The organism is Cellulosilyticum sp. WCF-2, assembly GCF_003990395.1.
In the GTDB taxonomy this organism is placed as follows: Bacteria; Bacillota; Clostridia; order Lachnospirales; family Cellulosilyticaceae; genus Cellulosilyticum; species Cellulosilyticum lentocellum.
The window spans coordinates 3,385,383-3,500,725 of sequence record NZ_CP034675.1 but is presented as its reverse complement, the minus strand read 5'-3'; the positions used below and the strand labels follow the sequence as shown (position 1 = coordinate 3,500,725).

The 115,343-nt window shown below is 35.2% G+C and carries 135 protein-coding genes and 1 tRNA gene (1 of these 136 only partly in view); 122 read left to right on the top strand and 14 right to left on the bottom strand.

Going from position 1 to position 115,343, the window contains the following annotated elements:
• Positions 1-67 precede the first annotated feature (67 nt).
• From asnS to EKH84_RS15760, 12 genes are all read left to right on the top strand, one after another.
• On the top strand, positions 68-1,459 hold the full coding sequence (gene asnS / locus EKH84_RS15815) for an asparagine--tRNA ligase (RefSeq protein WP_013657575.1): 1,392 nt from the start codon (positions 68-70) through the stop codon (positions 1,457-1,459).
• Positions 1,460-1,610: 151 nt separating this feature from the next.
• Complete coding sequence (locus EKH84_RS15810) at positions 1,611-1,979, top strand: hypothetical protein (protein WP_127067039.1); 369 nt, start codon at positions 1,611-1,613, stop codon at positions 1,977-1,979.
• Between the two features lie 148 nt (positions 1,980-2,127).
• Entirely contained in the window at positions 2,128-3,270 is a 1,143-nt protein-coding gene (locus EKH84_RS15805) for an AAA family ATPase (protein ID WP_127067038.1), read from the top strand.
• Positions 3,270-4,136, top strand: a complete 867-nt coding sequence (locus tag EKH84_RS15800; RefSeq protein WP_190283356.1) for a DUF4435 domain-containing protein — start codon at positions 3,270-3,272, stop codon at positions 4,134-4,136. Before EKH84_RS15805 ends, EKH84_RS15800 begins: the two co-directional genes overlap by 1 nt.
• Positions 4,137-4,277: 141 nt before the next feature.
• A complete protein-coding gene (locus EKH84_RS15795) occupies positions 4,278-6,713 on the top strand; it encodes a GH36-type glycosyl hydrolase domain-containing protein (RefSeq protein ID WP_127067036.1) in 2,436 nt (811 codons plus the stop codon).
• Positions 6,714-6,923: 210 nt separating this feature from the next.
• Complete coding sequence (locus tag EKH84_RS15790; protein WP_127067035.1) at positions 6,924-7,439, top strand: MogA/MoaB family molybdenum cofactor biosynthesis protein; 516 nt, start codon at positions 6,924-6,926, stop codon at positions 7,437-7,439.
• Between the two features lie 90 nt (positions 7,440-7,529).
• Positions 7,530-8,069, top strand: coding sequence for a hypothetical protein (locus EKH84_RS15785; RefSeq protein ID WP_127067034.1), 540 nt, complete (start codon positions 7,530-7,532; stop codon positions 8,067-8,069).
• 103 nt (positions 8,070-8,172) lie between these two features.
• On the top strand, positions 8,173-8,979 hold the full coding sequence (yidA, locus tag EKH84_RS15780; RefSeq protein ID WP_127067033.1) for a sugar-phosphatase: 807 nt from the start codon (positions 8,173-8,175) through the stop codon (positions 8,977-8,979).
• 75 nt (positions 8,980-9,054) lie between these two features.
• Positions 9,055-9,561, top strand: a complete 507-nt coding sequence (locus EKH84_RS15775) for a GNAT family N-acetyltransferase (RefSeq protein WP_013657568.1) — start codon at positions 9,055-9,057, stop codon at positions 9,559-9,561.
• Between the two features lie 307 nt (positions 9,562-9,868).
• The gene (locus tag EKH84_RS15770; protein WP_127067032.1) at positions 9,869-10,492 is read left to right on the top strand and encodes a TetR/AcrR family transcriptional regulator; all 624 of its coding nucleotides are present in this window, start codon (positions 9,869-9,871) and stop codon (positions 10,490-10,492) included.
• A gap of 18 nt (positions 10,493-10,510) precedes the next feature.
• The gene (locus EKH84_RS15765) at positions 10,511-12,244 is read left to right on the top strand and encodes an ABC transporter ATP-binding protein (RefSeq protein WP_127067031.1); all 1,734 of its coding nucleotides are present in this window, start codon (positions 10,511-10,513) and stop codon (positions 12,242-12,244) included.
• The gene (locus EKH84_RS15760; protein ID WP_127067030.1) at positions 12,237-14,081 is read left to right on the top strand and encodes an ABC transporter ATP-binding protein; all 1,845 of its coding nucleotides are present in this window, start codon (positions 12,237-12,239) and stop codon (positions 14,079-14,081) included. Before EKH84_RS15765 ends, EKH84_RS15760 begins: the two co-directional genes overlap by 8 nt.
• Positions 14,082-14,174: 93 nt before the next feature.
• Here EKH84_RS15760 and EKH84_RS15755 read toward each other — a convergent pair whose 3' ends face one another.
• Positions 14,175-15,731, bottom strand: a complete 1,557-nt coding sequence (locus tag EKH84_RS15755; RefSeq protein WP_127067029.1) for an ABC-F family ATP-binding cassette domain-containing protein — start codon at positions 15,729-15,731, stop codon at positions 14,175-14,177.
• 233 nt (positions 15,732-15,964) lie between these two features.
• Between EKH84_RS15755 and EKH84_RS15750 the strand changes: the two genes are divergently transcribed.
• Positions 15,965-16,357 (top strand): hypothetical protein, encoded by a 393-nt coding sequence (locus EKH84_RS15750; protein WP_013657563.1) that lies wholly within the window; start codon positions 15,965-15,967, stop codon positions 16,355-16,357.
• Between the two features lie 43 nt (positions 16,358-16,400).
• On the opposite strand, the gene EKH84_RS15745 is transcribed toward EKH84_RS15750, so the two are convergent.
• The gene (locus EKH84_RS15745; protein WP_190283355.1) at positions 16,401-17,255 is read right to left on the bottom strand and encodes a PHP domain-containing protein; all 855 of its coding nucleotides are present in this window, start codon (positions 17,253-17,255) and stop codon (positions 16,401-16,403) included.
• A 91-nt stretch (positions 17,256-17,346) separates the two neighbouring features.
• Between EKH84_RS15745 and EKH84_RS15740 the strand changes: the two genes are divergently transcribed.
• The 7 genes from EKH84_RS15740 to EKH84_RS15710 all read left to right on the top strand — a co-directional run bounded on the left by EKH84_RS15740 (position 17,347) and on the right by EKH84_RS15710 (position 23,905).
• Positions 17,347-17,751 (top strand): TIGR04086 family membrane protein, encoded by a 405-nt coding sequence (locus EKH84_RS15740; protein ID WP_013657561.1) that lies wholly within the window; start codon positions 17,347-17,349, stop codon positions 17,749-17,751.
• A 142-nt stretch (positions 17,752-17,893) separates the two neighbouring features.
• Positions 17,894-18,031 (top strand): six-cysteine ranthipeptide SCIFF, encoded by a 138-nt coding sequence (scfA, locus tag EKH84_RS15735; protein WP_013657560.1) that lies wholly within the window; start codon positions 17,894-17,896, stop codon positions 18,029-18,031.
• Between the two features lie 124 nt (positions 18,032-18,155).
• Entirely contained in the window at positions 18,156-19,505 is a 1,350-nt protein-coding gene (gene scfB, locus EKH84_RS15730; protein WP_127067027.1) for a thioether cross-link-forming SCIFF peptide maturase, read from the top strand.
• A 190-nt stretch (positions 19,506-19,695) separates the two neighbouring features.
• Entirely contained in the window at positions 19,696-21,213 is a 1,518-nt protein-coding gene (gene secD / locus EKH84_RS15725) for a protein translocase subunit SecD (RefSeq protein ID WP_127067026.1), read from the top strand.
• Positions 21,214-22,149: a protein translocase subunit SecF gene (gene secF, locus EKH84_RS15720; protein ID WP_041713001.1), complete on the top strand. Its 936-nt coding sequence runs from the start codon at positions 21,214-21,216 to the stop codon at positions 22,147-22,149.
• A gap of 227 nt (positions 22,150-22,376) precedes the next feature.
• A complete protein-coding gene (locus EKH84_RS15715; RefSeq protein WP_190283354.1) occupies positions 22,377-23,651 on the top strand; it encodes a methyl-accepting chemotaxis protein in 1,275 nt (424 codons plus the stop codon).
• Positions 23,652-23,832: 181 nt separating this feature from the next.
• Positions 23,833-23,905 (top strand) — tRNA-Lys (locus EKH84_RS15710).
• 64 nt (positions 23,906-23,969) lie between these two features.
• Here the strand turns inward: EKH84_RS15710 and EKH84_RS15705 are convergent.
• Genes EKH84_RS15705 through EKH84_RS15695 form a run of 3 tightly spaced genes read right to left on the bottom strand, consistent with a single transcriptional unit; the run spans position 23,970 to position 25,998 of the window.
• Positions 23,970-25,145 (bottom strand): tyrosine-type recombinase/integrase, encoded by a 1,176-nt coding sequence (locus tag EKH84_RS15705; protein ID WP_127067024.1) that lies wholly within the window; start codon positions 25,143-25,145, stop codon positions 23,970-23,972.
• A gap of 17 nt (positions 25,146-25,162) precedes the next feature.
• Positions 25,163-25,582: an ImmA/IrrE family metallo-endopeptidase gene (locus tag EKH84_RS15700; protein WP_190283353.1), complete on the bottom strand. Its 420-nt coding sequence runs from the start codon at positions 25,580-25,582 to the stop codon at positions 25,163-25,165.
• Between the two features lie 14 nt (positions 25,583-25,596).
• Positions 25,597-25,998, bottom strand: coding sequence for a helix-turn-helix domain-containing protein (locus tag EKH84_RS15695; protein ID WP_127067022.1), 402 nt, complete (start codon positions 25,996-25,998; stop codon positions 25,597-25,599).
• Positions 25,999-26,249: 251 nt separating this feature from the next.
• Between EKH84_RS15695 and EKH84_RS15690 the strand changes: the two genes are divergently transcribed.
• From EKH84_RS15690 to EKH84_RS15595, 22 genes are all read left to right on the top strand, one after another.
• Positions 26,250-26,447 carry a helix-turn-helix domain-containing protein gene (locus tag EKH84_RS15690; RefSeq protein ID WP_190283352.1) on the top strand — a complete coding sequence of 66 codons (198 nt, stop codon included), beginning with the start codon at positions 26,250-26,252 and terminating at the stop codon, positions 26,445-26,447.
• Positions 26,448-26,495: 48 nt separating this feature from the next.
• Positions 26,496-26,690 (top strand): helix-turn-helix domain-containing protein, encoded by a 195-nt coding sequence (locus tag EKH84_RS15685; RefSeq protein ID WP_127067020.1) that lies wholly within the window; start codon positions 26,496-26,498, stop codon positions 26,688-26,690.
• 73 nt (positions 26,691-26,763) lie between these two features.
• Positions 26,764-27,195, top strand: a complete 432-nt coding sequence (locus tag EKH84_RS15680) for a type II toxin-antitoxin system PemK/MazF family toxin (protein WP_127067019.1) — start codon at positions 26,764-26,766, stop codon at positions 27,193-27,195.
• A 104-nt stretch (positions 27,196-27,299) separates the two neighbouring features.
• The gene (locus tag EKH84_RS22165; RefSeq protein ID WP_190283351.1) at positions 27,300-27,476 is read left to right on the top strand and encodes a hypothetical protein; all 177 of its coding nucleotides are present in this window, start codon (positions 27,300-27,302) and stop codon (positions 27,474-27,476) included.
• Between the two features lie 56 nt (positions 27,477-27,532).
• Complete coding sequence (locus EKH84_RS15670) at positions 27,533-27,985, top strand: hypothetical protein (RefSeq protein ID WP_127067017.1); 453 nt, start codon at positions 27,533-27,535, stop codon at positions 27,983-27,985.
• A gap of 2 nt (positions 27,986-27,987) precedes the next feature.
• Positions 27,988-28,164 (top strand): hypothetical protein, encoded by a 177-nt coding sequence (locus tag EKH84_RS22160; protein WP_190283350.1) that lies wholly within the window; start codon positions 27,988-27,990, stop codon positions 28,162-28,164.
• 1 nt (position 28,165) lies between these two features.
• Positions 28,166-28,372, top strand: a complete 207-nt coding sequence (locus EKH84_RS15665; RefSeq protein WP_127067016.1) for a hypothetical protein — start codon at positions 28,166-28,168, stop codon at positions 28,370-28,372.
• The gene (locus EKH84_RS15660; protein ID WP_127067015.1) at positions 28,369-28,656 is read left to right on the top strand and encodes a hypothetical protein; all 288 of its coding nucleotides are present in this window, start codon (positions 28,369-28,371) and stop codon (positions 28,654-28,656) included. Before EKH84_RS15665 ends, EKH84_RS15660 begins: the two co-directional genes overlap by 4 nt.
• Positions 28,656-28,982: a hypothetical protein gene (locus tag EKH84_RS15655; RefSeq protein ID WP_127067014.1), complete on the top strand. Its 327-nt coding sequence runs from the start codon at positions 28,656-28,658 to the stop codon at positions 28,980-28,982. Before EKH84_RS15660 ends, EKH84_RS15655 begins: the two co-directional genes overlap by 1 nt.
• Positions 28,983-29,432, top strand: a complete 450-nt coding sequence (locus EKH84_RS15650; protein ID WP_127067013.1) for a hypothetical protein — start codon at positions 28,983-28,985, stop codon at positions 29,430-29,432.
• Positions 29,432-30,607 carry a DUF2800 domain-containing protein gene (locus tag EKH84_RS15645; protein WP_127067012.1) on the top strand — a complete coding sequence of 392 codons (1,176 nt, stop codon included), beginning with the start codon at positions 29,432-29,434 and terminating at the stop codon, positions 30,605-30,607. Before EKH84_RS15650 ends, EKH84_RS15645 begins: the two co-directional genes overlap by 1 nt.
• Before the next feature lie 12 nt (positions 30,608-30,619).
• The gene (locus EKH84_RS22155; protein ID WP_190283349.1) at positions 30,620-30,793 is read left to right on the top strand and encodes a hypothetical protein; all 174 of its coding nucleotides are present in this window, start codon (positions 30,620-30,622) and stop codon (positions 30,791-30,793) included.
• A gap of 50 nt (positions 30,794-30,843) precedes the next feature.
• A complete protein-coding gene (locus tag EKH84_RS15640) occupies positions 30,844-31,134 on the top strand; it encodes a hypothetical protein (protein ID WP_127067011.1) in 291 nt (96 codons plus the stop codon).
• A gap of 1 nt (position 31,135) precedes the next feature.
• A complete protein-coding gene (locus EKH84_RS15635) occupies positions 31,136-31,696 on the top strand; it encodes a DUF2815 family protein (RefSeq protein WP_127067010.1) in 561 nt (186 codons plus the stop codon).
• A 10-nt stretch (positions 31,697-31,706) separates the two neighbouring features.
• Positions 31,707-33,680: a DNA polymerase gene (locus tag EKH84_RS15630; RefSeq protein ID WP_127067009.1), complete on the top strand. Its 1,974-nt coding sequence runs from the start codon at positions 31,707-31,709 to the stop codon at positions 33,678-33,680.
• Between the two features lie 16 nt (positions 33,681-33,696).
• On the top strand, positions 33,697-35,325 hold the full coding sequence (locus EKH84_RS15625; protein ID WP_127067008.1) for a sigma-70 family RNA polymerase sigma factor: 1,629 nt from the start codon (positions 33,697-33,699) through the stop codon (positions 35,323-35,325).
• Positions 35,326-35,784, top strand: a complete 459-nt coding sequence (locus tag EKH84_RS15620) for a dATP/dGTP diphosphohydrolase domain-containing protein (RefSeq protein ID WP_127067007.1) — start codon at positions 35,326-35,328, stop codon at positions 35,782-35,784.
• Positions 35,784-36,293, top strand: a complete 510-nt coding sequence (locus EKH84_RS15615; protein WP_127067006.1) for a hypothetical protein — start codon at positions 35,784-35,786, stop codon at positions 36,291-36,293. Before EKH84_RS15620 ends, EKH84_RS15615 begins: the two co-directional genes overlap by 1 nt.
• Positions 36,294-36,313: 20 nt before the next feature.
• Positions 36,314-38,734: a VapE domain-containing protein gene (locus tag EKH84_RS15610; protein WP_127067005.1), complete on the top strand. Its 2,421-nt coding sequence runs from the start codon at positions 36,314-36,316 to the stop codon at positions 38,732-38,734.
• Positions 38,718-38,912 carry a hypothetical protein gene (locus EKH84_RS15605; protein WP_127067004.1) on the top strand — a complete coding sequence of 65 codons (195 nt, stop codon included), beginning with the start codon at positions 38,718-38,720 and terminating at the stop codon, positions 38,910-38,912. The genes EKH84_RS15610 and EKH84_RS15605 overlap by 17 nt, the downstream gene beginning before the upstream one ends.
• Positions 38,912-39,181, top strand: coding sequence for a VRR-NUC domain-containing protein (locus tag EKH84_RS15600; RefSeq protein ID WP_127068110.1), 270 nt, complete (start codon positions 38,912-38,914; stop codon positions 39,179-39,181). Before EKH84_RS15605 ends, EKH84_RS15600 begins: the two co-directional genes overlap by 1 nt.
• Positions 39,181-39,375, top strand: coding sequence for a hypothetical protein (locus EKH84_RS15595; RefSeq protein WP_127067003.1), 195 nt, complete (start codon positions 39,181-39,183; stop codon positions 39,373-39,375). Before EKH84_RS15600 ends, EKH84_RS15595 begins: the two co-directional genes overlap by 1 nt.
• Positions 39,376-39,539: 164 nt before the next feature.
• Here EKH84_RS15595 and EKH84_RS15590 read toward each other — a convergent pair whose 3' ends face one another.
• Positions 39,540-39,740 carry a hypothetical protein gene (locus EKH84_RS15590; RefSeq protein ID WP_127067002.1) on the bottom strand — a complete coding sequence of 67 codons (201 nt, stop codon included), beginning with the start codon at positions 39,738-39,740 and terminating at the stop codon, positions 39,540-39,542.
• Positions 39,741-39,840: 100 nt separating this feature from the next.
• Between EKH84_RS15590 and EKH84_RS15585 the strand changes: the two genes are divergently transcribed.
• Genes EKH84_RS15585 through EKH84_RS15570 form a run of 5 tightly spaced genes read left to right on the top strand, consistent with a single transcriptional unit; the run spans position 39,841 to position 41,185 of the window.
• Entirely contained in the window at positions 39,841-40,056 is a 216-nt protein-coding gene (locus EKH84_RS15585; protein WP_127067001.1) for a hypothetical protein, read from the top strand.
• A 28-nt stretch (positions 40,057-40,084) separates the two neighbouring features.
• On the top strand, positions 40,085-40,243 hold the full coding sequence (locus EKH84_RS22150) for a hypothetical protein (protein WP_190283348.1): 159 nt from the start codon (positions 40,085-40,087) through the stop codon (positions 40,241-40,243).
• A 27-nt stretch (positions 40,244-40,270) separates the two neighbouring features.
• Positions 40,271-40,630, top strand: coding sequence for a hypothetical protein (locus tag EKH84_RS15580; protein ID WP_127067000.1), 360 nt, complete (start codon positions 40,271-40,273; stop codon positions 40,628-40,630).
• Between the two features lie 16 nt (positions 40,631-40,646).
• On the top strand, positions 40,647-40,889 hold the full coding sequence (locus EKH84_RS15575) for a hypothetical protein (protein ID WP_127064949.1): 243 nt from the start codon (positions 40,647-40,649) through the stop codon (positions 40,887-40,889).
• A gap of 2 nt (positions 40,890-40,891) precedes the next feature.
• Positions 40,892-41,185: a hypothetical protein gene (locus tag EKH84_RS15570; protein WP_127064948.1), complete on the top strand. Its 294-nt coding sequence runs from the start codon at positions 40,892-40,894 to the stop codon at positions 41,183-41,185.
• Positions 41,186-41,235: 50 nt separating this feature from the next.
• Here the strand turns inward: EKH84_RS15570 and EKH84_RS15565 are convergent, their stop codons facing one another.
• Complete coding sequence (locus tag EKH84_RS15565; protein WP_127066999.1) at positions 41,236-41,373, bottom strand: zinc ribbon-containing protein; 138 nt, start codon at positions 41,371-41,373, stop codon at positions 41,236-41,238.
• Positions 41,374-41,443: 70 nt separating this feature from the next.
• Between EKH84_RS15565 and EKH84_RS15560 the strand changes: the two genes are divergently transcribed.
• From EKH84_RS15560 to EKH84_RS22145, 8 genes are all read left to right on the top strand, one after another.
• A complete protein-coding gene (locus EKH84_RS15560) occupies positions 41,444-42,820 on the top strand; it encodes an SNF2-related protein (protein ID WP_127066998.1) in 1,377 nt (458 codons plus the stop codon).
• 5 nt (positions 42,821-42,825) lie between these two features.
• Positions 42,826-43,296, top strand: a complete 471-nt coding sequence (locus EKH84_RS15555; RefSeq protein WP_127066997.1) for a hypothetical protein — start codon at positions 42,826-42,828, stop codon at positions 43,294-43,296.
• Between the two features lie 642 nt (positions 43,297-43,938).
• Complete coding sequence (gene terS, locus EKH84_RS15550) at positions 43,939-44,700, top strand: phage terminase small subunit (RefSeq protein ID WP_127066996.1); 762 nt, start codon at positions 43,939-43,941, stop codon at positions 44,698-44,700.
• A gap of 1 nt (position 44,701) precedes the next feature.
• Positions 44,702-45,961: a terminase large subunit domain-containing protein gene (locus EKH84_RS15545; RefSeq protein WP_127066995.1), complete on the top strand. Its 1,260-nt coding sequence runs from the start codon at positions 44,702-44,704 to the stop codon at positions 45,959-45,961.
• A gap of 131 nt (positions 45,962-46,092) precedes the next feature.
• Entirely contained in the window at positions 46,093-47,502 is a 1,410-nt protein-coding gene (locus EKH84_RS15540; protein ID WP_127066994.1) for a phage portal protein, read from the top strand.
• A 12-nt stretch (positions 47,503-47,514) separates the two neighbouring features.
• Entirely contained in the window at positions 47,515-49,107 is a 1,593-nt protein-coding gene (locus EKH84_RS15535) for a phage minor capsid protein (protein ID WP_127066993.1), read from the top strand.
• Complete coding sequence (locus EKH84_RS15530) at positions 49,107-49,406, top strand: hypothetical protein (protein WP_127066992.1); 300 nt, start codon at positions 49,107-49,109, stop codon at positions 49,404-49,406. Before EKH84_RS15535 ends, EKH84_RS15530 begins: the two co-directional genes overlap by 1 nt.
• A 64-nt stretch (positions 49,407-49,470) precedes the next feature.
• Positions 49,471-49,617, top strand: coding sequence for a hypothetical protein (locus EKH84_RS22145; RefSeq protein ID WP_013655852.1), 147 nt, complete (start codon positions 49,471-49,473; stop codon positions 49,615-49,617).
• Here the strand turns inward: EKH84_RS22145 and EKH84_RS15525 are convergent.
• Positions 49,614-49,841 (bottom strand): DUF2188 domain-containing protein, encoded by a 228-nt coding sequence (locus tag EKH84_RS15525; RefSeq protein ID WP_013655853.1) that lies wholly within the window; start codon positions 49,839-49,841, stop codon positions 49,614-49,616. The genes EKH84_RS22145 and EKH84_RS15525 overlap by 4 nt on opposite strands.
• 269 nt (positions 49,842-50,110) lie before the next feature.
• Between EKH84_RS15525 and EKH84_RS15520 the strand changes: the two genes are divergently transcribed.
• The 21 genes from EKH84_RS15520 to EKH84_RS15430 all read left to right on the top strand — a co-directional run bounded on the left by EKH84_RS15520 (position 50,111) and on the right by EKH84_RS15430 (position 66,633).
• Positions 50,111-50,698, top strand: coding sequence for a phage scaffolding protein (locus EKH84_RS15520; RefSeq protein WP_013655854.1), 588 nt, complete (start codon positions 50,111-50,113; stop codon positions 50,696-50,698).
• 20 nt (positions 50,699-50,718) lie between these two features.
• Positions 50,719-52,059, top strand: coding sequence for a phage coat protein (locus tag EKH84_RS15515; RefSeq protein ID WP_127066991.1), 1,341 nt, complete (start codon positions 50,719-50,721; stop codon positions 52,057-52,059).
• Positions 52,060-52,075: 16 nt separating this feature from the next.
• Complete coding sequence (locus EKH84_RS15510) at positions 52,076-52,453, top strand: hypothetical protein (RefSeq protein ID WP_013655856.1); 378 nt, start codon at positions 52,076-52,078, stop codon at positions 52,451-52,453.
• A gap of 1 nt (position 52,454) precedes the next feature.
• Positions 52,455-52,847 (top strand): DUF6751 family protein, encoded by a 393-nt coding sequence (locus tag EKH84_RS15505; protein WP_127066990.1) that lies wholly within the window; start codon positions 52,455-52,457, stop codon positions 52,845-52,847.
• Positions 52,847-53,272, top strand: coding sequence for a minor capsid protein (locus EKH84_RS15500; RefSeq protein ID WP_127066989.1), 426 nt, complete (start codon positions 52,847-52,849; stop codon positions 53,270-53,272). Before EKH84_RS15505 ends, EKH84_RS15500 begins: the two co-directional genes overlap by 1 nt.
• Complete coding sequence (locus EKH84_RS15495; protein WP_013655859.1) at positions 53,269-53,682, top strand: hypothetical protein; 414 nt, start codon at positions 53,269-53,271, stop codon at positions 53,680-53,682. Before EKH84_RS15500 ends, EKH84_RS15495 begins: the two co-directional genes overlap by 4 nt.
• A gap of 13 nt (positions 53,683-53,695) precedes the next feature.
• A complete protein-coding gene (locus tag EKH84_RS15490; protein WP_013655860.1) occupies positions 53,696-54,199 on the top strand; it encodes a hypothetical protein in 504 nt (167 codons plus the stop codon).
• A gap of 24 nt (positions 54,200-54,223) precedes the next feature.
• Positions 54,224-54,574 (top strand): DUF6673 family protein, encoded by a 351-nt coding sequence (locus tag EKH84_RS15485; RefSeq protein ID WP_127066988.1) that lies wholly within the window; start codon positions 54,224-54,226, stop codon positions 54,572-54,574.
• On the top strand, positions 54,574-55,146 hold the full coding sequence (locus EKH84_RS15480) for a bacteriophage Gp15 family protein (protein WP_127066987.1): 573 nt from the start codon (positions 54,574-54,576) through the stop codon (positions 55,144-55,146). Before EKH84_RS15485 ends, EKH84_RS15480 begins: the two co-directional genes overlap by 1 nt.
• 9 nt (positions 55,147-55,155) lie before the next feature.
• The gene (locus EKH84_RS22140; RefSeq protein WP_190283347.1) at positions 55,156-55,299 is read left to right on the top strand and encodes a hypothetical protein; all 144 of its coding nucleotides are present in this window, start codon (positions 55,156-55,158) and stop codon (positions 55,297-55,299) included.
• A gap of 29 nt (positions 55,300-55,328) precedes the next feature.
• The gene (locus tag EKH84_RS15475; protein ID WP_127066986.1) at positions 55,329-58,925 is read left to right on the top strand and encodes a phage tail tape measure protein; all 3,597 of its coding nucleotides are present in this window, start codon (positions 55,329-55,331) and stop codon (positions 58,923-58,925) included.
• A complete protein-coding gene (locus tag EKH84_RS15470) occupies positions 58,915-59,259 on the top strand; it encodes a hypothetical protein (protein WP_013655865.1) in 345 nt (114 codons plus the stop codon). Before EKH84_RS15475 ends, EKH84_RS15470 begins: the two co-directional genes overlap by 11 nt.
• A gap of 9 nt (positions 59,260-59,268) precedes the next feature.
• Positions 59,269-60,483, top strand: a complete 1,215-nt coding sequence (locus EKH84_RS15465) for a hypothetical protein (RefSeq protein ID WP_127066985.1) — start codon at positions 59,269-59,271, stop codon at positions 60,481-60,483.
• The gene (locus EKH84_RS15460; protein ID WP_127066984.1) at positions 60,480-61,889 is read left to right on the top strand and encodes a hypothetical protein; all 1,410 of its coding nucleotides are present in this window, start codon (positions 60,480-60,482) and stop codon (positions 61,887-61,889) included. Before EKH84_RS15465 ends, EKH84_RS15460 begins: the two co-directional genes overlap by 4 nt.
• Positions 61,886-62,509 carry a hypothetical protein gene (locus tag EKH84_RS15455; RefSeq protein ID WP_127066983.1) on the top strand — a complete coding sequence of 208 codons (624 nt, stop codon included), beginning with the start codon at positions 61,886-61,888 and terminating at the stop codon, positions 62,507-62,509. Before EKH84_RS15460 ends, EKH84_RS15455 begins: the two co-directional genes overlap by 4 nt.
• A gap of 79 nt (positions 62,510-62,588) precedes the next feature.
• Positions 62,589-63,008: a phage holin family protein gene (locus tag EKH84_RS15450; protein WP_127066982.1), complete on the top strand. Its 420-nt coding sequence runs from the start codon at positions 62,589-62,591 to the stop codon at positions 63,006-63,008.
• The gene (locus EKH84_RS15445) at positions 62,983-63,711 is read left to right on the top strand and encodes a peptidoglycan recognition protein family protein (RefSeq protein WP_127066981.1); all 729 of its coding nucleotides are present in this window, start codon (positions 62,983-62,985) and stop codon (positions 63,709-63,711) included. The genes EKH84_RS15450 and EKH84_RS15445 overlap by 26 nt, the downstream gene beginning before the upstream one ends.
• A 319-nt stretch (positions 63,712-64,030) precedes the next feature.
• Positions 64,031-64,918 carry a HipA domain-containing protein gene (locus tag EKH84_RS15440; RefSeq protein ID WP_190283346.1) on the top strand — a complete coding sequence of 296 codons (888 nt, stop codon included), beginning with the start codon at positions 64,031-64,033 and terminating at the stop codon, positions 64,916-64,918.
• 1 nt (position 64,919) lies between these two features.
• Positions 64,920-65,609, top strand: a complete 690-nt coding sequence (locus tag EKH84_RS15435; RefSeq protein ID WP_127064912.1) for an HIRAN domain-containing protein — start codon at positions 64,920-64,922, stop codon at positions 65,607-65,609.
• A gap of 105 nt (positions 65,610-65,714) precedes the next feature.
• Positions 65,715-65,876, top strand: coding sequence for a hypothetical protein (locus EKH84_RS22135; RefSeq protein ID WP_190283345.1), 162 nt, complete (start codon positions 65,715-65,717; stop codon positions 65,874-65,876).
• Between the two features lie 124 nt (positions 65,877-66,000).
• The gene (locus EKH84_RS15430; protein WP_127066980.1) at positions 66,001-66,633 is read left to right on the top strand and encodes a DUF5067 domain-containing protein; all 633 of its coding nucleotides are present in this window, start codon (positions 66,001-66,003) and stop codon (positions 66,631-66,633) included.
• A gap of 590 nt (positions 66,634-67,223) precedes the next feature.
• Here the strand turns inward: EKH84_RS15430 and EKH84_RS22850 are convergent.
• Positions 67,224-67,352 carry a hypothetical protein gene (locus tag EKH84_RS22850; RefSeq protein ID WP_243118604.1) on the bottom strand — a complete coding sequence of 43 codons (129 nt, stop codon included), beginning with the start codon at positions 67,350-67,352 and terminating at the stop codon, positions 67,224-67,226.
• A 41-nt stretch (positions 67,353-67,393) separates the two neighbouring features.
• Here EKH84_RS22850 and EKH84_RS22130 point away from each other — a divergent pair, with 41 nt between their 5' ends.
• The 4 genes from EKH84_RS22130 (at position 67,394) to EKH84_RS15410 (ending at position 69,347) form a co-directional block, all read left to right on the top strand.
• Positions 67,394-67,543: a hypothetical protein gene (locus EKH84_RS22130; RefSeq protein ID WP_190283344.1), complete on the top strand. Its 150-nt coding sequence runs from the start codon at positions 67,394-67,396 to the stop codon at positions 67,541-67,543.
• Positions 67,544-67,593: 50 nt separating this feature from the next.
• The gene (locus EKH84_RS15420) at positions 67,594-67,785 is read left to right on the top strand and encodes a hypothetical protein (protein ID WP_127066979.1); all 192 of its coding nucleotides are present in this window, start codon (positions 67,594-67,596) and stop codon (positions 67,783-67,785) included.
• 330 nt (positions 67,786-68,115) lie between these two features.
• On the top strand, positions 68,116-68,706 hold the full coding sequence (locus EKH84_RS15415) for a DUF4358 domain-containing protein (RefSeq protein WP_127066978.1): 591 nt from the start codon (positions 68,116-68,118) through the stop codon (positions 68,704-68,706).
• Positions 68,707-69,065: 359 nt separating this feature from the next.
• Positions 69,066-69,347: a hypothetical protein gene (locus tag EKH84_RS15410; protein ID WP_127066977.1), complete on the top strand. Its 282-nt coding sequence runs from the start codon at positions 69,066-69,068 to the stop codon at positions 69,345-69,347.
• Positions 69,348-69,734: 387 nt separating this feature from the next.
• Here EKH84_RS15410 and EKH84_RS15405 read toward each other — a convergent pair whose 3' ends face one another.
• Positions 69,735-70,109, bottom strand: coding sequence for a PH domain-containing protein (locus EKH84_RS15405; protein ID WP_127066976.1), 375 nt, complete (start codon positions 70,107-70,109; stop codon positions 69,735-69,737).
• A gap of 512 nt (positions 70,110-70,621) precedes the next feature.
• Here EKH84_RS15405 and EKH84_RS15400 point away from each other — a divergent pair.
• From EKH84_RS15400 to EKH84_RS15365, 9 genes are all read left to right on the top strand, one after another.
• Positions 70,622-71,041: a DUF3788 domain-containing protein gene (locus EKH84_RS15400; RefSeq protein WP_127066975.1), complete on the top strand. Its 420-nt coding sequence runs from the start codon at positions 70,622-70,624 to the stop codon at positions 71,039-71,041.
• Positions 71,042-71,282: 241 nt separating this feature from the next.
• Positions 71,283-72,365, top strand: a complete 1,083-nt coding sequence (locus EKH84_RS15395; protein ID WP_127066974.1) for a BMP family lipoprotein — start codon at positions 71,283-71,285, stop codon at positions 72,363-72,365.
• 173 nt (positions 72,366-72,538) lie between these two features.
• The gene (locus tag EKH84_RS15390) at positions 72,539-73,381 is read left to right on the top strand and encodes a hypothetical protein (protein WP_127066973.1); all 843 of its coding nucleotides are present in this window, start codon (positions 72,539-72,541) and stop codon (positions 73,379-73,381) included.
• A gap of 162 nt (positions 73,382-73,543) precedes the next feature.
• The gene (locus EKH84_RS15385) at positions 73,544-75,376 is read left to right on the top strand and encodes a CoA-disulfide reductase (protein ID WP_330547547.1); all 1,833 of its coding nucleotides are present in this window, start codon (positions 73,544-73,546) and stop codon (positions 75,374-75,376) included.
• Positions 75,355-76,026 carry a DsrE/DsrF/DrsH-like family protein gene (locus EKH84_RS22750; protein ID WP_330547546.1) on the top strand — a complete coding sequence of 224 codons (672 nt, stop codon included), beginning with the start codon at positions 75,355-75,357 and terminating at the stop codon, positions 76,024-76,026. The genes EKH84_RS15385 and EKH84_RS22750 overlap by 22 nt, the downstream gene beginning before the upstream one ends.
• A gap of 130 nt (positions 76,027-76,156) precedes the next feature.
• Positions 76,157-76,468, top strand: a complete 312-nt coding sequence (trxA, locus tag EKH84_RS15380; protein ID WP_127066972.1) for a thioredoxin — start codon at positions 76,157-76,159, stop codon at positions 76,466-76,468.
• 149 nt (positions 76,469-76,617) lie between these two features.
• Entirely contained in the window at positions 76,618-77,052 is a 435-nt protein-coding gene (locus EKH84_RS15375) for a hypothetical protein (RefSeq protein ID WP_127066971.1), read from the top strand.
• A 111-nt stretch (positions 77,053-77,163) separates the two neighbouring features.
• Positions 77,164-77,652 (top strand): hypothetical protein, encoded by a 489-nt coding sequence (locus tag EKH84_RS15370; protein WP_013657547.1) that lies wholly within the window; start codon positions 77,164-77,166, stop codon positions 77,650-77,652.
• Between the two features lie 243 nt (positions 77,653-77,895).
• Positions 77,896-78,627: a tRNA threonylcarbamoyladenosine dehydratase gene (locus EKH84_RS15365; RefSeq protein ID WP_127066970.1), complete on the top strand. Its 732-nt coding sequence runs from the start codon at positions 77,896-77,898 to the stop codon at positions 78,625-78,627.
• Between the two features lie 57 nt (positions 78,628-78,684).
• On the opposite strand, the gene EKH84_RS15360 is transcribed toward EKH84_RS15365, so the two are convergent.
• Entirely contained in the window at positions 78,685-79,089 is a 405-nt protein-coding gene (locus tag EKH84_RS15360; protein ID WP_013657545.1) for a CvfD/Ygs/GSP13 family RNA-binding post-transcriptional regulator, read from the bottom strand.
• A gap of 290 nt (positions 79,090-79,379) precedes the next feature.
• Here EKH84_RS15360 and EKH84_RS15355 point away from each other — a divergent pair, with 290 nt between their 5' ends.
• The 13 genes from EKH84_RS15355 to EKH84_RS15300 all read left to right on the top strand — a co-directional run bounded on the left by EKH84_RS15355 (position 79,380) and on the right by EKH84_RS15300 (position 90,279).
• Positions 79,380-79,892, top strand: coding sequence for an adenine phosphoribosyltransferase (locus EKH84_RS15355; RefSeq protein ID WP_127066969.1), 513 nt, complete (start codon positions 79,380-79,382; stop codon positions 79,890-79,892).
• Positions 79,893-80,076: 184 nt separating this feature from the next.
• Positions 80,077-82,308 carry a RelA/SpoT family protein gene (locus EKH84_RS15350; RefSeq protein WP_013657543.1) on the top strand — a complete coding sequence of 744 codons (2,232 nt, stop codon included), beginning with the start codon at positions 80,077-80,079 and terminating at the stop codon, positions 82,306-82,308.
• Positions 82,309-82,412: 104 nt separating this feature from the next.
• The gene (gene dtd / locus EKH84_RS15345; protein ID WP_127066968.1) at positions 82,413-82,862 is read left to right on the top strand and encodes a D-aminoacyl-tRNA deacylase; all 450 of its coding nucleotides are present in this window, start codon (positions 82,413-82,415) and stop codon (positions 82,860-82,862) included.
• A 69-nt stretch (positions 82,863-82,931) separates the two neighbouring features.
• Positions 82,932-83,570 (top strand): MBL fold metallo-hydrolase, encoded by a 639-nt coding sequence (locus tag EKH84_RS15340; RefSeq protein WP_127066967.1) that lies wholly within the window; start codon positions 82,932-82,934, stop codon positions 83,568-83,570.
• Between the two features lie 19 nt (positions 83,571-83,589).
• Positions 83,590-85,032 (top strand): coproporphyrinogen dehydrogenase HemZ, encoded by a 1,443-nt coding sequence (gene hemZ, locus EKH84_RS15335; protein ID WP_127066966.1) that lies wholly within the window; start codon positions 83,590-83,592, stop codon positions 85,030-85,032.
• Between the two features lie 220 nt (positions 85,033-85,252).
• Positions 85,253-85,429 carry a hypothetical protein gene (locus EKH84_RS22125; RefSeq protein WP_013657539.1) on the top strand — a complete coding sequence of 59 codons (177 nt, stop codon included), beginning with the start codon at positions 85,253-85,255 and terminating at the stop codon, positions 85,427-85,429.
• Positions 85,395-86,024: a stage V sporulation protein AA gene (locus EKH84_RS15330; protein WP_243118680.1), complete on the top strand. Its 630-nt coding sequence runs from the start codon at positions 85,395-85,397 to the stop codon at positions 86,022-86,024. The genes EKH84_RS22125 and EKH84_RS15330 overlap by 35 nt, the downstream gene beginning before the upstream one ends.
• On the top strand, positions 86,024-86,464 hold the full coding sequence (locus EKH84_RS15325; RefSeq protein WP_127066964.1) for a stage V sporulation protein AB: 441 nt from the start codon (positions 86,024-86,026) through the stop codon (positions 86,462-86,464). Before EKH84_RS15330 ends, EKH84_RS15325 begins: the two co-directional genes overlap by 1 nt.
• Before the next feature lie 14 nt (positions 86,465-86,478).
• Entirely contained in the window at positions 86,479-86,922 is a 444-nt protein-coding gene (spoVAC, locus tag EKH84_RS15320; protein WP_127066963.1) for a stage V sporulation protein AC, read from the top strand.
• Between the two features lie 9 nt (positions 86,923-86,931).
• The gene (gene spoVAD, locus EKH84_RS15315) at positions 86,932-87,939 is read left to right on the top strand and encodes a stage V sporulation protein AD (protein WP_127066962.1); all 1,008 of its coding nucleotides are present in this window, start codon (positions 86,932-86,934) and stop codon (positions 87,937-87,939) included.
• Between the two features lie 23 nt (positions 87,940-87,962).
• Positions 87,963-88,319, top strand: a complete 357-nt coding sequence (spoVAE, locus tag EKH84_RS15310) for a stage V sporulation protein AE (protein ID WP_041713757.1) — start codon at positions 87,963-87,965, stop codon at positions 88,317-88,319.
• Positions 88,320-88,624: 305 nt separating this feature from the next.
• Positions 88,625-89,110, top strand: a complete 486-nt coding sequence (locus tag EKH84_RS15305) for an Lrp/AsnC family transcriptional regulator (protein ID WP_127066961.1) — start codon at positions 88,625-88,627, stop codon at positions 89,108-89,110.
• Positions 89,107-90,279: an aminotransferase class I/II-fold pyridoxal phosphate-dependent enzyme gene (locus EKH84_RS15300; protein WP_127066960.1), complete on the top strand. Its 1,173-nt coding sequence runs from the start codon at positions 89,107-89,109 to the stop codon at positions 90,277-90,279. The genes EKH84_RS15305 and EKH84_RS15300 overlap by 4 nt, the downstream gene beginning before the upstream one ends.
• A gap of 52 nt (positions 90,280-90,331) precedes the next feature.
• Here EKH84_RS15300 and EKH84_RS15295 read toward each other — a convergent pair whose 3' ends face one another.
• Positions 90,332-90,754 (bottom strand): Fur family transcriptional regulator, encoded by a 423-nt coding sequence (locus EKH84_RS15295; RefSeq protein ID WP_013657531.1) that lies wholly within the window; start codon positions 90,752-90,754, stop codon positions 90,332-90,334.
• Between the two features lie 102 nt (positions 90,755-90,856).
• Positions 90,857-91,303: a GNAT family N-acetyltransferase gene (locus EKH84_RS15290; protein WP_127066959.1), complete on the bottom strand. Its 447-nt coding sequence runs from the start codon at positions 91,301-91,303 to the stop codon at positions 90,857-90,859.
• A 167-nt stretch (positions 91,304-91,470) separates the two neighbouring features.
• On the opposite strand from EKH84_RS15290, the gene EKH84_RS15285 reads away from it, so the two are divergent.
• The 20 genes from EKH84_RS15285 (at position 91,471) to EKH84_RS15190 (ending at position 114,743) form a co-directional block, all read left to right on the top strand.
• Entirely contained in the window at positions 91,471-91,821 is a 351-nt protein-coding gene (locus EKH84_RS15285) for an arsenate reductase family protein (protein WP_442861338.1), read from the top strand.
• A 27-nt stretch (positions 91,822-91,848) separates the two neighbouring features.
• Positions 91,849-92,256: a bacteriohemerythrin gene (locus tag EKH84_RS15280; RefSeq protein ID WP_127066957.1), complete on the top strand. Its 408-nt coding sequence runs from the start codon at positions 91,849-91,851 to the stop codon at positions 92,254-92,256.
• A 12-nt stretch (positions 92,257-92,268) separates the two neighbouring features.
• Complete coding sequence (locus EKH84_RS15275) at positions 92,269-92,925, top strand: TraX family protein (protein WP_127066956.1); 657 nt, start codon at positions 92,269-92,271, stop codon at positions 92,923-92,925.
• A gap of 152 nt (positions 92,926-93,077) precedes the next feature.
• The gene (locus tag EKH84_RS15270) at positions 93,078-93,788 is read left to right on the top strand and encodes a polysaccharide deacetylase family protein (protein ID WP_127066955.1); all 711 of its coding nucleotides are present in this window, start codon (positions 93,078-93,080) and stop codon (positions 93,786-93,788) included.
• Between the two features lie 15 nt (positions 93,789-93,803).
• Positions 93,804-93,998: a CDIF630_02480 family spore surface protein gene (locus EKH84_RS15265; protein ID WP_013657525.1), complete on the top strand. Its 195-nt coding sequence runs from the start codon at positions 93,804-93,806 to the stop codon at positions 93,996-93,998.
• 288 nt (positions 93,999-94,286) lie between these two features.
• On the top strand, positions 94,287-97,406 hold the full coding sequence (locus tag EKH84_RS15260; protein WP_190283343.1) for a penicillin-binding transpeptidase domain-containing protein: 3,120 nt from the start codon (positions 94,287-94,289) through the stop codon (positions 97,404-97,406).
• An 84-nt stretch (positions 97,407-97,490) separates the two neighbouring features.
• On the top strand, positions 97,491-99,032 hold the full coding sequence (locus tag EKH84_RS15255) for a nitrite/sulfite reductase (protein ID WP_127066953.1): 1,542 nt from the start codon (positions 97,491-97,493) through the stop codon (positions 99,030-99,032).
• 181 nt (positions 99,033-99,213) lie between these two features.
• On the top strand, positions 99,214-103,620 hold the full coding sequence (locus EKH84_RS15250) for a PolC-type DNA polymerase III (RefSeq protein WP_127066952.1): 4,407 nt from the start codon (positions 99,214-99,216) through the stop codon (positions 103,618-103,620).
• A 48-nt stretch (positions 103,621-103,668) separates the two neighbouring features.
• On the top strand, positions 103,669-104,331 hold the full coding sequence (locus EKH84_RS15245; RefSeq protein ID WP_127066951.1) for a YczE/YyaS/YitT family protein: 663 nt from the start codon (positions 103,669-103,671) through the stop codon (positions 104,329-104,331).
• Positions 104,332-104,401: 70 nt separating this feature from the next.
• Complete coding sequence (locus tag EKH84_RS15240) at positions 104,402-104,914, top strand: hypothetical protein (protein WP_127066950.1); 513 nt, start codon at positions 104,402-104,404, stop codon at positions 104,912-104,914.
• 22 nt (positions 104,915-104,936) lie between these two features.
• Positions 104,937-106,370, top strand: coding sequence for a DEAD/DEAH box helicase (locus EKH84_RS15235; protein ID WP_127066949.1), 1,434 nt, complete (start codon positions 104,937-104,939; stop codon positions 106,368-106,370).
• A 185-nt stretch (positions 106,371-106,555) separates the two neighbouring features.
• Positions 106,556-107,524, top strand: coding sequence for an AAA family ATPase (locus EKH84_RS15230; protein WP_013657518.1), 969 nt, complete (start codon positions 106,556-106,558; stop codon positions 107,522-107,524).
• A complete protein-coding gene (locus EKH84_RS15225; protein ID WP_127066948.1) occupies positions 107,517-108,524 on the top strand; it encodes an McrC family protein in 1,008 nt (335 codons plus the stop codon). Before EKH84_RS15230 ends, EKH84_RS15225 begins: the two co-directional genes overlap by 8 nt.
• A gap of 73 nt (positions 108,525-108,597) precedes the next feature.
• The gene (locus tag EKH84_RS15220) at positions 108,598-109,335 is read left to right on the top strand and encodes an NAD-dependent protein deacylase (RefSeq protein ID WP_127066947.1); all 738 of its coding nucleotides are present in this window, start codon (positions 108,598-108,600) and stop codon (positions 109,333-109,335) included.
• 29 nt (positions 109,336-109,364) lie between these two features.
• Entirely contained in the window at positions 109,365-109,715 is a 351-nt protein-coding gene (locus tag EKH84_RS15215; RefSeq protein WP_013657515.1) for an MmcQ/YjbR family DNA-binding protein, read from the top strand.
• 176 nt (positions 109,716-109,891) lie between these two features.
• On the top strand, positions 109,892-111,607 hold the full coding sequence (locus EKH84_RS15210; RefSeq protein WP_127066946.1) for a TIR domain-containing protein: 1,716 nt from the start codon (positions 109,892-109,894) through the stop codon (positions 111,605-111,607).
• A gap of 79 nt (positions 111,608-111,686) precedes the next feature.
• Complete coding sequence (locus EKH84_RS15205; protein ID WP_127066945.1) at positions 111,687-112,523, top strand: metallophosphoesterase; 837 nt, start codon at positions 111,687-111,689, stop codon at positions 112,521-112,523.
• Between the two features lie 103 nt (positions 112,524-112,626).
• On the top strand, positions 112,627-112,965 hold the full coding sequence (locus EKH84_RS15200; protein ID WP_013657512.1) for a hypothetical protein: 339 nt from the start codon (positions 112,627-112,629) through the stop codon (positions 112,963-112,965).
• Positions 112,966-113,177: 212 nt separating this feature from the next.
• Entirely contained in the window at positions 113,178-113,753 is a 576-nt protein-coding gene (locus EKH84_RS15195) for an ECF transporter S component (RefSeq protein ID WP_127066944.1), read from the top strand.
• Between the two features lie 15 nt (positions 113,754-113,768).
• On the top strand, positions 113,769-114,743 hold the full coding sequence (locus EKH84_RS15190) for a P1 family peptidase (protein ID WP_127066943.1): 975 nt from the start codon (positions 113,769-113,771) through the stop codon (positions 114,741-114,743).
• 98 nt (positions 114,744-114,841) lie between these two features.
• Here EKH84_RS15190 and EKH84_RS15185 read toward each other — a convergent pair whose 3' ends face one another.
• On the bottom strand, positions 114,842-115,343 hold the 3' portion of the coding sequence (locus EKH84_RS15185; RefSeq protein ID WP_013657509.1) for a CBS domain-containing protein. The gene runs 119 nt beyond the window's last position; 502 of the gene's 621 nt are visible here — the last part of the coding sequence; its start codon lies beyond the right edge, outside the window — the gene reads right to left on this strand; it ends in the stop codon at positions 114,842-114,844.

The following is a 115,343-nucleotide window of genomic DNA, read 5'->3' as shown; positions in this document are numbered from 1 at the left end:
TGGAGTAAAGCCATAGGCTTACTATGTGATTAGAGTAGAAGAGTTTAAAATAAGGAGGCATAGCATCATGCAAACAACATCTATCAGAACACTGTATCAGCGTACTAGTGAGGTACAACCAACCAACTTAACAGTAGCAGGCTGGGTAAGAACTGTAAGAGACTCAAAAACTTTTGGGTTTATCGAGGTGAATGACGGAACTTTCTTTAAATCACTTCAAATTGTATTCGAGGACACACTGGAAAACTTTAAAGAAGTGGCTAAACTAGGAGTAGGAGCAGCCATTATCGTTACAGGTGATCTTGTGATGACACCTAACCAAAAGCAACCCTTTGAGTTAAAAGCAACACAGATAGTAATAGAAGGTGAATGCCCACCTGAATATCCACTTCAAAAGAAAAGACATTCTTTTGAGTACCTGAGACAAATTGCTTATCTTAGACCACGTACTAATACCTTTGGTGCTGTTTTTAGAGTACGTTCTTTAGCAGCTTATGCTATTCATAAGTTTTTCCAAGAAAGAAGCTTTGTATATGCACATACACCACTGATTACAGCAAGTGACTGTGAAGGTGCTGGAGAAATGTTTAGAGTAACAACTTTAGATCCAGTGCATCCTCCTAAAACAGAAAATGGTGAAGTAGATTTCAAAGAAGATTTCTTTGGTAAAATGGCTAGTCTTACAGTATCAGGTCAGCTTTCCGCAGAGACATTTGCTATGGCTTTTAGAGATGTTTATACTTTTGGGCCAACTTTTAGAGCAGAAAAATCTAATACACCAAGACATGCTGCAGAGTTTTGGATGATTGAACCAGAAATTGCTTTTGCAGATCTTGAAGACGATATGCGTTTAGCAGAAGATATGGTGAAATTTGTTATTAACTATGTACTTGAAAATGCAAAAGAGGAAATGGCGTTCTTTAATCAATTTGTTGACAAAGGTATTTTAGAAAGACTTCAAGGCGTAGCATCAGCTGACTTTGGACGTGTAACCTATACAGAAGCTGTTCAAATCTTGGAAAAATGTGGTAAAAAATTCGAATATCCAGTTTATTGGGGATGTGATCTTCAAACAGAACATGAACGTTATTTAACAGAAGAACACTTTAAAAAGCCAGTATTTGTTACTAACTATCCAAAAGAAATTAAAGCATTCTATATGAGAATGAATGAAGATGGTAAAACTGTAGCGGCTATGGATCTTTTAGTGCCAGGTATTGGGGAACTTATTGGTGGTAGCCAAAGGGAAGAAAGATTAGAGGTTCTTTTAGAGCGTATGGCAGAGCTTGGTCTTAAAGAAGAAGATTACTGGTGGTACTTAGATTTAAGAAGATTTGGTGGTACACGTCATGCAGGATTTGGTTTAGGGTTTGAACGTTTAATTATGTATTTAACAGGAATGACTAATATTAGAGACGTTATCCCATTCCCAAGAACGACAGGTCAAGCAGAATTTTAATTGTTCTTAAGGAGTTAAGCGGTGGCTTAACTCCTTTTTATTTGGGGTTTGTAATAAAAACTGAATATATATAATATTGACAAAAAATAATATATTATATATAATCAGTCTTGCTGTGATTGTTAATAAATTAATAAAGGGGAGAATCAAAATGAAACAAGTAAAATCAATGGTACTCATGAGCATTTTATCCGTTATGATGGTATTGTGTTTATCAGGATGCGGAAAAAGTGCGGTTGTAGGAAATTGGAGTCTAGCAGGTGGAGAAAGTGAAGGCGTTAAAGTTGACACTGCTGCTTTAAAAGAGAGTTTAGGGTTAGAATTAGATATGAGCTTTGAGTTTAAACAAGACGGTACTTTTACAGGAGTCTTTATGGGGGAATCATCAGAAGGTACTTGGCAAGAAGCAGAGGGGAAAATTACAGCTACTATTGATGGTGAATCTATAGAATGTTCAATTGTAGAGAATCAATTACATATGGATATGGATGGTAGCACTTTGATTTTTGAAAAGAAATAGCTAAGATAAAGAGCTTGTAAGCAACAGTAAATTTGTTGACTTACGAGCTTTTTTATTGTTCAAGTGTTGGTTAAATATTTTGATAAAGCAGGATTTTTTTAGCATTTATTGGTATAATAGACTTATCATATAATAGGGAGGGAGTAGCATGTTGATTACAAATATTAAAGTAACAGATTTGTATGGGCTTCATAACTATGACATTGCTTTTGATAAGGAGGAATGTCTCAAAATTATTCATGCGCCTAATGGATATGGTAAGACAACAATTTTGAAGTTAATTAGAGCTATTTTAGAAGGTTATATTGATGAACTGCAGCAGATTCCCTTTAAACGTTTTATGATTGTTTGTGATCCAGCTATTACAGTGGAAGTCTATAAGGAAAATAATGAAATGTACTATCATTTTATTAGTGGTCAATTTGAAGAGACCTATCAAGTAGGTCTAGACAAAAATGCTGAATTAAGTGCTTCTATTTTAAATCGTTTAAAAAGCATTACTAAAGAAATGCCCATTTATTTAATTAATGCAGATCGTCTATGGCTAGAGAAAAAGGAATATACAGATGCTGCCCACATGTTTTTACCCACTGTATTAGAGTATGCTAAAGAATTAAGTGAATTAATGAGAGAAGCTTTAGCACAGTCCAATTATTGTGGACAGGAGTTAGATAGAAGTTTTCCTAATCGTCTGATTAAGCGCCTTAATGATACAGAAGCATCTTACCTAAGTATAGAAGAGATAAGGGAGCAGTTACAAGAATTAGAGAAAAAACGAACCATTTTAGAAAGTGCAGGGCTTTTTTCCAATGTTCCAGTAGCTTTACCAGAAGAACTTTCACAAGTAGATGAAAAAATTCTTAAAGTGCTAACTTTATATATTGAAGATAGTCATGAAAAGTTAAGAGCTTTTGAAAGTTTGGCAACTAAAATTAATTTATTAGCTACTTTAATTAATAAGCGCTTTTCTTATAAAGTAATGGAAGTCAATATGAAGGATGGTTTTGTATTTAAAGTACCTACGAAGGAAAAATTACGAGCAGATAAACTTTCTTCAGGAGAGCAAAATGAACTGATTTTGCTTTTTAAACTCTTATTTAAATCACCTGCTAACGCACTTATCTTAATAGATGAACCAGAGATTTCTTTGCATATTGCATGGCAACAGAGCTTCCTTGAAGATATGGAAGCTATTGCAGCGTTAACGAAGGTGAAATTAATTATTGCTACACATTCACCAGATATCATTAATGGAAGATGGGACTTAACAACTGGTTTGGAGGAATGCTGATGAAGCAGTATATGAGTGCAACCAGATTAGTGACTAAGCTTAAGATGCTACGAAGTGGGAAAAAAGATAAAAGCTTTTTGGTAGTGGAAGGAATTACAGACTTTAGACTATATAGTAAGTTTATTGATCCTAGCTGTTGTGAAGTGATTATAGCAGATAGTAAACAAAATGTAGAGGCATGTATTAAAGTATTTAATGAGGAAAAGGCTTTGGGTATTTTAGGAATTACAGATAGAGATTTCGATGGTTTAGAGCCAGAGTTAGAAGTGATACCTAACGTATTTGTTACAGATGGACATGATTTAGAATGTATGCTTATTAAGTCTAATGCTTTTGAAAATATATGTATCGAATATGGAGATAAAGAAAAATATATGAAATTCGAATCCCACATTAAAATGCCTATTAGGGATTACCTTATAAAACAGGTAGCACTTATTGGTTATTTAAGATGGTATTCGTTAAAGGAACAACTAGGCCTTCGTTTTTCTAATCTGGAATTTGAAAAGTTTATAGATACTAAAACCTTGGAAGTGGATTTATCAAGACTTATAGATTACGTTCTTTTTGGAAGTAAAAAAGCAAAAGAAATGGAGAGTAGTCTAATAAGTAAAGAGGTAAAAAAATTAAAAGCAAGACATCATGATGAATGGCAAGTATGTTGTGGACATGATTTGATGGTAGTGATTAATCTAGGATTAATGCACGTTTTTGGTAACTATAATGCTAAGAATTTGTTTCCAGGGCAATTAGAAGGTAATTTTAGATTAGCTTATACCAAGGAAGATTTTAAACAAACACAGCTCTATAAACAACTTGTAACTTGGGAGAATAAAGAACAGGGTTATTATTTATTTAAAAAGTAAAATAACTACCTTAAAAATTGTTTGAAAAAATGTGTAAATTTTTATGAAAAAGACAAGCAATTTTCTCCATTTACTTTCAGCGTATTTGAAATAAAATTATGCTTAGGAAATAATAAACTGAAGAAGCGAGGAGAGTCGTCTATGAAATATGGTCATTTTGATGATGCGAGAAGAGAATATGTTATTACTACCCCACAAACACCTTATCCATGGATTAATTATTTAGGAAGCGAAGCCTTTTTTGGACTCATTTCTAACACTAGTGGTGGCTATTCTTTTTATAAAGATGCAAAGCTTAGAAGAATAACAAGATTCAGATATAATAGTGTGCCTATTGATAATGGTGGTCGTTATTTCTACATTAACGATAATGGTGATGTATGGTCACATACTTGGAAGCCTGTAAAGAAAGAATTAGATTTTTATGAGTGCCGTCATGGTTTAGGTTATTCTATTTTCACAGGAGAAAGAAATGGCATTCGTGTAGAGCAGCTTGCTTTTGTGCCAAATGGTGAAAATGCTGAAATACATAGACTTAAAATAAAAAATACTTCTGATGCTAAAAAGGACTTTAAGTTGTTTTCATTCATTGAGTGGTGTTTATGGGATGCACAAGACGATACAACTAACTTCCAAAGAAACTTTAGTACAGGTGAAGTTGAAATTGTAGGTAGTACCATTTATCATAAAACAGAGTACAAAGAGAGAAGGAATCATTATGCTTTCTATTCTGTTAACGTACCTGTAGATGGTTATGATACAGACCGTGACAGCTTTGTAGGTCTTTACAATGGTTTTGAAGCACCAGACAGCGTCATGAAGGGTGAATGTAAAAATTCTGTAGCAAGTGGTTGGTCACCAGTGGCAGCACATCAAATCAATGTAGAGCTTGCACCAGGAGAAGAAAAAGTATTTGTATTCACTTTAGGTTATATTGAAAATCCACAAGATGAAAAGTGGGAGTCTAAAGGAATCATTAATAAAAAACCAGCAGAAGCATTAATGTCTCGTTTTGCAACTGATGAAGCTGTAGAAGCAGCTTTTGCAGCACTTAAAGGTTCATGGGATAAACTTCTTTCTCATTACACCTTACAAAGTGATGATGAAAAATTAAATCGTATGGTTAATATCTGGAACCCATATCAATGTATGGTTACTTTCAATATGTCAAGAAGTGCTTCTTACTTTGAATCAGGTATTGGCCGTGGTATGGGATTTAGAGATTCTAACCAAGACCTCCTTGGATTTGTTCATCAAATTCCAGAAAGAGCGAGAGAAAGAATCATTGATATTGCGTCTACTCAATTTGAAGATGGTGGTTGCTATCATCAATATCAACCACTTACTAAAAAAGGTAACAATGACATCGGAAGTGGTTTTAACGATGACCCATTATGGTTAATCTTAGGAACAACTGCTTATATCAAAGAATCTGGTGATTTAGATATTCTTAAAGAAATGGTACCATTTGATAATGATGAAAATAACAAAGCCACTTTATTTGATCACTTAAGAGTATCTCTTGATCATGTTACCAATAACCTTGGACCTCATGGTCTTCCACTAATTGGTCGTGCTGACTGGAATGACTGTTTGAATCTTAACTGTTTCTCTAACACACCAGGAGAGTCTTTCCAAACAACAGAAAATCAAGAAGGTGGTGTTGCAGAATCCGTTTTCATCGCTGGTATGTATGTGATGATCGGTAAAGAGTATGTAGCACTTTGTAAAGAAATTGGCAATGAAGCAGAAGCTACTCGTGCAACTGCTGAAGTTGAAAAGATGGAGAAGAATATCCTAGCACATGGGTATGATGGAGAATGGTTCCTTCGTGCATATGATTTCTATGGTAATAAAATCGGAAGTAATGAAAATGAAGAAGGTAAGATTTTCATTGAATCTCAAGGTTTCTGTGTCATGGCAGGTGTAGGAGCAGAAACAGGGGAAGCTGAAAAAGCACTTAATTCTGTTAAAGAAAGATTAGATACAGAATATGGTATAGTTCTTAATAATCCAGCATTTACAACTTATCACATTGAAATGGGAGAAATCTCTACTTATCCAGCTGGTTATAAAGAAAATGCAGGTATTTTCTGCCATAATAACCCATGGATTGCTTGTGCTGAAACAGTTATTGGTCGTGGAGATCGCGCCTTTGAAGTTTATAAGAAAATTGCACCAGCTTACCTTGAAGAAAAGAGCGATATTCATAAAACAGAACCATATGTATACTCTCAAATGGTAGCAGGTAAAGATGCTGTTCGTCATGGTGAAGCTAAGAACTCTTGGCTTACAGGAACAGCAGCATGGAATTTTATCACTATCTCACAATGGATTCTTGGTATTAAACCAGATTATAAAGGCTTAAAAGTGGATCCATGTATTCCAAAAGCATGGGATGGTTATAAGATTATGAGAGAATTTAAAGGTGCTAACTATGAAATTAGCATCCAAAATCCAAATCATGTATCAAAAGGCGTAAAGAGATTAGTAGTAGATGGTGAGATTATTAATGGTAATATCATCCCTGACTTTAAAGATGGTAAGACTCACCAAGTAGAAGTTGTGCTTGGATAAAGAGTAAAATAAAGCAACGATATTGGCGGCATAAATGGCCTTACCTAGTGTAAGGTCATTTGTTGTTATAAAACGGTATTGACAATTTGGAATAATAAGCATACAATACTAAAATATATATGAATATCTCAAAGGCGAGAAAGAATGCTATACGTAGCGTTTCTTTCTCGCCTTTGTTGTTTTTCAGATTATAACAAGGGGGAAAAGGAAATGGGAAAAAATAAAGCAAAGAAAAAAGAAAAAGAAGAAAGAAAAGTATTTACAGCAGGGATTATTACAACGAGTGATGGTTTAGCAAGCGGTAAAGAGGAGGACGAAAGTGGTCATTTACTAGATTTTATGTTAAAGGATAGAGGTTTTGAAATCAAATACTATATTGTTATACCAGATGAAATTGATCGCATTCAAGAAGCTTTAGTTATGCTTTGTGATGATTTAAAAGTTGACCTTGTTTTAACAACAGGTGGTGTTGGTTTTAGAAAAAGAGATATTACGCCAGAAGCCACTCAAGGTGTACTAGATAAAGAAGTGCCAGGTATTAGTGAAGCTTTAAGAAGTTATCATTTACAATATAATTCTAGAGCCATGCTTTCTAGAGGTGTTTCAGGAATTAGAAGAAATACTCTTATTATCAATTTACCAGGGGATGTCAAAGGGGTAAGAAGTTCTTTTGAGAGTATTATAGATACTATTTATGAAGGATTAGAAATTATGGCAACAGACTAATGTATAACCTGTTTATTTGTCAAAGTATGAAAGTTAGATTACAATAAAAGAATAATTTACATACTTTAAGCAAAGTAAAGGGGAAAAAACATGAATCAAATGCTTTTGGGTTTTATTGTCATTTTATTCTTAGTAGCCATAGCAAGTAGTAAAAGGCAAGGTGAAAAGCGCTATAACCAGCTTTGTAAAGTGGCAGAATGGGTAGTAGAAGAGAAGCTAGGTGTATTTCATAGTATGAGCAATCATTTATCATGGATTTTATTAGTGGCTATAAGCGGGTATATTGTCATTGGGTGTATTGTGGGTCAACTAAATAGTTACCTCTTATTAGGTGGAGTTGTGGTGTATTTAATTAATTATTATGTATTAGAATATACACCTCATACGATGTGGTGTTTACTTCAAGGAGGATTACTAAGTAAGCGTCAGTTCATCGCTATGAATTGGGAAAATATTGTAGCTTATAGGTGGGTAACAAGAGGAGAAAAGCTTATTATAAAAGTAGATTATAAGGGAAAAGGTATTGTTACAAGAAAATGTGAGCTAATCGTACCTCAAGAGATGAAAATCTATTTAGAAGAACAACTAAAAGTAAAGCTACCTTATTTTGAGGTGACTTTGGAGAATTAGCTGTAAGAAAATGATAGCTAAGAGAAAAGTTTGTTAGAATTACCACTAAAAATCAAAGAAAAAACTGTTATAATGGAGATAGAAAATTATAGGAGTTGAAAATATGTATAAATTAATTGCAATAGATATGGATGGTACCTTACTTAGAGAAGATAAAACGATTTCAGATAGAACAAAGAAAGTGATTGCTAAAGCAGTCCAAAAAGGTGTTAAAATTGTATTAGCTTCTGGTAGACCCATAGAAGGGCTAGAACGTTATTTAACAGAACTTAAATTAGATTCAAAAGATGATTATGTAATGAGTTTTAACGGTAGCGTGATTCAAAATGCTTGCACGAAAGAGATTATTTCTAAGAATATTTTAAGAGGCAGCCACTTAAAAGAACTTTACGCCTTGTCAAAAACTATCGGGGTTAATATTCATGCTTTTTCAAACCAAGGTTGCATTACCCCACGTATGAATGAGTACTCACAATTAGAAGGGCGCATCAATGGGATTGAGGTACATGAAGTAAACTTTGACACGGTTTCAGAGGAAGAAGACATTATTAAAATTATGTTCATTGATCCTGAAGAAGTATTAGAAGAAGCTATTAAGAAAATACCACAGACTATTTTTGAAAAGTATACAGTTGTAAGAAGTGCACCATTTTTCTTAGAGTTTTTAAATAAAGCTTCAAGTAAAGGAACTGGTGTAAAAGCCTTGGCAGAATATCTTCACATTAAACAAGAAGAAGTGATTTGTATAGGTGATGCAGGTAATGATTTAGATATGATTCAATTTGCAGGATTAGGTGTTGCTATGGGTAATGCCTTTGATGAAGTAAAAGAAGCTGCTGATTATATTACTAAGAATAACGATGAAGATGGTGTTGCACACGTTATTGAAAAGTTTATTGGGATTAGCTAGGATAACTTGCATTATCACCTAAAACCGGTATAATAAAAGATGTGAGTTGTATGATACAAAAATAGGAGGAAGCTAATGGATATTGAAGGGGATATTATACTTAGAGATATGGAAAGTGCAGATAGTCAGTTACTAGAGAAGACCTTTATGCATACAAACCATTCTACTTATACATCCTATTACGAAGAAATGCTTTCAGGTGAAAGCGAACTCATTATAGCATTATATAATGGGGAACTGGCTGGCTATGCTAAGCTAGACTGGAATGATGAAGAATTAGAAGAAGAGCATATTCCGGTTATTAAAGAACTTCATGTAAGAGAGGGTTTTAGAAATCAAGGAATTGCCTCTAGACTCATGGATGAATTAGAAAAACGAGCAGCAGCTAAAAGTCAGTATTGTGCTATAGGAGTGGGCCTTTCTGAAGCTTATGAAGCAGCCCAACATTTACTAGCTAAAAGAGGTTATGAACCAGATGGCAGAGGTATTTTTTACATTGAGCCAGGTTTTATTCATGACGAATTAGAAGTAGATGATAACCAAGCATTGATGATGATTAAGAAAATAAATGAAGTGATATAGTCACATTGTGTGGCTCTACTATAATGAGGGACTATAAATAAATGAGATAGCTTACTTAAGAAGAAGATTGGGTAAGTTATCTTGTTTTTTTGTGGAAAAATAAAAGTAGTTAGTAAAAAGCAATAAAAATAGCAAAACGGTAAACACTATTTTGTAAAGGTTTTCAAGTTTAAATAAGTTGCAATATGACAATGTGTCATATATAATAATGAAATATGACACATTGTCACATTACTTGGGGAGAGAAAATAAGGTAATGAGACCTTGACTTAATGAGACGGTGTGACATGGAGAAAGGAGATAGAAAATGCCAAAGAAAACTTTTTATAATTTAGCACCAGAAAAAAGGGAGCTTATTAGCGCCGCAGCTAGAAAAGAGTTTGCTAGAGTGCCTTTGGCGGAAGCATCCATTGCACGTATTATTAAAGATGCAGATATACCAAGGGGTAGTTTTTATCAGTACTTTGAGGATAAAGATGATTTATTTACACAAATAGCAGCAGAGGAGGTAAAGGAGAAGTTTGTTTCTTTTACGAATAAGGTTATTCAAAAAGAGGGAGACCTTTTAAGTGCTGTTGAGGAATTCTTCGAGGACTACATTAATCATCTGGGTACAGAAGAAAATAAAAACTTAGAGAGAAATATCTTTTTGAGCATGAATGAGAAAATGAGAAATAGAATGGTTCCTACACACAAAGAGCATCCTTGTATGGAAGAATTTAAAGCAGTTATGGAAGCTATTGATCGAAAAAGGCTAGGGCTGGCATCTGAAAAGGAATTTAAATACTTAAGTAAAATGCTCAATGGGATATTATTTAGATTACTTACACAGTTTTTAAATGATATAACCAGTAAAGAAGAATGCCTAGAGATTTTTAGCTTTGAGATGGACATTATAAACAGAGGTCTTAAGTCTAGACAAACAAACTAAAAGGAGGAACGCACAATTATGCTTAAGATTATAAAATATCTAAAGCCTTATATAGGTTATATATTGTTAGCTGTTGGTTTATTATTTACGCAAGCTATATGCGATTTATCGTTACCTGATTATATGTCAAAAATTATTAATCAAGGGATACTGATGAAAGACAATGGCTTTATTTTACAAACAGGAGGCGTTATGCTTCTGATTTCATTAGGTGGAGTAATAGCAGCTATTTTGGTAGGTCTGATTGCTTCTAAGGTAGGTGCTGGTGTTGCTAGAACATTAAGGAGACATGTATTTGAAAAAGTAAGTAGTTTTTCAAATGCAGAATTTGATAAGTTTTCAACAGCTTCTCTTATTACACGTACAACCAATGATATTACACAGATTCAAAACTTAGTGACAATGATGATTCGTATGATGTTTTATGCACCGATTATGGGAGTGGGAGGAATTATCTTAGCTCTTTCCAAAGATGTATCGATGTCATGGATTATTATTTTAGCTGTGGTTATTTTAATTGGCTTAATTGTAGTCATTTCTATTATTGTATTACCACGTTTTAAAAAAGTACAAAGTTTAATTGATAAACTGAATTTAATTGTAAGAGAAAATTTATCAGGTATGCTGGTTATTCGTGCATTTAATACTCAAAAATTTGAAGAAAAGCGCTTTGATGAAGCGAATAAGGATTTAATGAAGGTGAATTTATTTGTTAATCGTGTCATGACTTTTATGATGCCAGCTATGATGCTTTTAATGAATCTCATTAGTGTCTTAGTTATTTGGGTAGGGTCACACCGCGTAGGAGCAGGTCAGCTTCAAGTAGGAGATATGATGGCCTTTATGCAGTATACGATGCAAATTATTATGAGTTTCTTATTTATTTCTATGATGTTTATAATGATTCCTAGAGCCTCTGTGTCTGGAAGACGTGTATCGGAAGTATTAGAAACTGAGTTAACTATTATAGATCAAAACAATGCTTTACCTATAGAAAAAGCAATAGGTGTTATAGAATTTAAAAATGTAAGTTTTAGCTATCCTGGAGCAGAGGAACCTGTTTTACATGATGTGAGCTTTGTGGCTAAGCCAGGAGAAACCACTGCGTTTATTGGTGCAACAGGTAGTGGTAAGTCCACATTGATTAATTTGGTACCACGTTTTTATGATGTTACAGAAGGTAGTATTTTGTTAGATGGTAAGGATATTAGAGATATTGCTCAACATGACTTAAGAGAGCAAATTGGTTATGTTCCTCAAAAAGGTATTTTATTTTCAGGAACCATTGAAAGTAATTTAAGTTATGGCAAAAAGGATGCTAGTGAAAAAGAACTCTTAGAAGCAGCGACCATTGCTCAAGCTAAAGAATTTATAGATTTAAAACCAGAGGGAATGAAATCAGGGATTGCACAGGGTGGCACCAATGTATCAGGGGGACAAAAGCAACGACTTTCTATTGCCAGAGCATTAGCAACGAAACCACAGATTTATATTTTTGATGATAGCTTTTCTGCCCTTGATTTTAAAACAGATGCTAAACTTCGAGCAGAACTTAAGAAAAACGTAACCAATGCAACGGTTTTACTTGTTGCACAACGTATTAGTACCATTATGCATGCAGAACAAATCATTGTTCTAGATGAGGGCCATGTTGTAGGTAAAGGAACACATCAAGAACTACTTAAAACATGTGAGGTGTATAAGGAAATTGCATTATCACAATTGTCAAAGGAGGAACTAGGCAATGAGTGAAAATAAAAGACCGAGAGGACCTATGGGTGGACATGGACCTATGGGTGGCATGGGTGCTGGTGAAAAAGCAGATGATTTTAAAGGCACCATGAAAAAATTAATCAACTATTTAAAGCAATATATGGTGGGAATTGTAGTGGTTATGATTTTTGCTATTGCATCTACTGTCTTTTCTATTTATGGTCCTTCTATATTAGGAGATGCCACTAATGTTTTAGTAGAGGGCATTATGGCTGCTGTGCAGACTGGTCAATTAGTGATTGACTACACTAAAATCCGTAATATTTTATTATTCTTACTAGGATTATATTTGCTATCAGCAGCATTTAGTTACATTCAAGGCTGGGTAATGACAGGCGTTTCTCAAAAGGTAACTTATAAACTACGTAATGATATTACAGAAAAAATTAATCGTATGCCACTTAAATATTTTGATACACATACTCATGGTGAGGTACTTTCTCGTATTACAAATGATGTAGATACAGTCAGTCAAACTTTGGGGCAAAGCTTAACTCAAATTATTACTTCTATAACTATGGTTATTGGTGTACTCATTATGATGATTCGAATTAGTTGGCTGATGACATTAGCAGCTTTAATAGTCATTCCACTTTCTATGTTCTTTGTGATGGGTGTGGTTAAAAAGTCACAAAAATACTTTAGAAGTCAACAAGAATACCTGGGTCATATTAATGGGCATGTAGAAGAAATGTATGGGGGGCATGTTGTTGTTAAAGCGTTTAATGGAGAAGAAGAGTCCATGAAGCAGTTTAATGCATATAACGAAACTCTATATCATTCGGCGTGGAAATCACAGTTTATATCAGGCATGATGATGCCTATTATGGGCTTTATAGGTAATCTAGGCTATGTACTGGTGTGCATTTTAGGTGGTGTTTTAGCTGTTAAAAATACAGTAAGTATTGGTGATATTCAAGCCTTTATTCAATACATGCGTAACTTTACTCAGCCACTTTCACAAATTGCAAGTATTTCAAATACATTACAATCTACAGCAGCAGCTGCTGAACGTGTATTTGCCTTTTTAGACGAGGAAGAAGAAAGTGTAGAAAGTAGTACGCCAGTGAAATTAGAAAATCCAGAAGGGCAAGTTACCTTCGAAAATGTTCATTTTGGATATAATCCAGACAAAATCATTATTAATGACTTTTCAGCTGATGTTAAACCAGGAATGAAGGTAGCTATTGTAGGGCCTACAGGTGCTGGTAAAACAACAGTCGTGAAGCTATTAATGCGCTTTTATGACTTACAATCTGGTAAGATTAAAATTGATGGCCATGATATTTGTGACTTTACAAGAAGTGATTTAAGAGATTTATTTGGTATGGTACTTCAAGATACGTGGTTGTATAATGGTAGCATTATGGAAAATATACGCTATGGCAAACAAGATGCTACGGATGAAGAAGTCATTGAAGCAGCCAAAGCAGCTCATGTTCATAGTTTTGTAAAAACCTTACCTGATGGTTACCGCATGGTTTTAAATGAAGAAGCAAGTAATGTTTCTCAAGGACAAAAGCAACTATTAACCATTGCACGTGCCATTTTATCAGACCCTACAATTCTTATTTTAGATGAAGCCACAAGCTCAGTTGATACACGTACAGAAGTGCTTATTCAAAAAGCTATGGAAAACTTAATGAAAGGAAGAACCAGTTTTATTATTGCTCACCGTTTATCTACGATTCGTGATGCAGACCTTATTTTAGTAATGAAAGATGGTGATATTATTGAAAAAGGTACTCATGAAGAACTCTTAAAACAAGGTACTTTCTATGCACAACTTTATAATAGTCAATTTGAAGCTAGCTAATAAAAATAGACTTACCTCATAGGGGTAAGTCTATTTTTATGATGAATCATGTGAAGCAATTAGAAAGTAAGAATGAATAATGAAGAATGGTGATTATATGACTTTTGTGGTCCAGTCTTCTACATTCCATACATCTGTTACAAAGCTTTGGTAGAAATAAGGTTCGTGGCAAACAAGAACTACAGTTCCTTTAAATTCACGAATAGCTTTTTCAAGTTCATCTTTTGCTTCTGGGTCTAAGTGGTTAGTAGGCTCATCTAAAATCAGAAGATTAAGTTCTTCCATTAAGATTTTACATAAGCGAACTTTTGCATTTTCACCACCAGAAAGAACTTTCATTGGACTTGTAATATGTTCAGTTGTTAAACCACATTTAGCTAAAGCTGTACGAACCTCGTGGTTATTCATAGAAGGATAAAGGTTCCAAATTTCTTCTAATGCGGTATTACTGTTATCACGACTATCTTCTTGTTCAAAGTAGCCATATTTCACATTTTCACCAAATTCTACTTTACCACCTAAGGAAGGAATAATGCCTAAAAGGGTTTTAAGTAAAGTAGATTTACCAAGACCATTAACACCGCAAATAGCTACTTTTTGTCCACGTTCTAGCTTAAAAGTTAAAGGACTTGTAAGTGGCTCATCATAACCAATAACTAAGTCTTCGGCTTCAATTAAGAAACGACTTGGTGCTTTGTAAGGTTTGAAATTAAAAATAGGTTTTGGCTTTTCATGAGTTTTTTCAATAATATCCATTTTATCTAATTGCTTTTGGCGGCTTTTAGCCATACCAGTTGTAGCAACACGAGCTTTATTACGTGCGATAAAGTCTTCAAGTTTATCAATCTCTTTTTGTTGACGTTCATAAGCTTGTTCTTGTTGACGCTTTTGTTGTTCATAAATACGTTTAAAGTCATCATAATTACCTACATAACGTGTTAACTCACAATTTTCCACGTGGTAAACAAGGTTGCATACTTCATTTAAGAATGGAATATCATGAGAAACAAGGATAAAAGCATTTTCATAATTTTGTAGATAACGTTTAAGCCATTCAATATGATTTTCATCTAAATAGTTAGTAGGCTCATCTAGAATTAAGATAGTTGGATTTTCAAGTAAAAGCTTTGTGAGTAGGACCTTTGTTCTTTGACCACCGCTTAATTCATCTACTTTACGATCAAGACCAATATCAGACAGGCCTAAACCTTGAGCAACTTCTTCTATCTTTGAGTCAAGCGTATAAAAGCCGCTACTATCTAAAATATTTTGAATTTCAGCTGCGTCTTCCATTAGGCGAGCCATTTCAGCTTCATCTACTTCGGCTACCTTTTCGTAAATACCTAACATTTCTGTTTCTAATTCAAAAAGGTGATTAAAAGCAAGACGTAAATTATCTCTTATAGTAGTTCCAGGTTCTAAAATTGAGTGCTGATCTAAATAACCAGCTGTTACACGATTGGACCATTCTACTTTTCCTTCATCAGGCATAAGCTTACCTGTAATGATATTTAAAAAAGTGGATTTACCTTCACCATTAGCTCCAACTAATGCAACGTGTTCACCTTTGAGTAGACGAAAAGAAACATCTTCTAAAATACTACGTGCCCCAAAGCCGTGGGTTACATTTTTTACAGTTAATACGCTCATTTGCATCTCCTTTATCTTATGATCAATGGTTCATTTTACTGTATTATCATAATCGAAATAGGTAAAAATGTATAGTGTTTATTGCTGTAAATAATCAATAAGGATAAATTTGTTTCTGTGTTTTGATTGTTTTAAAATAAAATACAAGTCAGAAAAAGACTGGATGTATTTAAAAAAATAGTTAAATCATGTAAAATGGTAAAGTAAAATATAAACGAAAGCGGGGACCAGCAGTGAGCGTAATCATAAAAGGTAAAGAGACAGATAGGCGTATAGCAGAAGGATTAAGAGATACTTTTGTTAGTCAATACAATGATGTGGCGGCTTTTCAGATGCTATTAGACACATTAGGAGACAATTGCTTAGACCGTCTTATTCACCGCTTAAAGATTGAAGAAAAGATAGATTTATTTAAAGACTATGTGGCATTAAAAAGCATAGCAGAAGAAGTAAGAGCTAAAGGAAATAGAGAAATTTTTATAGAAGTATGTAAAGAAGACGAAGCAAGGGCTTGGATTAATGATAATGGTAAATATCATCCACTTGTTTTTGAGGCGCTTTACAAAGTCTATAGAAATTCAGAACGTTTAGCACCTTATCTTAAAGATAAAAAAGAAAAAAGATAATGCAAAAAGGTGATATCAAAAGTATTGATATCACCTTTTTGCATTAATAAGACATCCCTAAGCATTTACGCATGGCTTCTAAAATATCAAAAGGTACTTTTAAATGGCCATAACCAGAACCTAAATCAATTTGAGGTTTATTATCTCCATGAAAATCACTACCACCTGTTGGGAAAAGTTTAAGCTGCAAGCAAACTTGAAGTAAGTGAGCTACATCATCGCTAGAATGTGTAGAGTAAACACATTCCACACCGTCAAGCCCTTCTATGGCTAAGCCACGGAGGAGATTTGTGACATCTGCTCTACTGTATCCATATAGCATAGGATGAGCAAGTACAGCTAGCCCACCTGCTTCATGAATCATATCAATGCACGCTTTAACAGTAAATTTTTCACGAGGTATATAAGCAGGACAGTTACTTCCAATATACTTTGAAAATGCTTCTTTACGTTCTGTAATATACCCTTTGCGAAGTAAGGCATTAGCAATATGAGCTCTAGTGAAGACAGTATCAGTAACACAATCAACCTCTAAATCTTCTAGTGTCAGAGGACAGCCTAATTCGGTTAACTTATCTAACATTTTAAGATTACGTTTGCTTCTACTATCGATAAGCTCTTTAAGTTTATTTTGAAGAACGGAGGAGTCAGGATCAATATAATAACCTAATATATGAAGTTCTTTGCCATAATAATCAGCTGAACATTCAATGCCTGGAATGACAATAACACCTATTTCTAAACCTTTTTTCATGCATTCATTAACGCCTGCTACGGTATCATGATCTGTTAAAGCAATAGCACTTAACCCTTTAGCTTTGGCATATAGAGCCAGTTCTTGTGGTGAAAGTGTACCATCAGAGGCAGTTGAGTGAACGTGTAAATCAATTAATTTCATAGATTTACCTCCTTTATATGAATATTTTATCATACTTATGGCTAGATGTACGTAAAATATTAATAGATTTAAGTAAAAAGGAGGAAACATGATGACTAAACATAAAGCAAAAGTAGAAGTGGATATGCCACAAGCTGTACTCACTATGGTTAAAGCCAATATTATGGCTTATGTGGTAACTGCCATTTTTATTTTGTTCTCATCCATTATCCTTACATACACCAATGCCTCACCAAAGTTTGAAGTATGGATTGTAACCCTTGGTGTAATTGCTTCAGCTTTTCTTGCAGGCTTTGATACAGCTAAAGTTGACAACAAAAATGGCTATAAATGGGGTGCAATTGGTGGCTCACTTTACTTTATTATCTTTTTAGTATTAGGTACCATTATTGAAAAACTTAATCATTTAGCACCTAGTGTTATTTTTATGCTTGCGCTTTTAGTGATTATGAGTAGCACAATAGCAGGAATGATTTCTGTTAACTGTCATAAGTAAAGATACATAGATGATAAAAAACAAATAGGAAACTAAAATTATAACAAGTTATACAAAGTTTTAGATGTTAAAGAATGGAGTTTGCAATAAAGCTAGACTATGCTATAATAAAAAAGATTTGTTATGAGAAGGAGGATGCATCATGAAACATATCAAAACTTTAAACACAAAAAACTTACCAAACAGTGCTAAAAAAGGTGGTTGTGGTGAATGTCAAACATCTTGCCAATCAGCTTGTAAAACATCTTGTACTGTAGGAAACCAAGCTTGCGAAAAATAATTTCGTAATGCAGCAGTGACCCTGTGTCGCTGCTTTTATTTTGCATCAATAAGGAACGTGGAAGAGCTACGGTTTCTTGTTCATCATTATACATTATTGAGAATAGAAGAAGAGAGGATAACCAATGATCCATAAGTTTAGATTTGAAAATTCCAACATTGTAATGGATATTCATAGTGGCAGTATTCATTTAGTGGATGAAGTAGCATATACCTTAGTGGAAGAAGCAGAAAAATTATCAAAAGAAGCTTTAATAGAAAAATATAAGGAAGAATTTGAAATAGAAGCAATCAATGAAGCTTATGAAGAACTTATGAGCTTAAAAGAGGAAGGTATGCTTTATACAGCTGACCAATATGAGACATTAGTCCCAGCCTTTTTTAATAGAGAACCTGTTGTTAAAGCGCTTTGCCTTCATGTGGCTCATGACTGTAACTTGAAATGTAAATATTGCTTTGCAGGTGAAGGAGAATATCACGGTCATAGAAGTCTTATGAGTATTGAAGTTGGTAAAAAAGCAGTTGACTTTATTATTGAGAATTCTAAGCACCGTAAAAATATTGAAATTGACTTCTTTGGTGGTGAACCACTAATGAACTGGGAAATGGTGAAAGAAACAGTTGCTTATGCCAGAGAACGTGAAAAAGAGACAGGTAAAAACTTTAGATTTACAATGACCACTAATGGTGTCCTTTTAAATGATGAGATTATTGATTATTTAAATGAAAATATGCATAATGTGGTATTAAGCTTAGATGGTCGTCCTGAAGTAAATGACCGTATGCGTCCAACAGCTAATGGCAAGGGGAGCTATGATGTGATTTTACCAAAATTCAAGAAATTGGTTGAAAAAAGAGGTAATCAAAAATATTACCTTCGTGGGACCTTTACACACCATAACTTAGATTTCTCAGAAGATGTTAAGCATATGACAGAGCAAGGCTTTAAAGAAGTATCAGTAGAACCAGTTGTTGCACCGAATGAAATGGATTATGCACTTAAAGAAGGGGATATCCCAGCTTTATGTGCAGAATACGAAAAATTAGCTAAATATATTGTAAAGCAAACAAGACAAGGAGATAGCTTTAATTTCTTCCACTTCATGGTGGATCTTGAAGGTGGGCCATGTATTCATAAACGTTTAGCTGGTTGTGGTTCAGGTACAGAATATTTAGCTGTAACACCAGAAGGTGACCTTTACCCATGTCATCAGTTTGTTGGAATGGAAGAGTTCAAAATGGGTACAGTAGATGAAGGTGTTACTAATCTAGAAATGCGCTGTAAGTTTGAAAAATGTAATGTGTATAGCAAAGATGAGTGCAAGTCTTGTTGGGCTAAATTCTTCTGTAGTGGTGGTTGCGCAGCAAATTCGTATAATTTCCATGGCGATATTCACCATGTATATGAAATTGGTTGTGCTCTTCAAAAGAAACGTCTAGAATGTGCTATTGGGATTAAGGCAGAATTATCTTAAGAAAAAGTAGTATAAAAAAATTAAAATTGCACAATATTATTTTAAGCTTACAAGGCTCATGTCTCAAACATGGGCCTTATTTTTTGGGTAAAGGCTTGGGAATAGCGACAAATGTCGTATTTTATTTGACTATATTTTATACAAATTATATAATCGTAGTAGTGTCGCCTAGGGAAAAGGAGGAAAAGGAATGAAAGCCAAGAACAAAAAGCTTAACAGTATCTTGACACTTGTGATTATGATTGTAATCATTTTAGGTGTTAGCGGACTTGCTTACATAGCTTGCACTGCTGTAGGACAAGGTCAATCTACTAAAGTAGAACAAGTTGCTGGGGCAAGTAATGAAGAAACGTCGGAGGAAGGTGCAGAAAGTCCAACACCATCAACTGACAATGAAACAAAAGATGAAGTAGCACAAGAAAATAATACAGAAACAGACGAAACAAAGGATCAAGGAGAAAGTATTGATGACACTGATCAAGCTACTAATGCAGAAGTAGCAGGGGAAAAGGGTGACACTTCAGCGTCAACGAAAAAATCAGGATTCTTTGAAAGTAACAGAATTAAACTAGGATTAGACCTTCAAGGTGGCGTTAATATTGTTTATGAACCAGAACTAGAAGGTGACATGTCAGCTGAAGAATTGAGATCTGCTATGGAAGCAGCACAGGCTCTTATTCAAAAACGTTTGGATGCTAAAGGTTATACGGAAGCAGAAGTTGCTATTGAAGGAACAAAACGTTTAAGAGTAGATATTCCAGGTGTGGAAGATCCACAAAAAGCTGTAGATGAAATTGGAGCAGCAGGTATGCTTCGTTTTATTGACATGTCAGGAAATGAGATTGTAACTGGTAAAAATGTCAAAAGTGCAAGAGCTGGACAAAATTCACAAACAGGCGAATACTTTGTAGGAATTGAAATGGACAGTGAAGGAACAAAGCTTTTCTCTGACTTTACTGCTAATAATATTGGAAGTACTATTTTGATTATGTTAGATGAAACCGTGCTTTCAATGCCTCAAATTAGTGCCCATATTACAGATGGAAGCGGCATTATTTCTGGTAACTTTACTATTGAAGAAGCTCAGGATTTAGCTAATGGGATTAATGCAGGGGCATTACCATTTACACTTGAAGCTATTAGCGCAACAGGTGTAGGGGCTAAATTAGGTATTGATGCACTTAACTCTAGTTTATTAGCCGGTGCCATTGGTTTTGTTATTATTTTAATCTTTATGGTTGCAATGTATAGGATGTGTGGTGTGGCAGCAGATATTGCGTTAGTCCTTTATGTCGGTTTAATGGTATTAACGTTAACGGCATTGAATGCTACTTTGACACTTCCAGGTATTGCAGGTATTTTATTATCCATTGGTATGGCAGTAGATGCTAACGTTATTATTTTCGCACGTATTAAGGAAGAACTCGCATTAGGCAGAGGTGTAAGAGCTGCAGTAGATGCTGGTTTTAGTAAGGCCTTTAGTGCGATTTTAGATGGAAATGTAACAACAATGATTGCAGCTGTTGTATTATACTTCTTTGGAACAGGCCTTATTAAGAGCTTTGCAACAACTTTAATGATTGGTATTGTTATTTCTATGTTTACAGCCCTTGTTATTACACGTAGTCTTCTTAAAGCTTTTGTAGGTATGGACTTAAGAAAGCCATCCTTTTATACCAATATCAAAAAGCTTGGAAAGGAGGCCTAAATGATGAAAGTTATCCAGAATAGAAAAAAATATTATGCCATATCTATTATAGTTATCCTTATTGGATTAGTTTTCATGGTAATGAATGCAGTTAGAGGGCAAGGTGCTTTTAATCAAGATATCGAATTTACAGGTGGTTCTCTTATTCAAGTGAACATGGAACGTCCTTTTAATAATGAATTAAGAAGTGAATTACTAGCTATCACAGAAGAAGTAACAGGTAATACAGGTGCACGTATTACTTCCGCAGGAGATACAGGTGTTTTAATCACTATGACACGTGAAGATGCTTCAACTAGAAAAGAGCTTTTCGAGGCCATTAAAGAAAAGTATGATTTAAAAGATGATATTGCTTTAAGAGATGAAGACTTTTCACCAACAATCAGTAAAGATATTAAAGTAGGGGCCATTAAAGCAGTAGTAGTAGGTATTGCACTTATTTTAGTCTATGTTAGTTTTCGTTTTAAAGATTATCGTTTTGGAACAAGTGCAGTTATTGCATTAGCTCATGATGTTCTTGTGATGTTAAGTGTATATGCTATTTTCCGTATTCCACTTAATAACTCTTTTATTGCGGCAATGCTTACTATTGTAGGTTATTCTATTAATGATACGATTGTTATTTTTGACCGTATAAGAGAAAACAAAGAAAAAGTGGGCTTAAAAGACCATGCAGCGGCAAACGAAGAATTGGTGGATAGTAGTATTAATCAAACAATAGGTCGTTCTATTGCAACTTCACTTACAACTGTCGTTATGGTTATTCTCTTATTTGCATTAGGAACAGATTCTGTAAAAGATTTTGCTTTCCCACTCATTATTGGTATTTTAGCGGGAACATACTCTTCTATTTTTGTAGCAAGTCCAATTTGGTACGAGTTTACACATAGAAAGGGCAACAAAGTGAAACAAGCTAAACAAATTAAAAAAGCATAAATTAAATAGAAGACTCTAGGTGAGAAAATTAACTCATTCTAGAGTCTTTTTTTATAATAAGATAAAAATGATTTCGATTTACGTTTTACCTAAAAGAATAAAGAGAAGAGTGAGATTATAAGAAAAGACAAGCGTTATATAAATATAAAATTGAATTAAAAAATTAATTATAGTATAATAAATATTACGTGAATAAGCAAAGAAAAGGAAGAGGAAGGATGACCAATATGGACAATAAAACAGGCATTATGGGAAAAGCACTAGAGTATTTTAAGACTTTTATAGTAGGTGCATTATTAATTAGTGTACTTATATTTATAGGGGTTTCATACATGATTATTGGAAATATAGGAAAAGCAGTACTTTTAGCAGTTATTTTAGGAGCAATCGTTATAGGTATTGTTATACTATTATTACTACCTATTAGAAAGTTTATTAAACAATATAATGGAGATATTGAAAGTATAGGAGAAGGTAACCTACATTTACTTTTAAATCTAGATAAATATCAAACTAATAAATTTTTTGGGAAACTTATTAGTTCTGTAAATGTCATTTTTTCTGAATTCAGTCATTTAGTAGATGACTCTTTTAAAATTGTAGATACAATTACAACTACAACCAATCAAGTTGCTGAAAGTACAGATGAAGCAATGAAATCTATTACTCAAATGAGTAGTATGATGCAAGAGATTGCCCAAGGTGCTAATGAACAAGCTGCTCAAAGTCAAACAGGGGAAGCACTTATGGAGACCCTATCAGAAGAGATTACAGTGGCGTATGAAAACTGCAAAGGTATTATGGTAGAAGCTGATAAGATTCAGGGATTAAATGAAGAGGGAAAAAACTCTATTCGCTTATTACAAGAACGTGCTGCCAGTGCAGTGCAAGCTACAGAAGAAATTGTTAAGACAGTAGCCTTTTTAACAGCTAAAATGAAAGATATTACATTATTTGTAGATGCCATTGAGAATATTGCTTCACAAACTAATTTGCTTGCTTTAAATGCAGCCATAGAAGCTGCCCGCGCAGGTGATGCAGGTAGAGGGTTTGGGGTTGTAGCAGAAGAAATTAGAGGACTGGCAGATCAAAGTCATAATTCTACTGAACAAATTAAAAATTTAGTAGCCAATATACAAGCAGAATCAGAGAAAGCTGTAACAGCTATGAATAAAATGAATATGGTATCTGAAGATGAAACAGAAGCTGTACGTGCAGCAGAGCAAGTATTTGCTAAAATGGCTACAAGTATAGAAGTTGTAGTAGATAAAATTGCCATTACTAATGAAGCTATTACTAAGGTGAATGAAGATAAGACAAAAGTTAATGCTGTCATTGAGCAAGTAGCAGGTGTTACTCAAAGTATGGCTTCTTATACAGAAGAGGGTGTTAGCAGTACAGAAGAGCAGGAAGCATTAATGGAACGTGTTAAATCAGAAATTAGTGTACTAAATAAAGAGGTAGAAGTGCTTAATAGTAAGCTTAAAAAGTATAGAAAATAAGATATATTACTTAAAAATCGTAGGAAGAGCCGAAGGCTATCCTACGATTTTTAAGTAATACAAATTTATATTTATGTAAATAAAAATAAATTTATAGAAAAAATCGGTTGACAATTAGCAACAAAATCACTATAATAGCATATGTAGTCAAGAACAGGAAACATTTTCCGAAACTTGCTATGGGTCATTAGCTTAGTTGGTAGAGCATCAGACTCTTAATCTGAGGGTCCTGGGTTCGAGTCCCAGATGGCTCAGTCGTTTTAGACAAAGAGAAAGGTAGGGTACACCTATTGTACACCTACCGTAAAAAAGAGAATATTATAAGATATCAGCGAAAAGGTCGTCTTGCACTTGTGCAGACGCCTTTTTTGCGTCTTCCTGAACATGTACGTAAATATTATAAGTCATCTGAATGGTAGCATGTCCCACCCAGGCTTGAACTATTTTTACGTCTACGCCTTTTTCAATCATTCGAGAGGCAAATGTATGCCTCAAGGCGTGAAAGCCTACTTTAGGGATACCAGCTCGTTCACAAGTTTGATAGTGAGCTCTTTGAGCGTTACGTGCATTTAGAGAAGTACCTACATCTGAGCAGAATACATATTTTTGGGTATTAAAATCTTTTCGTCCACGCTTCATTGCTAATTCGTTTTGAGCGGTCTTATGTTCTTGGAGTATTTTAGCTAGGGCATTACTGATAGGTACTGCACGCTTGCCACTTTTAGTTTTAGGTGCCTGCGTTATTTTCTCCCACTTCACACTATTTCCATCATGAGTTCTAGTTTCCTTTAGGCTTTGATCAACTCGTATTTCCATTTTTGAAAAATCAACTTTATCCCATTTTAATGCAAGTATCTCTCCGAGCCTCATTCCAGTAAGCAAAGCAGTTAGTAACAAGGCCTTATAACTAGTTTCACTAGCAGCTTTAATATACTCACGCTGTTGATCGAGTGTTAAAATCTCAATGTTTTTAACTTCTTTCTTTGAGCGAGGTATGTTCACAGCGAGGAGAGGGTTCTTTACAATCAAGTCGTTTCTAACAGCTCCATCAAAAAACATATTTAGTAGCAAGTAGATTTTTTTGATATAGCTTTTAGAGAGTTCGCTTTTATCATTCAAATATGGTTGTAGGTGATAGGCTTTAATATCTTTCAACTTCATTTTTGCTAAGTCAGCATTAAAGATGTGATTTCTACAGACCGTATCATATGAGTCATAAGTTGTTTCCCTAATAGTACTTTTCACGAAATCCTTTAGGTATCGTTTGCCCCAAATCTCTAAGGTTATAATGTCATCCCTTACATAGCCATCGTTGATTACTATATCATTCTGTAAAGCAATGAGCTTTGAACGCAGCTGTTCTCTGTCACGGTCATAAATGTATTTCTTTTTTTGCTTACCCTGTTCATTTTTACCTATGGTTACAGCAGCACACCATAGGCCATCTTTGCGTTGGTAGATGCTGCCATCACCATTAGCATTTCTTTTTCCCATCTAAAGAGCTCCTCCGTTTAATAAATTAATCCCTGCAGTCTTAAAAATCCATCGTCAAGTTTGTTAAACTCCCCTGTTGAGATTCTGAAGGTCGGATCCATGAATATATCTAGTTTGCGCACAATAAGATGCGTACATATATTAGCTTCAATTTCAGCCTTTGCGGTGCTATCCGTGAGATTAAAAGCACAACTAGATTTAGTATGCAGAATAGCATGTCCTAATTCATGCGCTAATACTATTTTCTTTTTAGAGTCAGAAAGATTAGAGTTAATTAGGATTAATTTGGTTTTTCCTAGGTACAAGTATAGTCCTGCGTTATTACCCAAGTCACATTCTAGTACTAGAGCATTTACTCTATCTGTAAGATCACTCAGTGAAGTTACATTGTTATTAATGTATCTATTAAGCTTTTTTTCTATAGACTTAATATCCAATAGCATCCCCATCCTTATTTATATTTTTTGGGCGTGTATTTTTCTTTGTTTTTTATCTTGATTATTTCTAGTGCATTTTGTAGGGCGTTCTTAAGTAGCTCCTTATCAGTATCGCTCATTTCATTACCATAGAATAGGGCACCACCTTCACTTAGATCCCCCATTACCTTATCAAGTGTTTTCGCGATGTCTTTTTTATCTCGTTGAGTTAAAGCTTCAACTTCATCATTAACCAAATAGTTAACGTCCACGTTTAAGACTGCAGCTAATTTAATAACTGTGTCTCTACCTGGCTTTTTCCTATCCTTTTCATAAGCAGATATGATAGAGTCACTTATTCCGGCTAATTCACCTAAGGCTTTTTGACTCAAACCTTTGTTCTCTCTTAGTTTTTTTATCTTTTGTCCAATAGTCATTTTTTACCTCCATAAACTTTTATAAAAAAGAATTAAGAAAAAGGGTTGACTCGAACCTGAGGTTGATGTTATACTCTAACTACAAGTTGAATAAGTCGCCAAACAAAAATCGACTTGTAGTTGGGTTTAATATCAATCTGTGGTTCGTCAACTTCTTGTCTATATAATACTGAACCATAGGTTAATTGTCAAGCCTATTTTTGAAATATTTTTTAAATTTTGAGAAAATTCAAGAAAGGAGGAATATCTATTTGAAAAATGCAACGTGGGGTACTATATTAGACAAAATTATTAAAACAAGGGAGTCAAAAGGGCTAACAAAAAGTGATTTAGCCAGAAAAATAGACACTAGTTTGGAATTCGTATCACAAATGGAGAGAGGAAAAAAGAAGCCTAGCATTGAAACACTTATAAAAATTTCAAATGAATTAGAGCTAAATTTTTTTTAACCCAATCCGAACCATAGGTAAAGTTAAAAAGGAACGGCAGGTGGAAATGTGGAAGAACTACAATGTTTAAGACCAAAAGACGTACAACAGATACTTGGCTTATCAAAAACAGAGACCTATAGGTTATTCAAATCAAAAGACTTCCCTAGTTTTACGTTAGGAGAAAAATTATTAAGGGTTACGAAGAGAGATTTTGAAGAATGGTTTAACAAAAAAAAGAGCCAAACTGCTCAGAACAGTTAAGGCCCATATAAAAATTTAACTTACAACAAGTATAACACATCAATGTAGCTCAGTAAAGAAAAGGTGAAAGGAAATGAAGCTTAAGAGAGGCGATGTCATATTCGTAAAATTGCCATACGGTATGGGAAGTGAACAAGGTGGAACAAGGCCGGCAGTAGTAATTCAAAATGATGTAGGTAATAGATTTAGTCCTACCACAATCGTAGCTTTCTTTACCACTAAGGATAAGGTTAAACTTCCTACTCATGTAGAGATAGATCCAATAGGGGGTTTAACAGAGGATAGTACTTTAATGCTAGAGCAGTTAAGAACAATAGATAAACATAGGATACTTGACAAAATAGGAGAGCTAGGAGCAAAAGCAATAGAACAAATAAATCAAGCTTTAATTATAAGTTTAGGCTTAGGGGGGGGGGATACGAATGTTGGAAAAAGCAAGAAATTGGCTAATCATCTTAGCTATTATGCTAACGCCGCAGATGGTTGTAGAGGCAACTGTAGATAGAGGTTATTTTGCAATAGGCGGTGAGTGGCTACTAATTCCTCTAATACTTCTAAGTTACTTAGTAATTAAAAGCTTTATAGATTTTATTAAAGGAGCTGAGGAAATTGATAAAAGAGATTAGTAAACAAGAAGCACAAGAAATCGTAAAAAATAGAATGCCTTTCGGATGTTTTATCGTTGTTGGTGACGAGAGCTTTATAGCTTTAGAGAACACAACGGGTGATGCACAGATAGAGCCCTTTGAAACGGAAGCAGCTGCTAAAAGGTGGCTGAGGTCTTAGTTTGAATTACTTACACAAGATGACCTAAAACAAGTTAAAAAATAGGAGGTCATAGCATGAAAGGTAAACAATTAACAATTCAAGATGTAGCAAAGTTAGAACATGGAACAAAGGTATACAGAGAGTGTAGAGGGATAGTGAAGTTAGAACTCGTATCTAAAACACGGTACAGCAGTATCGTACGAACTTGCCCAAGAGCCATGGGCGATGATAACTACAACGAACTCACAGAGGATTGCAACTACTATGAGTATGTGGATGGAGTAAAACTTCCTACAATGCCTGAAATCACTTTCGACACAATTAGATATGCAGTAGCCACATGTAAGTTTAGAAATGATCAGTGTAAAAGGATAGGTAATCCTCAGCTTTATCCAGGGATAGATGAAGCGTACGAACTACTAAATAACATAGCTGCCAAACCAAATGGAATGAGCACTAAGTACATCCTAGATGAAGAAAGTGGAAGCTATGAAGTAGATCAAACTCTTTATTCAGAGGGGGAGTAATCATGGGAATATTTTCAGCAGTTTGTATCTTAGCAGGTATAGCTTGCGTCCTCAGAAGCTTTGAGGATGAGAACACGGTTCAAAGAAGAGAGGCAAGAAGAGAACAAACGATTAAATTAGAAATGGACCCTTGGGAAAGAGTTAAACTTGCAGAAGCCTTGAAAGAAGTGAGGCGATAGCATGAACTACTTTTATACCTATACACTAACTAATGTTTTTACAAGTGAAGAGATACTTACAACAGATGGAGAGAAGTTTAGTATTAACGGTTTAGAAGAAGCAGCATTGTTACTTGAAGTCCTCAACAGCGGCTATGTGGAGCAGGGAGAAGCTCCAAGAGTAGCACTAACAATAAAACCTATTATGGTGTTGGAGGAGACGGTATGAAAGATTTAAAACCACTTATAAATAATCTCTCATGGACAGAGATTTGTTTAATAAAAGCTTTACTTGACCTTATAGGAGTTAACACTTCTATCGAATTAAATGCTAGCAGAATATGCGACGCTAAAGGAACAACACGAAGCGTATTCGTGAATGCCTTAGCTAAGCTTGAGATAGCAGGACTAATTACTAAGAGAAGTATGGGTATGAAGGGTACTCACATAGAGGTCATAGACCCAGGAGCCTTACAGGAACTTAAGCGACAACTTTATGGAGTGGGTGACTAATGGGCACCAAGAAGGAAACCAAGGAACAAAAGCCAAAGAAAGAAGTGGATCCACGAGATACGTTTGATTGGCTATATACTTCTGTAACTGTAGATGAGAGTAAAGGTTATAAGAATGGTAGGCCACAGTATAAAAATCCGAGTGACGATGTGATAGATCGTAAGATAGAGCAGTTTGTAGAGAACGGTGTTAAATTTATACGCCATAGTTGTGAGATACCAACTAATCAATTAGGAAAGACCATAAAGCACGACATAGTAATGACGATAGAAGCCTTCAATAAGCTTAGTGCACAAAATAAAAAGTTATTTATGGGAGGAAATTAGATGTTTGAAATTAAAGTAACAGGAAACACACCAGAAGAAATTAAAGAGAACATGAAAAAGATGGCTAGCTTTTTTGATGTAGCTATAGCTGCAGGTGATGCAGTGATTAAGCCTGAAAAAGAAGAAAAGGAAATAAAAAATGAAGCCCCAACAGCTAGTAAACCAATCGATGAAGAGCCTAAAGGAGCTGCAGGAAAAGAAGAGGGAACAGATGTTAGCGGAAACGTTGAAAGCACTACACATGGTGAAGCTGATACACCAGCTGAGGCAGAAGAACCAACAGTAACCTTAGAAGAAGTTAGAGCTAAAGGCACAGAGTTAGCACGTGTAGGTAAGCGTGATCTAGTTAAACAGGTGCTTGAAGCTGCAGGGGCAAGTAAGCTCTCAGACGTACCAGCAGATAAGTTAGGATATGTTATGCAGTGCTTTGAAAAAGGTAAGGTGATGTAATGCCAGAGGTACACGCAAAACTATCAGCTAGTGGGGCCAAGCGTTGGATGGCTTGCCCTCCTAGTGTAGCGTTAGAAGCAGAGTTTCCCAATGAATCTAGTGTATATGCAGAAGAAGGCACTCATGCTCATGCTCTTGCTGAACTGATTCTCAGATATAACAATGGGGAGATGACGAAGCGTAAGTTTAATTCAGACTTAAAGAAATTACAAGCAGACCCGCTTTGGTCTCAGGAAATGCAGACTTATATTGAGCAATACGCTCATGACGTATGGGAGCTTGTAAATGAGGCTAAGGCAGCTTGTAAAGATGCGCAGGTATTATTCGAACAACGATTAGACTTCTCAGCTTGGGTAGAAGAGGGATTTGGAACAGGAGACGTAGTAATTATTGCAGATGGCACTGTACACGTAATTGACCTTAAATTTGGTAAAGGTGTAGGAGTAAGTGCGGTAAACAATCCCCAGCTTAGACTTTATGGACTTGGAGCATTAGATACCTACGGCCTACTATATGATATTGACAAAATCAAGATGACAATTATCCAGCCACGCTTAGAGCATACAGACACAGAGGAATTGACTGTAGATGAGTTAGTTAAGTGGGCAGAGGAAGAAGTTAAACCAAGGGCAGAGCTAGCATATGCAGGTGAAGGTGAATACTGTAGTGGAGATCACTGTAGATTTTGTAAAGCTAAAGGAGTGTGTAGAGCAAGAGCTGAGGAAAACCTTAAGCTTGCGCAGTATGACTTTAGAGAGCCACCAATGCTCACACCACCAGAGATAGCAGACATCTTAGGGAAAGTGGATGAACTTAAGAAGTGGGTAGAAGATGTAGCAAATTATGCTTTAGATGCAGCAGTCAGAAAAGGTATAGCTTTTCCTGGTTGGAAGGTAGTAGAAGGTAGAAGCAATAGGAAATACAAAGATGAGGTAGAAGTAGTTAAATGCCTTGTAGAACATGGGTATGAAGAAAAAAGCTTGTATAATACAAAGCTTAAGAGTCTTACAGATATTACAAAGCTTATAGGTTCATCTAATGTAGATGGATTCCTAGCACCTTATATTATCAAACCTCAAGGGGCCCCAACACTTGCACCTGAGAGTGATAAAAGGCCAGTATTCCAATCAGCAGAAGCAGCTAAACAAGATTTTTCAGACGACCTGCTAGATTAGGTGGTGATAGCCATGAAGCTTAGTGAAATAAGCAGAAAAGGGATGTATATAGCCACTTATTACGAGAATGGATATCAAGTTATTAAGATGTGTACTAAAAAGCAATTTCTTAGAGAACTAGAAGGACTAGATGGAAAGGTCATAACTCGTATATGTAATAATGCAATTTTTATACCCTTACATTAGCTTTAAAGCTAATTTTATATAGATTCAAACTAAAATAAGGAGGAATTAAATTGAATGGATTAGTCAATAAACCTCATTTTGATAAAGAAGTATTTAAACCAGGGACGCCTATAGTGGTCGATATTCCAAGGGGCCCCTATAGAGGAAGTAATAGCTTTTATGAAAGTTGCTTAGTACTAGAAGTTAATAAGGATAAGCTGAAGATATTGTATGTATGCAAAAATGAAGGTGAAGATGGCACTTTTGAAGCTACTAGAGTTATTGAGGCCGATGATGTAGCTAATGGAACCTGCAAAATAAAGCTTATGGAAATAAAGAAAATTGAAAGTGAGGAAATATAATATGCCAGTAGCAAAAGTAGAAGGAACAAAAGTAATAACAGGAATGGTTAGATTCTCATATGTAAACATCTTTAATGCTCGTAGCTTTGAGGCTAATCAAGACGAGAAATATAGCCTTTGTCTTATTATTGATAAAAAGGATAAAGACACAATTAAAGCAATTAACAAAGCAATAGAAGCAGCAAAAGAGCTCGGTAAGAACAGTAAGTGGGGCGGTAAAATCCCTAAAAACCTTAGGTTACCTCTTAGAGATGGGGAAGAACGCGAGGACGAAGCAGAAGAATACCAAGGCAAGATGTTCGTTAATGCTTCTAGCAAAACCAAGCCTGGTATCATCGACAAGAACAAAAATGAGATCCTAGATAGCACAGAAGTATACAGCGGTTGTTATGGTAGAGCATCACTTAACTTTTATCCATTTGAAAATAGTGGCAATAAGGGTATAGCCGTAGGACTTAACAATGTACAGATGCTTAAGGATGGAGAGCCTTTAGGAGTAGCTAGACAGTCAGCGGAAGATGACTTTGATGATGACCTAGACGATGACGATTTACTAGACTAGGGGGTAAGGCATGAGACACCTGAGTATAGATATTGAAACCTACTCGGAAGCAGACATTAAAAAAGTAGGAGCCTATCGTTATGTAGACGATAGCTCCTTTGAAATCTTACTAATGGCTTACCAGTGGGAGGAAGATAAAGAACTGGGCCTGGAGCCTATATTATTAGACTGTTGCACAAGAGACCAAATAAAAGTAAAAGAGTATCTTGAGCTTAAAAAAGCATTAACTGACTCAAATATCATAAAACATGCCTACAATGCTAACTTTGAAAGAACGGCTCTAGCTAAACACTTTGGAGTATCTATGCCACCCGAACAGTGGGAATGTACAATGGTTCATGCTGCAACATTAGGACTTCCTGGAAGTCTAGGAGACGTTACAAAGATATTAGGTTTTGAAGAGGATAAGGCTAAGGATAAAGAGGGTAAGGCACTTATACAGTACTTCTGTAAGCCGTGTAAGCCTACTAAAACAAATGGTGGCAGGACGCGTAATTTACCTGAGCATGATCCTGAAAAATGGGAGAAGTTTAAGGCGTATTGTCAACAGGATGTAGTAGCAGAACAAGCGGTGGCAGATAGATTAGCAAAATGGAAACCGAGTAAGGAAGAAAAGGAACTGTGGGATCTAGATCAAGCTATTAATGATCGTGGTGTAAAGCTAGATATGCCTTTTGTAAATGGCATAGTAGAGTACGATACTAAGCACCAAATATATTTAAGGGAAGAAGCTGTAAGGCTTACTAACCTAGAAAATCCCAACAGTAACAATCAGTTAAAGATATGGTTACAAGAGCAAGGAATAGAGACTAAGAGTGTAGACAAAGAGAATATAGCTAGGCTTTTACAAGAAGCATATGGAACAGTTAAAAGAGTATTAGAAATTAAACAAGAGCTAGGTAAGACCTCTACTAAGAAATACATTACGATGCAGGACTGCATATGTAGCGATGGTAGGTTACATGGAAGTTTACAATTCTACGGAGCTAACCGTACAGGGCGTTGGGCCGGACGTTTAGTGCAAGTACACAACTTACCTCAGAACCACATAAACGACATTGAGCTTTGCAGGGAGGTAGTTGCTGAGAGAGATTTTGAAACTGCAGAAATGATGTGGGGGCAAATGCCCTTTATCTTATCACAACTCATTAGAACAGCTTTTGTGGCATCACCAGACAATAGGTTTATAGTATCAGACTTCTCGGCAATAGAGGCTAGAGTATTAGCTTGGATAGCCGGAGAGCAATGGAGATTAGATGTATTTAATACTCACGGTAAGATATACGAAGCTTCAGCTTCTCAAATGTTTAAGGTACCAATAGAGAGTATTACAAAAGGATCTAAATTAAGACAACAGGGTAAGATAGCAGAACTCGCACTCGGTTATGGTGGTAGCTTTGGAGCTATAAAAGCAATGGATAAAGAAGAGAGCATACCTGATCAAGAGATTTACCCTTTAGTAAATAACTGGCGCAAGGCTAATCCCAATATTATTAAATTTTGGGGCCTGGTAGAAGCAGCAGCTAAAACAGCAATAAGAGAAAAAAGGCAAATAAAAACCAAGTGGCTTAAGTTCATGTTCGAGGAGAATATTCTATTCATTCAGCTTCCAAGTGGTCGTAAGATAGCCTACTGGAATGCTCATATAGGAACAGGGCCTAAAGGTCAAGAGGACACAATCTTATACGGTGGTGTAGATCAAACAACTAAACAATGGGTAGATAATGTAGAAACCTACGGAGGTAAGTTAACAGAGAATATCGTGCAAGCAATAGCAAGGGATTGTCTAGCAACCGCCATGATGCGAGTAGCTGCTAAAGGCCATAGTATTGTAATGCATGTACACGATGAAATGATTATAGATGCACCCAATAATGTAACTAATCAAGAGATAACGGACATCATGAGCACTAGCATAGTGTGGGCACCAGGACTCCCACTTAAAGGGGACACATACGATACACCATTCTATAAAAAAGATTAACCTAAGGAGGTTGCATATGCCCACAAATGAGGAATTATTTTTAGCAGGTGACATTGATAGGCTCTACTCAGAAAATACTGGGCTTATGCATCACTTATGTAGAAAGTTTGGTAACACGGGAATAGAGTATGACGAGTTGTTTGGTCAATGTGAAATAGCATTCATGAAGGCTTATAAAACATTTAAAGCTAGTCAAGCTAAATGGGCCACGTACTTTTCCTTTGTAGCTAACAATGAAATTCTAATGTACCTCAGAAAACAGAAAAAATACGGTAGTATGCTCAGTCTTAATGCTGCTATGAGTACGGACATAGAAGGTAAAGAATTAACACTAGAAGATATTTTATCTACTTCTGAGACATTAGAAGATGCCCTAATAGAAAAGGATCAGTTAGAACGTCTTCAAGAAGCTATAGAGCTTTTGAATGAACGAGATCGTGAGTTAATTAAAGCAAGACTTAAGAACATCAACCAGAGACAAATAGCTGAGCAAATGGGTTTGAGTCAAAGCTTTGTAAGTAGACAGGAAAAAGCAATACAAGTGAAATTGAGAAAATTTATGGAAGGAAGGATTCCTTTGAGTAAAAAGAATAAGAGCAAAAAGCAAGTACCTTTCAATCCGCCTACTCGTTTTCCTAATAACGCAGTAGGCCAAGTATTACAAGTACAACAAAAGAAGATTAATGACAGGATCTTAGAAGAAAGCAATAATACGTTAAATCTTATATCTAGCGCTTATAGCATAGTGTTAAAAGAGTTCTTTAACTTCTCAGATGAACAGCTTAAAGAAGCACTTACTAAATCTTATGAGCAATTAGAACTATGTGCTCAAGAGATTGTAACCATAGATCAAATGATGATGTTATGTGCTGAGTACGGTCTAGAGGTACAGAGGTCAGAGGAGAAACTAGATGCCTTTGGTACTATGATGATGAAAAAAGTAACTGCTTTTGAATTACTAGATAAGGGTATTGAAGAAGTAGAGGACATATCTAAACAAGGTAAGATGACATCGCGAGAGGCCTCAGCATTTAGATGGATGTACAACAAATTAAAATTCGGAAAAGACTATGAGGGGGATGTCGTAATGGCAAGTACAAGAAAATTAGCATTTGAAATGTTTGATAAAGGAGTAGATTACAAAAAAGCAGCTATAAAATTAGAATCACCGATTAATACTGTAAAAACTTATCATAATTCTTGGAAGCGTGAAGTACTTGAAACACTCAGCACTGAAGAAGCAGCACCTTATTTTGCAGGGGAAAAGGAGCTCTGGCAAATTAAGAAAGAAAAGATACAGGGGGCAAAGAATGAGGTTGTGGCAGAGATACCTAAAGCACAGGAGCCATTACAGGAAACAGCAGCTATTGCAACAGAGGTTATTAAAAATGAGCCAGTAGCCATTGAGTCTAACAATCAAGAGGTATCTACATTAGTAGGATCTACAGCGGGGCCAAGAAAAGGATTAAAGAAAAAGGTTCAGTTGGAAGGAGAATTTGCTATCTACAAGCCTTGCAATATCAATCTTATGGATGTAGAGCTTTATGGCCAAGTGGTGAGTATGACCAAAGAAGAGGCACTTACATTAGCGGAGGAGCTAATAGCCGCAGTTGACGAAGAGCTACTTTGGAAAGGAGCCATATAGATGATACAAGACAGTGGTACTCGTAGAAGCTTTAATTCAGGCGCGGTAAGAGACGCTGAGAGTGGTAAAGGAAGATGTGACCTATTACCGCTTGACGTAGTAGCAGAGTTAGAGGGCTCTGTGGTTCTAGGATTAATTAATTCCTACATGCACTGCAGAGATACAGTTTATTTATATGATGCATTATGCAATTACCTAGCAGAAGAGGAATGTAGCTATAGAAATACAGAGGATATGTTTTTAGAAGTGGCCAAACACTTTGAAGAAGGCTGTAACAAGTATGGAGAACGTAACTGGGAAAAAGGAATACCCGAAGATGTTTATATAGATTCTGCAGTAAGGCATTACCTCAAATGGCGTAGAGGGGATGAAGATGAATCTCATGAGAGAGCTTTTGTTTGGAACATTATTTGCCTTATATGGACCCATAAGCATATTACAAAAGAAGCTGATGCCTAATGTGGATGCCTTGCAATTTCTTAGAGACTATTAAGCTTAGGGAACATATGGGCTATCAATTACGAGAGTATAGATTGGTAGGTTTAACTACGACACTTAATTTCTTATCTAAGAATGGACCTAATCACTGTTATGTATTTGAGTTAGTTACGCCTTATAAGAGCGGAAAATATACTCAGTCAATACTCCACCATATGGATTTAGAGAATAATATAGCCTACTGGCCTAATGCTTTTAACAATGAGGATTGCTATGATCCTAGCACCTTAAATGTAGGAGAGATTGAATTAAAGTTAAACATAGATTTTACGTATCAATACAACCAATATTTCTTTAACACTAAGAGTAGTGCAAAGGGGAGACTAATAAGCCTTTTTTATGACCAAGCAGAAGAAGAGTGGCGCTATACATTCTTTGGTTCAGATGGTCTCGCTAAATACTTTAGCACTAAAGAACTACTAATTAAAGAGCCTTTTAGAGCCTATGCAGACGACCCTTTATTTGACTAGAAAGGGGGATAGGAGGAAGCATGAATGACCCTATAAAGTTAGAGGATAGAAAGATACAACTATCCCATGACGGAAAAGTAAAAATAGCAACAGGGAAAAGTCGTAAAGATACAGCTTGGAAAAATAAAGAGGTTAGTTGGTCTAACCTCCTATCCAAGCTGAGTAACACTTATTACACAAGAGAAACTATAGAAGAATACGCTAAGGCCTCTAAGACTAAGCAAGATGAGATAAAAGATATAGGTGGATTTGTAGGTGGGAGTTTAAAGGAAGGACGGCGTAAGGCAGAAAATGTTTTAACTCGAAGTCTTTTAACTTTAGATGCAGACTTTGCGCCTACTGATTTATGGGATAATATCGAAATGCTTTATGATTTTAGCATAGCTTGTTATAGCACCCATAAACATACACCCAGTAAGCCAAGATTAAGACTTGTAATACCACTAAGTCGTAGTGTTACACCTGAGGAATACGAGGCAATAGGTCGTAAAATAGCAGAGGATTTAGGTATAGATTACTTTGACGATACAACCTATCAAGCTAGCCGTTTAATGTATTGGCCATCTACTTCTAAGAATGGCGAGTACTTCTTTAGATTCATTGACGCCAAGTGGCTAGATGCCGATGCTGTTCTTAATAGATATGAGGATTGGAGAGATACAAGCTTTTGGCCGGAGTCTAGCAGGGTACAAAAAGCTCATAAGAAGTTGGCTGATAGACAAGGAGACCCACTCGAAAAAGATGGCCTTATAGGAGCATTCTGTAGGGCTTATACAATTCAAGAGGCAATAGAGGAGTTCTTATCTGAGGAATATGTAGAGTGCGTTATGAAAGACCGTTATACCTATACACAAGGTTCTACAAGCGCTGGGCTAGTAATCTATGAAGATAAGTTCGCTTATTCTAACCATGCCACAGACCCTTGTAGTGGATTACTGTGTAACGCCTTTGACCTTGTAAGGCTTCACAAATACGGGGAGCTAGACCGGGATAAAGAAGAAGGAACAGAAGTTACAAAACTACCTAGCTTTACAGCAATGCAAGAATTTGCCTCTAAGGATAAAAGAGTAAAAAAAGAACTCATCCAAGGAACAAAAGATGACTTTGACGATGATCTAGACATAGATGATGATAACGAGGACTGGATGCAATACTTAGATGTAACAAAGCAAGGAAAGATATTAAACAGTATAAGTAATGTACGTCTTATATTAGATCATGACAAGCGTATTAAGAAAACTTTCGGATTTAACGATTTAAGTCATAGGCCAGAGCTTATAACTGACTTGCCCTGGAGAAATAAAGGGTATAACCCAGTATGGAAAGACAGCGACGATAGTGGTTTAAGAGAATGGTTAGAAGCAGAATACGGCTTAAGTGGAAAAGAAAAAATAATGGATGCCTTTACAAATGTAGCTGTTAAAAACCACTACCACCCTATCAGAACTTATCTAGATAGCCTTATATGGGATGGTGTAGAGCGTTTAGAGGTACTATTAATAGAATTTTTAGGAGCTGATGATACGCCTTATGTAAGAGCAGTAACACGTAAGCAGTTTGTAGCTGCAGTAGCGCGTATTTTTGAGCCAGGTGTTAAGCATGATGAAATGCTCATTATAGTTGGAGATCAGGGCATAGGTAAAAGTACTTTATTAGATCTAATGGGTGGTAAATGGTTCAGCGATAGCGTAGAGGACTTCAAAGGTAAGGATGTAGCTGAGGGCTTACAAGGTCGCTGGATAATTGAGATAGGCGAACTTGATGCAATGAAGCGCAATGAAGTAGAGACAGTTAAGAAATTCCTGTCAAAGCGTACAGACATTTTTAGGTTTGCTTATGGCCGTAGAAGTGATGAATACCCAAGACAATGCGTGTTCTTTGGTACCACAAACACAGATGACTTCCTTAAGGATCAAACAGGGGGACGTAGATTCTGGCCAGTAGATACTTGCAAGGCTAGAGCAAAAAAGAGCGTGTTTAAAGACTTATCGAAAGAAGTAATAGACCAACTTTGGGCAGAGGCTAAGCACTATTATGAACAAGGTGAAACACTTCACGTAGAAGGTGAAATAGCAGAAGCGGCTGCAGAAGCACAGAGGGCCCATAAGGAAATTGATCCTCGTATTGGTCAAGTTATTGAATACCTGGATATGAAGCTACCTACCTCATGGTCGGAAATGACTTTACAAGCAAGAAGAGAATATATTCACAATAGCCAGTTTGGAGATCCAGAGGAATTTGTTATAAGAGATAGAGTTTGTCCTATTGAGATATGGCAGGAGTTGTTCAAAGGAGACGTAACAGAACGTAGTAGGTATGACATCAAGATGATTACTCAAATGATGAAAGAAGTACCGGGATGGGAAAGTGAGGGAAAACCTAAACACTTTGGTAAACTCTATGGTACTCAAAGGGGGTTCAGACGTGAAACAGACTTGTAAGGATTGTACAGATAGGCGTCTAGGTTGTCATGCAAAGTGCCATAAGTATATTGAAGCTAAGATATTAAATGAATTTGATAAGGAAGCTAAGCGTAAAGATAAGGACTACGTAAGAAATGAGAGACCAAAGAGGAATACAATGCTAAGCACTCACAGGGTTAGGATAATAGAACTATGATACTAGAACGTGATATCGAAAAGAAGTTGGTAAGTGAAGTTACTAAGAGGGGCGGAATGGTTATTAAACAGAATGGTCTTGACGGTATACCGGATAGGCTCATTCTTGCCCCTTTAGGGCTTTGTGCTTTTGTAGAACTTAAAGCACCAGGTAAGAAACCAAGAAAGTTACAGTCGCATAGAAAAAAGCAGATAGAGACATTAGGTTTTGACGTATACGTTGTGGATAGCGTGGAAGGAATACAAGAACTTATAAGGAGGCTGTTTTGATGCCAAGTGATATTATTGGTGTATTTGGAATAAGAGTACTTGAAAGCAACAAGTATGATGCGAAAGTAATAGATCCCTTCTATCAAACAGAAGCAGCAACTACAGAGGAAGCTATGCAATACGCTAAATCAGTTTATGGTGAGGATAAATTTTACCTGCTTGTACAAATAGGAAATAAGTTTTTGTGGGAATAAGAAAGCTAAAACATAATGAATTTTTGATAATAAAAAATGACTGAGCGTATTACTCAGTCTTATCAACCTTACAGCATTCGCATATTTTTCTATGTGGCATACTGCATTCATTTCCCTTAAGTATTTCAAGTATGTATTTTAATTTCGACATATGGAAGGGATTATTATTTGTTTAAATCTAATTCACATTTATCAATTAATCCGTTATATACCTTGATATAATCATCCCAATACTCTTGAGAGATTTTACTTTTCGTTCCACTATAGGGAAATCTTCTTAATATTTCTAGTGTTACTTGATGGTACATATCTACTGGTACTCTGGTTATATGTGATTTAGCACATTTTTTATACTCATTGTCCACAATACTCACCTCCTTTAAAGCATATTATATGACAAACAGCTGAGAAAATATGTCGAATACTGGTAATGAGAAATAAGAATTTGTTTAAGGAGTGGTTAAAGTGACAGAGCAAGATAAATGTATTTTAGATATGTATAAATTGATTGACGAATTTACAACAAAAGCAGAGAAAAGAGATATGTCTTTATTAAGAATACCATCTATAAGTGGATGTGACGCATATCAAGGAATGCCACCCATAAGTAGATTACGGGACGAATTATTTGATAAATATGCAGAAGTGATAAGTAAAGCATACGACGCAAGTATTCAATAAAATCCAAAATTGAAAGGGTGTGAATTTAATGGATGAAAAGGTGAAGCAAATTATTGAAGAGTATTTAAAAAAGAATTTAAAAGTAAATGTATTAGCATATCCCGATTCTGAAGGGAAAGCTGAAAGTGTTCTGGTACAACTTATTTTAAATCGTGAAGTGATAGATGAAACTAGAGGATATTTCTAAATAAAATCAGAGTTTGGGAGGTTTAAAATGGACGAAATTCAAGAAATGATAGATACTGTTGCTGACTTAAATATAGGAGACAAAGCAAAAAATAAAGTATTGGATATGCTTAACAAAGTTGAGGAAATAATTGAAGAAAAGGATTCTACAATTAGATGTTTAAATAAAACCATTGATGCCTTTAAAGCTGAAAAGGATAAATTACAGTATGAAGTTGCAGAGCGCAGACAGGAAAATGTACAGCTAAAAGAAGATAATAATGTGCTAAAGGTTAAATTTGAAACTTCGGAAAGTGTTATATGTGACAATAAAATGCTAATAGTTAATCAGCAATCAAGAATAGAAAAACTTCAAGCAATAGTGACAGATGTAGTAAATAAAATATAAGTTTGGAGGGATAAAGTTGAGTAAATTAATCAGAGAAAACTATTATCAGGATGGGTTAGTTAAATATGAATGCACAGAATGTGGACTTGAATTTATTGTAGGGGCAGATTTATCTGGTAGTTGTAAACACATAGGTTGTCCATATTGTGGAGCTAGAGGAGAACATGCTACACAGGCAGTAGCTGTTATGAGAGAGGAAATGCTGGATGAACTTGGCTGTATGGGAATTTATTATGATTTAAACACCGAGGAGGAATAAGTATGAAAGATGCAATACAGTTTGCAATAGGTGGAATAAAGTGTGATAACCCAACATGTGATTATATGGATCAGTCAGTGGAACTTAAGGATTATTCTAATTGGTTAAACAAGCCATGTCCTAAATGTGGGAGTAATTTATTAACACAAGCTGATTATGACAACGTAAAAGCAATCGTTGAATTAGCTGACATTATGAATAAATCAATAGGGCCAGTAGCAGATGATAACCCAACTTCAACAGCTACGGTAAGAATGAATGGAACAGGCAAGGTTGAGATAGAAATAGGTGAATAAAATCTGATTTTGTTCATAGTAAAAGCCACCGATTTATCAGTGGCCTGGTTTTATTGTTTAACATATTCGGTAGCATTACATTTAGGGCATGGTGGTAAAGTGTCAGTGGTATCGTCTAAAACAACTGGTTGACCACATACGACACAAATGTATGTACCTTTTCCTGGTTTTTCTCCTGTAGTAGCCATGATATCGCCTCCTCTCTAAAATCATTATAAAATATTCAGAAAAATATGTCAAATAAGAAGGTGATAAATTTTGTTATTTATTCCACATGACTACCAAGCTTACTCGATTAAGTGGATATTAGATAATCCCAAGTCCGGGCTTTTCCTTGAGATGGGGTTAGGTAAAACGAGTTGTACTCTTACGGCTCTTAATGATTTACTCTTTGATTACTTCGATATAGGCAAGGTGCTTGTTATAGCTCCTAAGCGTGTGGCAGAGAGTACCTGGTCAGATGAAATTGAGAAGTGGAATCACGTAAAAGACCTGCAGGTGAGCGTGGTAGCTGGAACAGAGAAGCAGAGAATAGCTGCCCTTGAAGCTAGAGCTGACATCTATACCCTTGGCCGAGATAATGTAGTTTGGTTGGTAGAATACCTACAAGCGAATAAGATTAAATGGCCGTTTGATGCCTTAGTCATAGATGAGTTAAGTAGCTTTAAAAATACCAAGAGCAAACGTTTTAAGGCCCTTAAGAAGATAACGCCATTACTTAATCATGTAATAGGGCTAACAGGTACTCCTACACCAAACAGTTTGATAGAGTTATGGCCACAAATGTATTTATTGGACAGAGGAGAACGGTTAGGTAAGACCCAAGGTGCCTATAAAGATAGATACTTTTACCCTGTTAGTGGGCAAGGTCATGTAGTTTATAAGTATGGACTAAAAGAAGGAGCTGAGAAAGCTATCTATGAAGCTATAGGTGATATATGTGTGAGTATGAAGTCAGAAGATCATCTTAAGATGCCCGAGCGCATAGATAACTTTATAGAGCTTAAGCTTCCGGCCAATGTCATGAGAGCCTATAAGGAATTTGAGAAAGAGAAGATATTAGAGTTTAAGGATGATGTGCTTACTGCAGCTAATGCCGCGGTTGTAGCAGGAAAGTTACTGCAGTTTGCGAATGGCTATGTCTATGATGATGAGAAAAAGAGCCATTTCGTTCACAATGTTAAGATAGAAGCTTTAAAGGAGATTATCGATACAAGCCAGGAGCAATCGGTCTTAGTGTTCTATAATTTCAAGCACGATTATGAAGCTCTGGCCAAGGAGTTTAAAGCGCTAAAGCCTAGGACGATTGAAACACCACAAGACATTAAGGACTGGAATGCCGGAAAGATACAGCTCTTATTAGCTCATCCAGCTAGTATTGGCCATGGCCTTAACATACAAGCAGGAGGGCATATCATTGTTTGGTATGGGCTTACCTGGTCTTTAGAATTGTATCAGCAGGCGAACGCTCGTTTATATAGGCAAGGTCAAAAAGAGAGCGTTATCATTCATCACCTTGTAGCTCAGGGAACGATGGATGAACAAGTTATAAAGATATTAAAGGAAAAAGATAAAGGCCAAAACGCTCTTATGAGCGCTGTAAAAGCTAGAATTAAACAACATGAGAGGGGATAATGTTTATGAAAAAGAATAGAAAAAACGATGACTATGTTTATCATAACACAGTGGCTCTTTTGAAAGAATATAGAACTCTAAAAGAGCATTGCGCAGAGTGTGAATCCAGTATGGAACAAGTGGAAATGACCCAAGAGGCGTGGGAAGCTAGCGTTAACGGGCAAGATAAAAAGTATGAGGACTATATTAAATCTGCTAAGAGAACTAAAGTGAGAACTCGCATTATGCTACAGCTTATTGATAGGTTTATGAGTGCTTATAAAAAGAAGGCAGAGAGCAGCAATGATCCCAACGCTATATTTAGATATAAAGTTATAGATATGAGGTACATTTCTAGCAAGAGTACCTTCAAAAAGATATCAATGGAGCTAAATTGTGACCCAACAACAGTGAGCAGGTGGCACCAAAGAGCCATTGATGAATTAGCAGTATACTTTTTTGGTATTGAAGGAGTTAAGTTAGAAAAACTTAGATAGACTCTTTAAAATAACACTTATACTAATCGATTTAAAATAATGCTTTTAGGGCGTTGTGATATAAAGTTAGTATAAGTGTTATTTTGGGTGTATTAGCGTATATAAAATGAAGCCTATAGATGTCTTACGTTTTTTAGTTTGTAAGAGAGATGTAAGAAAAAATGTAAGTTTATAAGCCTTTGATACTCAAAGGCGTAAAGGTGTATTCTTACATTCTTACAATAAAATCTATATAGATATATAATATATAAATAAAAATAATATATACGCGCGCGAGAAACACGTATACACCTATATAGGCATTTTGTAAGTAATTTTGTAAGGAAAAGTATATAAGAGTTTGACTATCAATGAATTAAGGACTTACATTTCCACTTACAAGCACAAATCTAAAATGTAAGTAAAAGAATTTTGTAAGGATTTTAGGTAGAAAACAATATTTCTTGATAAGTCAATAGGATATAAAGCATTGATAGTCAAATGATTTCGTTTTTTGACATGCATTTTTATTGCAAAAAAGATACCGTTTTTTTAGTTTTAGATATGGTATAATGGTCATAAGCAAAATAATAAATTAAAGGCGTCCAGAAATGGGCGCTTTTTTCTATTCCCAAAATGACGACGGTAGTGAGGAGGATGCTAATGCCTAGAATAAGAAGCCCAGAAAGAGATAAGGCCTTTGAGATATATAAAAAGCATGGTGGAAATATTGATTTGGTTGAGATAGCTAGTCAACTAAATATCAGCAGTGGGACTATAAGAGGGTGGAAGAATAAAGATAGCTGGGAAGCTAAACTAAACGGAACGCTCCAAACGGATAAACGGAACGCTCCGAAAAGGAAAAGGGGTGCTCAGCCAGGCAATAAGACTTCCACACAGTTTAAGCCGGGAAATAAAGTAGGAGAACAGTTTAAGCCCGGGCATAAAGCATCTGAGAAGAATGGCTTATTTGCTAAGTACCTCCCGAAAGAAACCCTAGATATTATAAAAGCCGTAGAGACTCGTTCTCCTCTCGACATACTTTGGGATCAGATCATGATTGCTTATGCGGCTATATGCCGGGCCCAAGAGATTATGTATGTTAAAGATAAAAACGATAAAACCATTGAAAAGGTTCAAGAAAAAGACGGTATGGAAGTTACCGAAGAGCGTTGGGAAGTTCAGCAGGCCTGGGATAAGCAGGCTAACTTCATGAAGTCTCAAGCAAGGGCCCAAAGTGAATTAAGGTCCATGATCAAACAGTATAATGAGCTGCTCTCTTCTAATCCGGATCTAGCTACTGAAGAACAAAAAGCGCGTATTGAAAAGCTTAAGGCAGATACGGCAAAAGTTAAGGGCGAAGATAATGTAGAGGAACTTGATAAGCTTGATAAGGTACTAGCTGAGATAAAGGGCGTGATCTAATATGCCTTTTAGTGTAAAACAACAAGAGTATTTCGAAAATGCTAATAAACGATGGAACTTTAAATCAGGCGCCACTCGTTCGGGTAAAACCTACATGGATTACTTTGTTATTCCTAAAAGGATCAGGGCGAGAATAGGAAAACCTGGTCTTGTAGTTATCTTAGGAGTATCTAAAGGAACCATAGAGCGTAACATCATAGAGCCCATGAGGCAAATATGGGGACCTAAACTTGTAGGTGAGATCAACTCAAAGAACATATGCCGTATGTTTGGTGAGGATGTTTATTGCTTAGGAGCTGAGAAAATTAGCCAGGTATCTAAGCTAAGAGGTTCTAGTATCAAATATTGCTATGGAGATGAGGTAGCAGATTGGAGCAAGGCAGTATTTGAAATGCTTAAATCTCGTCTCGATAAGCCTTATAGCTGCTTTGATGGAGCACTTAATCCACAGAACCCTACTCATTGGCTTAAAGAGTTTTTGGACTCTAATGCGGATATCTATTGTCAGCAGTACACGATATTCGATAATCCATTTTTAGATCCTAAATTCGTAGAGGAGCTCTGTAAAGAATACGAGGGTACTGTTTACTATGATAGATATATTAAAGGCTTATGGAAAAGAGCTGAAGGTGCAATTTATCGAAAGTTTGCGGATAACCCTAAAGCATTTTACTGTAAGATAGTAGATCATATTAGTGATGATATAGGCGTTAAGCAAATCCTAAAATCTTCAATTATGGAGATATGTGTAGGTGTAGACTTTGGTGGTAATAAATCAGGTCATGCTTTTGTGGCCACTGCTAAAACAAGAGGCTATAGAGATTTAATATTGCTTAGGTCAGAACGACATTTCGGAGAGCTACTCAGCGATGATCTAAACAATTTGCTTTTGGAGTTTATAGCCAAAGTATTAGCCGAGTATGGACCAATCGATTACGTGTACTGGGATAATGCAGAAACAGTCTTAGGAAGAGGTATTAAAAAGGCTATAGGTGATAAGTACCCAAGCATAACAGTAAGGCCAGCTATCAAAGATACTGTCAATGACCGTATTAGATGTACGACTATGCTCATGGGTTCAGCTAGATTTTGGTATTGTGATAACTGCCAAACTGCAAAGGAAGCTTTAAGTGATGCAGTATGGAATGAAAAAGAGCTAACCAAAGATGAAAGGTTAGACGATGGTAGTACTGATATTGATAGCTTAGATGCTATGGAATATACATTTGAAAGAAACATGAAACAGTTTATTAATTCATAACATTTCGTTTAATTTACATTTAGCGAATAGTTAATAACGATATATCAAGGCTTTGGCTAATTGCTAAGGCTTATTTTTATGTTTTGCTTTAAAAAGCACAGTAGAACTAAACAAATTGGAGGTGAGAAGCCTTGTTTGAGAAACTAAAAGAATTCATAGGAAAGGTGGTGAGAAGGTTGTTTCCGGTAAACAGTATCGAGAAAGCTTTAGGTGTTGAAATAGATCAAGATACGTTAATGAGTCAAGCTATAACGTTATGGGCTAATCTTTATGAGAATAAGCCACCTTGGCTAAGCAGTACAGTATCTACAATGGGATTACCTGCATCAATCTCGAATGAGATAGCAAGGCTCGTGACATTGGAACTTAAGAGCGAAGTAACAGGTGATAGCCAACGTGCTAAATACCTCAATGAACAGTACCAAAAGGTTATTAAGAGTATTAGACAATACACCGAGTACGCATGTGCTAAAGGTGGATTAGTATTAAAGCCGTATGTTGATGGTTCAAATATTAATGTCGAGTATGTTCAAGCGGATTACTTCTATCCAGTACGGTATGGATCAGATGGCACAATAACAGCAGCGGCATTCGTAGAGCAGAAGCAAGTAGTAGATAAGACTTATACCAGGTTAGAGTATCACGAGTTTGATGGTACAAAAGAACGTATAGTAAATAAGGCTTTTATTAGCAGTATGAAAGACTCACTCGGTAATGAGATAGCTCTTACCGCAGTAGATGAGTGGAAAGACCTCGAACCAGCAGCTAACGTAGAGAATATTGATAGACCTATGTTCGCTTACTTTAAAATTCCTATTGCTAACAATGTGGACACTTATTCTCCGCTTGGTCAATCAGTGTTTGGAAGGGCAATTGATTTAATCAAGGAGGCAGATAAGCAATACAGTCGTGGACTATGGGAATTTGAATCAGCAGAGAGGGCAGTAGATATCGACGTAACTGCCTTTAAGCGTGATGACAAGGGAAATCCTATAGTGCCAGAAGGTAAGGAAAGGTTGTTCAGAACACTGGATGCAGAAGCAAAAGAAACATTCTACGAACAATACTCACCGGAGATTAGAGACGAGAGTCACAACAGGGGACTTAATAAGTTACTTAGACTTATCGAGTTTAACTGTGGTTTGGCTTATGGTACTCTTTCAGACCCAGAGCAAGAAGCTAAGACAGCTACAGAAATTAAGCAAAGTAAGCAACGTTCTTACTCTACTGTAAGTGATATTCAGAAGAGCCTACAAAGTGCATTAGAGCATCTAGTATATATTATGGATGCTTATGCCACAGTTTATAAGTTATCAGCCGAAGGTGATTATGATACCTCTTTCGTTTGGGATGATAGCATCGTTGTGGATGCAGAAGCTGAGCGTATCAGAGATTTACAGGAATTGCGAGACGGTATCATGAGCAAGGTAGAGTATCGCATGAAGTGGTATGGTGAGGATGAAACTACTGCCAAGACTAAGATACAAGAGGCAAAGGGCGAGTCACAAGAAGATGATGATATTTTAGGATTTAATAAATGAGGAGGGGTTTAGATGCTTGCACCTTCTTACTTAGAATCATTACCAGTAGGAATAGTTGATATCTATTCGGATTTAGAATCATCGATAATAGCAGATATCTCTAGGAGAATAGCTGGTGTTGACGGTAAAGAATTTAGAATGACTGGTACCGCTGAATGGCAAATTAAAAAAGCTATGGAAATGCGGTTAAGCCAGGATGAAATAGCTAAACAAGTAGCAAGAGCATTAGGCAAGTCTACTAAAGAGGTTAAGCAGCTATTCAAGAATGCCGGAATAAAAGCCTTAGAAAGTGATGCTAAGATATATGCTCTAGCTGGTAAAGACCCGACAGAGTTTATGAACTCTATAGCATTAAATCAAACCTTACAAGCAGGTATAAAAAATACTAATGGACTAATGTCTAATTTCTGTAGAACCACAGCAAACACTTCCAATAAGCTTTTTGAGGATTTATTAGATAGAGCTTATTTAGAAGTTAATAGTGGAGCTTTTAGCTATCAACAAGCTATACAGAGAGCTATTAGAACGTTAGGTGTACAAGGCTTACAAACTATTAGATATCCAAGTGGACATACAGATCAAGTGGATGTAGCTGTTCGTAGGGCAGTAGTAACAGGAATCAATCAAACATGTGCTAGGCTTCAACTTGATCTAGCTAGTGAAATGGACTGTGACTTAGTAGAGGTTACTTCACACTTTGGAGCTAGACCTTCTCATGCTGATTGGCAAGGTGGTATTTATAGTATAAGTGGCAAGCATAGACATTATAAAGGCCTAGCAGAAGCTACAGGTTATGGTTCAGGTGATGGACTTTGTGGGTGGAACTGCAGACATAACTTCTATCCATTTTTTGAGGGGTTATCAGTGCCGCTAGGGAATCCTCACGATGCTAAAGAATCAGAGGAGTATTACAACAATACTCAAAAGCAAAGAGCATATGAGCGCCGAATAAGAAGTACTAAAAGGCAGGTAATAGCTTTGGAAAGTGCTATTAGTGTTGCTAAGGATAATGACTTGAAATCACTATTGCAAAAAGATTTCACTGCTAAATCTGTTAAACTCAAGCAACAAGAACAGCAGCTCAAGGATTTCATAAAAGAAAGTAATATGCCTTTAAGAAATGATAGGATTAAAGTAAGTGGTTTTGGAAAGAGCCAAGCGCAAAAAGCCACTATTGCAGCTAAGAAAGAGATTTTGGGAAAAACTAAGGAACTAGAAAAACTCAAGGACTTACAACCTCCAATGAGAGAAAGGCATTATTTACAGTCCATCAACAAACATTCTAGTGCTAAAACAGATAATACCATCATAATGCCACATATTAATGTCGATAAAGATATTGAAGATATTAAGAAAGGACTATATACTAGAGTAAATGAAGAGTATACAGTAAATGGAAGGACTTATAAGTACCATGGAAATCGTCTATATCCAGTTAAAGGTGATGGATTTATCACGTTAAGTAGAAATGAGTACAAGTGGTTACAAAAAATAAAACTAGAGAAAGATAATCCTAGGCTTAATGAGTTCTTACGTGGCATGGGAGCAACAGACAATGATATCAAAAGGCTGACAAATATATTAAAACAAGGAGGCGTATTGTAGTGGATAGCAGAGAGATATTTAGTAAAAATAAAATAAGTAATGAGCAGCTAACCTCTGCAATTACATCTGTTTATGGCATAAGTAGCGATGAGGTATTATTTGTAGAGGTAGCAGATGATTGGTTAAAGAAAGAGGATCATAAGTTCATTATTGAATACAATGGACAACTAAGTAATGAGGACGACGAACATCCTAAATATCATTATTGTGATATATGGTATAAAGATAATAGCGCTCATGATAAGCTAAAGGATTTAGAGAAGACATTAGGAGAAAATGTAATAATTACTATAGACTAAAATAGCACTTATTCAAATTAGATGGATAGGTGCTATTTTTATGCGAAGAAAAGAGGTTAGATGTATGAAGGATAATAAGTTATTATCACATGATGTGAAAAAAGTTGTTATTTATGATGAAGAACAGCAAAAAGAGGTGGCAGTAATAACAAAAGAATTAATTACTACTGCCAATGAAAACATTGTAGTTAAAGTAATATTTAATGATTAGTATTTAGTATCTATAGGTGGGCAAGGATCATTTCCATAACTATCCTTATCTCTAATTTTGCCATCACGGCCATGAATTATTAATTCAGTTTTTTGGCCTTTAGCAAGATCACGACCATAATCAATAGCTTGTTGTTGGGTAGGGAAAACTTTTGTAGCTTTTGTACTTCCCTCAGATTTTACCTGCCAACCATCTTGATGTGGTGTTATATGTTGATTTGGCATAATATCACCTCGCTTTCTCTTCAGTATTTCAGCTCTGCCAAGCTGATAAATGTATTATAGTATAAGAAAATTAAATATTATGTCGTATTAAGGCGTTAGATAAATCTTAAGGGAAAAGCAGGAATTGAAAGGGCCTCGCTGAGTAACTTCTATCTAGCGCCTTTTATTATGTAATAAAATACAAAAAATGGTCAGATGATTAGACCTAAAACGGTCATCACTAATGGTCGGTGATTACAGACCTAAAACAATCAAAGGAGTGAAAAGAAATGAAAACAGAAGATTTAAAGGCACAGGGATTAACAGAGGAACAGATTAATTTCATCATGGCTGAGAACGGTAAAGACGTCAATGCCGTTAGAGCTAAATTAACAACAGCAGAAACTGAAAGAGATACGTATAAACAGCAAGCAGAAGATGCACAAAAAGAAATACAAGGCTATAAGGATATGGATATTGAGGGCATTAAGCAAGCGGCTACTAATTGGGAAACCAAGTACAATACTGACTTACAAGCTTTACAGACTAAGTTAGACGAGCAACAAAGAGATTTTGCAATGAAAGAGTATATTGGCACTTACAACTTTACTAGTGAGCTTGTAAAAGAAGCCGTACTCGCTCAATTAAAGGCAAAAGACTTTAAGCTAGACAATGGCAAGTTCTTAGGTGCAGACGATTTCATGGCAGAACTCAAGACTGCTAATCCTACAGCATTTGCCGAGGAGGATATTAAAAAACCTCCTACAATTACATTACCAGGAGTAAAAACTCCACCAGCAGGTAAAAAAATTACCATGACTGAGCTAATGGCACTTAAAAACGCTAACCCAGACATGGATATCACCCCATATTTATAAAATAAAAGGAGGAATAGAAAATGGGAGTATTAGACGGAAAGATTTTTAATAGTACAGTTTTTGAAGCATACAAGGAAAGAACACCTCACCTTAGAAGAAATGAGCTGCTAAAAAGTGGTGCATTAGTGAATGATGATAAAGCTAAAGCAGCTATGTCAGCACAAACTGGTACAAACTATTCTACTGAACACATCAAAGGATCTATTGAAAAAGGAACACAAAACTATGACGGTGGCACAGACATTACTTCTCAAAGAAGTAAAACGCTTGCACAGGGTAAAGTTGTTGTAGGTCGTGCAGATGCATGGACAGAAGAGGACTTCACATACGATATCACAAGTGGTGAGGACTTCATGCAAAACATTGCAGAACAGGTAGGAGAGTATTGGGATGATGTAGATCAAGATACACTTATCAGTATTCTTAAAGGTATCTTTAACATGACTGGTACAGAGAATGTTAAGTTTGTTACTAATCACACATATGACATTACAGCTGAAGCTACAAACAATACGTGTGATGCTACAACTCTTAACAGCGCAACTCAAAAAGCTATGGGAGATAAGAGAAAAGAGTTTGCTATGGCTATTATGCATTCTGTAGTAGTTAAGAACTTAGAGAATATGAAAGTTCTTGATTATCTCAAATACACAGATAAAGACGGTATCGAGCGTTCACTTACTATAGGAACCTTAAACGGTCGTCTTGTATTAGAAGATGATGGAATGCCTATGATGAAATATGCTACTACAAAAGGAGCGTATAAAATTGCAGTAGGAACAGCAGGAGCAACAGGAGAAAAACTTGGTATTGAGTTTATGGGTAAAAACTTCGAGTACACTGTAGCAGCCGCTGACGATACAGCAACTAAACAAGCTACTGCAATTGCAGCAATCCTTAACGCTGATGCAGATATCACAGCAACATCAACAACAACGAATGTGACAATTTCAGCTACAAATGCCTTAACTGATGTGGCAACAGCTACACCAGAACTTACAATTGCAAGTGGTGCTACTTTAGTAGCTACAGCATCCGAAACAACTGCAACAGTTACTGTAGATGCTTATGTGTCTTATGCGTTAGGCAAAGGCGCTATAAAATACGCTGACTGTGGCGTAAAAGTGCCAAGTGAAGTATACAGAGACCCATCTACAAATGGTGGAGAAGATACACTCTACAGCAGACAAAGAAAAATGTTTGCACCTAAAGGTATTTCATTTACCAATAGTGCAATCGTATCGCCAACAGATGCACAGCTTGAAAATGGCGCTAATTGGTCATTAGCTGCATCAACAGATGGTACTGTAGTATTCCCACACAAAGCTATCCCAATTGCTAGAGTAATCTCTAGGGGATAATGAAAGGCGGTGCTATATGGCATACGCAGATTATAGTTTTTATAAAACTGAATATGCAGGTTCTATGGTTCCCGAGGCTGACTTTCCAAGGTTAGCCTCACGTTCCAGTGAGTATATTGACAGTGTTACCTTTGACAGACTTGTAAATGACGAAACGCTTATCTCTGATAAGGTTAAGAAAGCGTGTTGCGCCTTAGCTGAACTTACTTACAGTTACGAACAGTCAAGCCAAGAGGGTGATATGCAAAAGGTATCTGAGAAAGTCGGAGAGTACAGCGTACAATATGCAGCAGCTACGGATAAGAGTGGTCATGTTCTTAATATTAACGAGAAAAAGCATACACTAGCAAAGCAGTATTTAGCTCATACAGGCTTAATGTATAGGGGGTGGTAGTTTGTATACGAATGCAAATATCACCCTCTACAATAAGTATTATGATGCTACAACTAGGCTAGATAAGTGGAAACGTACTCAAATTAAAGGTGTATTCTGGGATAACTGCAAAGGTGCTAACGTGAAAAAAAGCGGTATGGAGACAGCCGATAGCGTGGTTGTTTTTATACCACTTAATATTAGTGGCTATGTAGACCCAAAAAGCTATACAGGAGCAGAAGGTACCTGGACACTTAAGCCAGGAGATAAGATATGTAAAGGTTTAATAGACCAGGACTTTACTAAGATTACTGATCTAGAAAAAGCTCATGATGATGTACATGACATTACCAAAGTTGATAAAAAGGACTTTGGTAGCGCTAATATGCGTCACTGGGAAGTGGGTGGGGCTTAATGGATATAAATGTTCGTATGCAAGTCTATGATATTAATGCCTCAGTACTTCAAAGGGGGCTAGATGTCGGGGGAAGAGTACAAAAATTTCTAGATAGTGAGGTATTAAGAACAACCGAGCCTTATGTACCTTTTGACTTTGGTAAACTTAAGCAGAGTGGTATAACTGGCACCGTAATAGGTAGTGGTAAAGTGGTATATAACAGCGTGTACGCTAAGTATCTATACTACGGTAAGGTTATGGTTGGTGAGCAATCTCATTCCCCATGGGCGAGGGCAGGTGAAAGGAAGGTAGTAACTGAAAAAGACATTACTTTTCACAACGGAGATTCTAGACGGGGCAGCTTTTGGTTTGAGAGGTCTAAGGCTGACCACTTAACTCAATGGGTAAATGGAGCTGCACAGATAGCAGGAGGTAGATCATGACAATATTAGAAAGCATAAGAAATTATTTTTGCTCTTGTCCACTGCTTAAAGAGGGAGCCTTAAACGTTGATTATCTTGGTAATGGATTTAACTATAACATTGACTCAATCCCCACTAATCCTATCTTGCAAAAATACGCAGATGGAGGCGCAAAAAAGCAATTTACTTTTATATTTCAAAGTAGAGAAGCTTGGGGAAATGACACTTTATCAAATCTAGATAACAACGGATTCTATGAACAATTAGGTGAGTGGATAGAGACAAATAACAAAAATAAATTTCTACCTACTATGGAAGAAGGGAAAATACCTTTTAAAGTACAACTTTTAACATGCGGGTACTTAATGAGTAATACGGCTGATTCAGGTATCTATCAGATTCAAGCAAGGTTAATATATTTAGAATTATAAAGGAGGAGTTTAAATGAAATTAGTAGCAAGAGAAGACAAGGTTTTATTTTATGGTGTACCAAGTGGAAGTAGTGGTAGCGTAACTTACGCTTACAAAAGGGCACAAGGCTTTACAGATGCAAGTAAAAGTCATAATCCAGTAGAGTACAACCGTAGATATGTGGATGAAAAAGCAGCTAGGACAAATGTAGTTGGGTATGAGCCTTCTATCGCGTTTGCCTTTGATCAAATTCTAGATAATGATGTACACGAGGATATTGTGGGTATTATTGATGGAGAGAAGATTAACGATGAGGCTACAAGACCTTTAATCATGGTTGACCTAACTACTAAAACGGGTGACGCTGGAAGTGAAACCTATACAGGATATAAGAGAGACTTTTCTATTATTCCAAGTTCAGAAGGTGGTTCTACAGATGCTTACACGTACTCAGGAGACTTTAAAGCCAATGGTGAAGTTATCACAGTTACAGGTACATTAAGTGCTGATGGTCTTACATTTACACCAAGTGTTTAATATTAGAAAGAGAGGTATAACCCTATGAAAATAAATGATGTAGAATTAAATTTCGATGTAATGGATGCAGTACAGTTAGAAAATTATGAGGCTGCTTTATTAAAAGTAAAAAATACTAATCCAGCTAAAGGGTTAAATGCTTCAGGAAGAATTAAGGAACAATGTAATGTTGTAAAAACTTTCTTTAATGAAGCATGTGGAGCAGGTACAGCTGAAAAGCTCTTTGGTGATAGTGTTAATTACCGCACCCATTATGAAGCTTTTGAGAGCTTCGTAAATCAAATTGGTGAGGAAACCAAAAAAGAGCAGAAGGCTATGGATGATCGTGTAGCTAAATATACCTTAAATCGTGCTCAGCGTAGGGCTAAAAAGTAATGAATATGCTTGTAGATTTATTACCTCATGAAGTAGAGATAGACACTCTTAAATATCCAATTAATACGGATTTTAGAGTGTCTATTCTTTTTGAGGAATTGATGCAAGATAAAGATGTTCCTAAGGAAGAAAAGCTTGATTTAGCCATTAATCTTTATTACAAGCACAAACCACATGATAAGGCCCAAGCAGTAGATAGGCTACTTTGGTTTTATAGATGTGGTAAACAACTCGAGCAAAAATCAAGTAGTAGCAAAGCAGATCATAAAGCTATTTACTCTTACGAGCATGACGATGAGTATATCTATTCTGCTTTTCTACAACAGTATAATATTGATTTACAAGATGTTGAGGAATTGCACTGGTGGAAGTTTAAAGCTTTGTTTAAGAGCCTAAAAGATTGTAAGATAGTTGAGATTATGGGTTATCGTGCTATGAAAATAGATGCCAAAATTCCTAAGTCTCAAAAAGAATACTATCAAAGAATGAAGAGACTTTATAAATTACCAGATAACAGATCTGAAGAAGAGAAGGAACAAGCGATTGTAAACGTCTTCTCTTCTTTATTTTAGGGGGGTCATATGAGAAAATGGTATATATGTCCTCATTGTGGTCAAAAATTGCTGCAGTATGAGGACAACGATGCAAAAAGCAAAGGCACGTATTTAAAGTGCAAAAAATGTAAAAAGGAAATTGAAATAAAAATAGCTACAAAGAGCCAATGAGCCAGTAGCCACATAAAGGTGGTGATGGCATGGCAGACGGTTCTATTATTATTGATACCCAGTTAAACAACAAAGGTTTTAAAGATGGACTTAACGGATTAAAAGGGTTAGCAGATAAAGGGCTAGGGGGACTTAAAGATTTAGCTGCTGGAGTAACTAAAACTATAGCTGCAGTAGGAGCAGCATTAGCAACTGCAGCAGGCTTTGCAATCAAGGCAGGTATAGAGTTTGAGAGTGCTTTTGCTGGTGTTAAAAAGACTGTAAATGGAACAGAGGAACAGCTTGCGAGCTTAGAAGGTGCTATTCGGAACATGGCTAAGGAAATGCCCCAGTCTGCAGCTGAAATAGCAGGAGTAGCAGAAGCTGCCGGACAGTTAGGTATAAGCATAGATAAGATAGATAGCTTTACTAAGACAATGGTTCAATTAGGTGATGCTACAAACTTATCTAGTGAAGAAGCAGCTACTAGTCTAGCAAGACTAGCTAATATTACAGGAATGAGCCAGGACGATTTTGATAAGCTAGGAAGTACAATTGTAGCACTAGGTAATAATTTAGCTACTACAGAGTCAGAAATTACTGCTATGAGCTTAAGACTTGCAGGAGCAGGTAAACAAGTGGGTATGAGTGAGGCACAAATCTTATCTCTAGCCGGAGGTTTATCTTCTGTAGGTATAGAGGCGGAAGCTGGTGGTAGCGCATTTAGTAAAGTAATGTCTGATATGGCATTAGCGGTAGAGACAGGTAACAGCTCTTTAGGTCAATTTGCAGCAGTAGCAGGCATGAGCAGTGAGCAGTTTAAAAAGGCATTTAAAGATGATGCTGCTGGTGCAATAATGAGCTTTATCCAAGGCTTAGGAACTGCTGAGGATAGGGGAATAAGTGCTATTAAAGTGCTTGATGACATGGGTATCACAGAGATAAGGCTTAAGGATGCACTCTTGAGAGCTAGTAGCGCAAGTGATGTGTTTGCTAAATCTATGGATATTGGTAACACAGCATGGTCTGACAATTCAGCTTTGGCCAAGGAAGCCAGTGCTAGATATGCCACAATGGAAAGTCAAATTGGTATCTTAAAGAATAAGGTAACTGATCTTGGTATTACATTTTATAAGGACCTAAACAATCCACTCACGGAGATTGTAAAGACCGCAAATGATATGTTAGATCAACTTGCAGAGGCTTTTGAAAAAGGCGGATTAGAGGGTCTAGTTGTAGCACTAGGCGATGTGTTTAGTGAGGTAGTTGTACAAGTGGCTGCAGCAGCACCTAAAATGATTGAAGCAGCATCTAACTTGATTCAATCATTTATACAGGGATTAAGTGATAATTTGGAGACTATATCAAGTGCCGCTATAGAAATGGGGATGTCTCTTGTAAGAGGAATAGGTGAAATTATACCAAAGCTTTTGGAGTTAGGTGTAGATATTATTAAAGCTTTAGGTAAAGGGATACAAGAGAATATTGCAGAGATAGTTGGTATAGCAAAAAATATTATAATGTCTTTGGTAGACTCTTTTGTACAAATTATGCCTACACTGTTACAAACAGGCCTAGCCATTATTCTGGAACTTGGTAAGGGAATTGCTGAAGCATTGCCTAAGTTAATACCTACAGCAGTAGAGACCATATTAAATTTTATAGATTATCTATTAGAAGATGATAATATAGATGCATTAATTGATTGTGCCGTAGAAATTATATCTGCATTAGCTGATGGTATTGTTAAATCTATACCTATTTTGGTTGAAAAAGCGCCAGAAATTATAGTTGCATTAGCTGATGCTTTAATTAAGGCAGCTGTAAAATTAATAGAGTGTGCTGATGAAGTTATGAACAAGTTCAAAGAAGGCATTATGGAAATAGACTGGGCTGGAGTAGGCAAAGATATTATAGATGAAATAGGCGAAGGGATACTTGGGGCAGGACAAGATTTGCCGGGAATATTGGCGAAGGGTATAAGGCTAAACTTGAAGCAGTTTGGGCTTATAGGCTTGCTCGCCGATAAAGGATTAGATGCATTAGGGATTGGAAAAGATACAATCGACTCTACATTGCATAAATCTTCTAGTGGTAGATATCATGGAGGTAAGGGAGCTTCATTTGATAAACCTTCTAGTAATGAGCCTCTTGATTTAACCGAATACGACAAGAATGCTCAAGGCTACTTAAAACACATTCAGGACATCATGGACCAAGGCGCAAAGGAATACCAAGAAAAGATTGAGGAAAAGGCAAAAGAGAATCAAGAAGCAATAGATCAAGCAGCTAACGATGCGGCCTTAAAGTTAAATGACGCTAGCGAGGAATACGCTAGGCTAGAACAAGACTTAGAAGTTAAACGCTCAGAGGAGTACTTAGCACTAAAGGAAAAGTTATCTGCAGAGGAACTAAAGCAGCTTGAAAAGGAACTAGCAGAAAAAGAAGCTATAGGAGTTGCTAGAGTACAAAAAGCCTATAACAAGTATATTGCCATCGAAAAAGCTAAAGTAACAGAGAAAGAAAAGGCTATAAGTGATTTAGAAGCTAAGCTAGATAAACAGAATAAAGCTATGTCGATAGCTAGTGAGTCTAAGGATTTAGAGGGCGCATACAGGGTATTAGCTAAATTGGAAATTGAGTTGATGGAGGACTTAGATGAAGAAACTAAGGCCCAAAAACTTAAGGACATAGAAGCTAAAGCTAAGAGTGTAACAGAGAAAGAATTGAATGCATTGGCTGAGTCTAATCAAGCTAAGTTAGAGTTAACTAAGCAAGGCTTAGAAGATGAAAAGGCATTACAAGAGCAATACGTTAAGAATTATGAAAGTACCTATTCAGGAATGATCTCAGCTTATGAAAATGCATATCAAACTATCATGAGTAAACAAACTTCACTTGAAGAGAAGTTTAAGGCTTTTGGAGATTTATTCGATAAATTTACAGAGCAAAATGACAAGGGTGAAGATGTCGAATTCATGAAGCTTGGTGATCTAAAAGATGATATAAATCAACTTACCTTATTTGGTAAAGGACTAGATGCACTTAAACAAAAAGGGGCAAGCCAAGATTTCTTAGAGACGATCACCAATATGAACATGGAAGATGCTTTAGACTTTACTGAATTGCTATTAGCACAATCAGATAAGGACTTTCAAAGTTATTTATCTCTTTGGGAAGAAAAGCAGAAACTAGCCGGAGAGTTAGCTAGTGGCTTCTACAAGGATGAGTTTGACACACTCAAAACTGAGTTTACTGATAAAGTAAATGATGAGCTTGGATTGATGCCGGATGAAGCGCAAAAGATAGGTCAAGATACGGCTAGTAAATTAGCTGAAGGACTTAGAAGTGGCGTCGATATGGTTCGTGGTGCAGTAGGTGAGTTGGTGGCACAAATGCAAGCAGCAGTAGCAGGCGAAACAGCTTCTATCGGTGCTAATCTTTCTACGAGCAGTAATGTTACACAAAATGTAAATACTAAAGACAATGGTGTTATAGGCGCCTTAAGTGCTATATATGGTGCTTTGACAGAAGAAGTAGGGGCTCCTATTATTGTTAATATGAATGCAGATAAAGTAGGAGAAGGTTCTGTAGATGGTATGTTAAGGGAACTTAGGAGAAGAGGGGTGACTTTTGATGTTGATTAAAATTGGTAGTTTAGACTTAACTGATATAGTGGCGTACGAAGTCACTCATAAAGACATCACTAAAGAAGTTAAGAATAGCTTAGGGGATACGTTTATTTACGTACTAGGCGAAAAAGTAATACTTAAAATAGGACTTGGTGCATTAGACCAAAGTAAAATGAATGCTTTAATGACCGCACTTGGAAGTATAACGGTTACAGTAGAGTTTGTTGATACCGATGGCATAACTAAGACTAAGACCATGAAACGACCTGACAGGATAACACCTATTAGGTCGTTTTTAGATTCTAAGGCTTACTGGGATGAGAGCAGTATAACACTTACAGAATTATAAGGAGGTAGCATGATAACTACAACTGAAGCTTTTAAACAAGCCATAAAAGCTAATGTGGTTAAAGCAAGAGCTAGGGTAGTGTTTAATTATGCTACCCCTCTTACTATTGGCCAAGAAAAAATAATTAATATTAATGTCATGCAAAGAGGCGAGATTGCTTTAGGTTGTTTGCAAGATGACAAGATTAATTTAGAGTTAAAGGCTGATGCACTTACAAGTGAGCAATATGGTCAAGAGGTTACAGTAAAAGTATACCTAGGATGTGTGGTCAATAGCATAAATGAATTTGTGTGTATCGGCACTTTCAAGCCAACTAGATGGCAAAAAAGTGGTTATATCATATCACTAGAGTTAGGTTCTAACATACCTACTAAAAATATAACTGAGATACTAGCAGCTCAAAACGTGTTGCTAAGTGACTATATAGTATCTGCTATCAGTAAGCTTATGTGCGAAACAATTACTATAGGTTCTATTGTAGACGGAACGCTAGGCAGCACATATCTGTATTATAAAACAGTAAAAGAGCAACTAAAGGCTTTTGCTTTTGCTACAGGTGGTATTATGAGATATCGCGAGAATCTAGAGCTTATGCCTTATAAGTTTAGTACACCAGTGGCCGTTTATAAAGAGGATTCAGGTGAAATGATACTAGATAAAAGTGGTAACAGTACAGACTTAGTAACTACTAAGCAGAATTATAACTTAGTACGTAGCGTGTTTACTAAAGAAGAGGATACCACTCTTTACAGTGCTACTTCTATACGAGTTACTGGGGAGCATATACCACATGAATTTAGTTTTGGTAGTCCTGGATTACTTAGTTTTGTTATGTTCAAAAACTATAATACGTCATTTAGTAACCTTAAATATGGATTGTTTGGTGGAAGTATAAATCTAAGCTCTGGGTATACAGAGGGTTCAGCTAAATATATAGACTTTTCTATTATAGGGACAAAAATTATATCTACTGCTATAGCAGCTGTAGACGATAATGTAACTTATCTTAGCAATCCTTACATCCAAACCTCTGAGCAAGTTAATGCGTTAAGTCTTGATATCTATAATGGTGAGAAGTATAGTTTTAAAAGTCGCATAGATCCCAGCTTGCAAGTCGGCGATACTATTACAGTGTATGATGTAGGGGATATGCTTGTAACATCTCTTAACTATAAATTTGATGGAGGGTTATCGGGTACCATAGAGGGGGTGCTTAAACCATGAGTGAGATAGATATTAGTCTAACATGGGTCGCAAGTTCAAAAGTTACAGAAATATCTGGGGGATATTCTCTTAATGGGGGAAATATAGAAGCAGATATAACATTAGACACTACACAACAAAATACAAAATATGGATTTATATTTATAGTTACTGATCTCATAGAAGCCGAAAACTACATGGAATTAGTTGCATATGGAGAAGATGGGTTATATCTTAATAACACTAGAGTACACATGCCAATTACGAGTGTTCACGTAGGAGAAGTTACTTGGAAGTATATTACATTCCCTAAAAAAGTAACTCGCTTTGAGTTTAGATTCTATGGGAAGTATGACGTTACAGCCATGCAGTTATTTGCTGTTACAGAAGCAACAACCGTTAATGTGGCCACTTATGAAAATACAGGTATTGTTAAGCCGGAACAAGAGAAAGGTATATACGTAGAAGCTGATGGGCGTATAGGTGTAAATGCTAGTAAGGTTATAGATAATACTCTTAAAACTACCTCTAAAACCGTCACAGGAGCAATTAATGAGGTTTTTCAATCTGCCGCTAACAGTAATTTATCGCATAAAGCGGTTATACTTCAAAAAGGCGGCACAGTAACACAATCTGGGGCAGTACCCACAGATACAGAAATCAATAATGGTATTTTAAGCATTCCACAAAACGAGACAATTAACAAAATAGAGGGTATAACAAGATTTGCTCCTACATTATGTGCTAAGTTTTTTCAGACAGAGATGGTATATGACTCTATAACGGAAGTAAGCTTAACGGATTATATGGTTAGAAATGAGGGCAGAGATAGTGAATGGGCGGCTGATTTTTTGACAAGTATATTTGTAAGTGCGTATAGTTACAACACGTATGAATATAACAGTTTTGTATATAAAGATGTGGTATACAAGGAACAAGTTTTTAAACCAGAGAGTGGCTCTAAATATTTTTTCAGGTTATTACAATACTATGAAGGCCTCGTATATAAAAGCAAGTTACAAGTCATAGAGTCCTATCATAGAGGTACCGTAGGATACAAAAAAACTTCTGACGATTTGTACAAATGTGAAATTGACCAAGACTCACTAGATCACACGTATACCTTGTTAAGTCCAATCACATACAAAAATGAGCATTGTATATATATAGCTGGATATCCAAATAGTTTATCTTTTAAATACAGTGGAAGATGGTATACTTTACAATCTCCGTGGTGCAATGAAGATATTGCATTAGATAGTTCGCCAGTTACAGGATTACAAACTAATCAAGCGATAGAAATAGATGGCTATATCCACACAGTAGGGCTTACAGCGCAAAAAACATACAGAGTTAGTAATGTCAAAACAGGAAGGTACAGATTAATAGTAGCTCTTAATGCACAGATAGGAGTGATAATAGAATGATTGATATAAATACGATAATAACTAGAACGGATTATATAATAAAGTACACAAGCCCAGAAGACTACCTTACTAAACTGGCAGAAACATTAGGTAAACCGTTTATATCTCTTACTTATAATTCAAACCCTTGTACTGGAATAGACTTAGGTAATAATATTGCTATAGTTCTAAGGAGTGCAAATGGAGATATATATTGTGGCACATTTAACCCAGACACACTGCTATTTGACAGTAGGGAGCCATTAACGGTTTTATCAACCACAGGGGGTACTTTTGGACTTGTAAAATATGCTTCTAATAAAATGGTAATTTATTCTGGCAACATCGGTACGGCAGTATTTGTAAATTACCATTTAGACAAATGGGGGTTGATAAATTTTTATGGTAGTAGTGTTTATAGATTAAATGTTGCAGGAGTTAGTTACAACTTGTCAAACATAACAATAAAAGATGATTTGCGAAACGCGTACTTGATTCCGCACACGGTAGATACAGTATGCGATAATCTTTTTGCCGTATCACCGTCTATTGCTTTTTATGTGGGTTTGGCATTTCCATTATTTTTCGAGGTAGAGGGCGTAGCAATGGGGATGAAAGGTAATATGGCTTTTTGTTTGTAAAAAATTAAAATAGTATTGCAAGATACAGAAAAGCATCCGAGAGGGTGTATTTTTTATGTTCAAAAAAAGGAGGATTTGTATGGAAAAAATATTAGGACAAGGATTTATAACGGCTATTGGAGGAGGATTTATATATTTATTTGGTGCATGGGATATTGCATTCCAAGTTCTCGTAACGTTAGTCGTTATAGACTATGCTACAGGTGTAATGGTTGCGTACCTTAACCGTAAACTAAGTAGCCAATTAGGAATTCGTGGGGTATTTAAAAAGATCGCAATACTTACAACAGTAGCAGTAGCAGTATTAATAGACAGGGTTATGGGTACAGATGTGTTAAGATTAGCTACTATTTTCTGTCTATGTGGTAATGAGGGGATTAGTTTATTGGAGAATTTAACTAAGCTAGGGGCACCTATTCCACAGAAGCTAGTAGACGCACTTATTCAGCTAAGAGGGAAGGGGGATAAAGAAGATGGAAATAAAACTACTAACAATTAACCAATATAGCCGACCAGGTAAGAAAATGGGCCCTATTAAAAATATAGTGATTCATTGGGTAGGTAATGCTGGCTCCAGTGCTATGGCCAATAGGAATTATTTTGAGAGCTTAAAGGAAAAGAAATTTTTTGCCTCATCACACTACATTGTGGGACTTGATGGAGAAATCATACAGTGCATACCCGAGGATGAGATAGCTTATCATGCCAACAATGCTAACTCTTATAGCTTAGGTATAGAAGTATGTCATCCGGATTGGATCGGTAAGTTCTCAGACGTGACTTACAAGGCTTTAATCGGGTTGTTAGCAGATTTATGTAAGCGTTATAATCTAGAACCTACCACAGCGATTATAAGACATTATGATGTTACTAAAAAGCTATGTCCCAAGTATTACGTGGAGAACAATGGGGCATGGTTACAGTTAAAACAAGATGTAAAAGTTGCTATAGGGACAGAGGATACAGAGCTTAAGAAAGCTGCAGAGCTATTATATAAGCGAAACATTATATCAGTACTTAGTGCATGGGCAGATATGTCTAAATTTAAACTAGAATACGTACCAGGACTATTAAAGAATATGGGTGGTATAGATAGACTAGTAAAGGATAAAATCATTTCTGATAGGCTTCTATGGGAGTATAAGCAGTACAATGCTAATCACGTACGAGCTTTAATAATTAAGTATAGTAAACTAGGGTAGGGCCAAAAGCCTTACCTTCTTTTTTTATGCCTAAAACGTAGATTTGTTTTACGATCACAAGCAAGCAATTGCGAATTTGCTAATAGTAAAATGTTGCATTTTTAGTACTAGTAATATAGTGGCTAGCATAAAATAGTAACACAGCTATCATATATGCAAAAAAGTTGACAATTGTAGAAAAAAATAATATAGTATTAATAAAATGTTCTAAAAATACAAATAATATTACTGGATATTTATACAACTAAGAAAATTATTAAGGGCTTGCTATAAAGAAATAAATCTGTGGCTAAGCTTATTTTTTATGGAGAATTTACATATGATTAAAGATTTTAGTTGTTGGATAGAATATAAAGGATTCTCAGAAGGTAGTGGTAGAAGTGAGAAGGTCTGGTTAACCAATTCTGATAATACAGAAACAGTCTTATTTAAATTCAATAAAGCAGAGACTACTACAGAACACATATCAGAAGCCATAGCATCTGATATCGCTAGCGTTTTAGGTATAAGTAGTGCTAAGGTGGAAATTGGAAGTTATAACAAAAGAATAGGGTGTGCCAGTTATCTAATAAATGAAAACGGTGAGGATTTAATAGAAGGGGTAAGATTAATAAATAAGTTTTATCCATATTATGATCAGGAAATTCTTTACGACAGTGAAAATGAAATGTATTATTCTTTAGAAATGATACTAGAAGCTCTTAGTTTGTATGAATTTAAAAATGAGTTTTTTAAAATAATGATTTTTGATTTTATAATTGGTAATACAGACAGACATCAAAATAACTGGGCTATACTAAGTAAAAATGGCATAAATAGACTCTGCCCAGTATATGATAATGGTTCATCATTATGTAGTTATATAAAGGATGATGATGTAAACAACTATTTAGGAAAAGACAGGGTTAGATTTAGAGCACTAGTAAATAGTAAATCTAAATCTAGAATAAAGATAGATTGTAAGAAATCAAAAGAGCCTACTCATCTAGAGGTATTTAGCTATATATATAGTAAGTTTCATGATGAAGTACATGAATTTGTAGATAAAACTATAGAAATACTAACTAATAGTAAGATTGATGAAATATTAAACCGATATAATAATAGTGAATTAGTTTCAGATAAAAAAAGGCTATTAATTTCATTGTTTCTTAAGCATAAAATTAATTTATTAAAATATGAAGTAGATTCGTGGAAGGAGGAATAACATGTCAATTAAAGATGGAAAAGACTATATTTTACTAGTGTGGAAAGCTCCAGAGACAAGAAAGCGTCATGTAGTAGGCCAGCTATCTAAGAATGGACAATATGAGTTTTCATATTTGCCAAGTGTTGATGAAGCTATTAAGGAAGGATTTGAACTAGTAATACCATTTAACGATACAAAAATCACCTACAAAAGTGACAAGTTATTTCCGACTTTTTCAAGTAGATTACCAGATAGAAAAAGAAGAGGAATTGAAGAAATCTTAAAGAAATATGATATGATGGAATTTGACGAATATAAGTTGTTAAAAAGAAGTGGCGCTAGATTGCCAATTGATAGTTTGGAATTTGTAGACCCTATTCCGGAAGAAGGTAATGTAAGTAGAAGGTTCTATATTGCAGGACCACGATACTATATTGGGTGTCAGGGAACTGCTTGTGATCAGAGCATTAATTTAGAAGTTAATGAGGAATTAAAAATAGTTCCACACCCAGAAAATGAGTATGACCCGAATGCACTTAAAATAGTTAATAAAATGTATGAACTGCTAGGATATATTCCTAGACATTTTAGTGAAGCTATATGTAAAAGACTTAATAGTGGATATAAGTATAAATGTGAAGTAATAGAAATAAATAAAAAAGCTAATTGTAATGAATGCATAGAAGTAATCTTAGATATTTTTAAATAAAAGAATAGTTTTAGATAGGATCAGGTGTAATCTTGGTCCTATTTTTTATGTCTAAATTTCTACTAAGATGTCAATGCTCTAAAAAATAAGAAAGGAGCAATAAGTATGGAATACATTATCTTATTACATGTTGGAGATGTGGTAAAACCTATAGAAGAAGCTACTCCAGAAGAACGTAAAGCACTAGAAGAAAAGGCTATAAAATCTTTTGAGAAGCATTTGGGTATTAAATACGTAGGAGATGAAGTTAAAAAAAATAGCAAATAAGATTAGTATATATTTTATAGAAATATTATATGTGGAATAGAGCTGATTGGTGGATTTGGGCTTGTATACTAGACCTTCCTAAGTTAGAATAGACTTAATATTATAACAATTTGGGGGAGCCACAATGAAAAAATATATATTCATAACTGTATTGTGTTTGTGTTTCTGCGTAGGAGTTGTATCTTATGTTATAGGAAATAGTTATAGATCACATGATGTAGGTACTATGAAGAATCAAGAAATAGCTAGTAATAATATTACCAAACAATCACCTGAGCTAACGCCCACGCAAACACCATCACCAGAGCCAGCATCTACTCCTAGACCAACACCTGTTCCTACAATTAAGCCGGAACCAAGTCAAAATCCTTATACAGTAACAGGAAATACAGTAGACTTTGAAGAAGGGTATTCGATAACGTTTAGGAAAGCAGAGCACACAAAAATGGATAGCTTAGGTAAAACCTATGATGTAGTCATATTAACACTAGACTATACCAATAACAGCTCTGAAACTGATTCATATGCTTTTACTTTAAGAGACTCAGCATTTCAAAATGGAGTTGAATTAGAAGAGTTCTATAATCATGATTTAATGCCTAGTGATAGCAATACAACAAAAGACGTGAGACCTGGTTCAACTGTGGAAATCACTTTAGCTTATAAGTTAACTGATCGTAGCAATATGGAGTTTGAAATAGGATATATGTACTCAGATGAAGAAGATAGATTTTTAAAGACGTATACTCTTGAATAAGAAGAAACACGCTTACAAATCAGATAATGTAAGAGAGATGTAAGAAAAAGTGTAAGTCTTAAATCCTTTATTCATCAAAGGGTTAAGGCTATTAGCTTACATAATTACAATAAAATACTATATGATATATAATATATAATAATAAATATAGCGCGCGAGGGCGTATATAGGCGCGTAAAGGGATTTAGAGTTAAATCTGTAAGAATCTATATACGAAGTGTTGATAATCAAAGACTGTAGCGCTTACAAGCTGTTCTAACAAATTGTAAGTGATGAATATTGTGCTGACACCTATTGTACACCTACCGTCTAAGTTCAGTACGGTCAAGGCCTTTAGCCTATACTTAACCAACGGTATGTAAATCAAGGGCTTTATGAAACGGATGGAACACACGTTCGGTAAAAATGAGGCTCTTAATCTGAGGGTCCTGGGTTCGAGTCCCAGATGGCTCATTAATTGAAAGAGGTAAGCATTGCGTGTCAATAGATACAGTGCTTACCTCTTTTGCGTTTCTTGTGTGTAGTAAGTGTGTAGCAAAAAACAAACTGCAATTTAAAAATATAAAAAAATAGGCAAATACATGCGAGTATTAACCTAGAATATTATTAAGACATTGAACGTCGTTTATTAATTCTTTTGGCATTATATGAGTATAAATATTCATTGTAGTAGCTAGATCACTATGTCCCATTAATGCTTGTATTATTTTGGGCGGCACATTATTTTCAAATAGCCTTGTAGCATAGGTGTACCTTAGCAGTGGAATTTCCTATGAGGGACCCAGTGTTGGCTAATGCCTTAGAAATTGCTCATATAAAAGCATTAGAGTTGGCTGAATATGAAAAATCAATAGATGCTAAAATAGAAGCTTTTAGAAAAAAGATGAAGTATAGGGAACATCAAGCATAGATAGACAGAAAGCACCAATTGATGAACAAGACACTAAAAAGAAAAACGAAATGTTAGACTTGAAGCTTAAAGTAGCTAAAATAAGTGTAAGTACTAATGATAGTTTAGGGACAGTAAAGGAGTTACAGGTTATGTCACAGGAACTAATTACGCTACCAAGTCTAGCACATGGTAATAGAGATGAATCGGCAGCTCCATATGAAAATTTTTACTCAATAAAAGCCTTATCAAAACGGAATTGAGTTGGAGACTACAATAACAATTGACTCAGAAAACCATGAATTCAGATACGTAATAAGTGGAAGGCTACTTGAATATGGAACTGCTTTTATTATAAAAGATAATTCTCCCGTTATAATTGAAATAAATGAAGTTTTAGGAAAAGATAAAGTAAGTAAAACTTTTAAATTACAATAATAAAAGAATAGTTTTGGATAGGATCAGGTGTAATCTTGGTCCTATTTTTATGGAAATATTTATAATATAAAAATATGCAAGACTTTAATTTTGGTGGAACATAAGCCGTTGTCCTACGTCAAATATTAAGTAAGAAATGATATTAGGAGGAAAAAATGAAAACAAGTAAAAAACTTTTAATATTAGTGATGGCTTTGTCAATTGGAGGAGTAATACTTATAGGATGTGGTAAAAAAGCAGAAACACCTAATATAGATATAAACTCTTCGGTAGAAGCTGAAGAACAAAATCAAGGTCTAGTAACTGAAGGTGAAAATGCTGTCGATGATATTACAGACGAAGAAATAATAGGTGAAAAAGAATCATCAGCATCTGACAAGATTTATTTTACAGTAGTAGAGGGATTAGAGGTACCAATGAGCATGACAATGGATGATACAATTCTTGAGGATGCATATGGCATTGATACAAGCCTTCTTGCAAGTCACCATATAGAAATGGGTATGAATAGAGCATCAGTATCAGAGATTGCTATTTTTGAATTAAAAGATAAAAAAGATATAGATGCAATTAAGGCAGGGATAGAAAAAAGACAACAAGCTTTAGATGAGCAATGGAGTAGGTATCTACCAGAACAATATGAGTTAGTTAAAAATTCTCAAACAGTTGTAAAAGATAATCTGGTGCTATATGTAATTAATGCAGATGCTAACAAAATTGTGGAAAAATTTAATGAAATAGAATAACTAGATATAATAAAAAGATAGTTTGGTAGAGCTAGGTGAAAACTTGGCTCTATTTTTTCATAAAATGACAAAATACTCTCTACAATATCGAACATTTGTTCTGTGATAAGCATGTATTCAATATAACTTCCCCAAGGGATTTGTCTATTGCCCTCCCTAGGCAGTAGACTTAGGTGTATATTTTTTCTTTAAATCATGGCAACATGGTCTATTTTTTTGTAAAAAGATAGTTAGATTATAGTCGGAATAATTATATTATCATTAGTTTGGGTTACAGATAATATAGCCTTTTTTATTTGCATATAGTAAATAAGCGGTATAGAATATATTTAATATTTAGAAATATACGAGGGACCAATATGAAAAAATGGATAATCACAACTGTAGTGCTCATATGTATTTGTGCTGGGGCTGTAGCGTATGCAATAATAGCACCAAACTTTAATATTAGTGCGAAAGCTAAGCAAGCGACTATGGAAAATCAATCCTATACGATTAAACAACCGGGCAACTATAAATTTACTATTACAGAATTAGAATTCCAGAAAAGCCTAAAAAATAATATGGACTATATAGAGAGAAGCAATAAGGGTGCTGAGCGAATGGCACAATGGATATATATAATAAAGAAGTCAGAGTGATTCTGACTTCTTTATTGCTTTTTATAGGAAATAAGGAGGTGTAAACTATAAAAATATTAGTAGCAAGTCATATCAAAGCTTTGATACTGGTTAGTTTACAATAAATAATGTTAGTAGCATGTTAGTAGTCAGCTAGTTACATTGACTATCAAGGCTTTATATATAATATACTAAAATATATAATAATATATTATTATATATTTTAGTATTAAAAATAACGTATTTACTATATATATTGTAGAATACTTTGTAGTACGTATATTAGTAGTAAAATGCGATTAATGTATTGACTATCAATGTAACTAACTTTTTATGACTTACTACAAGATATTTTATACAATAAAAAAAGTAGCTATTTAGCTACCTTTTTAAAAATTATAGAGTTTATTACAGAACGTACTGTCCAATAAGTTTATTGAATGAACGAATATCAAAATTACCCTTAATTTCAAATCTTACATTTCCTAATCCACTAAACCATAAATCTATTTCACAATCCAAGTCTAATGCACCAGCTGTTTCTACAGAGAATGCTTGTACCTTACTATAAGGTAAAGAAGTAAAATCCTTTTTTGATCCTGTAATACCTTGCACATTAACAGCAATTACACGCTTATTAGTAAAGACAACCATATCTCTCACAGTTTTAAATGTTGCAAAGATTTCCTCACTGTCTATAAGCATAGGTTGTACTAAACTTAATCCTTCGTTTGGATTAACTGGCTTAAGTTTAAGAAAACTTGAATTTTTAAAGTCAATCATTGTAAAATCCTCCTTGTTTTTAATATAGTATATCATAACAACCTAAAAGATAAGTATATAAATTAATTTGTTTTTATAGCAGCTTGTAGCCTTAAATGGTTGCAAGCTATTTTACACCTACTTGACACCTACTACATAGGTTTATTTAATGAACATAATGAAATTAATTTTATAAAATAATTGAGCATCAATAAGTTTTCATGAATTTAATTTATATAATGTACTAAATTTATTTAAAAATTGGACTCTTAATCTAAAATACTATTGATGTATTGAGCGTCATTCGTTAATGAAATGCGCAAGCAAACTAGGATAGTACTTAGAAGCCTTACTCCTCTTTATGATGCTTGAAATGTGAATTTATTTAATTGACCATGTATTTAGAGGGGTATAATATTGTATTAAATATAGATGCTTTATAGCCCAGAAAAGCTGGATCATTAACAAAACACAAAAAAGCTTGTTTCTATTAGATAGGCTATGAGCTAAATAGGAATTCTAAGGAGGTACTTATGTTTGAGAGAATGCTTGATAAAAGTAGGATACCTACTATTGAGAAAATGAATACTTATTGTGGCGTAAACGGAAATTTATTTGAGGAAGTTAATGATTATCTTGTAGAAAAACTTGGAACTCGGACAGAAATTCGCTTTCCATATGGAAATAAATATGGTTGGAGCATTACTCATCGAAAACAGCAAAAACTTATCTGTGATATTTTTGCCGAAGCAGGAGCTTTGACTGTTATGCTTAGATTATCGAATAAGCAATTTGAAGCTATGTATGGGGAAATGCTTAGTTACACACAGGATTATATAGATAATAAATATCCATGTGGTGATGGTGGTTGGATTCATTATCGGATTCTATGTCAAGAACATTTATATGATATAGAAAAATTATTAAAAGTAAAGGTATGTGGGTGTAGATAAAAGTTAAATAAATACTTACTTATATTAGGAATAGCATTTTAGAGAAGAATTAGGTGAACTTAAAGTCTAAATACAAAAGAGTTGGTCTCATGGAGGCTAACTCTTTTGTTGTTTTAACAAAAGCAGATTATTAGTATATTTTTTAGGTTCGTGTAAATACTACTACAATAGAAAATAGGAAAGGTACGAAGTTTAGTGTGATGCGTACTATAATAATCAATGAAGTAGGTGGTGGTATCAAATGAAAAAACAGTTTTTGAGTATGCTATTTGGCAGTATGCTTACCATAAGTTTATTAGTAGGTTGTGGAAGTGGGACATCCTCTCAAAAGTCCTCGAAGTTTCAAATGCTAGATACAGATCTTCGTGTAGGGATGGTTACTAATTCAGGAACAATTGATGATCGTTCATTTAACCAAGGGGCATGGGAAGGGATTAAAGATACAGTAAAACAAACTAAATACTTACAGCCTAATGGTGCAACAGAAGCAGATTATTTACAGCAAATTGCTAATTTGTATGACGCAGACTATAAATTTATTGTAACGCCCGGTTATAAATTTGAGACAGCTATTTATATTGCTCAAATGAAATATCCGGATGCGAAGTTTGTATTAATAGATGGGTCTCCACGTGATCATGATGGGGGCGTAGAGGTAGGCAATAATACAGTAGCTATTTATTTTGCAGAACAAGAAGCAGGCTTTTTAGCTGGGGTTGCAGCAGCTAGGCAAATAAAAGAAGGTGACTTTGGTTTTATAGGAGGAATGGCAATTCCTTCTGTAAAAAGATATAAGAGTGGTTTTGCACAAGGCATTCTTTATGCCAATGAGCATTTAGAAACGCATATTTCCTTAAAGGATGAAAATATTATTTATATAGGTAGTTTTGACGATAAAGCAGGTGGTCAACAGCTTTCAGCACAAATGTATGATAGAGGTGTTAAAGCCATTTTTGCAGCTGCAGGTGATGTAGGTTTAGGCGTTATTACTGAAGCAAAGGGAAGAGCGGCTAAAGGGGAAGATGCTTGGGTGATTGGTGTAGATGTGGATCAATATATGGATGGCATTTATGAAACAGGAAACAATAAATCAGTTATTCTTACTTCTGCAATTAAATATTTAGACCAAGCAACCTATGATATGATTAAAGCAGAGGTAGAAGGTAAATTCCCAGGTGGACAAACGCTTACCTTTAATGTGAATAATAATGGTGTAGGTATTCCTAAAAATAATCCCAATTTATCAGAAGAAACCGTTAATGCAGTTAAGCAAGTGAATGAACAAATAAAAGCAGGAAATATCGTAGTAAGTGGAGAAGAATAAGCAGGTGGTTGCTAGAGTATTATAAAAGGGCAAAGTCATAAAAGGCTTTGTCTTTTTGCTTATAAAGTGGCTATATAATAGGTAAGCTTTTGCTCATATCTTTTATCACATTCATTAAAAGGCTAGAATGTGATAAGATAAAGAGAAATATGAATAGGCAGGAGTTTAATAACATGAATGTGTATGATCAGTTAACACAGTTACAGATACTAGAACATGCTTTTGTAGAATGGAAGGATTATAGAAAGGCACTTACGTATTATATCATGAGTCAATTTCCAACAAAAAGTCAATTGGCTATTTGGGGGGCAGGGAGATGTAATGATCTAGACCTTAAGATTTTATCAGAACATTTCGGTGTTATTTGTTTACTTGATAAAGATGAGTCGGCTATGAAGGAAGCCCTAAAGCAGTATGGATTAGCTGAATCCAACAAAGTTCAAATAAAGGTATGTGATTTTACCTTCATAGGTGCCGAAGCTTATAGGACTTATGCAGATATTTTAGTAAAAGAAGTCAGAAAAGAAGGTTTGAAAACAAATATTCATCAGTTGGCAGATAAAGCGCTTTGCTATCTTGATAATGTAGAAATGGATTTTGATAAAAGTCAGTTAGACTTAGGAACAAAGAGCTATGAGTATGCAGTAATGATAGGCGTACATAGTCAGCTTATTTCAATGTTTGATTGGATTTGGCAAGTAATATTGCAAACATTAGGACAAGAGGATGAGACTGTCAGACAAAAGATTATTCAGCTTAATGAAAAAGTGGTTAGAAAGTTTAATTGTGCTTTTTGGCAAGCTACTAAGTATAAGGCTATTGTTGGCTGCGAACTAAATAAAAGCAATCAAGTAGGGAGCATACAAGGAGCTATTCAAGCCATAGAACAAATAGAGAAAGAAATTTTAAAAGGTACTGTCAAAAGAGAACAAACTACTTATTTTGAATGGCCTTTTAATAAGTCGCAAGGTGTCAGCTATAAAATGCAGCTTCAAGTGCTTCAAATGAATCAATAATTAAAGTAAGTAGAAAAAGGAGATACCTCATTCTAAATAGGGAATGAGGTATCTCCTTTTTTAGTGACTTAGTTACAGAAAAGAATGAGAAAGTAGAGTTACAATGATAAGTAATAAAACTAACAACTATTAACAGATTTATAAAATAAAAGGAGCATGTATATGAGTAAAAAAATAGTAATTGTAGGTGGTGTGGCAGGTGGTGCTTCTACTGCTGCGAGACTGAGACGTTTAGACGAAGAAGCAAGCATTATCATGTTTGAAAAAGGAGAGTATATTTCTTTTGCAAACTGTGGTTTACCATATTATATAGGCGGTGTTATTTCAGAAAGAGAACAGCTTCTGTTACAAACAGTTGAGGAGATGTCCCATAAATTTAAAATAGATATTCGTATCTTGTCAGAAGTTATAGCTATTGATCGTGAGCAGAAACAATTAACCATTAAAAATCTAAAAACTGATGAAATTTATTGTGAAAAATATGACAAACTTGTCCTATCTCCAGGGGCAAAGCCAACAGTGCCACCTATCAAAGGACTTTCAGAATGTAAGCAGCTCTTTACCTTACGCAATATTCCAGATACAGATCGTATCAAAGCTTATATAGATAAGGAAAAACCTCAAAAGGCAGTTGTAATTGGGGGTGGCTTCATTGGACTGGAGATGGTAGAAAATTTAAAGCATCAGCACTTAGAGGTAACACTTATTGAAGCAACTCATCAAGTGATGGCTCCTTTAGATATAGAAATGGCCAGTATTATTCATGAACATCTTATAGATCAAGGCATAAACCTTATCTTAAATCAAAGTGTCGAAGCTTTTAGACAAGAAGGTCATCAAGTTGTGTTAAGTAGTGGAGAGGTTATTTCGACAGATATGATTATTATGGCTATAGGGGTAACACCAGAAACGACTATAGCAAAAGCAGCAGGCTTAGAGGTAACAGAAAAAGGTTCTATTATAGTTGATGAACACATGCGCACTTCTGATAAGTCAATTTATGCACTTGGGGATGCTGTCAGCATTAAAGATTTTGTAAGTGGGGAGAAAATGATGATTCCTTTAGCATGGCCAGCTAATAGGCAAGGTAGAGTCGTAGCAGACCATATTTGCGGAAGAGCGTCTAATTATAGAGGAACATTAGGATCAGCGGTTGCTAAGGTCTTTGATTATACAGTAGCTACTACAGGAAACAATGAAAAGATGCTTAAGCATCTAGGGCGTTCTTATGAAGTGGTGCATATTCATCCTAATGCCCATGCAAGCTACTATCCAGGCGCCTTTCCTATTGCTTTTAAAATGTTATTTGACCCTCGAACAGGTGAAATCTTAGGTGCGCAAGGTGTAGGTATGGAAGGGGTAGAAAAGAGAATAGATCTTTTGGCAGTAGCCATTAAAGGCGGTCTCAAGGTCGCAGATTTACAAGACATAGAACCTTGTTATGCACCACCTTATAATTCAGCTAAAGATCCTGTTAATATGCTAGGGTATTATGCAGCTAATCTCATGGAGGGATTAGTAGAAAATAGTCAGTGGTATGAGGTAGATGACCTTGTAAGTCAAGGGGCATTTATTTTGGATGTAAGAGAGCCATTTGAACTAGTGACAGGTGTTATTCCAAAGTCTATCAACATACCACTTAGTAATCTTAGACAGCGTATAACAGAACTTCCTAAAGAAAAAGAAATTTATGTAACTTGCCAAGTAGGGCAACGTGGCTATGTAGCCTGCCGTTTATTAATGGCTTTAGGCTATAAATGTAAGAACATTGATGGGGGTATGAAAACCTATCTTGCCGTTCAAAAAGCCAATGAGGCCTCAAGTCGAAAGAAAATAACAAAGATAGAAGCTGAGAAAGGAAGTGAAATAGTGGTGACAGCTAATCAAAAACAATTAGGTCCGAATGTAACCCTAAATGCCTGTGGTCTTCAGTGCCCAGGACCTATTAGAAAAGTGTACGAACAAGTAAAGCAATGGAAGAAGGAGAAATCCTAGAAGTAAAAGCAAGTGACCCCGGTTTTACTAAAGATATTGGAGCATGGTGTGATAAAACCCAAAACACATTAATAGAAACCAGTTTCGATGATAAGCAAAAAGCCTTTATAGCCTATATTCAAAAAGGAATCAAAGATACAAAAAGGCAACTAATCAATCCAATGCAAACAAGTGAAGGAAAAGAAGGAGCTACCATGGTGGTATTTAGTGGTGACTTAGATAAGGCAATTGCTTCCTTTATTATTGCAACAGGAGCAGCTTCCATGGGTAAACCTGTCACCTTATTTTTCACTTTCTGGGGGCTTAATATCTTAAAAAGAAAAAATAAGCCTAAGATAAAGAAAGACAAAATAGAAAAACTATTTGATATCATGTTGCCTAAGCATACGAATCAGTTAGGTTTATCTCATATGAATATGGGTGGCATGGGTGCATGGATGATTAAAAAGATTATGAAGAAGCATCAAGTGGATGATATAGACACCTTGATTAAAAATGCCATAGATATGGGTGTAAAAATAGTAGCTTGTTCTATGAGTATGGAACTCATGGGAATCAAAAAAGAAGAGTTTATTGAAGGTGTAGAGATTGGTGGAGTGGCTTCTTATTTAGGAGCGGCAGAAGATTCAGGACTTAACTTATTTATTTAACAAAAAATAACTTATAAGTGATATAGTCACAGAAGTAGAAGAAAGAAAGTATTATAATAGAGTTAGTTAAAGTAAATGATTTTGACAAAGCTTAAGAATAGTCATATCAATAAATGAAGGAGTGGAATGTATGAGCGTTATTAATATCACAAAAGGAAATTTTGATTTAGAAGTTAAAAAAGCAGATACACCAGTTTTGATTGATTTTTGGGCACCTTGGTGCGGACCTTGTCGTATGCTTTCGCCTATTGTAGATGAGATTGCTAATGAAATGACAGGTATTAAAGTATGCAAGGTAAATATTGATGAACAACCAGAATTAGCAGCAAATTTTAAAGTAGCAAGTATACCAACATTAGCTTTAATCAAGAATGGTCAGCTAGTAGACACAAGTGTTGGTGTAAAGCCAAAACAAATGATATTAAATATGTTAAATAGATAAAATAAGGCCCTTGAGTTGATCTTTGATAAAAGAACAGCTTAAGGGCTTTTATATGGAGGAAACAAAAAATCAAAAATGAAGTAGTATAAATAAGTTGAGAAAAGGAAAGATAAATAAGAATATCTAATAAAATAAGGAGTGACTGATTAATGGCAAATCAAGATACAATTAAATTGCTTAAAGAATGTAATGCTGGTGCTAAGATGGCAGTAACGTCTATTGATGAAGTACTAGAAAGTATTAAAAGTGATTCACTTAAAAAAATATTAGTGGATTCTAAAAAAGCTCATGAAGATTGGGGAGATAAAACGCATGTTTTATTAAGTGAGTATCATGATGAGGAGAAAGAACCTAATCCTATTGCTAAAGTGATGTCTTGGCTTAAAGTTAATGTGAAGCTTATGCAAAATGAATGCGATGCAGAAGTTGCTGATTTAATTACAGATGGCTGTAATATGGGCATAAAGTCCTTATGTAAATATATGAATAAGTATAAAGAAGCAGATCAAGAATCTATTTCTATAGCTAAGCAGTTGGTTACATTAGAAGAAAGTCTTGCAGTGGAGTTGAGACATTTCTTGTAATTTAAATATACCAATTAGATGAAATATTGAAAATAATTATAACAAAAGTGAGAATAATGTGTTAAAATAAGACATAAAATAACTTCTTTAAAATAGGGGGGAGTAGGTGTAATGAAAAGAATAATCCTAATAGGATTATGCATAAGCCTATTATTTGTAGTAGGATGTCAAAAAAAAGCAGTTGAGCCTTATGCGTTGACAAAAGAAGCAAAGGAAGCTTTAAGTGAAGAAGAGCAAACTTTTTATGTAGATTTTGTCAAATCATGCATAGCTGATATTGAAATTATGCGTAATAGTGAATCAACCTATGAAGAAGGTTTAGAAGCGTTACAAACCACTTACAAGATGGTGCCTAGTGGTTGGTCATGGGATAGAATAGATAGTATTACAGATGAAAGTATATCGTTTTTTTTACAAATGATGGATTGTTATATGGGCTGTAGAAATTACACTAATTATGCAGATTGTAAAGATGCTGTAGAAGCTATAGCAGAAAAAATGGCTGATCAGTTTATTAATAAAGAGGATATAAGAGAAGCACTTACGCTTTCAGAAACTAGATTTAAGGAAATTTATGATAGAGGTAAGAAAAATCAGTAAATAAGAAAAGTCCATGAAAATCTCATGGACTTTTTTATGCAATCCATTTTGATTATAAATAAAACAGTGAAAAACGTAATGATACTGTTATTGTAGTAAATAGGGCTTAAAGAAATTTAAGGTTGTCAAATAATCGAAACTCCTATAATATATGAATGAAGCATACAAAATTTGACAGGCTTATTAATTAAAAAATGGAAAAAATAACGAGAATAAAGCTTGAGTTATAGAAGGAGTTTATATATGTTACACGCATTTTCAAGAAGCGAAATGCTTATAGGAGAAGAAGGATTAAAAAAGCTGAAAGAAAGTAAAGTGGCTGTTTTTGGTATAGGTGGTGTAGGTTCATATACAGTAGAAGCCTTAGCTAGAAGTGGTGTGGGTAAATTAGTTTTAATTGATCATGATGAGGTCTGTATAAGTAATATTAACAGACAAGTTCATGCTACTAGTAAGACTGTGGGACAATCAAAAGCGGAGCTTATGAAAGCGAGAGTGTTAGAGATTAATCCAGAAATCGAAGTTGTGGCTCTTAAAGAAATGTATACAGCTGAAACAGCTGAAACACTTTTAGATAAAAGTTATGATTATGTAGTAGATGCCATTGATATGGTGACCTCTAAATTAGATTTAATAGAACGCACGAAAGCAATGGGAATTCCAGTTATAAGTGCTATGGGTGCAGCTAATAAATTAGATCCAACGAAATTGGTAGTAACTGATATTTATAAAACAAGTATGTGTCCACTTGCAAAAGTCATGAGAAGCGAATTAAGAAAAAGAGGCATTAAAAAATTAAAAGTAGTTTATTCTACAGAAGCACCTATTAAACCAGATCAAAGTTTAGTTCATGGTGGTGCAGGTGCAGCAAGAAGACAAACACCAGGGTCTATGGTTTTTGTAACAGCTACATCAGGGCTTATTATAGCAGCAGAGGTAATTAAAGATTTAATTGGCAACAAAATAAATGAATAACATTAAAAAAAGGCACCTTATAAGGTGCCTTTTAACATCTGCGTGAATAAATAGTACTTAGCGATTTAAACGTTTGTTAATATCCGCTTGACGGTCATTAGAAAACTTCATGAAGTCTTTCATAAGATTTTCAAAGCTTTCTGTAGGAGTTTCTTTCTTAGGTGCTTTTGCAGCAGATGGTCTAGAAGAAGACGGTCTAGAAGAAGGTGCTTTAGGTTTCTCTTGTGTTTCTTTAATAGAAAGAGAAATTTTGTTTTTTTCAGTATCAATAGATAAGATTTTAACCTTGACTTGATCTCCTACTTTAACAGCATCATTAATATTTTCTAAATAACCATGTGTGATGTGAGAGATATGCACAAGTCCTTGGGTTGTTTCATCTAATGAAACAAAAGCTCCAAAAGGTTTGATTCCTGTTACAGTTCCTTCAATAATTTGGCCTACTTGAAATTTTTCCGACATGATAACACTCCTATTAAAATATATAACTTCTACATTATAGCATAGTTTGCCAACGGATGTATACTTATTTAAAAAATATTTCATCAAATTCTTTACTAAAAAAGTTAATCCTATACGTTAATAAAGGTAAAAAAATATCGCAAAAGCTATTATCAGAAATGAAATACTATGTTATAATGAAATTTGTCATAAAAATAGTTTAAAAGCAACCTATATGAGAAGAAAAAAGGTGCGAGGGCAATCGCTCTAAAAATAAAGGCTAACAAGAATAATATTTTAGGAGGCAATATATGAACTTATATGCTCTTGTTCGTGATGTAAAAGATTTTCCAAAAGAGGGTATACTTTTTAAAGATATTACCACACTCTTACAAGATGGGGAAGGATTAAGAGAGTCTATTGATCAAATTGCTGCACACTTGGAAAATGTAGAATTTGATAGTGTAGTAGGTCCAGAAGCAAGAGGCTTTATCTTTGGTGTACCTACTGCGTATAAATTAAAAAAAGGCTTTATTCCTGTTAGAAAGCCAGGTAAATTACCTTATCAATGTGTTTCACAAACTTATGATTTAGAATATGGTTCATCTACAATTGAAATGCATATTGATGCTATTCAAAAAGGTCAAAAGGTTGTTATTGTAGATGATTTACTAGCAACTGGTGGTACAACAAAAGCCATGATTGATTTAATTGAAAGAATGGGCGGAGAAGTTGTTAAGATAGTATTCCTTATTGAACTTGAATTCCTTAAAGGTAGAGAGTTGTTAAAAGGATATGAGATTGAATCTATTTTAAAATATTAGGCAATAATAAATAAGCAAAGCCGTGAGCTTTGCTTATTTATTATTTTTTTATATCAAAACTTTCGGGAAAACTGTAAAAATACCGTAACATAAGTAAGTTTATAGATAATGGCATTGAATTTTTAGTTTAATATGTCTATAATATTAAATAATTATAATGACACTACATAAAGGGGGGTTAAAGATGCCGGATGAAATTTATGAAAGACTAATAAAAAAAATACGTTCGTATCACCCTTCTGACAATCTAGAAATGGTGGAAAGAGCTTATCAGCTAGCTAAATCAGCTCATGAATCGCAGCTTAGAAAATCAGGAGAACCCTACATTATTCACCCTTTAGAGGTAGCGTGTAACTTAGCAGACTTAGAATTAGACATCGAATCTATTGTGGCTGGACTTTTACACGATGTAGTTGAGGATACGGACTATACCTTAGAAGATATTGAACGTTTATTTAATAAGGAAGTAGCCCTTTTAGTAGATGGTGTAACTAAATTAGGAAAGATTCAATATTCTGCTCAAAATAAGCAGCTTCAAAAAGAAGAAATCCAAGCTGAGAACTATCGAAAAATGTTTTTGGCTATGGCTCAAGATATTCGTGTCGTACTCATTAAACTTGCTGACCGTTTGCATAATATGCAGACTTTAAAGTTTATGACACCGGCTAAACAAAAAGAAATTGCAGAAGAAACACTTAATATTTATGCGCCTATTGCACATCGTTTGGGAATTTGTAAAATCAAAGCAGATCTTGAAGATTTGTCTTTAAGATATATGGAACCAGAGGTTTACTATGAATTAGCACATCAAATTTCAAGTAAACGCATGGAACGTATTCAATATATCGAGCACATTGTACAGCAGATTAAGGAAAAGGTAAGTGCAGCAGGAATTGAAGCTGTTATTGAAGGCAGACCTAAACATTTCTTCAGTATCTATAAGAAAATTGTTAACAAGAATAAGACCTTAGACCAAATTTATGACCTGTTTGCTGTACGTGCAATTGTCAAAAGTGTTAAGGATTGTTATGGTGTCCTAGGAATTATTCATGAAATGTACACACCTATTCCAGGACGTTTTAAAGATTATATTGCCATGCCTAAACCTAATATGTATCGTTCACTTCACACTACTTTAATGGGAGAAGAAGGAACACCTTTTGAGATGCAAATTCGTACAGAAGAGATGCATCGTACAGCAGAATACGGTATTGCAGCACACTGGAAATATAAAGAAGGTAAAACGGATCAAGGTACTCAAGATAAGTCAGAAGAAAAGTTAACTTGGCTACGTGAAATTTTAGAGTGGCAAAGAGATATGAGTGATAACCAAGAATTTATGAGTGCTTTAAAAGGTGACTTAGATGTTTATGGTGATCAAGTCTATGTGTTTACACCTTCTGGAGAATTATTAACCTTACCAAAGGGATCTACGCCGATTGATTTTGCTTACCACATTCATAGTGGGGTAGGTAATAAAATGATAGGTGCCAAGGTGAATGGCAAAATCGTCACTATTGACTATGTACTAAAAAATGGAGACCGCGTAGAAATTTTAACAGCTAGTAATGCTAAAGGCCCTAGCAGGGATTGGCTTAATATTGTTAAAAGTACCCAGGCACGTACTAAAATTAATCAATGGTTCCGTAAACAGTATAAGGATGAAGATATTATCAAAGGCAAGGAACTTCTTGAGATTGCGGCTAAGCAAAGAGGTTATAATTTATCTTATCTAACAGACAATGCTGTGGTAGAGGTCATCTACAGGCGTTATGGGATGAAATCATGGAATGCAATTTGTGCGGCTATTGGTTATGGTAGTATGAAAGAACGCCAAATTATTCAAAAGCTCATTGATGAAACCCTTAAGGTGAAAAAAGAGTTAGTGACACCTGAGCAAGTGATGCAGACCCATAATGAAGTGGTTGAAACAGGACCATCCAGACAAAAGAAGCATTCTAGTGGTATTGTTGTAAAAGGAGTAGGAGACATTGCAGTACGATTTTCTAAATGCTGTGGTCCATTACCAGGAGATGACATTATTGGTTATATCACTAGAGGGCGAGGCGTTTCTATTCATCGCGCCGATTGTGTGAATGTGCTGAATATGCCACCAGAAGAAAAAGAGCGTTTAATTGAAGCCACTTGGTTAGAAGAAAAACAAGCAGCTGAAAAGCGTACTTACGTGACAGAGATTCAAATTACTTGTTTAGATCGCCTAGGTATTATCGTTGATATTTCTAAGATATTAACAGATATGAAATTACCTGTTAAATCTCTAAATGCTAAAACAACTAAAGGCAATGCTGTTTTTAATGTGAAGATAGAAATTCATGATATTTATCAACTTGAGGAGCTAACAAGAAAAATTAATGGCGTAAGAGATGTATTAGAGATTATACGTGTTTCATCTTAAAATAAAATTGAAAAAGGGAAGGTTATTAGGCTATTAAATGGTTTGATAACAGTCCCTTTTTGTACTCTTACTAAAAGCAGTGTAGTGCAGAAAGGAGAACATGAATGAGAGCTGTGGTACAACGTGTGAGTGAAGCATCTGTTCAAGTAGATGGGAAGATAATTGGTGCTATTGATGAAGGACTTATGGTATTAGTAGCTGTTAGGGCTGAAGACACAGAGTCTGATCTTCAATATGTGGTAAAAAAATTAGTAGGACTTAGAATTTTCTCAGATCAAGAAGGAAAAATGAATCTTTCAGTACAAGATATCGGTGGAGAATTACTAATTGTACCTCAATTCACTTTGTATGGTAGTGTTGTTAAAGGTATGAGGCCAAGTTTTATTGCATCTGGAAGTGCAGAAGAGGCAGAAAAGAAATACAATCAATTTATTGAGAAATTAAAACAAGAAAATGTGCCTTTTGAAACAGGCCAGTTTCAAGCAGATATGAAGGTGAGTTTAGTCAATGATGGACCAGTAACGATTTTAATTGATAGTAGTAAGCAGTTTTAAAGAAAAGTTGTAAAAAAGACAAAGATAATAGTATAATGAAGGCGTTTAATAGCGATAGGAGGATTATTTATGATACACAATTTAACTGTAGGCATGCTTCAAGAACATACTTACTTTTATATAGATGAACAAACAAAGCATGGTTTTATTATTGATCCAGGAGCAGAAGCACCTCGTCTTTTGGCTTATATTAAAGAGCGCGGGTATGTGATTGAAAAAATATTACTAACTCATGGGCATGTGGATCATATAGGAGCAGCAGAAGCTATTCGAGAGGCACTTGGGTGTAGTATCATCATTCATCAAGAAGGGAAAAAATATTTAGAAGATGCCAACTGGAATTACTCTAGTCAATTGGGTGAAGCATTTACCTTATCAGCAGATTACTATGTAGAGCATGGGGATGAAATTGTTTTAGACGCAAATAGTGATTTTAAAGTGCGTGTCATTTATGCACCAGGGCATACTGCAGATGGAGTGGCGTATTATTCTGAGAAGGATAGATTAGCTTTTGTTGGAGATATTATTTTTGCAGGATCAGTAGGGCGTTCAGACTTACCAGGAGGTAATAGCAACCGTCTATTGAGCGCTATTCGTGCACAAATCTTTACTTTGCCAGATGAAACCATACTTTACCCTGGACATGGCAATACCACTACAGTGAAGAAGGAAAAAGAAACAAACCCTGTTTTTAATTTTTTCGATTAATATAAAGGATGAAAAAAAGATGATTAATTTACGATGTGAAGGTCATGATGCTGAATATGAAATCAGTAATATCATTAATTTGTTTACACCCTATATTCAGGATGAGTTACAGCTTGAGACGCATTATCAAAAACCAAAAGTCTATGCAAAACTAAAGGATGGGGACCTCTTATTAAATGAAGCGATTTATCCTGTTAAGGAAATAGGAGATCCTTTAGCGGATAAAAAAGCACTGAAACAAGCTTTAAAGAAAGCAGTTTATATGACTTTAACAGATTATACCAATCGTAAGATGCCATGGGGAATTTTAACAGGGATTAGACCAACTAAATTAGTCCATGAATTATTAGAAGAAGAGCTAAATGATGAAGTAATCGATGCACATTTGAAAGCTGAATATTTAGTAAGTTCTAATAAAAGAATACTGATGCGAGAGGTAGCCAAAGAAGAACTGGCTATTTTACGTCAAAATAAACCAGAAGAAATCAGTTTATATATAGGTATTCCTTTTTGTCCAACAAGATGTGTTTATTGTTCCTTTACCGCGTATAGCTTAGAAAAATGTGAAGCTCAAGTAGAGCCTTATTTAGAAGCGCTTTTTAAAGAAATAACTTTTGTGGCTGAAGCAAAAAAAGGAGTGCCTATTCGTAGTTTATATATAGGAGGAGGAACACCCACAAGTTTAAATGAAGACCAGCTTTTACGTTTATTAGAGCATGTTAAAAGTAGCTTTGATTTATCAGAGGTAGAAGAATATACGATTGAAGCAGGTAGACCCGATACCATTACGAAGGATAAACTACGTATTATGAAAGAGCAAGGTGTTGGGCGTATTTCTATTAATCCACAAAGTATGAATCAAAAAACATTAGATACGATTGGCAGACGTCATGGAGTAGAAGATATTAAACGTGTTTTTGCTGAGGCTAGAGCCCTAGGACATGATTGTATCAATATGGATATGATTTTAGGTTTACCTGGAGAAACAGTTGCAGATGTAGCTTATACTTTAGATGAACTAGAAAAGTTAGGTCCAGAAAATATAACGGTTCATACCATGGCCATTAAAAGAGCTTCTCGTTTAAAAGAAGAGCTGATGGCAGGTGAAGAAGCATATGCCTTAACAGAAGGCGAAAAGATTCAGCAAATGCTAGAACTCTGTGAAGAACGTATGGCTCGCATGGGATTGAAACCTTATTATATGTATCGCCAAAAAAATATGTTAGGTAATTTTGAAAATGTGGGTTATGCTGCACCAGGAACTCAATGTGTTTATAACATTGAAATTATGGAAGAAAAAGAAAGTATTATTGCTCTGGGAGCAGGAGCTATTACAAAGATGGTCTATCAAAATGGGGAGCGTATTGACCGTATACCGAATGTGAAAAGTTTAAAGGATTATATTGAACGTATTGATGAAATGATAGAAAGAAAACGAGAAGGTTTTTTGAAATATCGTTAAAAGTAAATAATAGATATAACTAAAGAGCATGTCCAAAAAGCGAAAGCCAAAGGACATGCTCTTTTTAGTTGGAAAAGGTAATGAGGGGAGTTGCCTTAAAAGAGAGCATTTATTTTGAAAGAAAATAAAGCTTTATAAGTTTAGGGAATAATAAATCTATAAAAGGAAAAACTAAAAAAGAATAAGAATCAAAAATGAAAAGAATAAAATGAGGTGTAGTATGAAAAAACGAGTTATTATTTTAACCTTACTCACTTTAATACTTATTGGAGGGAGTATTACAGCTTATAAATATATAGAGGACCATAAGCAATCAGAAACTACCAATGGTATGTTCGTAGATAGGGGCGATTATCTTGGATATGCAAAAGTGTACCATTTATGTAAGAGCCTATAAACGTAAGACTTTGCAAGGTTTAAGTAGTGTGACTATTAAAGATCTAGCCGATGTGGCTGCACCTCCAGAGGTGAAAGCCAAAGTAGATGCTATGCGCATTTTCTTTGTACCAGATACACAGAAAAATGGACGTTATATTGTGACCATTATTGATATCATTAATGCGATTTGGAAAGAATATCCCAAAGCAGATGTGCAAAGTGTAGGAGACCCTGATGTGGTGATTGAATATAGGAAAAAGCCACCTAAGACCCATGATATATGGGAATGGGTAAAAGTAGTAGGGCTATGTCTTATTGTGTTTGCAGGTGCAACAGTAGCTATTATGACATACAATACAGACACTTCTTTAGGAAAGACCTTTATTATTTTAAATCGTATTTTTACAGGAAGACAAGAAGAACAGCCACTCCTACTGACAATTCCTTATTCTATAGGCATCGCAGCAGGGATTCTTGTTTTCTTTAATCACTTTGGTTTTAAGAAAATTACAGATGATCCTACACCTATGCAAGTAGAAATTAAGCAGTATGAAAAGAATGTAGAGGATTGTGAAATAGAGAGCATTAGTGATAAACGAAGAGGAGAACCATAATGAGGGAGATATTAACAATTATCCCTAGGATTTTAGTAGGTATGGGCGCAGGTATTATTATTTCTGGTGGTGTTGTAGCTTTTATTACCATTATAGGGGTTATTCCAATGATGGCACATCGTACCCAAACAGGTCATCATGTCATATGGTATGAAAATGCTATTATACTGGGGGCTATTAGCGGTAGTATTCTTTCAATGTGGGAAACGAGACTATTTTTATGGTCTTGGGTAGTGGTTTTACTTTTATTTGGCTTTGGGATGTTCGTAGGAGGCCTTATTATTGCTTTGGCAGAGGTGCTGGATGTCTTTCCTATTGTGAACAGAAGAGTGAAGGTTAAAAAAGGCATTTCATTATTCGTATTATCTTTAGCTGCAGGTAAACTGATAGGGTCACTACTTTATTGGTTGTACCCTATGTTTTTAGAAATCATACAGTAAAGGAGTAAGTAACGATGGCTAATACAAATCAACTTAAAAGTCAGTATCAAAAAATTATAGATGAACATTCACCTAAAAATAAAGTAGTTGGTAACAGTATAAAAGCTTTTTTGGTAGGAGGTATCATCTGCAGTATTGGACAGCTTTTAATTAATGGTTATATGTTTTTTGGTTTTTCTTTTCAAGAATCTTCTACGTTAACAACAGATTCTCTTATACTAATTAGCGCTATAATGACAGCATTTAATATTTATGATAATGTAGGCAAGTTTGGAGGAGCAGGTGCGCTGGTACCTATTACTGGATTTGCTAATTCTATGGTTAGTGCAGCTATGGAATACAAAAAGGAAGGATATGTTTATGGTTTAGGAGCTAAACTTTTTACTATAGCAGGTCCTGTCATTGTATTTGGAACCATTGCTAGTGTTGTAATTGGTATTATTTATTATTTTATCTAGGAGGAGATTATGGGACATATTGGTAAACAGACCATTACATTTAAAGAGCCTCCTGTTATCACTTATGCTTATGCAACAGCGGGGCCAAAAGAAGTACAAGGACCTATGGGAAAATACTTTGACCATCCTTTAGAAGATGAATTACTGGGAGAAGATACTTGGGAAAAAGCAGAAGCTCGTATGGTTCAATTAACGATCCAAGGCTTATTAGACCGGGCAGGTAAAACGCCTGCTGATATTCATTACATCTATGCAGGAGACTTACAAAATCAAGTGATTGCCAGTACCTTTGGTGTTAAAGATTTTAATATTCCTTTCTTTGGATTGTATGGAGCTTGCTCAACTATGGGGGAATCTATGACTTTAGCAAGCATGTGTATTGCAGGAGGCATGGCGGACTTAGTTATAGCAGGTACGAGTAGTCATAACTGTGCTGCTGAAAAGCAATTTAGATTTCCTTTAGAATACGGAGGACAGCGTACAGAAACACAAACATGGACTACGACAGCTAGTGGTTTTGTATTACTTTCTAGGTGCGGAGAAGGTCCTAAGGTAACGAGTGTGACACCTGGGAAAATTGTAGATTTAGGTGTGACAGATACCTTTAATATGGGGGCAGCTATGGCACCGGCTGCCGTTGATACGATTTTAGCTTATTTAGAAGATACCAATCAAACGCCAAATGATTTTGATGCTATTATTACTGGAGACTTAGGTAATTGCGGTTATGATATTGCTATTGACATCGCTGGTAAATTAGGAACAGATTTAAGTGGTGTTCTTCAAGATTGTGGTAAGCTCATGTATGATGATGAAAAGCAAGGAACCAATTGTGGTGGCAGTGGTTGTGGTTGTATTGCTTCTATTTTTACAGGATACTTTTATAAACAGTTAGTAGAGAAAAAACTAAAGAAGATTTTAATTGTACCTACAGGAGCGCTAATGAGTCCAGGTAGTACACAACAAGGAAATACTATACCAGGTATTGCCCATGCTGTATGTATTGAAATGAAATAGGAGGCAAACAAATGGACATTTTTATGGAATACCTCAAGTGCTTTGTAGTAGGTGGTCTTATTTGTTTAATAGGACAGATTTTATTAGACCGTACTCAATTAACAAATGGTAAAATTATGGTGCTTTTCTTGGTAGCAGGAGCCGTTTTACAAGCTATAGGTGTTTATGGACCCATCGTAGAGTTTGCAGGGGCAGGAGCAACCGTACCTATTTCTGGTTTTGGTTATGCCTTGGCCAAAGGAGCAATAGAAGAAGTTAAAAGTAGTGGGATTATGGGTGCCTTTTCAGGAGGCCTAGCAGCAACAGCTTCAGGTATTACAGCAGCTATTGTATTCGGCTATTTGGCAGCGCTACTGGCTAATCCTAAAAGCAAGTCATAAATAATTAGCTCTTAATGAAAGGCTACGTACAACGATAATAGTACGTAGCTTTTTTGCATGCTGTGTTTTATAACATACCAAGAGCTTAATACTATATTTGTATGAGTAGCATTATTCATCATAAGGGAACCACTTATTAGAGGGTTTCAAAGAAGTGTGGCTCTGTGCAACACAAGGAAAGTTGATTACAATAAGACTATCACATAAAAGACATAACGTTATATAATGTTTTGAAAATTTATGTGGCAACCTTATTTTCATATGATGTATAATAAGCTTTAAAGGGTAAAAAGGAGATGAAAACCATGAAAAATGAAATTTTAGAGCTTTTAGAGAATAATAGCAGATTAACTGCTGAGGATATTGCCATTATGATTGGCAAAGAGGTAGATGAAGTGGCCAAGGCGATTAAAGAAATGGAAGATAATCAAATTATTTGCGGTTATAACACACTTATTAATTGGGATCATACAGATAAAAAAGATATTGTCACAGCACTTATTGAAGTGCGTGTAACCCCTCAAAGAGGTGAAGGGTTCGATAAAGTAGCTGAACGTATTTATAATTATAATGAAGTAAAAGCTGTCTATTTAATGTCAGGTGGTTTTGACTTTACGGTTATTATCGAAGGAAAAACAATGAAAGAAGTTGCCCTTTTTGTTGGTCAAAAGTTAGCACCGTTAGATTCTGTTTTAAGTACAGCCACTCACTTTGTACTTAAAAAATATAAAGATTATGGAGTGATTTTTGAGGAAGGTAAAAAGGACGGAAGGATGATTGTATCGCCATGATAAATTATGATGAATTAATGGTAAAGCGTATTATGGATGTACCCCCATCAGGAATACGTAAATTTTTTGATATTGCAAATGAAATGGGAGATGCAATTTCATTAGGTGTTGGAGAACCTGATTTTGATACACCATGGCATATTCGTGAAGAGGGCATTTATTCTCTAGAAAAAGGGAAGACCTTTTATTCTGCTAATGCAGGTCTTTTAGAATTACGTGAAGAAATCTGCAACTATATGAAAAGAAGATTTGACTTAAGTTATTGCCCTAAAGATCAGACTTTAGTAACAGTAGGTGGAAGCGAAGCCATTGATTTGGCGCTTCGTATATTAATTAATCCTGGTGACGAGGTGCTTATACCCGAACCATGCTATGTTTCTTATACGCCATGTACAATTTTTGCTGGTGGAACACCTGTGACGATACCTACAAGGGAAGAAAATAACTTTAAATTAACACCAGATGAGTTAAGACAGTATATTACACCACGTACAAAAATACTTATTTTACCATATCCTAATAATCCGACAGGAGCTATTATGGAAAAGGAAGAATTAGAAGCAATTGCTGAAGTATTAAGAGAAACCAATATTATTGTGTTATCAGATGAAATTTATGGAGAACTAACGTATGGTAAAAAGCATGTCTCTATTGCTAGCATTGAAGGTATGTATGAGCGCACCATTTTAATTAGTGGTTTTTCTAAATCTTATGCCATGACAGGCTGGCGTTTAGGATATGCTTTAGGGCCAGTGCCATTGATGAAATTGATGACGAAAATGCACCAATTTGCTATTATGTGTGCGCCAACGACAAGCCAATATGCAGCTATTGAAGCGATGAGAAATGGTGATGATGATGTGGCTATGATGTGTGAGAGCTATAATAAAAGAAGACGTTTAATGGTAGAGCATTTTAGGCAAATGGGATTATCTTGTTTTGAACCAGAAGGTGCTTTTTATGTATTTCCAAGTATTAAGAGAACTGGAATGACTAGTGATGAATTTTGTGAAACACTGTTAAAAGAAGAGAAGGTAGCAGTTGTACCGGGTACTGCATTTGGTACATATGGAGAAGGTTTTATTAGATGTTCATATGCTTATTCAGTTGAAGAGCTAAAAGAAGCCCTTGTGCGTATTGAACGTTTTGTAAGTAAAAGAATCAAATAAGGTACTAAAAAAGACACTCTTACATCTATGTGAAAGTGTCTTTTTTAGTACCTTATTGTGCTGTTTTTTGGCATTCAGGACAAATACCATAAAAATAAAATTGCTCACTAAGAAGCTGATAACCTGTTAATTCTTGAACTTCTTGCTTAATAGGTGCTACTTGCTGAAGTTGCTCAATATCTTCTACTGATTTACAAACTGTACATTGCATGTGGCTATGAGGTGATGTATCAGCATCATAACGGTAACTATCTTCCCCTAAGTTCAACTGTTGCACAAGACCATTTTGTACAAAGGCATCTAATGTCTTATAAACGGTAGCTAAACTCATGGTTGGATGGTCTTCTTGTAAGCTATTATAAATGGTTTCAGCACTAGGATGCACGTTAGTATGACGTAACATTTTAAAGATAGCAAGACGTTGAGGTGTTACTTTAAGGTGATGTGCTTTTAAAATAGCAGTTGATTCTAGCATAAAACTCCTCCTCTTTAATAATTACTATTATCTAAACTAGATTCTATTATAAAGTAAGCTAAAATTCAAGTCTTTCTTTCAAAATTATTTATGAAATAATGCTTATTGCATATCTTTAATCATTTGAATATAATCTAAAGTACTAAATCCATATTTTTCATAGAGCTTTTTAGCTCCCACATTACTGGAACATATTTCTAAACGGAAACGAGCTGTTTGATCTCTATAAGAATCTATTAACCAATTTAAAAATTGGCTACCTAGCTGTTTTCCTCTATATTCTGGTAAAACATAGAACTCTTCTAACTGAGTCACCATGCCACCAGCTTCATTACTCCAATAAAAAGCTAATAACCCATAACCTACGGTTTTTTGTTCTTCTTCAATAATAACAAGCCTTAAAAAAGGTGAGTTTTGAAGGGCTTTCTGAAGGGTAGCTTGTAGCTGCTCATCAGTCATAGCAAAAAGAGTGGCATCGCTATGATAAAAGTCTTTAGACATTTGCATGTAAATGGCTTGATCTTGAGCTTGAATATCGCGAATAAACATAGTTAAGCCTCCTTGTATGATATATATTACTTTAGTATAATCTATTTTAGTAGTGTGTCAAGTAAATAGAGAATAATAGGAAATATTAGGAAATATAGAAAAGAAACAGATAATAAATCAATAGGCATACTATGAATAAAGAGAGAGATTGGAGTTAATATATGAAAATGATTTTTATTTACTATCCATCTTGTAGCACTTGTAAAAAGGCATTAAAGACATTAAAAGAACATGATGCTATAGTGGAAATAAGGCATATTGTAGAAGACACACCGACAGCAGAGGAGTTAAAGGCGTGGATTATGCAAAGTGGGGAACCATTTACTAAGTTTTTTAATACACATGGTGTACTTTATAAAGAAATGGGATTAAAAGAACGTGTGAAGAATATGAATATAGAAGAAGCAGTAGCATTATTAGCAGGAAATGGCATGCTTATTAAAAGACCATTATTAATCACAGAGGAAAAAGTACTTGTGGGTTTTAAGGAAGACGATTATAAGCAACTATTAAAATAGTTACTAATTTATTAGGGGGATGATCAGATGAAATGGAAATCTAGTTATGCGATAGGTGTTGAAGCAATTGATAAGCAACATGAAAGGTTGTTTGATATTTCGGAGCGTATTGAGGAATTATTTTTATTACCAGGTCACATGGATAAGTTTGATGAGATAGTGGAGATAATAGAAGAGTTAAAAGCATATGTGATCTATCATTTTAATGAAGAACAACAATTAATGGAGAAGATTCAATACCCTAAGTATTTTTCACATTTAGTGGAGCATCAAGATTTTATAGAAAAAATAAATGATTTTGATTTACATGAATTAGATCATGCCCAACAACAACAATTAAGAGAACTTGTGGATTTTATTATGACATGGCTTGTAGAGCATGTCCTAGAAAAAGATAAAGCTTTTGCAGCCTACTGCCGAGAAAAAAATATGTAGAAGAGGTAAATTGTGAAGATTATAGCTGCTATTTTCATGCTAATGGATCATATAGGAATGTTATTTTATCCTACTCAGCCATTATGGCGTGCGTTAGGAAGATTAGCAATGCCTTTATTTGCTTATGGGGTTGCTAGTGGTTTTTGGCATACTTCCTCATTAAAAAATTATATAAAGCGAATGACGGTATTTGCAATTATTTCTCAGTTGCCATTTTTATGGATGTTTCAAGTAGCTTATGGAAGGGCTTTCGGCTTAAATATTGGTTTTACATTTTTAATTGCATTAGGTTGTCTTTGGCTTTTGAAGAGTGCAGAGCAGCAAAGTGAGATTGTGAAAATTGGCAATTATATAATGGTTGGTTTATTACTGATTTTAGCAGAAGGATTAGCGTGTGACTATGGTATGTATGGTGTTGCTGTAGTGATTCTTTTTTATGAGTATAGTTTTAAAAAAGAAAATCAACTAGTGGCATATATTTTATTTGGTTTACTTACCTTAATAGATAGCTTAATCTATAATAGTCCGTTGCAAATTTATGCAGTGTTGTCCATTGTCTTTATTATACTACTAAAGAATAAGCGGTTGAGTAGTTTACGTTATTTCTTTTATTTATTTTATCCGTTGCATATGTTTGTATTAGTGCTTATTAAATTACTATTTTTTTAAAAAAGGCTTTACATTTAGTAAAGCTTTTTTTGCGTCTAAAAACAGTCGATTATTTGTGATTATGTCAGTAATTTAGTTAAATAAGGTATGATATTAAAAAAAAAGCTCATAATAAATCTGTGTACAAAAGACCATAAAGTTAGGTGAGCAGCATGAAGAAGAGAATTAAATCCATCATTCTATTGTTCCTTGTTTTGATTCAAATAACGGCTTTAGGTAGTCCGGTAGATCAAGATAGATCAAAAGGGCAAATAGAATACAAAGTCTTGTATTTAACATTTGATGATGGACCGAGTGAGTATACGGGAAAATTGTTAGATGTTTTGGCTAAGTATCATATGAAAGCTACTTTTTTTATGCTAGATGCAGAGATGAAACGTAATCCGGATATGGTAAAACGTATAGTAGAAGAAGGACATGCCGTTGGTGTTCATGGTGTGACTCATGAAAAATCTACTTTTTATTGTGGTACATTAGGACCTTTAAAAGAAATGGATAAAGCAAATGCAACACTAGAACAAATTACAGGAAGCAAGACCAATTTAGCCAGAACGCCTTATGGAAGTAGCCCTTATTTAACTAAGAAGCAAGCAGAAGCATTAGCAGCTCGTGAATATGTGATATGGGACTGGAATATTGATTCTAAAGATTGGTGTTATCGTAATCCTTATAAAACATTTCGGGCCACGACTCAAATGATTCAAAAATCTCAAAAAGAGCCCAAAGTTATTTTGTTCCATGATATTAAGCATGTAGTTGAAACAATGACTCTTTTTTTAGAGTGGATGCAAGAGCATCAATATACATCTAAGCCAATTACTACAGATATTGCTCCAGTTAAACTAAAACAAAAAACAAATTAATAAAGGAGTAGCAATATGCACGATCAAAAAAGCAAAGCTTTATCAGGAAAGAATAATAAAAGAATAAATAATACCGATACAAGAAACAGTGAAATCACCTTTCCACTAGTGGATGCACAGGAGGTCAATCCTGCGGCAGGTACAAGTACACCTTCTATAGAAGATGTCATTCACGCAAAAGATTGGGTAGACAATGGTAGTCGCTTATAAGGAGTAGGAAAATAAAACAAAGTTTTTAAGACAAAAGAGGTCTTAAAAACTTTGTTTTATTTATGAAAAGAGGTTGTGATACTTAGGGGAATACGTTAAAATAAAAGAGTTAACAATGTCAAAAATAAACGAAATGACACCTAAATTGGTGAACAATTTAACCAATAATGGAAAGGAGTATCGGCTCATTTAATAGTCGATTTAAAAATGGGAATTCATAAACTCAACCAAAAAAAACACCGTTTACTTTCTGATAGATTATTTATTGTGTCCATTGTGGTGGTGGGCATGTTTGTTGTTTTAGTTTATCAGTTTTATACATTACAAATTATAGAACATGCTGCTTATGAAGAAGATTTAAGAGCAAGTGTACAAAGAGAAGTAGAGATACCTGCTATAAGAGGTCTTATTTATGACCGCTATGGCAAACCCTTAGTAAGTAATAAACCGATTTATGTACTTAAAACAGACCCACAAGTTAGTTTGAAAAAAGATGATTATAACCAAATTCTTTTAAATGTAGCTAATTTGCTTGAAGAAAATGAAGATACATATATTGATAATATGCCAATTTCCAAAACGGTACCTTTTACTTTTACAGAAGATGACCAAAGTATTAGAAGTTTTATTACCAATTATGTACCTTATGATAATCAAGAACACAAGGAATTGTTATATACCTATTCTGCACCAGAATTAATGGCTTATTTAAGAGGAGAAAAAGGATATAATCTGGATTCAGAAATTAGTGATGAAGATGCAAGAAAAATTTTAGCAATGCGTTTACAAATCTCACAAACCACTTATCAAAAATATAAAAAGGTAACGCTAGCTAAAAATATTTCAATGGAAACCTTAGCTGCTATTGAGGAGCATCAAGATGATTTCCCAAGTATTATGGCAGAAGTAGAATCTGAGCGTTATTATACAGAGACTTATAGTAAAGCGTTTGGTAATATTTTAGGGTATACCCGTATGATTACTGAAAGTCAGTACAATGACTTAAAAGATAGTGGCTATGAAAAAGATGACTTAGTAGGGCAAGTAGGTATTGAAGGCAGTATGGAGTCCGAGCTTAAAGGAGAAAAAGGAAGTAAACTCATAGAAGTAGACAATGCAGGACGAACTGTATTCACCCTAGAGACGAAAGAAGCTAAAGCTGGAAATGATGTTTATTTAACCTTGGATGCTGATTTGCAATTAGCTACTTATCAGGCTATGGAAAAACGTTTAGCTGAAGGTATTGTAGGTAGATTACAAGGAAAAGAAAAAACCGTTCCTTTAACAGGGAGAGAAATTCTCATTTCCATGGCTAAGAATAACCAACTAGATTTTAATATAATGAAAACTGCTCCACAAAGCCAAATGCAAAGACAACTTTATGATAAAGTAGCAGCAGATTATGAAAAAGCATTAAAGGTCTTAGAAGAAAAAGAAAAAAATCTATCAAAAGAAGAAAAAACGACCTTAACCATTAAGCAGCATTTTGCTAATATGTTAGATAGCGAAGAAATTTTAATTACTGATAGAGAGCTTCTTCTTGCTTTAGGAGAGCAAGAAAGCTTAAAATTAGATGAAGATCAAATGAAACGTATTTGGGATGGTAATATCGGTTCTATAGAAGCTCTTTTAATTGCTGAGCTAGAAAGTGGAGAATTAAAGCCTGATCAAACAGCGATTATGCCATTTAGTGGTTCAGCTGTAGTCGTAGATGTTAATACTGGAGAAGTATTAGCTTTAGTAGGCTATCCTTCTTATGATAGTAATGAATTTACACAGAACTTTAATTCTATTTATAGAAAATTACATGACGGTGTAGATGAACGTAATATTGAAATTAATCGTGCTTTAAAAACAGCTAAAGCCCCAGGTTCTACTTTTAAAATGATTGTAGCTGTAGCTGGTTTAGAAGAAGAAGTAGTAACACCTGATACAATGATCTATGATACAGGTGAATATCCAAATGTAGGATTGCCAGCACCTAAATGTTGGATTTATACGAATACTGGTCATGGACATGGTAGTTTAAATATACAAGGGGCTTTAGAGGTGTCTTGTAACTATTATTTCTATGATATTGCTTATCGTTTAGGACTTAAATATGGCGCACCTTATGGAGGAATTGATGCGCTTTCAAAATACGTAGAAATGTTTGGATTAAGCCATACCTCTGGCGTTGAATTAGAAGAAACAGCACCTAATATTTCAAATCCTAAAAATGCAGTTAGCACACAAGCAGCTAGAGCACTTAACTATATTAAAAATATGAAGGATAAGAAAAGTGAAAATAGAGAGAAACTCTTATCAGAGGTACAAGAGTACTTGGACATTTTCTATACATTGGGTGATAGTAGAGCAACAGACTTAGATGGCAGAATTGATTATTTAACACAAAGTTATATTAAGAAAAGTTTAGATTCTGAATTAGCCATTGTTTTGGGTGAAGATTTATCTACGATCTATGATAAAGTGATTGAAGATATAGGAGATGCCCTGCAAGAAGGTGTAAATGCCATTTCTAAAGAAATTGCTGATGAGGTATTAGCAAGGGATAGTAAAACAAGCTTAAAGCTACGTACTAAAAATGTGATACAAGAAACCTTAGAAAGCTATATAGAGGCAGGTACACGTAAGACAATCACTAAAACTTTAGATAAGATGCCACAAGGTGTCTTAGAGCAAGCCTATTATGATGGTTATGCAGCAGCGTATAAGCGTTATGAAGGTCAAGAAGATATGAAAGATGTTTGCGCGGAACTAGAAAGACGTATGGCTGCTATTAAAGAAGGTAGCTTTAATGCACAGGAACGTACAGTAAGTAAAGTGATTGATCGTATTTTAAGCGTTTACGTAGATGATTTCTTTAAAGATATTCATATGGAATGGAATGTTTCAGATAATGTACGTACAGCTATTGGTCAGGGAGGGAATACCTTCACACCGGTACAAATGGCACGTTATGTAGCAGGCCTGGCTAATGGACATACGGTTTATGACTTAAAAGTAGTAAGTGGCATCGATGATCACAAGATTACTGGTGATTATACACAAACACCAGAAAAAGTATTTAATACCCTTAATTTTAAAGAATCTACTTTGTCTAATATTTATGAAGGAATGCATAAAGTAGCTACAGGCTCAGCTGGTACAGCAAGAAGTTATTTTACAGACTTTCCTATTCAAGTAGCAGCTAAAACAGGAACAGCTCAAGAAGGAAAATATGAAAATAGCTGGTTTGTTGGTTTTGCACCTTATGATAAGCCGGAGATTGCAGTTGTTACCAGTATGTATGGTGCAGATGGCTTGGGTGGTAGTAATACCCAGCTTGCAAAAGATATTTTTGAAGCTTACTTTAAAATTGGTCAAGAAAAAGAAAAGGTGACATTAGGAAACAAATTTGTACAGTAGAGAAAATGCCTCATAAAGATACATGAAAACGGTCTTTATGAGGCATTCTATTATTTAAGAAAAAATTGTAAAAGGAGTTGAATAATGAGGGACTTAAAACAAATTCTTTTAGAAGAGATCCCTGAGTTTAAAGCAAAAGGTGAAGTTTTTTTAAAGGGCGAGCTTGGCAAAATGGATTTTAAAAAAGTCTCAGGTGGCTTTGGTGTTTATGCTCACCGAGATGGTAAGCATTTTATGATTCGTTTACGTATTTTATCAGGTGTCTTAGGAAAAGAACAATTAGTGGCCATATGCAATTTAGCAGAACGCTATGCAGTTCCCATGATTCATTTGACTACAAGACAAGCTATTCAGTTTCATAAGCTAAGTTTAGATAATGTTTGTAAGGTGATGGAGGAAGGTCTTGAATATAACCTTTACACAAGAGGAGCAGGTGGTAATTATCCTAGAAATGTAGCAATGAGCCCGTTAGCGGGATTAATGAAGGAAGAAGCGTTTGATGTGGTACCTTATGCTATGGCAGCTAATGGGTATTTCCTGCAGCGTATTAATACCTATCATTTACCTAGAAAATTAAAGGTTTCTTTTACCAGTGATAAGGCAGATGGTTCTCAAGCTACAGTACAAGATATGGGATTTGTAGCAACATTAAAAGATAACAAGCCTTATTTCAAGCTTTATCTAGGAGGTGGATTAGGGCGTAATCCAAGAAAAGGTATTCCAGTGGATAGATTACTACCAGCAGAAGAAGCGTTATATGCGCTAGAAGCCATGGTACAGCTCTTTACTCATGAAGGAGATTATGAACATCATCATAAGGCACGGGTCAGATATATTGCAGATCGTATGGGAGATGAAGCTTTTGTCAACTGCTTTTGGAAGTATTTTGAGACTGCTAAAGTAAAAGGGGGATTAGATTTTTCTCCCGAGATGCCTAAGTACACAAAAGTAGGTAAAAGAGTAGAAATAAATCATATAGCTATTACATCACAAAAGCAAGAAGGTCTTTACAGTTATTATTTTCATCCCTTAGGGGGACAATTAGATTACAGGCTTCTTAGAAAGATTTCTAATCTGATTGAACCAATGAAAGATGTTCATGTCAGATTATCCATGGGTGAAGGTCTTTATTTAGTTCATTTAAATGGTGAAGAAGTGCAGCAAGTAGCGGAGGCTTTGGATGCAGATAACTACTTGTTAGGGGTAGAACAAACCAGATCTTGTATAGGTGTTCCTATCTGTCAAATGGGTATATTAGAAAGTCAAAAGGCATTAAGAGCTATAGTAGATTATTTTAAAGCAAAAGGTAATATCAAAGAAAGCTTGCCGCCTATTTATATTTCCGGTTGTCCTAACTCTTGTGGTGTACACCAGATTGCAGGTATTGGTTTAGTGGGTAACAAGAAGAAAATAGATGGTGTATTAACAGGTATTTATGATGTGTATATGAAAGGAAAGTGTACAGTAGGGGAGACTCATTTAGGGGAGTTAATAGGAGAAGTTCAGGAGGACCAATTACCTGCTTTTTTATATGATTTGGCTTCTAAAATAGAAGCTGCTCATCAATCTTTTGACCAATATATGGAGGCAAATAAAGAGGAAGTAGAGCAGTTGTTAAGTAAATAATCATTTAATGGTATGTCAGTAGTCATAGTAATAAAGGATGTTTATTATAAGTAAGTAATAGAAAAGCAAAGAAGTAGTTAGGAACTTCTTTGCTTTTTTGTTACTTAACCGCCTCTTTTAACCCTAAACCAAATAGTATATAATAAAAAAGATAAAGAGCGCGTTAGTAAAGAAGGTATAGGTGAGTAGAATGGAAACAGAAGTAAGAGCTTTTTTTGAAGTATTAACAGAACTAAAAGTAGATGATAAGCTCCAGCAGCTTTTTGAACCCGTAGGGATTAAAAAAGTTGTATTTGAACAAGCTACTGAGCATTTAGAAATTTATTTAAGCAGTAAAGAACTTCTTAATCGTCCTATGCTTTTAAAAATGCAGAGGGCCATTAAAGACCAACTTTTTAAAACCGCGCCCCTCTCTATTACTTTAGTAGAATCTTACGAGTTATCAGAAGCGTATACACCAGCATATATTGTAGAAGCTTATAAGCAGAATTTACTTTTAGAAATAGAAGAAAAAAGCGAAATGGTTTATGCAATTGTCAAAAATGCCGTTTGGCGTGTAGCCGCCAAGCAGCTTTTTATAGAAATAGATAATAGTTTTGTGGCACGTAAAAAAACAGAGCCCTTAAAGCCTTTTCTAGAAAAGATTTTTATGGAACGCTTTCAGTTGCAATTGGGTGTGCAGTTTGAATATAAAGCTAGTAGTAATCCACTGGCTTATGTAGAGGAAAATCAAAATCAATTAAAACGAGAAGTAACCTCTGTAATGAGTCAAATTCAGCCACTAGAAGAAGAAGCAGTAAGAGAAAGCGCTAAGGAAACAGCGGAAGTGAAAGAACAAAAAGAAGTACGTATGACACGTAAAAAGGTACCCCTTGATCCAGATGTTTTTTATGGACGTGAATGTGAAGGTGATTTAACCCCAATTGAAGAATTAGTAGATGAAATTGGAGAAGTCGTTATCCGTGGTAAAGTCTTAAGTATTGATACAAGAGAGATTCGTATGGAAAAAACCATTATTATGTTTGATATAACAGACTTTACAGATACCATAACCGCTAAACTCTTTGTTAAAAATGATGAATTAGGCGATGTATTAGGTAAGCTTAAAAAAGGTGGATTTTATCGTCTTAAAGGAATGGCGCTTTTTGATAAATTTGATAGAGAAATAGGCATTGCTTCTATTAAAGGCATTAAAGCTATTCCTGATTTTACAACCAAACGTATGGATACCAGTGAGGAAAAACGTGTAGAATTACACCTCCATACCATGATGAGTGATATGGATAGTGTAGTCGATATTCATCAGATGATTGACCGTGCCAAAGCATGGGGAATGCCAGCAATTGCCATTACTGATCATGGCTGTCTTCAAGCTTTCCCTATTGCGAATCATTGTGTGTCAAAGGATGAGCCTTTTAAAGTGATTTATGGTGTAGAAGCATACTTTGTAGATGACTTAAAGGAAGTCGTGACGAATTCTAAAAACCAAAGCCTAATGGAGAGTTATGTGGTTTTTGACTTAGAAACCACGGGATTTAGCCCTAAAATGAACCGTATCATAGAAATAGGGGCGGTTAAAGTCGTAGGTGGTCAAATTGTAGATACCTTTAGTGAATTTGTCAATCCCAAAGTGCCTATTCCTTATCAAATTGAGAAATTAACAGGAATCAATGATAGGATGGTTATGGAGGCAGAAACCATAGAAGTGCTATTACCACAGTTTTTAGCTTTTTGTGAGGGATGTGTCATGGTAGCCCACAATGCTGATTTTGATATGAGTTTTATAGAAGCAAATGCCAAAGAGCAGGGCCTAGCAGCAGACTTTACAGTCATGGATACGGTAGCACTAGCACGTATTTTAATGCCACACTTAGGCAATTTTAAACTTAACAACGTGGCTAAGCATTTAGATATTAGCTTAGAAAATCACCATAGAGCGGTAGATGATGCGACAGCTACAGGTGAAATCTTTGTACGCTTTATAGAGATGCTACAGGAAAAAGGTGTTACAACCCTAGATGCTATTAATGATATGGTAGAGATTTCACCAGATTATATTAAGAAGTTACCTACCTATCATGGGGTTATTTTAGTGAAGAATGAAATAGGACGTATTAATCTGAATCGTTTAGTATCAGCATCTCACTTAGAGTATTTTAATCGTAGACCACGTATGCCAAAAAGTCTCATTCAAAAGCATAGAGAAGGACTTATTATTGGTTCAGCTTGTGAAGCGGGTGAAATTTTTCAAGCTATTTTAAGAGAAAAAGAAGAAACCGAACTGGCCAGATTAGTAAGCTTTTATGATTATCTTGAAATTCAGCCGATTGGAAATAATAGTTTTATGCTCAGAAGTGATAAATATGCAGCTGAGACAGAAGAAGACTTAAGACAGTATAATAAGCGTGTTGTAGAACTAGGGGAGCACTATAATAAGCCTGTAGTGGCTACTTGTGATGTTCACTTTTTGGACCCAGAAGATGAAATCTATAGGCGTATTATTATGGCAGGCAAAGGCTTTAAAGATGCTGATGATCAGCCACCTGTTTATTTACGTACCACAGAAGAAATGCTAGAAGAATTCAAATATTTAGGAAGTGAGAAAGCGAAAGAAGTGGTTATTACCAATACGCAGCTGATTAATGAACAAATTGAAAAGATTTCTCCAGTGTTGCCTTATAAATGTCCACCAGAAATTCCAGATTCAGATGCTACCCTGACGCAGATTTGTTACGATAAGGCCCATGAGATTTATGGACCAGAATTACATCCAGTTGTAGTAGAGCGATTAGAAAGAGAGCTTAATTCCATTATTTCTAATGGTTTTGCTGTAATGTATATCATTGCTCAAAAATTAGTATGGGATTCTAATGACCATGGTTACCTTGTAGGTTCAAGGGGATCTGTAGGGTCTTCTTTTGCAGCAACGATGTCAGGTATTACAGAGGTTAACCCACTAGCACCACATTATATTTGTCCACAGTGCCACTATGTGGATTTTGAATCCGAAGAAGTACGTGCTTATGCAGGACGTTCAGGATGCGATATGCCAGATGCTACTTGTCCTAAGTGTGGTCATGAACTTTTAAAAGAAGGCCATGATATTCCTTTTGAAACCTTTCTTGGTTTCAAAGGTGATAAAGAGCCGGATATTGACCTTAACTTCTCTGGAGATTACCAAGCGAAAGCCCATAAGTATGTAGAAGTTATCTTTGGAGAGGGGAAAGCCTTTAGAGCAGGAACAATAGGTACGCTAGCAGAAAAAACAGCTTTTGCTTATGTTTATAAGTACTATGAAGAGCGCGATATTCACAAGAGAAGAGCAGAAATGAAGCGTATTGCAGAAGGGTGTACAGGGGTTAAACGTACCACAGGGCAACATCCAGGAGGGATTATTGTAGTACCACATGACCGTGATATTTATGAATTTACAGCTGTGCAGCATCCTGCAAATGATGTAACGACACCGATTATTACCACTCACTTTGAGTATCACTCCATCGACCATAATCTATTAAAACTAGATATTTTAGGCCATGATGATCCTACCATGATTCGTCGCCTTGAGGATTTGACAGGTATAGATGCAAAGACGATTAAGTTAGATGATAAGGACGTTATGTCACTTTTCCATAGTACGACGGCTTTAGGCATTAAGCCAGAGGATATTGGGGGAATTAAGCTAGGTTCTTTAGGAATTCCAGAGTTTGGAACAGACTTTGTTATTCAGATGTTATTAGATGCAAAGCCTCAAAGCTTTTCAGACCTAGTGCGTATTTCTGGGTTATCTCACGGTACAGACGTGTGGCTAGGTAATGCTCAAACCTTGATTGAAGAAGGCAGAGGAACCATTTCGACTGTTATTTGTACCCGTGACGATATTATGACTTATTTAATTAATCAAGGAATGGATAAGGGATTATCCTTTACTATTATGGAAAGTGTACGTAAAGGGAAGGGTTTAAAACCAGAATGGGAAGAAGCTATGCTAGAAAATGGCGTACCTGATTGGTATATTTGGTCTTGTAAAAAAATTAAATATATGTTCCCTAAGGCCCATGCGGCAGCGTATGTTATGATGGCTTGGCGTATTGCTTGGTATAAGATTTTTTATCCACTTGCTTATTACACCGCTTTCTTTAGTATTCGTGCGTCAGCTTTTTCTTATGAGACCATGTGTTTAGGGAAAGAACGTTTAGAATATCATATGAAGGAGCTCATGCTTAAGGGAAAAGAAAATCAATCAGCGAAAGAGCAAGATACTTTAAAGGATATGCGTATTGTTCAAGAGATGTATGCAAGGGGGATTGAGTTTATGCCAATAGATATAACTAGAGCAGATGACAAGAGATTCCAAATTATTGATGGGAAGATTATGCCTTCGTTAAGTTCAATAGATGGTCTAGGAGAAAAAGCAGCAGAAGCTGTAGTAGAAGCAGTTAAAGATGGTCCATTTTTATCCAAAGAAGACTTTAGAAATCGTGCTAAAGTAAGTAAGACAGTGACAGATAAAATGTCAGAACTAGGTATATTAGGTGATTTAACAGAATCTAATCAATTAGATTTATTAAGTGCCATGTCATTTTAAAGGCTTGATCGTTCATGGTGATAGAGATAAAACAGGGAGAATAGAAAAGTGAAAAACAAACAAATTGCGAAGCAGATGATGGTTTGGTTTGTAGGATTAATCGTTATTCAAGTGGGGGTAGCTTTATTTTTAAGTTTAAATTTAGGTTCAGATCCATTTACTTTATTTACACAAGGAGTAGCTAGGGCGCTAGCTGTTTCTCCTGGAACAGCTAATAGGTTATTGACGCTTATCTTTTTAGGCGTCCTTTTTCTCTTGGATCGAAAACAAATTAAAATAGGAACTTTTTTATGTATCATAGGTGCAGGTATTGCACTAGATGGTGTTTTAAAGCTATTAAACCCTTTGGCACTTAATAGTTATTCTCTAAGTATCAAAATAATCATTTTTATGATGGCCTGTGTCATTGTATCTATAGGTTTTCCTATTTTAAAAAGTTCAGAGATAGGTGTGGCGCCTAATGATTTAATTTACTTAGCTTTAGTAAAGCGCTTAAAGAAATCCTATACCATTATTCGCATGAGTGTTGATATCATTTATATGGTATTAGGAATGAGCTTAGGTGGTGTTATCGGTATAGGGACTGTACTATGTGTTGCTTTTTTAGGCCCTTTAATGGATTTTTTCTTTCCTAAGATAGACCACCTTGTAAGTGGCTTTTTAAAGGAGCAAGGTGGAGCAGATGGGCAAAGCCAAAGTGGACAAATGTGATCATTAAATAAGAAAAATGAAAAGTATCAGTTAAATGATGATAGAAGTAAAAGAAAGTGAGAGACAAGCAATGAAGAAAGAACAGATGCAAGGTGAAATAGAAGCCTTGAACTTTAAAGAAGACACTTATGATTTTGATGGTATGATAAGATTGGCAGATTGTGAAGAAGCAGCTTTGATTTTTACTTTTGAAGATGAGGACGATGGTAAACATTATATGAACCGCTATGAGCTATTAGCAGCTCATATGTCTATAGACCAAAAGTTAAATAGGATTCATCATTATCTAGAAGAGGATGAAACTCATGGATTATTTGTTTCATTTGCAGTCGTATATGAAGGGCAATTACAGCTATTTAATGGTAGGTCTAAAAAAGGTAAGGAAGTGGATATGGGAGAATTAGAACTAGGTAACCATATGATTTATGGGATGCTTATTAGATATATCGAGGGAGAATATCTATTTGATGAAGTCCTTTATTTTGACGGAGAAAATAAAAGTCATTCTTGGGCAGAACGTGTATTAGATGCAGGAGAACTAACTTTCATGATGAAAGAAATGATTATGGAATTTGAGGATTAACCTATAGAGAAGGAAGAAGAGCATGTCATTTAAAAACTACGGATTAGAAAAAAGCTTATTAAAAGCCGCTACGTTATTAGGCTTTAATAAGCCTACACCAGTGCAAGAACGGGTTATTCCTGAAGTCTTAAGAAAGCAGGATTTAATTGTTCAGTCACAAACAGGAAGTGGAAAAACAGCAGCCTTTGCTATTCCTATTTGTCAGGAAGTCATATGGGAAGAAAATAAACCTCAGGCTTTGGTTTTAACGCCAACAAGAGAACTAGCTATTCAAGTAAAAGAGGATTTTTTTCAGATAGGTCGCTTTAAGAGAATTAAAGCAGTAGGCTTGTATGGCAAAGCACCTTTTGAGGTGCAACAAAAAGAATTGAGCCAAAAAACACATGTAGTAGTAGGGACACCTGGACGTGTTTTAGATCATCTAGAAAGAGGTACGTTAGAAGCATCGCATATAAGTTATTTGGTGATTGATGAAGCTGATGAAATGCTACGCATGGGGTTTATTGATCAAGTAGAAAGCATTATAGCGGCGCTTCCTTTGAATCGTGTTACCTTATTATTTTCTGCTACTATGGCACCTCATATCCAGCAGCTGTGTGAAAAGTATCTTAGGACACCTAAAACCATTCATATAACTACTGACTTATCAAAGCCTAATAATATTGAGGAAATTGGAATAGAAACACATGAGCAAACAAAACTAGCGGTACTAGAGGCAGTAACCATTGTGGAAAATCCAGAAAGCTGTATTATTTTTTGTAATCGTAAAGAGCGAGTTGAAATGGTATGGAAGAGACTTAATGATTTGAACTATGGTGTTGGTAAAATACATGGTGATATGGAACAAAAACAACGTTTTGCAGTTATGGAGGATTTTAGGAAAGGACGATTTCGCTATTTAGTAGCCACAGATGTAGCGGCTAGAGGGATTGATATTGACCATATTACTCATGTCATTAACTTTGATGTACCAGAGCAAGCGGAAAATTATGTGCACCGTATGGGACGTACAGGAAGGGCAGGAAGAAGTGGCAAGGCATTTATATTCATCCAGCCAGAGGATAAAAGAAATCTAGCAGTTATTGAAAGTTATACTATGAGGAAAATTCCTATGCGAACAGCGTATAGAAAAGAGGAAATAGCAAGTGCTAAAAAAGCCTTCGAAGAAAAAATGAAACAACCCTTGCAGTTTAAGGAAACTAAGGGAGAAGTTTTAAATCAAGAAATCATGAAGCTGCATATTAATGCAGGCAAAAAAACTAAAATGCGTCCTGTAGATATCGTGGGAACCTTATGTCATTTACCAGGAATAACTGCAGAGGATATCGGTATTATTAACCTTCAAGATATCTCTACTTATGTAGAAATTTTAAATGGAAAAGGAGAGAAGGTATTTAAACTATTACAAACAACACCTATAAAAGGGAGAATGCGACGCGTAAGTAAAGTAGACTAATAGGTGAAATGAGCCAATCTTTAAGGTTGGCTTTTTTTGTTAAAGTAAATCATAAACTTTAGTGTTTTTTAGCACTATAAAAGGTAGCTGCAGTATGATAAAATATAATGAATAATATATAATTTTTAAAATACTATATTTTTAAAAATGACTTTAAAGCACTTATAATAAAAGGAGAAATATAAATGATAGAAGAAAATAATGAGTCAATCTATGTGTCCCCTTATGCCAAAAATACTGGTCGAAAGGTTGAACCAGAAACGGTAGACCCTGTTTATATGGCAGTAAAGACTAACTATACTAGCGAAGACTTTTTATCAGAAGCTTATATTTCAAAGGAAAAGTATGTACAGATGATTAGAAGGTTAGATCGCAAAAAGAATATTATTTTACAAGGGGCACCTGGAGTTGGAAAAACCTTTTTAGCTAAGAGGCTGGCCTACTCCCTCATTGGTAAAAAGGACGATGATCGCGTTGCAATGATCCAATTTCACCAAAATTATGCGTATGAAGACTTTGTTATGGGTTTTAGACCTAATGAAACAGGAGGCTTTAATCTAGAGAAAGGTTTATTTTATACTTTTTGCCAAAAGGCAAAAGATGACATGGAAAATCCTTATTTCTTTATTATTGATGAGATTAATAGAGGAAACTTAAGTAAAATTTTTGGAGAATTACTCCTTTTAATTGAAGCAGATAAAAGAGACAAGAAATTTGCTATAGAAACAACGTATTCAAAAGAACGTTTTTATATCCCAAGTAATTTATATATTATTGGTTTAATGAATACAGCTGATAGAAGTTTAGCGGTAATGGACTATGCTTTACGTAGACGATTTAGTTTTATTGAAATTGATCCAGCTTTTGGTGGGAATTTTGAAAGGTACATGAAACAGTTTGAACATACAAAGCTTTCGCGTGTGATTCAGGTGATTATGCAAATCAATGAAGCTATTACACAAGATGAATCTTTAGGAAGAGGTTTTCGTATAGGACACAGTTACTTTTCGGATCTTAATAATGGTAGTGATGAAGAACTTTATGAAATTATTGAATGTGAAATTGTTCCGCTTTTAGAAGAATATTGGGGAGAAAATTATGAGAAGTTCTCTACTTATGTAAAGGTATTAAGAGGAGCATTGCAGTATGCATAAAGGAGAAATGCTACAACAAATACCTAATATTAATTTATACCATATGTTGTGTTATAGCTTTCGTGATTTAAATAAAATTACCCCCGAGGCTTTAGGTGCGGAGTCGTTTGATCAAATTGAGGCACTTTTATCAGCTATTTTATTGGAAGGAATCACAAGACAATTTAGAAGGGGACTGTACAAAGAATATGTAGAAGGTGAGGGACTCTTGCAAGTACTGAGAGGTAAAATTGATATTCACGAAACTATACGTCTTAAAACACAGGTGAGTAGACAAGTTTATTGTCACTATGATGAATTTAGTGTAGATAACATCTATAATCAAGTGTTAAAAGCCTTATGTCTTTTAATTTTAAAAAGAGGACGTATAGCTTCTCAGCAACGTAAAAACTTTAAAAGACTTCTCATTTCATTTCATGAAGTACAAGATATTTCTTTAGACTGTGTGGCATGGGGAAAATTAAGCTACGAGAAGAACAAATTTCCTTATAAAATGCTAATTCAGATTGGATATATGATTTTTAAAGGAATCCACTTAGATACAAATACCGGTAAAGGTTATTTAGATGAAGTTATTTTTAATCATTTGTACAAGCAGTGTATTTATCGTTTTTTTGAAACAGAATGTCATGGTGTAGATGTGAGTTATGAAAAAATAGCGGATGAAGAGGAAGTAGATAGCGATTTGATTTTACTTCGAGAAGGGAAGATTATGCTTGTACATACCTGTTTTTATCCAGAGCTCTTTATTAATCAAAAAGCAACAGACCATAAGAGTTTCTTATTACAAGAAATGAAGAAAACTTTTTATTCAGTTCGTGAAAATAGTATGAAATCTGACGAAACAATAAGTGGTTTATTACTATATCCTTCTATAGAATCTACATATATTGAAGAATATATGCTAGATCAACATCAAATTTTTGTAGCGGCGATTGACTTACGAGAATCGATGAGTGCTATTAAAGTACATTTAAGACAAATGAGTCAATTGGCATAAAATCATATAAGCAATCATGGTTTTGGATAGATGTGATATAATCATAGCAAAACTATTAATTGGAGATGATTTCATGAATGAAAAAATCAAGCAGCTCACTCAAATTCTAAGAGATAGTAATAATATAGTATTTTTCGGAGGAGCTGGGGTGTCGACTGCTTCTCAGATCCCTGATTTTAGAAGTGCCAATGGTTTATTTAATGAGCGATTAAATCGTACCTTTACACCAGAACAACTAGTATCTCATACTTTTTTTGTGAAATATCCAGAAGACTTTTATCAATTTTATAAAGACAAGCTGATTTACCCAGAAGCTCAGCCCAATGCATGTCATAAGGCTTTAGTAAAATTAGAGCAAATGGGTAAACTAAAGGCTATTGTTACACAAAATATAGATGGCTTACATCAAATGGCAGGAAGTCAGGTGGTATATGAACTTCATGGCTCTGTTCATAGGAATTACTGCTTAAAATGTGGTGCTTTTTATGATGCGGCTTATCTATTAGAAGCTCCAGGTATTCCAAAGTGCCAAAGGTGCGGAGGAGTGGTAAAGCCTGATGTTGTTTTGTATGAAGAGGGATTAGATGATGAGGTTATCTCAGCAGCAGTAAGTGCTATTGCTATGGCAGATACTTTGATTATTGGAGGAACCTCTTTAGTGGTTTATCCAGCGGCAGGACTTATTCATTATTTTAAGGGGAAACATCTTATCCTTATTAATAAAAGTACTACCTCTGCAGATGATACAGCAGATCTAGTGATTCATGATGCTATTGATAAAGTATTAGCAGAAGCTGTTTCAAGCTTATAGCTTGCATTGAAAGGAGATAAAGAAAACAAATGATACCAAGAGAAGCTATCAAGGAATTTTGTTTAACACTTCCAGGCGCGTATTTAGATTATCCTTTTGATGAAGAATGGCAAGCTCTAAGAATTCGAGAAAACCATAAAAGCTTTGCTTTTATTTTTAAGCATCAAGGGAAACTGTATGTGAATGTGAAATGTGAGCCGTTAAAAGCACAATTTTTAAGAGAAATGTACTTACAGATTATACCTGGTTATCATATGAACAAAAAACATTGGAATTCTATTGTGGTAGATGAAGACTTGTCAGAAGGTTTATTGTGGCAACTCATTAAAGAGAGCCATGAGTTAGTTTATCCTAAAAAGAAAGTAAAGAAAAATGAGTAGTTGATAAACCTAAGCTGTTACGAGGTCAATAAATGACCTGTGTAACAGCTTATTTATAATTTGTGAGACTTAAGCTATAAGTAAAAGCGTCGATTGTTCATAAAAGGGGACAAAGGTATGATAAATGTGGTAAAATTTAAATATAATAATAATTTAGTTAATTTAGGGGGCAGAAGATGCAAGACGTATTTATTTCTTACTCTTCAAAAAATAAGATAGAAGCTAATAAAGTATGTGAGCAACTAGAAAAAAGAGGTATTTCTTGTTGGATGGCACCACGAAATATTCAACCAGGCAAAGAATGGGGAGAACAAATTATTAGAGGGATTGAAACTAGCCGCGTTTTAGTATTAATTTTTTCCGCGGCTTCTAACGAATCTCCGCAAGTATTAAGAGAAGTAGAAAGGGCGGTTAGTAAACGTTTAAAGATTATTAATTTTAGAATTGAAAATGTTAGTCCATCTGACTCAATGGAATACTTTTTATCAGCTAATCATTGGCTTAATGCTTTTGATGGAAATAGAGAGACCCATATTGAAAGTTTAAGTATCACAATTAAAGGTTTGTTAGAAGAACAGCTGTTGCCACAACAAGCTCATCCTATTGTATCTAAAGGATTAGGAAAGCATACCGTTTATAAAAAGGGATTGAAATTTTTAGCAGTTGGATTAATAGGTATGATACTTATCATTATTGCGTATAATTTGAATGCTATTCGAGTGGCCATGGTAAAGGAACCTCAAGTAGAGGCCTTGGTAGAAAAGCAAGAGGATAAAGCATTAAAAACACCTACAGCTCCTGTGCAGGCTTCTAATCAGCCATTAGAAACGCCTCTAGGAGAAGCTCAAGTTACCCCGGCACCAGTGGAGACTTTGATCCCGACTGAGAAGAATAATGAGCAGGGAAATACGCAAAATCAAATAGCTATGGTTACTCAGGAACCAGATAATCAAGAAAAGGTAACACCTACAACACAAGCGGAGCCAGTTCAATCGTTAGATATAGAGATAGGTAGTAAAGTTACTTTTGGGGTCTATCATAATGAGCCAATCGAGTGGCTTGTGATTCATAAGGACAGTAAGGGGAACCCGTTATTATTATCTGAGAAAATATTGACATTAAAGGCTTTTGATGGTGCAGAAAGTGGGAATTATAACAAGACTAGTAATGGAACCATTTTCGATGGTAAAAAAGAAAAAGAAGCACCTGGTCAAAATTATACAAAGGAAGAATTAAGACAAATGAAAGGGAGCAATGACTGGGCAAATTCTAACTTACGTACATGGTTAAATAGTGGTGGAAAAACAGTAAGTTATAAAGGACAAGGGCCAGCTGCTAATGCATTTTTAGACGGTGCTAATGCTTATGATAAGACTTATGGCTTTCTTTATGAGTTTACAAAAGAAGAACAGGCCTTAATTCAAACAACCTCTTACAAAAATATATTAGGAACCTTGGAGCAAGGCAGGAAAACTGGCGGAAAAGAACTTTTTCACTTTGAACGCGTCAGCATAGAAGATTGCTTGTTAAATAGTAGTAAAGCTTACTATGAAACATTAAGTGATAAAGTGTTTTTATTATCTTTAGAAGAAGTAGAAGGCTATCTATATACTCAGGGTATTCCCATTAAAACGAATCCTACAGAAGAAGCCATTGAAAAGGATCAATCAGGTTGGTATAAGGATATAAAAAGTCAAACAGGTGGTTATCATATGTGGTGGCTTAGGACACCAGCAGGAGAGAGTAGTAGTTTAGTATGTACAGTAGGACCTTCAGGTGAAGTGATTTATACAGAGTATGCAGCACAAGCAGGAGTGGGGATTAGACCAGCACTTTACTTAGAAGCCAGTCATTGTACTTTAGAAGATGGAAAGATTATAAAAGCTAAATAAAAATTTGAAATGAAAGAAAAGAGGTAATTTCGAGCTAAAATAGTACATACTATAGATAAGAAACAAAGGAGGGGTTACTATGAAGCACAAAACCAAGCTCTATCTCAAAAGGAGTATTTTGATACTCGTATTAATGATAGTTACCCTAGCTTTTTATCATGGCTTAGTGATTCGCCACTATGTGTTTGAAACCTCTAAACTTGATTCTGAAACAAAATTACGTCTTGTTACTTTAGCAGACTTGCATAGTCATATTTATGGGCATCAGCAGCAGGATTTAATTGATAAAATTAAAAAAGCAAAGCCAGATATTATTGTAATGGTAGGAGATATGATAGATGATGAAGCCCCTATTATAGGAATGGAATTACTTTTAGAGGGACTTCAAGGGGTGGCTCCTATGTACTATGTAACAGGAAATCATGAATATTGGTCTGGACAGATCAAGGAAATTAAAGCATTTATGCGGAAGTATCAGGTCACTGTTTTAGAACAAGAATATAAGGTCCTTCATGTAAAAGGGAACAAGGTTATTTTAGCAGGATTAGATGATGTGGCAGGGTTTGAGGAAGAAAGTATATGGGAAATAGAAGCAAAGATGGCTTTTAAAGAACTAGAGCATGAAGAAGGCTATAAGATTCTTTTAAGCCATAGGCCAGATTTGGTAGGTGTTTATAAGGAACTACCTTTTGACCTTGTGATTGCAGGGCATACCCACGGGGGTATTATTCGCATACCTTATTTTAGTAATGGTTTTTTTGCTGCTAACCAAAAGCTTTTTCCAGATTATGTAGGTGGCTTGTATAAAGAAGAGGGATTCAACTTAGTTGTAAGTAGAGGTTTATCCGCTGAGGTCATCCCTCCTCGTTTATTTAATCCACCAGAAATTACATTAATTGAATTAATAGGGGAATAATAATACAATAATTACAACTATTTAGATAGTTTGCTTTGACCTTACTATTATTTTGACGTATAATGGAATTACGTAGTAGAGGGAGAAATGAGGGGGAATAGAGATGGACGAAGAACAAGAATTTGGTAAAAGTAAATTAGGTAACTTCTATTTGGTTAAGGTTTTTAAGTCACTAGGCTTAATGCATATTATTGTCTTTACAATGATGATTTTATGTGATGTTATTGTATTATTACCCGCACATATCAAGTGGTCAGTTGATATGTTGACTAAGCTCATTAACCTTTTAAGTGGTGGTAATGAGGATTATAAAGCCTTTTTTTGGGCATTTTTAGTAGCTACTTTAGTGACATTAGTAGTTGTTTGGATTGTGAGTAAGCTATTAGCTTTTAGAAAAAGTAAGAAACAACATACAACGTATTCATTAACCCAAGAACAATAGTTCTTGGGTTTTTATACAATAAAAGAAAAGTTGATGAAACATAAAAATATGTTATAATAAAAAATATTTATTTTGAAGCATCCTATAAGGAGATACTATTTTAATAGATTTCACTAATAGTGATGAACCAAGCCTGATATATTTCTGCGTTGAGCAGTTATATAAATTTATGATACGCTGCATTATTTATAAGCGGCAGTAAGGAGAAAAAAATGAATACAACAAAAAAGACTACACAATTTACAAGGCTGGCATTACTAGCAGCCCTATTGGTGGTACTTGGATGCACCCCTCTTGGATTTATATCCATTCCCCCAATATCCATCACTTTAATGCATATTCCTGTTATTATTGGTTCGCTTATGTTAGGAGCAACCTATGGTGGTGTTTTAGGTTTAGTTTTTGGCTTAGTGAGTATGCTTAAAGCAGCTACTTCGCCTAATCCAGCAGATCTAGTTTTTTCACCTTTTGCAAGTGGAATGCCACTAGCTTCCCTTGTTATGTGTATTGGACCTCGAGTGATTTTAGGTATATTGCCAGCTATTTTAAATAAGCTGTTATTAAAGGTTTTGAAGAAGCAGGCTATTAACTTCACTATTAGTGCATGCATTTCAACAGCTGTACATACCATTCTTGTATTAGGATGCTTAAGTTTATTTTTTAAAGCCATACCAGTACAGGAGATTTTTATGTATATTATTGGGGTTAATGGTGTATTAGAAATGGTGGCAGCTGGGGTATTGGCTACAGGTGTTTGTGTGCCACTTAAGAAAAATCATGTGATATAAAGTAGGGTGTGAATGATGAAAGTTATTGAATTAACGGAAATAGAAAATATTAAAATAGGTCATGCAGATAATCAAGCAGCTGCTACTGGTTGCACTGTCATTATTTGTGAGCAAGGAGCTCCAACAGGTATAGATATACGCGGCGGAGGACCTGCTTCAAGAGAAACCCAGCTTCTTAATCCTTTAGCAGCTTGTGATAAAATTCATGCAGTGCTTTTAAGTGGTGGTAGTGCTTTTGGCTTAGATGCTGCAGGTGGCGTGATGAGCTACTTAGAAGACAGAGGGATTGGTTTTGATGTAGGTGTAACTAAGGTACCTTTAGTAAGTACTTCCTGCTTATTTGATCTTCAAGTAGGTGATACTCAGGCAAGACCTGATGTAGAAATGGGCTATGCAGCATGCCTTGCAGCCGAGTTAAATGAGCCTAGAGAAGGTAATGTAGGTGCTGGAACTGGTGCTACAGTAGGTAAATATAAAGGGGTTTCTGGTATGATGAAATCTGGTATAGGCATGTATGCCGTGGAGCTAGGAGACTTAAAAGTAGGTGCTTTGGTGGCTGTGAATGCCTTGGGCGATGTGAAGGATGAGGTATCCGGGGCTATTTTAGCAGGTTTATTAAATGAAGAGCAAACCGCTTTTTTAAATACAGAAGAAATGCTTTATAAAGAAGCTACCCAGCAGAAAAACTTATTCACAGGGAATACGACTTTAGGAGTCATTATAACGAATGGAACCTTTAATAAGGTGCAAATGACTAAGATTGCAGCTATGGCTCAAAATGGCTTAGCAAAAACCATTTGTCCAGTGCATACCACAGCCGATGGTGATAGTGTTTATGCACTGTCAGTAGGTGAAGTAGCCGCAGATATAAATGTAGTAGGCACATTAGCAGCCAAAGTAATGGCGAAAGCTATTAATAGAGCCGTTTTAATGGCTGAACCAGCTTACGGTTTAAAAGCAGCTACAGATTTTATGATTAACTCAAAATAGATGTTTTTGTGGAAATGAATATGAAATAATCAAAAGAGCTCCCTCAATAAGGACAAAGTAAAATCCTGATTGGGGAACTCTTTTGATTTGATAATGCATTAGTCAACACGTCTTACTGTAAATCCATTTTCATTTAACACTTTAACTAGTTTTTGGACATTTTCAGCTTCAACTCGAATAATAAGTTCTTTTAAATGCATGACTTCAGGATCGAGTTGAACAATACTGATGATATTCCCTTTTTCTCTAGCAATGAGTTCGGTAAGCTTGGCTAAGCGGCCTTTAACATCAGGGGTGGTAATAGCTAACCTGGTATAACCTATACCCAAAGCATTTTTAAAAGTGGCAAAAACAGCTTTATGTGTTACAATACCGGCAAAATGACCAGCTTCATCTACAACGGGGATGAATTGAATATTGCGATTGCAAAGAAGTTTAATAGGTTCTTCTACTAAATCTTCAGAGGATAAGCATTGAATTTTAGTTTTCATAAAATCAGATATAGGACGTTTTAAAAAAGTGGCCTTATCTTCTTCACTATTAAAATATTCTTCTAGGATATAACGTTTAGAAATAATACCTACAAACTGTTTACCATCC

Coding starts and splice junctions, on each gene's coding strand:
- EKH84_RS15580 (WP_127067000.1), top strand. CDS start 40,271: ATGGACGAAATTCAAGAAATGATAGATACTGTTGCTGACTTAAATATA.
- EKH84_RS15220 (WP_127066947.1), top strand. CDS start 108,598: ATGAATGAAAAAATCAAGCAGCTCACTCAAATTCTAAGAGATAGTAAT.
- EKH84_RS15415 (WP_127066978.1), top strand. CDS start 68,116: ATGAAAACAAGTAAAAAACTTTTAATATTAGTGATGGCTTTGTCAATT.
- EKH84_RS15410 (WP_127066977.1), top strand. CDS start 69,066: ATGAAAAAATGGATAATCACAACTGTAGTGCTCATATGTATTTGTGCT.
- EKH84_RS22145 (WP_013655852.1), top strand. CDS start 49,471: ATGAAGGATAATAAGTTATTATCACATGATGTGAAAAAAGTTGTTATT.
- EKH84_RS15260 (WP_190283343.1), top strand. CDS start 94,287: ATGTTTGTTGTTTTAGTTTATCAGTTTTATACATTACAAATTATAGAA.
- EKH84_RS15265 (WP_013657525.1), top strand. CDS start 93,804: ATGCACGATCAAAAAAGCAAAGCTTTATCAGGAAAGAATAATAAAAGA.
- EKH84_RS15435 (WP_127064912.1), top strand. CDS start 64,920: ATGTCAATTAAAGATGGAAAAGACTATATTTTACTAGTGTGGAAAGCT.
- EKH84_RS22160 (WP_190283350.1), top strand. CDS start 27,988: ATGGGAATATTTTCAGCAGTTTGTATCTTAGCAGGTATAGCTTGCGTC.
- EKH84_RS22155 (WP_190283349.1), top strand. CDS start 30,620: ATGAAGCTTAGTGAAATAAGCAGAAAAGGGATGTATATAGCCACTTAT.
- EKH84_RS15360 (WP_013657545.1), bottom strand. CDS start 79,089: ATGTCGGAAAAATTTCAAGTAGGCCAAATTATTGAAGGAACTGTAACA.
- EKH84_RS15650 (WP_127067013.1), top strand. CDS start 28,983: ATGTTTGAAATTAAAGTAACAGGAAACACACCAGAAGAAATTAAAGAG.
- scfA (WP_013657560.1), top strand. CDS start 17,894: ATGAAACATATCAAAACTTTAAACACAAAAAACTTACCAAACAGTGCT.
- EKH84_RS15305 (WP_127066961.1), top strand. CDS start 88,625: ATGAAAAATGAAATTTTAGAGCTTTTAGAGAATAATAGCAGATTAACT.
- EKH84_RS22150 (WP_190283348.1), top strand. CDS start 40,085: ATGGATGAAAAGGTGAAGCAAATTATTGAAGAGTATTTAAAAAAGAAT.
- EKH84_RS15430 (WP_127066980.1), top strand. CDS start 66,001: ATGAAAAAATATATATTCATAACTGTATTGTGTTTGTGTTTCTGCGTA.
- EKH84_RS15465 (WP_127066985.1), top strand. CDS start 59,269: ATGATAACTACAACTGAAGCTTTTAAACAAGCCATAAAAGCTAATGTG.
- EKH84_RS15355 (WP_127066969.1), top strand. CDS start 79,380: ATGAACTTATATGCTCTTGTTCGTGATGTAAAAGATTTTCCAAAAGAG.
- EKH84_RS15635 (WP_127067010.1), top strand. CDS start 31,136: ATGCCAGTAGCAAAAGTAGAAGGAACAAAAGTAATAACAGGAATGGTT.
- EKH84_RS15325 (WP_127066964.1), top strand. CDS start 86,024: ATGAGGGAGATATTAACAATTATCCCTAGGATTTTAGTAGGTATGGGC.
- EKH84_RS15670 (WP_127067017.1), top strand. CDS start 27,533: ATGAAAGGTAAACAATTAACAATTCAAGATGTAGCAAAGTTAGAACAT.
- EKH84_RS15660 (WP_127067015.1), top strand. CDS start 28,369: ATGAAAGATTTAAAACCACTTATAAATAATCTCTCATGGACAGAGATT.
- EKH84_RS15645 (WP_127067012.1), top strand. CDS start 29,432: ATGCCAGAGGTACACGCAAAACTATCAGCTAGTGGGGCCAAGCGTTGG.
- EKH84_RS15350 (WP_013657543.1), top strand. CDS start 80,077: ATGCCGGATGAAATTTATGAAAGACTAATAAAAAAAATACGTTCGTAT.
- EKH84_RS22750 (WP_330547546.1), top strand. CDS start 75,355: ATGGAAGAAGGAGAAATCCTAGAAGTAAAAGCAAGTGACCCCGGTTTT.
- EKH84_RS15705 (WP_127067024.1), bottom strand. CDS start 25,145: ATGGGAAAAAGAAATGCTAATGGTGATGGCAGCATCTACCAACGCAAA.
- secD (WP_127067026.1), top strand. CDS start 19,696: ATGAAAGCCAAGAACAAAAAGCTTAACAGTATCTTGACACTTGTGATT.
- asnS (WP_013657575.1), top strand. CDS start 68: ATGCAAACAACATCTATCAGAACACTGTATCAGCGTACTAGTGAGGTA.
- EKH84_RS22140 (WP_190283347.1), top strand. CDS start 55,156: ATGAGAAAATGGTATATATGTCCTCATTGTGGTCAAAAATTGCTGCAG.
- spoVAC (WP_127066963.1), top strand. CDS start 86,479: ATGGCTAATACAAATCAACTTAAAAGTCAGTATCAAAAAATTATAGAT.
- EKH84_RS15625 (WP_127067008.1), top strand. CDS start 33,697: ATGCCCACAAATGAGGAATTATTTTTAGCAGGTGACATTGATAGGCTC.
- EKH84_RS15805 (WP_127067038.1), top strand. CDS start 2,128: ATGTTGATTACAAATATTAAAGTAACAGATTTGTATGGGCTTCATAAC.
- EKH84_RS15225 (WP_127066948.1), top strand. CDS start 107,517: ATGCATAAAGGAGAAATGCTACAACAAATACCTAATATTAATTTATAC.
- EKH84_RS15485 (WP_127066988.1), top strand. CDS start 54,224: ATGAAAATAAATGATGTAGAATTAAATTTCGATGTAATGGATGCAGTA.
- dtd (WP_127066968.1), top strand. CDS start 82,413: ATGAGAGCTGTGGTACAACGTGTGAGTGAAGCATCTGTTCAAGTAGAT.
- EKH84_RS15800 (WP_190283356.1), top strand. CDS start 3,270: ATGAAGCAGTATATGAGTGCAACCAGATTAGTGACTAAGCTTAAGATG.
- EKH84_RS15565 (WP_127066999.1), bottom strand. CDS start 41,373: ATGGCTACTACAGGAGAAAAACCAGGAAAAGGTACATACATTTGTGTC.
- EKH84_RS15280 (WP_127066957.1), top strand. CDS start 91,849: ATGAAATGGAAATCTAGTTATGCGATAGGTGTTGAAGCAATTGATAAG.
- EKH84_RS15440 (WP_190283346.1), top strand. CDS start 64,031: ATGATTAAAGATTTTAGTTGTTGGATAGAATATAAAGGATTCTCAGAA.
- EKH84_RS15595 (WP_127067003.1), top strand. CDS start 39,181: ATGCCAAGTGATATTATTGGTGTATTTGGAATAAGAGTACTTGAAAGC.
- EKH84_RS15495 (WP_013655859.1), top strand. CDS start 53,269: ATGACAATATTAGAAAGCATAAGAAATTATTTTTGCTCTTGTCCACTG.
- EKH84_RS22125 (WP_013657539.1), top strand. CDS start 85,253: ATGAAAAAACGAGTTATTATTTTAACCTTACTCACTTTAATACTTATT.
- EKH84_RS15535 (WP_127066993.1), top strand. CDS start 47,515: ATGCTTGCACCTTCTTACTTAGAATCATTACCAGTAGGAATAGTTGAT.
- EKH84_RS15365 (WP_127066970.1), top strand. CDS start 77,896: ATGTTACACGCATTTTCAAGAAGCGAAATGCTTATAGGAGAAGAAGGA.
- EKH84_RS15610 (WP_127067005.1), top strand. CDS start 36,314: ATGAATGACCCTATAAAGTTAGAGGATAGAAAGATACAACTATCCCAT.
- EKH84_RS15480 (WP_127066987.1), top strand. CDS start 54,574: ATGAATATGCTTGTAGATTTATTACCTCATGAAGTAGAGATAGACACT.
- EKH84_RS15210 (WP_127066946.1), top strand. CDS start 109,892: ATGCAAGACGTATTTATTTCTTACTCTTCAAAAAATAAGATAGAAGCT.
- EKH84_RS15510 (WP_013655856.1), top strand. CDS start 52,076: ATGGCATACGCAGATTATAGTTTTTATAAAACTGAATATGCAGGTTCT.
- EKH84_RS15470 (WP_013655865.1), top strand. CDS start 58,915: ATGTTGATTAAAATTGGTAGTTTAGACTTAACTGATATAGTGGCGTAC.
- EKH84_RS22135 (WP_190283345.1), top strand. CDS start 65,715: ATGGAATACATTATCTTATTACATGTTGGAGATGTGGTAAAACCTATA.
- EKH84_RS15770 (WP_127067032.1), top strand. CDS start 9,869: ATGCCAAAGAAAACTTTTTATAATTTAGCACCAGAAAAAAGGGAGCTT.
- EKH84_RS15555 (WP_127066997.1), top strand. CDS start 42,826: ATGAAAAAGAATAGAAAAAACGATGACTATGTTTATCATAACACAGTG.
- trxA (WP_127066972.1), top strand. CDS start 76,157: ATGAGCGTTATTAATATCACAAAAGGAAATTTTGATTTAGAAGTTAAA.
- EKH84_RS15340 (WP_127066967.1), top strand. CDS start 82,932: ATGATACACAATTTAACTGTAGGCATGCTTCAAGAACATACTTACTTT.
- EKH84_RS15570 (WP_127064948.1), top strand. CDS start 40,892: ATGAAAGATGCAATACAGTTTGCAATAGGTGGAATAAAGTGTGATAAC.
- EKH84_RS15615 (WP_127067006.1), top strand. CDS start 35,784: ATGTGGATGCCTTGCAATTTCTTAGAGACTATTAAGCTTAGGGAACAT.
- EKH84_RS15290 (WP_127066959.1), bottom strand. CDS start 91,303: ATGTTTATTCGCGATATTCAAGCTCAAGATCAAGCCATTTACATGCAA.
- EKH84_RS15420 (WP_127066979.1), top strand. CDS start 67,594: ATGTTAGACTTGAAGCTTAAAGTAGCTAAAATAAGTGTAAGTACTAAT.
- EKH84_RS15630 (WP_127067009.1), top strand. CDS start 31,707: ATGAGACACCTGAGTATAGATATTGAAACCTACTCGGAAGCAGACATT.
- spoVAD (WP_127066962.1), top strand. CDS start 86,932: ATGGGACATATTGGTAAACAGACCATTACATTTAAAGAGCCTCCTGTT.
- EKH84_RS15755 (WP_127067029.1), bottom strand. CDS start 15,731: ATGAGCGTATTAACTGTAAAAAATGTAACCCACGGCTTTGGGGCACGT.
- hemZ (WP_127066966.1), top strand. CDS start 83,590: ATGATTAATTTACGATGTGAAGGTCATGATGCTGAATATGAAATCAGT.
- EKH84_RS15395 (WP_127066974.1), top strand. CDS start 71,283: ATGAAAAAACAGTTTTTGAGTATGCTATTTGGCAGTATGCTTACCATA.
- EKH84_RS15655 (WP_127067014.1), top strand. CDS start 28,656: ATGGGCACCAAGAAGGAAACCAAGGAACAAAAGCCAAAGAAAGAAGTG.
- EKH84_RS15765 (WP_127067031.1), top strand. CDS start 10,511: ATGCTTAAGATTATAAAATATCTAAAGCCTTATATAGGTTATATATTG.
- EKH84_RS15500 (WP_127066989.1), top strand. CDS start 52,847: ATGGATATAAATGTTCGTATGCAAGTCTATGATATTAATGCCTCAGTA.
- EKH84_RS15235 (WP_127066949.1), top strand. CDS start 104,937: ATGTCATTTAAAAACTACGGATTAGAAAAAAGCTTATTAAAAGCCGCT.
- EKH84_RS15680 (WP_127067019.1), top strand. CDS start 26,764: ATGAAGCTTAAGAGAGGCGATGTCATATTCGTAAAATTGCCATACGGT.
- EKH84_RS15190 (WP_127066943.1), top strand. CDS start 113,769: ATGAAAGTTATTGAATTAACGGAAATAGAAAATATTAAAATAGGTCAT.
- EKH84_RS15390 (WP_127066973.1), top strand. CDS start 72,539: ATGAATGTGTATGATCAGTTAACACAGTTACAGATACTAGAACATGCT.
- EKH84_RS15205 (WP_127066945.1), top strand. CDS start 111,687: ATGAAGCACAAAACCAAGCTCTATCTCAAAAGGAGTATTTTGATACTC.
- EKH84_RS15230 (WP_013657518.1), top strand. CDS start 106,556: ATGATAGAAGAAAATAATGAGTCAATCTATGTGTCCCCTTATGCCAAA.
- EKH84_RS15455 (WP_127066983.1), top strand. CDS start 61,886: ATGATTGATATAAATACGATAATAACTAGAACGGATTATATAATAAAG.
- EKH84_RS15785 (WP_127067034.1), top strand. CDS start 7,530: ATGAATCAAATGCTTTTGGGTTTTATTGTCATTTTATTCTTAGTAGCC.
- EKH84_RS15665 (WP_127067016.1), top strand. CDS start 28,166: ATGAACTACTTTTATACCTATACACTAACTAATGTTTTTACAAGTGAA.
- EKH84_RS15715 (WP_190283354.1), top strand. CDS start 22,377: ATGGACAATAAAACAGGCATTATGGGAAAAGCACTAGAGTATTTTAAG.
- EKH84_RS15525 (WP_013655853.1), bottom strand. CDS start 49,841: ATGCCAAATCAACATATAACACCACATCAAGATGGTTGGCAGGTAAAA.
- EKH84_RS15695 (WP_127067022.1), bottom strand. CDS start 25,998: ATGACTATTGGACAAAAGATAAAAAAACTAAGAGAGAACAAAGGTTTG.
- EKH84_RS15405 (WP_127066976.1), bottom strand. CDS start 70,109: ATGATTGACTTTAAAAATTCAAGTTTTCTTAAACTTAAGCCAGTTAAT.
- EKH84_RS15295 (WP_013657531.1), bottom strand. CDS start 90,754: ATGCTAGAATCAACTGCTATTTTAAAAGCACATCACCTTAAAGTAACA.
- EKH84_RS15370 (WP_013657547.1), top strand. CDS start 77,164: ATGAAAAGAATAATCCTAATAGGATTATGCATAAGCCTATTATTTGTA.
- EKH84_RS15545 (WP_127066995.1), top strand. CDS start 44,702: ATGCCTTTTAGTGTAAAACAACAAGAGTATTTCGAAAATGCTAATAAA.
- yidA (WP_127067033.1), top strand. CDS start 8,173: ATGTATAAATTAATTGCAATAGATATGGATGGTACCTTACTTAGAGAA.
- secF (WP_041713001.1), top strand. CDS start 21,214: ATGATGAAAGTTATCCAGAATAGAAAAAAATATTATGCCATATCTATT.
- EKH84_RS15240 (WP_127066950.1), top strand. CDS start 104,402: ATGAAGAAAGAACAGATGCAAGGTGAAATAGAAGCCTTGAACTTTAAA.
- EKH84_RS15740 (WP_013657561.1), top strand. CDS start 17,347: ATGACTAAACATAAAGCAAAAGTAGAAGTGGATATGCCACAAGCTGTA.
- EKH84_RS15795 (WP_127067036.1), top strand. CDS start 4,278: ATGAAATATGGTCATTTTGATGATGCGAGAAGAGAATATGTTATTACT.
- EKH84_RS15445 (WP_127066981.1), top strand. CDS start 62,983: ATGGAAATAAAACTACTAACAATTAACCAATATAGCCGACCAGGTAAG.
- EKH84_RS15400 (WP_127066975.1), top strand. CDS start 70,622: ATGTTTGAGAGAATGCTTGATAAAAGTAGGATACCTACTATTGAGAAA.
- EKH84_RS15620 (WP_127067007.1), top strand. CDS start 35,326: ATGATACAAGACAGTGGTACTCGTAGAAGCTTTAATTCAGGCGCGGTA.
- EKH84_RS15450 (WP_127066982.1), top strand. CDS start 62,589: ATGGAAAAAATATTAGGACAAGGATTTATAACGGCTATTGGAGGAGGA.
- EKH84_RS15775 (WP_013657568.1), top strand. CDS start 9,055: ATGGATATTGAAGGGGATATTATACTTAGAGATATGGAAAGTGCAGAT.
- EKH84_RS15790 (WP_127067035.1), top strand. CDS start 6,924: ATGGGAAAAAATAAAGCAAAGAAAAAAGAAAAAGAAGAAAGAAAAGTA.
- EKH84_RS15300 (WP_127066960.1), top strand. CDS start 89,107: ATGATAAATTATGATGAATTAATGGTAAAGCGTATTATGGATGTACCC.
- EKH84_RS15255 (WP_127066953.1), top strand. CDS start 97,491: ATGAGGGACTTAAAACAAATTCTTTTAGAAGAGATCCCTGAGTTTAAA.
- EKH84_RS15200 (WP_013657512.1), top strand. CDS start 112,627: ATGGACGAAGAACAAGAATTTGGTAAAAGTAAATTAGGTAACTTCTAT.
- EKH84_RS15515 (WP_127066991.1), top strand. CDS start 50,719: ATGGGAGTATTAGACGGAAAGATTTTTAATAGTACAGTTTTTGAAGCA.
- EKH84_RS15285 (WP_442861338.1), top strand. CDS start 91,471: ATGATTTTTATTTACTATCCATCTTGTAGCACTTGTAAAAAGGCATTA.
- EKH84_RS15520 (WP_013655854.1), top strand. CDS start 50,111: ATGAAAACAGAAGATTTAAAGGCACAGGGATTAACAGAGGAACAGATT.
- EKH84_RS15475 (WP_127066986.1), top strand. CDS start 55,329: ATGGCAGACGGTTCTATTATTATTGATACCCAGTTAAACAACAAAGGT.
- EKH84_RS15385 (WP_330547547.1), top strand. CDS start 73,544: ATGAGTAAAAAAATAGTAATTGTAGGTGGTGTGGCAGGTGGTGCTTCT.
- EKH84_RS15195 (WP_127066944.1), top strand. CDS start 113,178: ATGAATACAACAAAAAAGACTACACAATTTACAAGGCTGGCATTACTA.
- scfB (WP_127067027.1), top strand. CDS start 18,156: ATGATCCATAAGTTTAGATTTGAAAATTCCAACATTGTAATGGATATT.
- EKH84_RS15375 (WP_127066971.1), top strand. CDS start 76,618: ATGGCAAATCAAGATACAATTAAATTGCTTAAAGAATGTAATGCTGGT.
- terS (WP_127066996.1), top strand. CDS start 43,939: ATGCCTAGAATAAGAAGCCCAGAAAGAGATAAGGCCTTTGAGATATAT.
- EKH84_RS15215 (WP_013657515.1), top strand. CDS start 109,365: ATGATACCAAGAGAAGCTATCAAGGAATTTTGTTTAACACTTCCAGGC.
- EKH84_RS15460 (WP_127066984.1), top strand. CDS start 60,480: ATGAGTGAGATAGATATTAGTCTAACATGGGTCGCAAGTTCAAAAGTT.
- EKH84_RS15270 (WP_127066955.1), top strand. CDS start 93,078: ATGAAGAAGAGAATTAAATCCATCATTCTATTGTTCCTTGTTTTGATT.
- EKH84_RS15760 (WP_127067030.1), top strand. CDS start 12,237: ATGAGTGAAAATAAAAGACCGAGAGGACCTATGGGTGGACATGGACCT.
- EKH84_RS15810 (WP_127067039.1), top strand. CDS start 1,611: ATGAAACAAGTAAAATCAATGGTACTCATGAGCATTTTATCCGTTATG.
- EKH84_RS15745 (WP_190283355.1), bottom strand. CDS start 17,255: ATGAAATTAATTGATTTACACGTTCACTCAACTGCCTCTGATGGTACA.
- spoVAE (WP_041713757.1), top strand. CDS start 87,963: ATGGAATACCTCAAGTGCTTTGTAGTAGGTGGTCTTATTTGTTTAATA.
- EKH84_RS15490 (WP_013655860.1), top strand. CDS start 53,696: ATGAAATTAGTAGCAAGAGAAGACAAGGTTTTATTTTATGGTGTACCA.
- EKH84_RS15330 (WP_243118680.1), top strand. CDS start 85,395: ATGCAAAAGTGTACCATTTATGTAAGAGCCTATAAACGTAAGACTTTG.